This is a genomic window from Streptomyces sp. NPDC059256, from assembly GCF_042753785.1.
In the GTDB taxonomy this organism is placed as follows: Bacteria; Actinomycetota; Actinomycetes; order Streptomycetales; family Streptomycetaceae; genus Streptomyces.
Genome location: NZ_JBHYZO010000005.1, coordinates 1 through 112,798, shown reverse-complemented (window position 1 = coordinate 112,798; position 112,798 = coordinate 1). Strand labels below are relative to the sequence as shown.

Below are 112,798 nucleotides of genomic sequence, written 5' to 3'. Positions count from 1 at the left end.
GCCAACAACTACCTCGTCGGGCAGATCTCCCGGACGGTGTTCGCCGAGGTCCGCACGGCTGCGTCGGCGAAGGCGTCGCGCGGCTTCCTGGACCGGATCTTCATCTCGTTCTCCGACATCCACACGGCGACCGAGGAGGCCGCCAAGGGCGCGACCGAGTTGAAGGGCGGAATCGGGGAGGCCAAGAAGGGCTCCCATGACCTCGCGAAGGGCCTCAAGGACGCGAAGGCCAGCACGGGAAAGCTGGCGGGCGGTCTGACCGGGCTCACCGAGGGAGCCGGTGAACTGGAGTCGGGCTCACGGCAACTCGCCTCCGGGACACAGACCCTCGCGGACAAGGTCAACGGCATCGCCGACGGCGTCCGTCCCCATCTGAAGGACGACGGCAAGTCGATCGGAAAGGCGGCCCGAGTGGCCGCCGACTCCTCCCGGGCGCTGCGCGAACGGATGGAGACCATGGTGAGCGCGGCCCCGACCACGGCCACCACGGCGCGTACCTCGGCCGATGAACTGGCCGCGATCCACCGCGAGCGCTGTGTGGAGGCAGAGCAGCCGGATGCGGCCTGCCCCGCCCTCCAGCAGGCCAGTACCGCGGCCACGGCCGCGGCGGGTGCTGCGAAGGACGCCAACGCCCTGGTGCAGGGGAACAAGCGCGAGTTCAAGAGGTTCGACGCCAAGCTCGCCGACCTCCAGGGCGCGGCGGACGACCTCGCCCGGCGCTCCCCCCGTCTCAACGACGACCTCGATGCCGCCGTGAAGAAGGTCAACGCCCTCAACTCCGGGGCGAAGAACGTCTTCCAAGGGGCGAAGAAGCTGCATTCGGGGCTGGGCGGCGCGCGGTCCGGCTCCACCCAACTGGACTCCGGGGTCGGCAAGCTGACGAAGGGCGCCGGGAACCTGGACGGCGGACTGTTCAAGCTCGCCGACGGATCCGCCGAGCTGGCCGGCGGCCTCAAGGACGGTGTCACCAAGATTCCGGACTACGACGAACCGGACCGTGACCGCCGTACGGAGGTGATGGCCGACCCCGTACGCCTCGCGAGCAAGTCCTTGAACGAGGCGCCCAACTACGGCACCGGCTTCGCTCCGTACTTCATCCCGCTCTCCCTGTGGGTGGGGGCCATGGTCGCCTACATGATCGTTTCGCCGCTCAACCGTCGGGCGCTCGCCGCGGGAGGCTCTGCCTGGCGGATTGCGCTGGCGGGGTGGCTGCCGGTGGTCGCGATCGGACTGGTGCAGGTCGGCGCACTCATGTCGGTACTGCACTGGGGACTCGGGCTGACCATGGCCCACGCCGGCGGCACGGTCGCGTTCCTGGCACTCACCATCGGCTGCTTCGCCTCGATCATCCAGTGGCTGAACGCCCGTTTCGGTGCCGCGGGACGCATCCTCGTACTCGCCGTGCTGATGCTCCAGTTGACCTCTGCCGGCGGCACCTATCCCGTCCAGACCAGCCCGGCCTTCTTCAACGCCCTGCACCCCTTCCTGCCGATGACCCATGTGGTCGAGGCGCTGCGCAGGCTGATCACGGGTGGTGGACTCGGTCCGGTGTGGCAGGCCAGCGCCGTCCTGCTCGCGTTCACCGTGGGCGCGCTCGCCCTCACGGCACTGTCCGCACGCCGCAAACAGGTGTGGACGTTGGACCGACTGCACCCCGAACTGAGCCTCTGAGGTGCCGCGAAGAGCCCGGAGCGATCCGGGAAGCGGGTCGAACCTGTGAGAATCGGCACCATGGACGCGAGGGACAGCAGCAGCACCAGACGCCGGGCAACACGGGCGAAACTGTACGAGGCGGCAGTGACACTGATAGCCGAGCAGGGTTTCTCGGCGACCACGGTGGACGAGATCGCCGAGCGCGCCGGAGTGGCCAAGGGCACGGTGTACTACAACTTCAAGAGCAAGACGGAACTCTTCGAGGAACTGCTGCGGTACGGGGTCGGGCTGCTCACCGCCTCACTCCAGTCGGCCGCCGACCGGACGGCCGAGCGCGGCGGTACGAAGGTGGCCGCGCTGGACGAGATGATCCGGGCCGGCCTGGTCTTCATCGACCGCTACCCGGCCTTCACCCAGCTGTACGTGGCCGAACTGTGGCGTACCAACAGGGCATGGCAGTCGACCTTGCTGGTGGTGCGCCAACAGGCGGTCGCCGTGGTCGAGACGGTGCTCCGGGAGGCCGTGGACAACGGCGAGCTCAGCGCCGAGATCGACATTCCACTCACCGCCGCCGCCCTCGTGGGGATGGTGTTGGTGGCGGCGTTGGACTGGCAGTCGTTCCAGCGGGAGCGGACGCTCGACGATGTCCACGCCGCACTCTCCCGCCTGCTGCACGGACGGGTGAGCGGTCGCTGACCCGCACCACCCTTACCGGAAGGCCCGTCCCGTCCGGAGCCGGAAGAAGCGGGCGTACGAAAGACACCGGCCCGGTGGCACCCGAATCTTCGAGTGTCCACCGGACCGGTGTCCGTACCGCTTCCCCCGTCGTTCCCCCGCGGTTCCCCGTGCCCCACAGGCGTTTCCCCCGTGCCCGTGGGGCTCGTACTCCCCCGTCCCCCTCCCGTGAACCCCTCTGATCCCCCGTGGGTCCTTGGGCTCTCCGCTCCCCCGCAGACGCGGAGAGCCCAAGGTCGTTCATCGGTGTCGGGCCGGATGTCCCGGAGGAGCCGCGCCGTTCCGCCACCCCGTGTCGGCGGTACCGGCGCCGGCCCCTCCTGCGTGATCACCACTCTTCCCTCCGCAGGATGACGGCCCATCCGTACGGATACTCAAGTCGACGGCTAGGTACCGGTACTCACCGCTGCGCATCCGGCCCCAGCGCCGAGCGGCGGTCCCTGGATACGATCGCGTCCGTGTCCGTACTCCCCCTTGTGTTCACGAGCGGCTGGGCCAGCGGGATCAACGCCTACGCCGTGGTCCTGCTCCTCGGCGTCTTCGGCGCCACCGGACTCACCGACGAAGTGCCCGAATCGCTCCAGCGCACCGATGTGCTGATCGCCGCGGGGGTGCTGTTCCTCTGCGAGGCCGTGGCGGACAAGATTCCTTACGTCGACTCGGTGTGGGACGCGGCCCACACCGTGATCCGCCCGGTCGCCGGGGCGGTCGTAGCGGCGCTGTTGGCCGGTGAGAGCGGCTCGCTCCCGGAACTGGCGGCCGGCGCTGTGGGCGGTTCCACCGCCCTGATGAGCCATCTGGTCAAAGCGGGCACCCGGATGGCGGCCAACACCTCTCCCGAGCCGTTCAGCAATGTCGCCCTGAGCGTGACGGAGGACCTCGGCGTCGCCGGGATCATCACGTTCGCCATGTTCAATCCCGTGGCGGCTGCCGTCATCGCGGCAGTGCTGCTGGTACTGGGCCTCGTCACGGTCGTCCTGCTCGCCAGTAGGATCCGGCGCTTCCTTCGGCGCAGAGCCCAGCGCCGTGAGGAGAGACGTCTGGCGGCGGGCGGCAGACCTTCGGGGTGAACGGCCGGTCCGGCACACCCGGCGGCGGTGTCAGTGGCGGTCGATAGAGTCGGCGGCATGGCACGGATTGCAGTGATCGGCTCGGGAATGGGCGCCATGGCGGCGGCTGCGCGGCTCGCCGTGGCCGGCCATCGGGTGACGGTGTTCGAGCGCTCGGAGACCTACGGCGGAGCCGTGGGATCCGTTCGGCGTGACGGGTTCGTCTTCGACACCGGACCGGGCCTGCTGCACCTCCCGGCCGTATGGCGGGACCTGTTCGTCAAAACCGGCAAGGAACCGCTGGAGCAGTGCGTCGATCTGGTGCAGACCGACCCGGCGAGTCGTCATCTCTTCGCCGACGGTACCGATGTCTCCCTGCCCAACGCGTCCAGGGCCGGAATCGTCTCAGCGCTGGAGGGGGCGCTGGGTTCGGGGGCGGGTGAGCGGTGGGGCGCGTTCCTCGGGCGGGCCCGGGAGGCGTGGGACCGCTCGCGCCGGCCGCTGCTGGAGGAGCCGCTGCGGTCGGACCGGCAGTCGCTGGAGCGTGATCCATATCCCGCGGTGCGCCAGCGCAGACTGCTGCGTTCCCGCCAGGCCGGCACGGTCGCCGAAGTGGGCGCCTGGGAGCTGGGCGATGCCCGACTGGCCGCCCTCTTCGACGCGTACGCCCTCTCCTACGGCCTCGACCCGCGCAGCGCCCCGGCAGGCGCAGCCCTGCTGCCGTACATGGAGCAGACCTTCGGCAGTTGGTATGTGACAGGGGGGCTGCGGGAGTTGGCCCGCGCGGTGTACGAGCGCTGTGTCGCCCGCAGGGTCGAGTTCGTCTTCGGCGCCGAGGTCGCATCGATCGTCGAGCGGGACGGCCGGGCAGCCGGGATCACCCTGGCCGACGGGACCGTCGCAGAGGCGGACTGGGTGGTCGCGGGTGTCGAGAACGCCCGGGACCTGTTCGACCGCCCGCTCCAGCAGGACGACGGGATGTCCGCACAGCCGGTGAACCCGTCCGCCACGGTGCAGCCGGGTAGGTTCACGGTTCTGTTGGCGCTGCGGGGCGCCCGATCGTCGACCGCCCACCGGACGGTGGTGCACTCACCCGACACGCAGGCGGAGGCGGCTGCCGTCTTCAGTGGCCGGGCCGCCGAACACCCCACGGTCACGGTGCTGCGCCCCGACGATCCGCTGACCCGGCCGGACGCCGAGCACGAGGCGATCACCGTGAGCGCCACGGTCGCGCGGCAGGGCGAGCGGCTCGACTGGTCCGACAAGGCGTTGCGCGAGCGCTATGCGGAGCTGCTGATCGACACGGCGGGGCGAGCGACGGGCGGGGCGCGGGAGCTGCGCGAAAGACTGTTGTGGCACGAGGTCCTGACACCGGTCGAGACGGGTGCGTTGACCGCGCCCGCGCTGGCCGGGGCGCAGGGGCGTTGGCTGCACCCGGGGAACAGCACGCTGCTGCCCGGGCTCCTGCTGGTGGGGGGTCATGCCCACCCGGGCGGCGGGCTGGCGCATACGGGGATGTCGGGAGCGCTCGTCGCCGGTCTGATCGTCGAGGGAGCGGACTTCCGCGGGTCCCAGTGACCGCGAGCGGAGCGAACAGCCTCAGTAGCGGTACTGCTGGTCGTTCTGGCCGGAGTCATAGCCGTACTGCACGGGTTCCTCGTGCGGCTGCTCATCGGTGTCGCGCTGCTGCGGGACCCACACGCCTCCCGGAGGGGTGTCCGAGTAGGGCTGCTGGGCGTAGTAGGGGTCCGTCGCGTACGGCTGCTCGTTGCCGAAGCTGTCGTAGCTCTCGTAGGTGCCGTACTGCTGTCCGCCGACGTACGGGTCCGAGTAGGCCGCGTACTGCTGCTGCCCGGTGCCGTAGTCGTACTGCCCGACCGGGTTCTCCTGCTCGGTGGGCTGCTGCTGGGCGTAGTACGGGTCGAAGGCGCTGGCGTATGCGTCCGTGTGGGCTTCAGAGCCTCGGGGATCGCCTGCGGTGGGGCTCTGGTGCTGTTCGTCGTCCTGACGGGCGTTCAGGGCGTCGTAGGCCGCATCGCTGTAGACGCCGTACTGACCGGTCTCGTCGGGCAGGGGCAGCGGCTCGTATATGGCCTGGGGCCCCACGGTGGTCTCCATGGCGGCGAACGCCTGCGCGTTCTCCTCGATGGGCGACACCTCAAGGGCCGGCTCGCGCGGACCGTCGCCACTACCCGCCCGACGGCGACGGCTCGCCCCCGGACCGCCGCCGATGGCCCAGCCGGTGGAGAAGCCCTTGCGGAAGGAGAGCGTCACACAGGTCTGGCCGATGGCGAAGGCGATGGCACCGAGACCGATGACGGCAACGGATGACATCAGTACGCCGATGACCACTCCGAGGAAGCCGCCGAAGGCCAACAGCCGCCAGCGCAGCCGCGCCTTGTACTGCAGCAGTACCTCGCCGAGCAACCACAGCGCGACGACACCGAAAGCGATATAGAGGACCGTCCAGCCCATGCCCGCCCCTCTCCTTCGGCCGCCGCCCCGGCTCAGGACGGGTACGGCCGGTCACGACTGCACGTGCAGTCCGAGATTCTCGTAGATTTCGAGCGTCGCCGTCGAGTTGTTGAGCGTGATGAAGTGCAGACCGGGGACACCCTCGGAAAGCAACTCTGCGCAGAACTCCGTTGCGAACTCGATACCCATGGAGCGTACAGCGGTGGGATCGTCCTTGACGGAGTGGATGCGATCTTTCAGCTCGGACGGGAATGCGGCATTGCTGAGCTGAGCGAATCGTTCGAGCTGCTTGACGCTCGTGACCGGCATGATCTCGGGAATGATGGGGGTGTCGCAGCCTGCCGCGGTGACCCGGTCGCGCAGTCGCAGATAGTCCTGCGGCTGCCAGAACATCTGGGTGATCGCGTAGTCCGCCCCGGCCCGACATTTGGCGATGAAGTGTCGGATGTCCGTATCCCAGTCCTGGGAGCGCGGATGCATCTCGGGGAAGGCGGCGACGCCGACGCAGAAGTCCCCCGACTCCTTGATCAGCTGGACCAGATCGGCCGCGTACTCGACGCCTTCGGGGTGCTTGATCCACTCCGCGGTCGGGTCACCGGGCGGGTCGCCGCGGACCGCGAGGATGTTGCGGATACCGGCGTCCGCGTACTGGCCGATCATGTTGCGCAGTTCCGCGACGGAGTGGTTGACCGCGGTGAGATGGGCCACCGGGGTCAGCGTGGTGTCGGAGGCGATCTGCTCGGTCGCCCGCACCGTCCCGGAGCGGGTGGAACCGCCGGCGCCGTAGGTCACCGAGACGAAGCTGGGAGCCACCGCCTCGATCCTGCGCAGAGCGTTCCAGAGGTTGCGCTCGCCCTTTTCGGTCTTTGGCGCCCAGAACTCGAAGGAGTAGGAGGTCTTGCCTGTGGCGAGCAGTTCGCGCACTGTCAGTGCGCGATCCGTCCTGGTCGATGAGGTTCCGAGGGCCATGCTCGCAGGCTAGCGGGGCCCGGGAAGGCATCCCAACCGGAGTCCATCTATCGGACACACACTGTCCGTAATCGGGCGGTGGAGATCGATATCGGCTGCGCTCAGTGATCGCGCGCCACGATCCGTGCCCTGAGTGCTGCTGCGGCGGCGGCCGGGTCGGCGGCCTCCGTGACGGCCCGGACGACGACCACCCGCTGTGCACCGGCGTCCAGCACCTCCTCGAGGTTCCCCGCGTCGATGCCACCGATGGCGAACCAGGGTCGTTCGGTGGTGAGGGCGGCCGTGTGTCGGACCAGGTCGAGGCCGGGAGCGTGGCGCCCCGGCTTGGTGGGAGTGGGCCAGCACGGTCCGGTGCAGAAGTAGTCCACTCCGGGCTCCACGGCCGCGGCGGTGGCTTCGGCCGCGGAGTGGGTGGAACGCCCGATCAGGGGTGCGGCTCCGATGATGGCGCGGGCCGCGGGTACGGGCAGGTCGCCCTGCCCCAGATGGAGCACGTCCGAGCCGATGGCATGGGCCACGTCGGCGCGGTCGTTCACCGCGAGGAGCTTGCCGTGCCTGCGGCAGGCGTCCGCGAAGATCCGGAGGTGCTCCAACTCCTCCGCCGCCTCCATGCCCTTGTCCCGCAGTTGCACGATGTCCACCCCGGCGGAGAGGACCGCGTCGAGGAAGTCGGGGAGGTCCCCCTGCCGGGTCCTGGCGTCGGTGCACAGATAGAGCCGGGCTCCGGCCAGGGCGCTGCGCAGCGGCTCGGCGTCCGCCACCGCCCGTGTGGACGGTTCGGACGACGGCGCGTGAGTCGCGGACATGCTGATCCCCCCGGAGTTGCTCGGCGGTGTGCGGCCGGACCGTGACACGGTCGACATGGCCGCACACCGCTGGTGCTGTGTCGTTCGCGATGGCGCGACCCGGGCGGGGTGGGCCACCGTGGGTGCAGAGGCGGCGGCGAACTCCGCGGCCTCCCAGGTATGACGGGATGTGTCGGACGCGGCCCGCGGGCTGTCCCGTGGTTCCCGGCGGGCGCTCGACGACAGCCCTAGACGGCGAGTGCCTGCGCTCTGCGCTTCACCTCCGTGCCGCGGTTCTCGCTGAGCGCCTGGGCGGGGGTGCCCGGCAGAGACGGGTCGGGAGTGAAGAGCCACTCCAGCATCTCCGCGTCGGTGAAGCCGTCATCCCTCAGCAGGGTCAGGGTTCCGGCGAGCCCCTTCACCACCTTGTCCTCGCTGATGAAGGCGGCGGGGACGTGGAGCGCCCTGTTCTCCCCGCGGCGCACCGCGATCAGCTGGCCCTCCTTGACCAACTGCCTCACACGGGTCACCTCGACTCCGAGCTTCTCCGCGATGTCGGGGAGGTTGAGCCAGTCAGGCACGAGGGCATCGATCTTTGCGTCAATCTCGGTCACGGGACAAGCCTGCCATCTGGGACTGTCAGCCGGTAGCCGGGCCCCGGTGCTCAAGCGTGGCCATCCGGGGATGTGTCAGGGGAATCGCTGGTCAGCGGCCTGGTACAACGCCCATTTCGATTTACTGGGAAGCGGCCTTCAGAGGGATGGACGGGTCGGCGGCGCGCTCGACGACCAAGGGTGCGCCGCTCTGGATGAGCTTGCGCCCCTGCGCCAGGTCGCGGGGCCGGCCCACGGCGAGCAGGGCGACCAGCGCCCCCCGACGCAGCCAGAGCACCGACCAGCCCGCGGCCTCCGCGTCATCCGTGTTGTCGGGGTGGCCCCGCCACACCGTGGTGTCCGCAGCCGCGTGGTCGCCGGCGTACTGCACGAACCTGCCGAACTGCTCGGACCAGAAGTACGGCACGGGGTCGTAGGTGTGCGGTGGGGTGCCCAGCCCGTCGGCGATCACGTTGGACGCGACCGTCCGGGGTCCCTGGAGCGCGTTGTCCCAGTGGTGGATGAGCAGGCGTCTGCCGTAGCGCGCCGAGGGGAAGGACGCACAGTCGCCCACCGCGTACACGGACGGCAGGGAGGTCCGCAGGTGCTCGTCGGCGACGATGGCGCCGTCCGCTCCGATCTCGATGCCCGAGTCGGACAGCCAGGAGGTGGCGGGCCGGGCCCCGATGCCGACGACGACGGCCCCGGCGGGAATGCGCCGGCCGTCCGCGAGCAGTACCGAGCCGTCTTCGATTCCGGCGACCCGAGCGCCGGTGAGCAGGTGCACTCCGCTCTGGCCGTACCAGGCCGCCATCGGAGCCGCGACCTCGGCGGGCAGCGCACCGACCAGTGGGAGGTCCGCGGCCTCGACCACGGTGACCGCACAACCGGCCGCCCGGGCCGCCGTGGCGAACTCGGCACCGATCCACCCCGCGCCGACGACCACGATGTCGTGCTGCCGGTCGAGGACGGGCCGCAGTCGGGCCGCATCATCGAGGGTGCGCAGCAGATGGACGCCCGGGACGCCCTCGGTGCCCGGCAGTTCGATCGGTTCGGCCCCGGTGGCGATGATCAGGGTGTCGTAGGGGACGGGCCCCGCCTCGGTGTCCAACTCCTTCACGGCGGCGCGCACTCCGGTGACGTCGACGCCCAGGCGGAGTTCGATGTCCAGTGCCTCGAAGTCGACCTCGAAGGCGGAGTCCTCCGCCTTGCCGAGCAGTACGGCCTTGGAGAGGGGCGGTCGGTCGTACGGCTGGTGGGGTTCGGCTCCGATCAGGGTGATGGGGCCGGTGAAGCCCTGCTCGCGCAGTGCGACGGCGGTCTGCACCCCCGCCATGCCCGCACCGACGACCGTCACGCGCTGTCTCTGCTGCTCGCTCACGCCTCCACCCTAAACAGCTGACGTAGCGTCAGGGGAGCGGGGCGACCTCTTCGACCACGCTCGTGCCGCGGCCCTCCTGCGATTCCCACTCCCAGGTCTCGTCCAACCGGATCCGTCCGTCGGGCAACTCGACGACCGAGGAGACGCAGTGACCCGATGAGGTGGTCCCATCGGTCTTGAGCTGGACGTAACGGAAGTCGATCCGATCGCCCTCGCGGGACCCGACCAGGAAGCCCTGGACCACGTCACCGCCCTCGTACTCGGCCCAGATCCGACCCTCCCGCTCGTGGTAGGCGAACCGGGTGCTGGTGCCCACCTGGCCCGGTGCCTGATCCGCGACGGGGGCGAGGACGAGCCCGTCCAGTGACCTTGCCATGCTCCGTACTCCCTCGTTCCTGGGCCCACTCGATCGAACCGGGGGCCGCTGCGGTGCGCGGCCGACACTTAACGCGAGTTGGGGCCGGGGGTTAGGGTGGCCACCGTAAAGCACTCGCGGGAGCCCGGACGCACCGGGCTGAGAGGGAGGCTGACCGGCCTCCGACCGTACGAACCTGATCCGGGTCATGCCGGCGAAGGGAGGAGCTGGCCCACCGTGCCGTACATTCCCCGCACCCGCGCCACCGCGCAGGGCGCGCACGAACCGTCCCGGGGCATCGACGTCCTCGTCATCGGGGGCGGGATCATCGGCCTGGCGACGGCCTGGCGGACCGCACAGCACGGCCTGAACGTCGCCGTCGTCGATCCGACGCCGGGCGGCGGTGCGGCCCAGGTCGCCGCGGGCATGCTCGCGGCCGTCACCGAACTCCACTACGGCGAACAGGCGCTGCTCGCCCTCAATCTGGAATCCGCCCGCCGCTACCCCGACTTCACCGCCGAACTGGAGGAGTGCAGCGGGCAGGAGGTCGGTTACCGACCCTGCGGCACCCTGGCGGTCGCCCTCGACAGCGACGACCGGGCCCATCTACGGGAGCTCCACGCCCTGCAACAGCGCTCCGGGCTGGAATCGCAGTGGCTGTCGGGCCGCGAGTGCCGACGCCTCGAACCGATGCTCGCCCCGGGCGTACGCGGCGGGCTGCGGGTGGACGGCGACCACCAGGTCGACCCGCGGCGGCTCACCTCAGCGCTGGTCACCGCCTGCGAACGGGCCGGGGTGGTCTTCCACCGCCAATGGGCACAGTCCCTCACCGTTCGCGGCGACCGGGCGGTGGGCGTCCGGCTCGCGGACGGTCGGGAGCTCCACGCCGAGCAGGTCGTGCTCGCGGGCGGCAGCTACAGCAGGGACCTGGAAGGCGTGCCGCCGCACGTCCTGCCACCGGTACGGCCGGTCAAGGGGCAGGTCCTGCGGCTGACCGTGCCCGCCGCCTTCGCCCCCTTCCTCTCCCGGACCGTCCGGGCGGTGGTGCGGGGCGGCTCCGTCTATCTGGTGCCCCGACACGATGGCGAACTCGTCGTCGGCGCGACCAGCGAAGAGTTGGGATGGGACACCACGGTCACCGCGGGAGGCGTCTACGAACTGCTGCGGGACGCCCACGAACTGGTGCCCGGCATCACCGAACTCCCCCTGGTCGAGACCCGGGCCGGGCTGCGCCCCGGCACCCCGGACAACGCCCCCCTGTTGGGCCCGACCGCACTGCCCGGCCTGCTGGTCGCCACCGGGCACTACCGCAACGGTGTCCTGCTCACCCCCCTCACCGCCGATGTGATGGCCTCGGCCCTCGTCTGCGGCGTCGTGCCCGACGAGGCGCTCCCCTTCGCCCCGCACCGCTTCTCCTCCCTCGCCCAGGAGCACTCCGCATGAACACTCGGCCCGTGGCGGTGTCCATCAACGGTGAGCGGCACGAGGTGGCCGCCGGAACCACTCTGGACACCCTGGTCGCCCAGCTCACCGCCGCTCCGACGGGCGTCGCGGCGGCGGTGAACGAGACGGTCGTGCCCCGCAGCAGCTGGGGGCTGACCCGGCTCGACGAGGGAGACCGTGTCGAAGTCCTCACCGCCGTCCAGGGAGGCTGACCCATGACCACGCCCAGCTCCCCCGCCTCTCCTGCCTCTCCTACCTCTCTCGCCTCCGCAGCCCCAGGGATCGCTGGAGTCACCGGCTCGGACGATCCGCTCATCATCGCGGACACCTCCTTCGCCTCCCGACTGATCATGGGTACGGGCGGGGCACCCAGCCTTGACACCCTGGAACGCGCCCTCGTGGCCAGCGGCACCGAACTCACCACGGTGGCCATGCGCCGCCTCGATCCCACCGTGCAGGGCTCCGTGCTCTCGGTCCTCCACCAACTGGGCATCCGCGTCCTGCCCAACACGGCGGGCTGCTTCACCGCGGGCGAGGCCGTACTGACCGCGCGGCTCGCCCGGGAGGCCCTGGGCACCGACTGGATCAAGCTGGAGGTGGTCGCCGACGAGCGGACCCTGCTGCCTGATCCGGTCGAACTGCTGGATGCGGCGGAGACCCTGGTCGACGACGGTTTCACCGTGCTGCCCTACACGAATGACGATCCGATCCTGGCCCGGAAGCTGGAGGACGCGGGATGTGCCGCGGTGATGCCCCTCGGGTCGCCGATCGGCTCCGGGCTGGGCATCCGCAATCCGCACAACTTCCAGTTGATCACCGAGCGGGCGCAGGTGCCCGTGATCCTCGACGCGGGCGCGGGCACCGCGTCGGACGCCGCCTTCGCCATGGAACTGGGGTGTGCCGCCGTGATGCTCGCCTCCGCCGTCACCCGGGCCCAGGAGCCGGTGCTGATGGCACGGGCGATGCGGCACGCCGTCGCAGCCGGCCGCCTCGCCGCGCGGGCCGGGCGCATCCCCCGCCGGCACTTCGCCCTGGCCTCGTCACCGGAGACCGGCAGGGCCGAGTTCGACCCGGAGCGCCCGGCGTTCTAGACCGGAACACCTCGCTCCAGCAGTAGCCGTACGGCCGCGCGGAGCACGGTTCGGCACACCCGTCGAGCGGGCGTCCCGCCTCGGTGCGAAGGCCCCCGTCAACCGGCCCCGGCGGGGTAAGCGCAGGCCCGTAGGCGTGTGTGCGCTGTCACAGCTCTGCTGCGGTACGGCCGCGACCAGATCGGGGTGTCCGTACCGGCTCGTAGAATCGCTCCGTGGACACGACCCTCCAGGACCCCCTCGTCGGGCAGCTGCTCGACGGCCGCTACCGCGTTGACGCGCGCATCGCCGTCGGCGGTATGGCCACGGTCTACCGGGCCGTCGACACCCGTCTCGACCGCGAGCTGGCCCTCAAGGTCATGCACCCCGCCCTCGCCACGGACGTCACCTTCGTCGAGCGTTTCATCCGTGAGGCCAAGTCGGTGGCGCGGCTGGCCCACCCCAATGTGGTCGCGGTCTTCGACCAGGGCGCCGAGGGTGCCTATGTCTATCTGGCGATGGAGTACGTCGCCGGCTGTACCCTGCGTGACGTACTGCGGGAACGGGGCGCACTCCAACCGAGGGCCGCGCTCGACATCCTCGAAGCCGTGCTCGCGGCCCTGGGCGCAGCGCACCGCGCCGGGTTCGTCCACCGCGACATCAAGCCGGAGAACGTCCTCATCGGTGACGACGGCCGGGTGAAGGTGGCCGACTTCGGACTGGTGCGCGCCGTGGGTTCGGTCACCAACACCACCGGCACGGTCCTCGGCACGGTCTCCTACCTCGCCCCCGAGCAGATCGAGGACGGCACGTCGGACACCCGCACCGATGTGTACGCCTGCGGGGTCGTGCTCTACGAGATGCTCACCGGCGCCAAACCGTACGGTGGCCAGACACCGGCGCACGTCCTCTACCAGCATCTGCACGAGGACGTTCAGCCGCCGTCCGCGCTGGCGCCCGGGCTCGCGACGGAACTGGACGCGCTGGTGGCCAGCGCCACGGCCCGCAACCCTGATGACCGCCCCGACGACGCGGTGGCGCTGCTGGCCCGGGCGCGCCGTGCCAGGGCCGGGCTCAGCGACGAGCAACTCGATCTGATGCCGCCCCGGGCGTCGGCCGTCGATGCCACCCGGGCCCCTTCCGACCGGGAGCCGTCCGCCGATCGCGCGGGCTCCCAGGAGCGTACGGACGTGATCAGCCGGGCCCTGCCCGCTCCGGAGTCCGGGGTCAGCCATACGGCTCGGTTGGTGCTGCCGCCGACGGCACCGGACCGTACCCGGGTGCGCCGCCGGCCGGCCCTGCCACGACGCGGCATCCTCGCCGCCCTCACGGTCCTGCTGCTGGTCCTCGGTGTGGGTGCCGGCGTCTGGTACATCAACTCCGGGCAGTTCACCCGCGTACCCGCCCTCATCGGCAAGACCGAGAAGGAGGCCCGCCAGGACCTCAGGGATTCGGGCCTCGATGTGCGCGATGTACGCAAGGAGTTCAGCGAGACGGTCGAACGCGGGGCCGTCATCAGCAGCGATCCGGCCACGCACGAGCGCATCCGCGGCAATGGGTCGGTCACGCTCATCGTCTCGCGCGGCCCGGAGATCGTCCGGGTGCCCGACCTCAGGGGCGAATCGCTCGATGACGCGGAGCGGGCGCTGCGGGACGTCGGGCTGGCGCCCGGCGTGGTCACCAAGGCGTTCAGCCAGGAGATTCCGCAGGGCGCGGTCATCCGCACGGATCCGGGGGCGGGGACGGGCCGCAGTCCGGACTCCGCGGTCGCGATCGTCGTCAGCAAGGGAGCCCCGATCACGGTGCCCGATGTCACCGGGCGGCCGGTGCAGGAGGCGACGAGCGTGCTGGAGGGTGCCGGCTTCGAGGTCGAGGTGGCCACGGAGCGGGTGTTCGCACCCGGGGCGGCCGGGACGGTGGCACGGCAGTCCGCGCCTTCGGGCACCCGGCTCGCCAGCGGTGACACCTTGACGCTGACGGTGTCCAAGGGGCCGCGGATGGTCGCGGTTCCCGATGTGGTGGGGCAGAGCGCCGGCGATGCCAAGAGCGCACTGGAAGCCGCCGGCTTCCGGGTGAAGACCGAGAAGAGCTTCCCGTACCTCGGTGACACGGTGGAGAGCCAGTCACCCGGTGGTGACGACGAGGCGCCCGAGGACAGCACCGTCACCATCAAGATCAAGGGTCTGTGATCGCCGTGTCCCGGTGAGCCGCCGCGGCCGTGACCGCCGACGACAACACCCCGTACCGGGGCCGCATGTCGTCGCAGGGGTCCCGTCGATCCCGAACGTGCCCGTCAGCCCGTCCCACCTGACCCACCCGTCCCCGCGTGAGAACAGCGAGAATCGAGAACCGCATGCGCAACCCCGTCGGCGGCCATGTCCCCGTGGCGGGAGGTCTCGCGACCATCGGCCTCGGCTACGCCCGTGAGTTGAAGGCCGAGGCCGTCCAGGTCTTCGTGGCCAATCCACGCGGCTGGGCGACCCCGTCGGGGAACCCCGCACAGGACGAGCAGTTCCGTGCCGGATGCGCCGAAGCAGGACTGACGGCCTGGGTCCACGCTCCCTATCTGATCAACTTCGGGTCGCACACCGAGGCGACCGCCGAGAAGTCGGTGGAATCGCTGCGGCACTCCTTGCGCCGGGGCCGGGAGATCGGCGCACAGGGCGTCGTCGTCCACACCGGTTCGGCGACCGGGGGCCGTACCCGTGAGGTCGCATTGGCCCAGGCGAGGGAGTTGATGCTGCCGCTGCTGGATGAACTGACCCATGACGACGATCCGTTTCTGCTGCTGGAGTCCACCGCCGGACAGGGCTTCTCGCTCTGTTCACGGGCGGAGGACTTCGGCCCCTACTTCGACGCCCTGAACGCCCATCCCAAGCTCGGCATCTGCTTGGACACCTGTCATATCCATGCCGCGGGCCACGATCTCGCTGACCCGCTCGGGGTGCAGCGGACGCTCGACCTCCTGGTGAAGACGGTGGGTGCAGGGCGGCTGAAACTGATTCACGCCAATGACTCCCAGGAGGCTGCCGGTGCACGCAAGGACCGGCACGCGAACATCGGTGCCGGTCACATCGGGGTGGAGGCGTTCCGGGAGCTGCTGCGCCATCCCGCGACCGACGGCGTGCCGCTGGTCATCGAGACGCCCGGAGGGCGGCAGGGGCACGCGGCCGATGTGGAGCGGCTGAAGAGCCTCCGCTGATGACTAATACCCTATAGGGGTATAGGGTTTCCGTCGTTGACCGGAACCGCACACCTGACTTTGGGGATCCCTCATGCAGCACGACGCTCACGCCCATCGGGCGGGTCATGACCGGAGCGCGGACGGCACGAGCCACCAGCACACTGAGCCCGCCCACCCAGAGCACACCGGGCACGCAGAACCCGATCACTCAGGGCACGCCGAGCACCCAGACCACGCCAAGCACTCGGGGCACAGCGGGCAGTCGCAGTCCGAGCACTCATCCGGCAGGGCGGATCACAGCGGGCACGACAGCCACACCGGGCACGGAGCTGAGGGCGGCGTCAGTTGGTCCATGGCCGCCAGGGCGACCCTCCACTGCCTCATCGGCTGCGCCATCGGCGAGGTGCTGGGCATGGTGATCGGCACGGCCCTCGGCTGGCACAACGTTCCGACGATGGCGCTCGCGATCTTCCTGGCCTTCATCTTCGGCTACTCGTTCACCATGATCACGATCCTGCGGGCCGGCCTCAGCTTCAAGGCCGCGGTCAAGGTCGCCCTGGCCGCCGACACGCTCTCCATCCTGGTCATGGAGATCACGGACAACAGCGTGCTCGCCCTCTGGCCCGGAGCCATGCACGCCCAACTGTCCGATGGCTTGTTCTGGTACGCACTGGCGATTGCCTTCGTGGTCGCCTTCCTGGTCACCACCCCGGTGAACAAGTGGCTGATCGGCCGGGGCAAGGGCCACGCCGTCATGCACCAGTTCCACTGACGCGAGCAGCAGCGCACGACGAAGGGCCCCGGCATCCGCCAGGGCCCTTGCCTCGTTCAAGACAACACATGCCAGCCACTTCGACACGTGTCAGTTACAACTCCGGACCGTCCCCGGGCTCCTCTTGGTAGGAGTACCGCTGCTCTTCCCAGGGGTCGCCCAGATTGTGATAGCCGCGCTCTTCCCAGAACCCGCGACGATCCGCCGTCATGTACTCGACGCCGCGGACCCATTTAGGCCCTTTCCAGGCATAGAGATGGGGAACCACCAGCCGAAGCGGAAACCCATGCTCCGCCGTGAGCAGTTCGCCGTCCTTGTGCGTGGCGAAAATCGCTCGCTCGGCCATGAAGTCGGAGAGCCGCATATTTGCACTGAAGCCGTACTCGGCCCAGACCATGACATGGGTGACGTCGTCGGCGGGCGGTGCGAGTTCAATGATGGTACGGGCGGCCACACCGCCCCATTCGGCCCCCAGCATGCTGAACTTCGTCACGCAGTGGAGATCGGCCACCACCGTGGAGAACGGCAGCGCGGAGAACTCCTCGTGGTTCCAGCAGTGCTTGTCCCCGTCGGCAGTCGCCCCGAAAACCCTGAATTCCCAACGGTCCGGCTTGAATTTGGGGACCGGGCCGTAGTGGGTGACCGGCCAACCGCGCTGGACTCGCTGTCCCGGTGGAAGCGTGGACTCCTCTGCTGCGCGGTAATCCCGGCTCTCCGGCTGACCCATGCGTTCCATGGTGACAGACCGGGAGGGGTGGTCATGACCAGGTCTGGCCCGATTCGGGCAACTCCTACTAAGGAGGCACTTACTGGACGGCTCACTACGGCAATGCAAGGATGCGCGAACCTGCCCCCGAGCCACACACGTGGAAGGAGCTTCTGCGATGCAGGGCGACCCCGAGGTCATCGAGTTTCTCAATGAACAGCTTACGGCCGAGCTGACGGCGATCAACCAGTACTTCCTCCACGCGAAGATGCAAGAGAACTTCGGCTGGACGAAGCTTGCCAAGTACACCCGGGCGGAGTCGTTCGATGAGATGAAGCATGCAGAGGTGCTGACCGACCGCATCCTCTTCCTCGACGGCCTGCCGAACTACCAGCGACTGTTCCACGTGCGGATCGGTCAGACGGTGACCGAGATGTTCCAGGCCGACCGTCAGGTCGAGGTCGAGGCGATCGACCGCCTCAAGCGCGGCATCGACGTCATGCGCGCCAAGGGCGATGTGACGTCGGCGAACATCTTCGAGTCGATCCTTGAGGACGAGGAACACCACATCGACTATCTCGACACCCAGTTGGAACTGGTCGAGAAGTTGGGCGAACCGCTGTACATCGCCCAGCTCATCGAGCAGCCGGAGAGCTGAGCACTCTCCAACGAGACGCATGCCCGGGCCATGGGCCTGGACGGGTGCTCGGGACGGACCGGTGGATGACCATCGTCGGATCGTCGGGCATCGCGTCAGGCGGCTTCGTTCAGCTCCGATACGACGCTCAGGGCCGGCTGGCCCTGGTCGAGCAGCTCACGCCGCGGGCAGTTGCCCCGGCCGAGGATCGACTGGATGCGTCGCACACAGGACCCGCAGTCGGTGCCGGCTTTGCAGGCGGACGCTATTTGGCGCGGAGTGTGGGCGCCGGCGTCAGCGTGTTCCTTCACCTGCTTCTCGGTGATGCCGAAGCATGAGCAGACGTACACGCGGGTCACCTCCCCGACGGGCCGATGGATCTAGGGCGTGCCTTTTCCGATTGATCGTCCCGATTGATCGGTGAGGCAAACCTAACCTTACCCGCCTTGGGGGTGGCTGAAAACAGTGTGGGGCACGTATCACATGGATACGTGCCCCGCACCGCTGTCCAAGCCAGCTGATCAGCTCACTGGTCGCGGTACATCTCGGCCACCAGGAAGGCCAGGTCCAGCGACTGGCTGCGGTTCAGCCGGGGGTCGCAGGCCGTCTCGTACCGCTGGTGGAGGTCGTCGACGAAGATCTCGTCGCCACCGCCCACGCACTCGGTGACATCGTCACCGGTCAGCTCGACATGGATGCCGCCGGGGTGGGTGCCGAGCGCCTTGTGGACCTCGAAGAAGCCCTTGACCTCGTCGAGGACGTCGTCGAACCGGCGCGTCTTGTGGCCGGATGCGGCCTCGAAGGTGTTGCCGTGCATCGGGTCGGTGACCCAGGCGACGGTCGCACCCGACGCGGTGACCTTCTCGACCAGTTCCGGAAGCTTGTCGCGGACCTTGTCGGCGCCCATGCGGACGATGAAGGTCAGCCGGCCCGGCTCACGGTCGGGGTCGAGCCGGTCGATGTACTGGAGGGCGTCGTCCACCGTGGTGGTCGGGCCCAACTTGATGCCGATGGGATTGCGGATCTTCGAAGCGAACTCGATGTGCGCCCCGTCCAGCTGGCGGGTGCGCTCGCCGATCCAGACCATGTGGCCGGAAACGTCGTACAAGTGGCCCGTGCGCGAGTCGATCCGCGTCAGCGCCGACTCGTAGTCGAGCAGCAGCGCCTCGTGCGAGGCGAAGAACTCCACCGTGCGGAACTCCGCGGGATCGGTACCGCACGCCTCCATGAAGTTCAGGGCGTTGTCGATCTCGCGGGCGAGCTGCTCGTAGCGCTGCCCGGACGGGGAGGACTTCACAAAGTCCTGGTTCCAGGCGTGCACCTGGCGCAGGTCCGCGTAGCCACCGGTGGTGAAGGCGCGCACCAGGTTGAGCGTGGCCGCGGAGGCGTTGTACATCCGCTTCAGCCGCTCGGGGTCCGGGACACGGGCCGCTTCGGTGAAGTCGAAGCCGTTGACGGAGTCGCCGCGGTAGGTCGGCAGCGTCAGGCCGTCACGGGTCTCGGTCGGCTTGGAGCGCGGCTTCGAGTACTGGCCCGCGATACGGCCGACCTTCACCACGGGCACGGATGCCGCGTAGGTGAGGACCGCCCCCATCTGGAGCAGGGTCTTCAGCTTGGCGCGGATGTCGTCGGCGCCCACGGCTTCGAAGGACTCGGCGCAGTCGCCGCCCTGGAGGAGGAATGCCTCTCCGCGGGCGACGGCCGCCATCCGGGCGCGCAGTTGGTCGCACTCCCCCGCGAAGACCAGCGGGGGGTAGCTCTCCAGCTCGGCGACGACCCCGCGAAGAGCTTCGGGATCGGGATACTCGGGCTGCTGCGCGGCAGGCAGGTTTCGCCAGGTGGGCACCGGGGCAGCTGAGCTCTCAACGTTCATCGTCACGCTCTTTAGGTTACGACGTTGCCGGGCCGTACTCCCCGGCCGCTCACACTCTGGACAGCGATCTTCCCGGCTTCCGACCGACTCCCTGGGAGCACGGGCGTGCGATGGGGCGGGTGGGGCGCGACTTTGGCGCATCTTCCGGGCGCAAGGTGGTTTTGGTCACAGCCGCTCGGCGCGACCCTCCGTGCGCTACAGTTCCCGGCGTGACCGCACATGTGCAGCAGAACTGGTGGTGGACCGCTCACTCGGCGGCCCACTGACTGCGCACGGCGCAATCGGATTTCACACAGGCCGCCCGAGGGGCGGCCTTCGGTGTTTCCGCAGTGAAACCGGCCGTTCCTCCTCCCTCTCACTGGAAGGAACAGCCCGGATGGCAACCGCCGCGAACCCCGTGCACAACCTCGCCCGGCTCCTCGACGACGACTGTCCACCCTTCGCCCTGCTGCGCAGACGCACCCCCGGTCACGATCAGGACCTGGTGGAGGTACTGATCGGCTCGGTGCGGGAGGTCGACACCCTCGCCGAGATCCCGGTCTCACCGCGCCCCTCGCTCGCACTGGTCCCGTTCCGGCAGATCGCTGAGCGCGGCTTCGAGGTCCACGACGACGGGACACCGCTGAGCGTGCTGGTCGCGGACGAGTCCTGGGCGCTTCCGCTCGACGAGGCGCTGCGGACGCTGCCCGCGCACGCGGTGACCGTCACATCGGGCGCCTTCGACATCGGGGACGCCGAGTACGCCGATGTCGTGCGCCGGGTGATCGAGGACGAGATCGGACAGGGCGAGGGGGCGAACTTCGTGATCCGCCGCACCTTCACCGGTGAGGTCCCCGGGTTCGGACGGGCGGACGCGCTGGCCCTGTTCCGACGGTTGCTCGCCGGTGAGCGCGGCGCGTACTGGACCTTCGTGGTGCACACCGGGGAGCGCACGCTGGTCGGTGCCAGCCCGGAGGTGCACGTGCGGATGAGCGGCGAGACCGTGGTGATGAATCCGATCAGCGGCACGTTCCGCTATCCGCCCGAGGGTCCCGACCCCGAGGCGCTGCTGCGCTTCCTCGACGACGCCAAGGAGCGAGACGAACTGTCGATGGTCGTCGACGAGGAACTGAAGATGATGTGCACCGTCGGCGACCGGGGCGGGGTCGTCGTCGGCCCGCGGCTGAAGGAGATGGCGCACCTCGCCCACACCGAGTACGAACTGCGCGGTCGCTCCTCGTTGGATGTGCGCGAGGTGCTGAAGGAGACGATGTTCGCGGCGACGGTCACCGGATCGCCGGTGCAGAACGCCTGTCGGGTCATCCGACGGTACGAGGCGGGGGGCCGCGGCTACTACGCGGGCGCGCTCGCCCTCCTCGGCGTCGACGCGGGAGGGCAGCAGACGCTGGACTCCCCCATCGCGATCCGCACGGCCGACATCTCGGCCGACGGTCGGGTGCGGGTGGCGGTCGGAGCCACTCTGGTGCGCCATTCGGACCCCTTGGCCGAGGTGGCCGAGACGCACGCCAAAGCGGCCGGGGTGCTCGCGGCGCTCGGCGTGGGCCCGCAGCGCCGAGAGGCGGGGCCCGAGCGCCCCCGACTGGCCGACGACCTCCGGGTACAGGCGGCCCTGGAATCCCGGCGGGCATCGCTCGCCCCGTTCTGGCTGCGGATGCAGGAACGCGCTGTCGAGCCCACGGGACACGCCCTGATGGTCGACGGCGAGGACACCTTCACCGCGATGCTGGCGCATCTGCTGCGCTCGACGGGGCTGGAGGTCACCGTGCGGCGCTTCGACGAGCCGGGGCTGCGGGAAACGGCACTGGCCCATCCGGGACCGGTGGTGCTGGGCCCGGGGCCGGGCGATCCCACCGATGCGTCCGATCCGAAGATGCGGCTGCTGCGGGCGCTGACGGCCGAACTGCTGGCGGGTCCTCCCCGTGGGCTGCTGGGCGTGTGTCTGGGACACGAGTTGATCGCAGCGGAGCTGGGATTGCCGGTCGTACGGAAAGCGGAGCCGTACCAGGGCGCGCAGGAGAGCGTCGACCTGTTCGGACACGAGAGGACCGTCGGCTTCTACAACAGTTTCACCGCCCGGTGCGACGACCGGATGGCCGCGGAACTCATGGGGCGGGGTGTGGAGACGGCCCGCGATCCATTGACCGGGGACGTCCATGCGATGCGAGCGGCCACCTTCGCCTCGGTGCAGTTCCATCCCGAGTCGGTGCTGACCCTGGAGGGCCCGGCGGTGGTCGCGGAGTTGTTGGCGGCCACCGCGCTGCCGCGCGGCTGATGGCCCGGGGTGCGGGGGCGTCCCGGGCGGCCCCGCACCCGCGTCAGCCGGATGGGTCCGTCTCCGGATCCGGCTGTTTGCCGCATCAGCCGTCTCCGAATCAGCCCGTCTGCCGCATCAGCCCGCCTTGGGCACGAGGAAGTTCTCGCTGCGCCGACCTGCCACGTAGTCATTGACGTTCTGTACGGTCGCGGCGACGATCTGGCCCACCGCGTCCTCCGTGTAGTACGCCTGGTGCGAGGTGACGAGGACCTGGGGGAAGGTGACCAGTCGGGCCAGGGTGTCGTCCTCGATGGGCTCCAAGGACTTGTCGAGGAAGAAGAGTCCGGCCTCCGCCTCGTACACGTCGAGCCCCACGCCGGTGAACCTGCCCTTGCGCAACTCGCCCACCAGGGCTTCCGTGTCGATCAGTCCACCGCGGCTGGAGTTGACGAGGATGGCGTCGTCCTTCATCGCGCGCAGTGCGTCCCGGCCGATCAGATGGTGGGTGGCGGGCAGCAGGGGCACATGGAGGCTGACGAGGTCGGCGGACGCGAGCAGTTCGTCCTTGTCGACATAGCGCATGCCGAGTTCGACGCAGGCCGGGTTCTCCGTGATGTCCCAGCCCAATAGGTTCATTCCACAGCCGTGGGCGATTCGGGTGAATGCCTCGCCGATCTTTCCGGTACCGATCACTCCGACCGTCCGACCGTGAAGATCACGTCCCATGAGTCCGTCGAGGCGAAAGTCGAAATCGCGGGTGCGAGCGGAGGCGCGAACAATTCTGCGGTTGACCGCCATGGCCAGCGTCCAGGCGAACTCGGCCACGGAGTAGGGCGAGTAGAAGGACACCCGGGCAATGGTCAAACCCAGCCGCTCGGCCACTTCAAGATCGATATTATTGAATCCTGTGGAACGTTGAGCGATCATGGTGGTTCCGCCGACCGCCAGGGTTTGCAGCACGCGGCCACTGAGGTTGGCGTTGACGCTCGTGGAGATCGTTTCATAGCCGGCCGCGATGGGAGCCGTGTCCTGTGTGAGGAAAACCTCCACGCAGCGGACGTCGTGGAGTCCGGCGAATGCCCGCTCGATCAGGGGTTTCTCATCCGCCTGCACCCCGAAGGCAAGGATGTCCACGACTTCCTCCAGGAAGGTGAGCTGCGGGCCGGATATCGCGAAGGGTCCAGATATCGCGAATATACGACCCACAGCCCGGTGGCGCCGTTCAGCGTTGTGGATCAGCCGAAGAACACTCCGGCTTCCTCGTAGAGCTTCGGGTCGACGGTCTTGAGCTTGGAGGTCGCGTCCACGATCGGAACCCGGACGATGTCGGTGCCCTGGAGGGCGACCATCTTGCCGAAGTCGCCGTCCCGCACCGCGTCGATCGCGTGCAGCCCGAAGCGGGTCGCCAGCCAGCGGTCGAAGGCACTGGGTGTACCCCCGCGCTGAACATGGCCGAGAACCGTCGTACGAGCCTCCTTGCCCGTACGAGACTCGATCTCCTTCGACAACCACTCGCCGACTCCGGAGAGCCTCACATGGCCGAAGGAGTCGAGTGAGCCGTCCTTGAGCACCGCCTCGCCGTCCTTGGGCATGGCGCCCTCGGCGACCACGACGATCGGGGCATAGGTGGCTCTGAAACGCGAGGTCACCCACTTGCAGACCTGGTCGACGTCGAAGCGCTGCTCCGGGATGAGGATGACGTTCGCTCCACCCGCGAGACCCGAGTGGAGCGCGATCCACCCTGCGTGCCGGCCCATCACCTCCACCACGAGCACGCGCATATGCGACTCGGCCGTGGTGTGCAGTCGGTCGATCGCCTCGGTGGCGATGCCGACTGCGGTGTCGAATCCAAAGGTGTAGTCGGTGGCGGAAAGATCATTGTCGATGGTCTTGGGGACCCCGACACAGGGAATTCCGTACTCGCCCGAGAGCGCTGTCGCGACGCCGAGAGTGTCCTCGCCGCCAATTGCGATCAGTGCATCGACCTCGTGCTTTGCCAGATTTTCCTTGATCCGCCGAACACCGTCTTCTGCTTTGAGCGGGTTGGTTCGAGAGGAGCCGAGAATGGTGCCACCGCGAGGCAGAATGCCGCGAACTGCCGCGATGTCGAGCGGGATGGTGTCACCTTCGAGCGGTCCGCGCCATCCATCGCGGAAACCGACGAACTCGTACGCGTACTCCTGAATGCCCTTCCGGACAGCGCCACGGATGACGGCGTTGAGGCCGGGGCAGTCGCCGCCCCCGGTCAGTACTCCTACGCGCATGGATACTTCCCTTCGCCTGAATGGGCCCCAAAACCGTCTTCTGCTGGGGGACCCAGAACGGCAACGCTAGTGGTGAAACGCGTCACCGTGGGATGCGAGGGATAGCCAATTCCCACGCGAATTAAGGCCGTTGAAGCACTGCATAGGGAAGCTTTTTCACTCTTACGAGCGGGGTGGTGCTCGCACGCCCACCACCACCCGACCGTGGATAGGGCGCACGCCGGCGGGCGAACGAGATCACAGCGCGCAAAGGGAGGCAAGAAGGGCGTCCAGCCCCGAGAGCACGACGCCCGGCGCGGCGGTTTCCGAAACGCGCCACCGAAACGGCGGTGCGGCGCCCCGTTCCAGGGACGCCGCACCGGGGCGGAGAAGGTCCGCCGGGCGCGCCGGAGCGCTCAGGGGCCCGGCACAGCCATGGAGGCGAAACTAGCGACGACCACCCCGGGAGGTACGGGAACTGCTCGGGTGTCCGAGGCTGTCAGGGCCGTCCGGGGTGTCGATGCCACGCTCTATCGCATAGCGCACCAGTTCCACCCGGTTGTGCAGTTGCAGTTTGCCCAGGGTGTTCTGGACGTGGTTCTGCACCGTGCGGTGCGAGATGACCAGCCGCTCGGCGATCTGCTTGTACGAGAGCCCCTTGGCGACCAGCCTCAGCACCTCGGTCTCGCGGTCGGTCAGCTGCGGAGCCTTGGGCTCGTCCGCCCCCGCCGCGGGGACGGGCTCCGTGGCCAGCCTGCGGTACTCGCCGAGCACCAGCCCGGCCAGCCCCGGGGTGAAGACCGCGTCGCCGACGGCCGTCCGGCGCACGGCATCGGTCAGCTCCTGTGTGCTCGCGGACTTCAGCAGATAGCCCGTCGCACCCGACTTCACCGCTTCCAACACATCCGCGTGCTCACCACTGGCCGACAACACCAGCACCCGCACCCCCGGCAGCGCCCCGACCACTTCCTTGCACACCTGCACTCCGGGGAGTTCGGGAAGGTTGAGATCGAGTACGAGGACGTCCGGCACGGTCGCCTTGGCCCGGTGCACCGCCTGTCGGCCGTCACCGGCCGTGGCCACCACGTCGAACCCGGCCGCAGCCAGATCGCGGGCGACCGCATCCCGCCACATCGGGTGGTCGTCGACGACCATCACCCTGACCGCCTGCTCTTCCGTCATCTGCCGCTGCCTTCCCCCGTCGAACTTCATCGCTCTCGGTGAACTCATCGCTCTCGGTGAATTTGATCGATCCTGTGCAATCAAGCGAAAAAGTGCAATGAAGGGGACGAAGGATCTGCGGGCTGCGGTTCGCCCGGATGCACGGCGCCCTTCATTCCTCGGGCAGCATGCCCGGTCAACGTCACCGCTGGCGTGGCACCTTCAACTCGACCTCCGTCCCCTGCCCCGGTACGGAGAGCAGTTCGGCGGTGCCTCCGAGGTCGCGCAACCGACCGCGGATGGACTGGGCGACGCCCAGCCTGCCTTCCCCCTCGGCCTGGGCGAGACGGCCCTCCGGAATGCCGGGGCCGTCGTCCCGAACGGTGACGATCACCTCGTCCGTCCAGTCCTCCACCAGGATCCAGGCATTGGCGTCCGCTCCCGCGTGACGCCTCACGTTGTCCAGGGCGGCACCGACCGCGGCCGTCAGTTCGGCTGCCGCCAGGGCCGGGAGCTGCACCGGCGCGCCCGGCTCCGACAAGGTCACCTGAGGGCCCGCGTAGCGGGCGAGAAGGGAGCGCACATCGCACTCGTGGGCGTGCTCGTCGTAGTCCTCGCCCCCCAGGACGTACTCGGTCGTCGCTGCTCCCCCTGCCGCCGTTGATCCGCCAGATCCGCCAGACTCGGCGGCCCCCGGGCGGGTGACGGGCACGAGGCCACGGGAGACAAGGGTGCGCAGGGCGATCTCCTGCTCCCCCGCCATCCGACCCAACTCGGCCGCTTCGCCACCCAGGGCCGTACCGCGCCGCTGCACCATCGCCAGCACCTGGAGCACCCCGTCGTGGATGTCGCGGGCCAGCCGCTCCCGCTCCCGGGTCACCGCCTCGATCTCCAGCGCCCGGGCCAGGGTGCGTTCCGATGCCCGCGCGACCTCGACCACATAGCCGATGGCGATCGAGGCGACCCAGACCAGGAGCACATTGTGGAAGGTGTCGCGGCTGGGTTCGGCACGCTCGACGATGTTGGCGACGGCGACCAGGGAGGAGGCGAAGCCCGCCCACCGCCAGCCGCCCTTGATGGCGAAGGCCAGTACGGAGCCCGCGGTCCAGATCGACGGCAGGGTGGGTCCGTCGACGTGCGGTGCGTCCACGTCGGCGAGGGGAGTGATCAGGATGCCGGTGAGGGCGATGGTGAGGTCCACGCCCAGGAACCGCTTGGTGCAGCGGGTGGCGTTGGAGACCTGGGGCAGGGTGGCCAGCGTCCAGATCGCCAGCAGCGTCAGAAAGGCGAAGGCCACCCAGGGGCGCTCGAAGTCGTCCGGGGTGAAGGCGAAGAGGAGTATCGCGTACACCATCGTCAGGACGCGGTAGCCGGCGAGCGCGCGCCACAGGGGCAACTCGACCGACATCCGTCCGACCTGTCGGGCCTTCGTGCCCCCAGGTCCCCCAGGTCCCCCAGGTCCCCCAGGTCCCCCAACAGCCTCAGTGCCCTCGGTGCCCTCTGTGGGCTCGGTGTGCGCACCCTGTCCGGCCATGTCCCCCACCCCCCGATCGACGACGGCGCTCCTACGCGGCCGGCGGTCTGTCCGTGTGTTCGACGTCATCGGCCGGAGCGGCCTGCTCCACGGCCGGCGCCTTCTCCCGGGCCGTGTTCCCCCCGGCCTTCGCCGCCGCCTTGGCCGCCTTCTCCGCCTCCGCGATCTCCCGCTTGGCGACGGTGGCGTAGATGTCGACGTACTCCTGCCCGGAGAGCTTCATGATCTCGTACATGACCTCGTCGGTCAGTGAACGCAGAATGTAGCGGTCCTCCTCCAGTCCCTGATAGCGGCTGAAGTCGAGCGGCTTGCCGATCCGGATGCCCGGCCGCATCAGCCGGGGCACGACCTTGCCCGGCGGCTGGATCTTCTCCGTGTCGATCATGGCGATGGGGATCACCGGCGCACCGGTGGCGAGCGCCACCCGGCCGAGGCCACCGGGCTTGCCGCGGTAGAGCCTGCCGTCCGGGGAGCGCGTGCCCTCGGGGTAGATGCCGAAGAGATCGCCGCGTTCCACCACCTCGATACCGGCCCTGACCGCCGCCTGACCCGCTCCCCGCCCACCGGACCGGTCGACCGGGAGCTGTCCCACACCTTTGAAGAAGGCGGCGGTGAGCCGACCCTTGACCCCTGGCGAGGTGAAGTACTCCGCCTTCGCGATGAAGGTGACCTTGCGGTCGAGGACCGCCGGCAGGAAGAAGGAGTCGGAGAAGGAGAGATGGTTGCTCGCGAGGATCGCCGGGCCATCGGCGGGAATGTTCTCCAGACCCTCCACCCAGGGTCTGAAGGCAAGCTTCAGCGAGCCTCCGATGGAGAACTTCATTGCGCCGTAGATCAACTCGAATGCCTCCTGTTGCTGTCGAACAGACCTTAACCCGACGTGACCACGGGGCCGGTGCATCCCCCGCGCCGGTGGACTTATGGACCTGGTCGGTGTCAGTCCGGTCGCGTACGGTGAGATGCACCCCCTTCGATGCTTCATGCCACAGAACAGGAGACCCCGGTGCCGGTCCTTCCCGGAGCCGAGCCCTACCGCCATGAAGGCGGCGAGGTCGGCGTCCTTCTCTGCCACGGATTCACCGGTTCACCGCAGTCGTTGCGTCCCTGGGCGGAGTTCCTGGCCGAGCGGGGGTTGACCGTTTCCCTACCGCTGCTCCCGGGCCACGGCACGCGCTGGCAGGACATGCAGATCACCGGGTGGCAGGACTGGTACGCGGAGGTGGACCGGGAGCTGCGCGAACTGCTCTCGAAGTGTGAGGTCGTCTTCGTCTTCGGGCTCTCCATGGGAGGCGCCCTCGCCCTGCGGCTCGCCGCCCGGTACGGGGACGCGGTCCGAGGGATCGTCGTGGTCAATCCGGCGAACAAGGTGCACGGTCTCGCCGCGCGGGCACTGCCGGTGGCCCGCCATGTCGTCCGGACCACCCCGGGGCTGATCGACGACATCGCCAAGGAGGGCGCCCACGAGGTCGGCTACGACCGGGTACCGCTCCAGGCCGCGCACTCGCTGCGGAATTTCCTTCGGCTCGTCGACGGCGAGCTGCCCCAGGTCACCCAGCCCATGGTGCTCCTGCACAGTTTGCAGGACCATGTGGTACCGCCGGTCGACTCGGCGCGGATTCTCGGCCGGGTCTCCTCCACGGACGTCACTGAGGTCGTGTTGGAACAGAGCTACCACGTCGCGACGTTGGACCACGATGCGGAGCGGATCTTCCACGAGAGTTGTGCGTTCGTCGACCGGCTCGCTCCGAATGCCGTGAGGAAGGGGAGCACCGCCGGTGGCTGAGCAGCATGACGCGGACCGAGAGCCGCAGCCCATCGACGAGGAGGCGGCCTGGGCCGCCATCGTCGCGGGGTACGGGGATGAACCGGCTGACCCGCCGGGTGCCAAGCCGTTCAAGTCGGTGGAGGACCTCGCGCTCCTCGAAGGCGAGGTGAACGAGTCGCCCCAGGGCAAGGGGAAGGAGCCATCGCCCGAAGAGGACCAGGCGGCCGGGCTCGGCAGCTCCATCACCTTCGCCCCTGGGGTCGGCGGCGCCGGCCCCCGTGACTACCAGGTGGTCGAGCCGAACGAAGGCAACACCGACCAGGGCGACGACGGGGACGACGGCGAAGAAGGCCACTTCGTCCCCCCGGAGCCGCCGCCGCTGCCGGAGGCCGATGTCACGGCGAAGTTCGCCTGGCTGGCGGTGATCGGCGGTCCGGTGCTGATGCTGATCGCGGTTCTGCTCCAGTGGGAGATGACCTGGTGGCTGACCACCTTGTGCGTCGGCGGTTTCCTCGGCGGCTTCGCGACGCTGGTGGCCCGGATGGCACACGGTGACGAAGAGGACGACGACCCCGGTCGGGGCGCGGTCGTCTAAGGGCTGTCCGACGAAGTGCCTCGTCCGCCCGAAGGGCTCACGGGCCGGACGGGACGCGTCGGACAGGGCCTGCTGCAACACCCTTTAGGAACCCGCGAAGGCGGGGAGTACGGCGGGAATCCTGAGCGCGGCCAGTACGGGGAGATGATCGCTGGCCGCGCGCAGATCAGCGGCGCTCACCCCGGGATGGTCGAGCGGCACCCCGCAGCCGAGCACCTCGATGCCGTGGCTCGCGAAGACGGCGTCGATCCTGCGCCTCGGCCGGTCGGGATCGAAGGTGTTCTCCCCGCCCCACGGCGCAGTCGCCCAGCAGTCCTGCATCTGCTGGGCGATCCGTTGGAAGCTGTGTCCGGCAGGGGTCTCGTTGAGGTCTCCCGCGACGACGGCGTACGGCACGTCCATCGCGGTGATCTGGTCGATGAGCAACCCTGCCTGCGCCGGGCGCTCCGCATCCGACAGGCTCAAATGACAGCTGAGCGCACCGAATCTGGCACCGCCGATCGTGACCACGGCGGTGGCGAAGCCACGACGGTGCTGGCCTTGGACGAGCGGTAGCAGGACGTCCTGAGTCCGCTCGACGGTCGCCCGCAGTGAGCACAGGAGCAGAGGGCCGGCGGCGGTGGCGCCACCGCTGAGGACGAAGAGATCGGTCTTGGCGGCGAGCCGTGCGGCGTGCTTGCGCCAGCGGAAGAAGCGGGGCGCCTCCTGGATGAGGACGAGGTCGGGCGCGCAGGCCCGGATGACTCGGGCGAGGGCGTCCTCGTCGTCGCGCAGCGAGCGAACGTTGTAGCTGAGGACACGAACAACGGCGGAACCGTCGGGTTCGGTACGGGAGTTGGGTAGGACCGTGGCCATGCCAGCACCCTACGACGGAGTTGCCCGTGTTTCGTCAGGCTCGCCCGGGGCTGCGCGGCCGGCTGCACCCCCCTTCTCACGGTCGCGCCCCCTTCCCTGGCGCCCATGACCTCAGGGGGTGTGATGAGGGAGATGTCTGATGTGGGGGGAACCGGGTAGCCGCTTCCTCGAAGACCCCGGCGAGGCGGTGAGGACGTCATGAGCGGTATGACCTGGTGCGGCGGGCTGTGGGGATCGGTGCCCGCCACCGACCCGCAGCCGCGGCGGCCGGTCGTTACCGATGCGCGGCGGAGGCAGCCGCGACGGTCGCGACGGTTTCGGCAAGCGGGCCGCAACCGTGGACTCCAGGGCGTCGCCGCGGTGATGGCGGCACTCGGCCTCCAGGTCGCGTCGGCCGTGGCACTGGTCGCCATCGGGCAGGTGCTGCCCTGGTGGGCGTCCACGCTCATCGTTGCCGGGGTGCTGGTAGCCGGCGCCGCTGCACTGGCGGCACCGGACCGCAGAACCTCGCGACCTGCGGTGCCGTCGATCGCAAGGCGAGAGAACCGCCGAAGCCCGAGCGAGCAGACCCAGTACGCCGAGATCACAGGAAAGGGCACACGATGAACGGCATCCCCCACCCCCGACGCAACGTCCTCGACACCGAGGAGCTGCGCTCCCGTGCGCAGGACACCCGCGAACAATTGGGACAGACCATCGAGGCGCTCGCCGCGAAAGCCGAGGTGGGCGAGATGGGCGAGCAGGTCCGTGCGAAGGCGTCCGCGGCCAAGACCCAGCTGGCGGATGCGGCAACGGCCGTGAGCGACAAACTGCGCGAAGTCACGCCGCCGCCCGTGCAGGAGACGACGGCCCTGGTCGCCGAGACCGCACGGAGGAAGCGCGTGCCGCTGCTGGCCTTGGGCATAGCCACCGTGGCGCTGGTGGTGCTGGCCCGACGGAGGGGCCGGTGAAGGCGTCGAAACTGCTCTACAAGCCGGTCGGTGCCGGGGTCGGGGCGCTCGGCGGGCTGCTCGCCAGCGCGGCCTTCGGTCAGATCTGGAAGCGCCTCGGCCATGACGACAAGGCGCCCGGTCCCACGGACGAGGGCCGTGGCTGGGGCGAGGTGTTGATGGCCGCGGCACTCCAAGGGGCGGTCTTCGCCGTGGTGAAGGCGGCCGTGGACCGCGGCGGGGCCACGGCGACCCGACGGCTGACGGGAACCTGGCCCGGGTAGCTCCGGCCCTTCAGAGCCAGGGACGATCGAGGCCGGAGCGTCCGGGCAGGAATCGGCCGGTCCCTCCCGACCGACCTGCCCGCAGGGCGGTCTCCGGGACTCCGGGCGGAAGGCGGTCTCCGGGATGCGCCGGCGGTGAACCGACCGCCTGGGCGCTCCCGGGGCCTTCCGGCACCGGGAGCCGTCATGGACGCGCCATGGAATCGATGCGGACCCGCCGCAGACTCAGCGGCCCGCCAGCCATCCTCGCGAACCGGCCATCACCACGACCCGGCCGTCACCGCACACCACGCAGCAGCGATGCACCTAGCCCTGGCGTGCCAGGTCCGCGGCGCCCACCAAGCCCGCCTTGTTGCCCAGTTGGGCGGCGAGGACCTGGGCGTGGGGTCGCCACTGGCCACCGATCAACCAGCGGCGGAAGGACTTGCGGATCGGTTCGAGGACCAACTCCCCCTCGTCCGACACCCCGCCACCGACGATGAAGGCCGACGGGTCGAACAGCGAGGCGAGGTCCGCCAGGCCGGCCCCGGCCCAGCGGGCGAGTTCCCGGAAGGAGTCGACCGCCACCGGGTCGCCCTGGCGGGCGGCGGCGCTGACGTGCTTGCCCTCGATGCCGTCGACCGTGCCGTCGCCGAGGCCCAGGAGGATCTTCGCGTTCTCGGGGGTGGCGTTGGCGCGCTGGCGTGCGTAGCGCACGAGGGCACGGCCGGACGCGTACTGCTCCCAGCAGCCCTGGCTGCCACAGCCGCAGAGCAGACCGTCCGGGACCACGCGGATATGACCGAACTCGGCGGCCACCCCGTAACGTCCCCGGCGTAGCTTGTTGCCGATGATGATGCCGCCGCCGAGGCCCGTGCCGAGCGTGATGCAGATGACGTCGTCGTGTCCCTGGCCGGCCCCGAAGCGGTACTCGCCCCAGGCCGCGGCGTTGGCGTCGTTCTCGACGACGACCGGCAGCCCCACGCGCTGCTCGACCTTGTCCTTGAGGGGTTCGTGACGCCAGTCGATGTTGGGCGCGAACAGTACGGTGGCCCGCTTGTCGTCCACATAGCCCGCGGCGCCGATGCCGACCGCTGAGACCTCGTGCCCCTCGCCCGCCGCACCTACGGCGGTGCAGATGGCGTCCACGATGCCGCTGGGGGTCGGTGGAGTGGGCACCTTGTGTGTCTTGAGGATCGTGCCCGCCTCGTCGACAACGCCCGCAGCGATCTTGGTGCCGCCGATGTCGACGCCGATGGTGAGTCCCATGTGCCCCTCAGTTCCCGGTATGGCCACTGGCTTCAACCGTACCCGAGGGCAACAGGACCATGATCAGTCCAGGTCGATGTGTTCGCCGCCACCGGGTTCGTCGTCGCGCGGATCCCCGGACTTCTTCGCGGGACCGGAGTCCTTCGCGGAATCGGTCGGCTTCTCGGTCCCCTGGGTCCAGCGGCGTTCCTGGCCCTCGACGGCGGAGCGGTAGGCCGCGAGCAGCTCACCGCCCGCGGCGGCAAGATGGTCGAAGACCTGGGGATTGCGCTGCAACACCGGCTCGACGGCGGACTTCGCCTGATTGACCAGTTGCTGCACGGCGCTCTGCGCTGCGACCCCCGGCAGGGACGACTGGAACTCATTGACCTTGTCGGCCACGGCACCGAAGAGTTTGCGCAGCTCATCGCCGGCGGAGCCGGGCGGAGGGCCGTACTCGGCGCGGCGGCGGGCCTTTTCGGACGCGAGGTCTTCGGCGCAGGCGTCGGCCCATGCGTCGGCGTCGGCTGGCCGCTCGGTGGCATCGCTCATGGCGTACTCCTGCACAGGGCGTTGGTCCGGCGATGGGTGTTCGTACCCTCGACGTTACCCGAACGGACGCGAACGGTTCAGCGAGTGCGCGGCCAGAGATCGGGGTCCGGGGTGAATCGGACCTTGAGGGCGCCCTCCTTCAGGGCGGCCCCGGAGACGGTGCAGCGGCGCAGGGCGGACGGCAGCGGAACGATCCTGCGGAAGGGGCCGACGGTCAGGACGAGCTCTTCGCCACGCCGCACGAGATGTACGTCTCCCTTGCTGGCCCCCGGCAACGGAATGTCCCAGACGAACGTGCCGTCCTCGTCGCGCAGGTCGATGACCCGCTTCGACTCGACGTCACCGGCCTCCTCCGCGCCCGCGTCCACAGCAAGCGGAAGGGGCGGTCCAGCGGCTTCGGGAAACAGGTCCGCCCCGATGTCCTGGAGTGCCGCGATGCCCCGGGACTCCCGTCCTATGTGGGTGACCTCGCGGACGCGCGGCCCCCACTCCGCGTGCCACTCGTGCAGCGTCTTCTCCTGCTGGGCTGCGAGGCCCGCGAGCCAGGGATCGGCCGAGTGCCGGGGGAGGACCCGATTGGCGATCACCGCGTCCACGCGCAGGTCGTGCAGGGCGAACCCGGTACGGGCGGTCCGCAGCGCATCGGCGGCGGTGGAGCCCGGCTCGGCGACCAGGTGCACCACCGTCTGCGGTGAGGCGACCACCTGCTGGACCGCGGCGAGTTCGGTGTCCCAGCCCGCTGCCGTGTCGTACAGCAGTTGGGCGGGCATGGGGACGCCGGCGAGTTGGGCGAGCACGGGACGCAGCGCGCGGGCGGCCTGGCGTTCCGGGGGCAGCAGTCGGCGCAGATAGCGACGGAGCTGCTCGGGCAGGGCGAGCAGTGCGATGGCTTCGCGTACCGGGGGCAGGTCCACGACGACCGCGTCCCAGTCGCCGGCCGCCGCCGCGGTCACCGCCTTGAGCAGGGCGAACTGCTCGCTGCCCGGGAGCTCGGTCAGTTCCTCGTCCGCGAGTCTGGTGGCGCCGAGGAGGTCGAGGGCGGTCGCACCGCGTTCTTGCCAGGACAGGAACTCGGCCCGGAAGCGGGGCGCGCTGTCGATCGAGGCGGCCCAGAGTCCTTCGGTGATCTCGACGGCTCGCAGACCGTCGGCGATCTCGGTCGTACGCAGCCCGGGGGCGGGTGTGACGGGCACGCCGAGGGGGGTGCCGGGGTCGGTGGAGAGCAGGAGGACCCGTGCCGCTCGGGCCGCGGGTGTCGCTGCCGTCGGTCGGGCCAGGGCGAGGGCGGTCGCCGCAGCGACGGTGGTACGGCCCGCGCCGCCGAGTCCGGTGACGAGGACCAGGTGCATCAGTGGGAGTGTCCGCTCTCGACGCGCTTCTTCAGTCCGTCCAGGGCCCGGTCGATGATGACCTTCTCGGCCTTGCGCTTGATCATCCCCAGCATCGGGATCTTGACGTCGACGGTGAGTCGGTAGGTGACTTCGGTACGGTCGCCGCCGACCGGGGTGAGGGTGTAGGAGCCGTCGATGGCGCGCAGCATCTGCGACTTCACCAGGGTCCAACTGACCTGGTTCGCACCGTTCCAGGTGTAGGCGAGGGTGTGGTCGTCCTTGATCGCGCCGGCGTCGAGGACCAGCCGGACCTGCTCGGCGCGGCCGTCGGCGTCCCGGGAGATCACCTCGGCCTGCTTGACCTCCCCGGTCCATTCCGGATAGCGGTCGAAGTCCGAGATCACTCCCATCACTTCGGCCGGTGCCGCCTCAATGGTGATGCTTGAGCTGGTGTGTTCCGCCATCGCTGCGGCTCCCTGGAGTGCGGGTACGGACCGGTGTTGATGGTGGGAAGGCTATCGCGACCGGGGGTGCCCTCCGTCTGCGGCCCTCCAGCCTCCAGGGCGCGTTCCAGGAGTGGGCGGCCGAATCTCAGCGGCTGCTCCATGCTGTCCGGGTGGTGTTCACCACTCCAGGCTCCAGGGACGGCCCGTTGAGGCGAAATGCCCCACATTGACACATTCGGTGGCCGCGATGCGCATCCGAGCGACGAGTGGCTGGTGGACATGGCCGAAGAGCGCGTACCGGGGTCGGGTGCGATGGATGGCGGCCAGCAGCGCGGAGCTACCGCGTTCGAAGCGGCGGGCGACCGTGTCATAGGTCAGTTCGGGCACATCGGGCGGGATGTGGGAGCAGAGCACGTCCACATCTCCCAGCGCCTCGACCTTCGCCGCGTACTCCTCGTCCGAGATCTCATAGGGCGTGCGCATCGGCGTGCGCAACCCGCCGCCGACGAATCCGAACACCAGACCGCCGATTTCGGCCCGCTGACCATCGAGAACGGTGGTGCCGTCATGGGCGTATTCCGGCCATAGTGCAGGGATATCGACATTGCCGTAGGTGGCGTACGTAGGGACGGGAAAAGCCGCAAACAGTTCTGCGTACTGTCGGCGTACCGCCGCCTCGATCGTGCTGTCCCGGTCCTCCCCCAGTTCCGCCCAGAGGCCACGGGCCAGCTCCCGCGCCTCCTCGAACCGGCGGGAGGTGCGCAGACCCACGATCAGCTCGGCGTTCTCGACTCCGAACAGATCGGGAAAGATGCCGCGGGAGCGGTCGGCGTAGTCGAGGAAGAGGACGAGGTCTCCGAGACAGACCAAGGCGTCGGCGCCGTCTCCCGCCCTGGCGAGGTCGTCGACGTTGCCGTGCACATCACTGATCACATTGACCCGCATGGCGGTCACCCTAAGACGCGTCGCGGTGGCTGGACAGTGGGGCAGGCCGGTCGTTCTTCCGGGTCCGGCAAGGATTGGACTACTCTGCGCGAAGTACTGCCATGAACATGTGACGCAGGGAACATCTGGCCGGAAACCCCTACCCGGAACCGAGTACCGGTGGGTAACGTCCGGGCAGTCTGCTTCTGCTCACACCCAGGAGCACCCGCCCGATCTTGGACCGCAGCCGGTGCGTTACACAGAGCCGTGGCGCCGGAGCCCGATGAGGAGCAGCAGTTTTGCGCGAGTTCAGCCTTCCGGCCCTGTATGAGGTCCCTTCGGACGGAAACCTGACGGATCTGATCCGCCGCAACGCCGCGCAACACCCCGATGTCGTCGTCATCGGCAGAAAGGTCGCGGGCGGCTGGGCGGACGTGACGGCCACGCAGTTCCTCGCGGAGGTGCGAGCCGCGGCCAAGGGCCTGATCGCCGCCGGTGTGCGCCCCGGGGACCGGGTGGCCCTGATGTCACGCACCCGCTACGAGTGGGTGCAGATGGACTTCGCCATCTGGAGCGCCGGTGCGGTGACCGTGCCGGTGTACGAGACCAGCTCGTCCGAGCAGGTCTCCTGGATCCTCTCCGACTCGGGCGCGGTCGCCGCAATCGTGGAGAGCGAGGCGCACGTCGCCTCCGTGGAGTCCGTACGGGATCGGCTGCCGGCCCTGCGCCACCTCTGGCAGATCGACGCCGGTGCGGTGGCGGAGCTGATCGAGTCGGGCGCCGACGTCGAGGACTCCCTGGTCGACGAGCGCACCAGGACCGCGAAGGCCGATGACCCGGCGACGATCGTCTACACCTCCGGGACCACCGGGCGCCCCAAGGGCTGTGTACTCACCCACCGCAGCTTCTTCGCCGAGTGCGGCAACGCGGTGGAGCGCCTGAAGCCCCTCTTCCGTACCGGCGAGTGCTCGGTCCTGCTCTTCCTGCCAGCCGCGCATGTCTTCGGTCGGCTGGTCGAGGTGGCGGCCGTGATGGCCCCGATCAAGCTGGGCTGCGTGTCGGACGTCAGAAACCTCACCGACGAGCTCGCCTCCTTCCAGCCCACGCTGATCCTCGGCGTTCCCCGGGTCTTCGAGAAGGTCTACAACGGGGCGCGTTCGAAGGCGCAGGCCGACGGCAAGGGCAAGATCTTCGACAAGGCCGCGCAGACGGCCATCTCGTACAGCCGCGCTCTCGACACCGCCAAGGGCCCCTCGCTGGGGCTGCGGATCAAGCACAAGATCTTCGACCGTCTCGTCTACAGCAAGCTGCGGGCCGTCCTCGGCGGGCGCGGCGAGCACGCGATCTCCGGAGGGGCACCGCTCGGAGAGCGTCTCGGGCACTTCTTCCGCGGCATCGGATTCACGGTCCTGGAGGGCTATGGGCTCACCGAGTCGTGCGCCGCGACCGCCTTCAACCCCTGGGACCGTCAGAAGATCGGCACGGTCGGCCAGCCCCTACCGGGGTCGGTCGTTCGGATCGCCGACGACGGCGAGGTGCTGCTGCACGGCGAGCACCTCTTCCAGGGGTACTGGAACAACGAGGCGGCGACGGCGGAGGCGCTGGCCGACGGCTGGTTCCACACCGGTGACATCGGCGCCCTCGACGAGGACGGCTTCCTCTCCATCACCGGCCGCAAGAAGGAGATCCTGGTCACCGCGGGCGGCAAGAACGTCGCTCCCGCGGTGATCGAGGACCGCATCCGTGCCCATGCGCTGGTAGCGGAGTGCATGGTGGTCGGCGACGGCCGTCCCTTCGTGGGTGCGCTGATCACCCTGGACGAGGAGTTCCTCGGCCGCTGGGCCGCCGAGCACGGCAAGCCGGCCAAGGCGGCGGCCGTACTGCGGGACGACCCCCAAGTGCTGGCCGAGATCCAACGCGCGGTGGACGACGGCAACGCGGCCGTCTCCAAGGCCGAGTCGGTCCGCAAGTTCCGCATCCTGGCCGCCCAGTTCACCGAGGAGGCCGGGCACATCACACCGTCGCTCAAGTTGAAGCGCACGGTGGTGGCGAAGGACTTCGCGGACGAGATCGAGGGCATCTACCGCGGCTAGGGAGCAGCCGGGGAGACCGGCCCGGCGAGCCCACCGGGCCGGGGCCTGGCCCCGGCGAGCGCACCCCTCGACGCGCATCCGCCCGAGCGTCGTGCGTCAGAGCAGTTCGCGCAGCCGCTCGGCCAGCAGGTCCCAGCGCCACTTCTCCTCGACCCAGCGACGACCGCGCTCGCCCATCCGTTGCCGTAGCTCCGGATCCTGCAACAGGGCCGTGATCCGCTCCGCGGCGTCCTGCGGCGAGCCGCCGCGCACCACCCAGCCGGTCTCCCCGTCCAGGACCGCGTCGGGCGCACCGCCCGAGTCGCCCGCCACCACCGGCAGACCGGTCGCCGACGCCTCCAGATAGACGATGCCCAGCCCTTCGACGTCCAGCCCGCCCCTGCGGGTGCGGCACGGCATGGCGAAGACGTCGCCCGCCCCGTAGTGCGCGGGCAACTCGGACCAGGGCACCGCGCCGGTGAACACCACCGAGGTCGAAACGCCCACGGTTTCGGCGAGCCGCCGCAGATCGTCCTCGTACGGCCCACCGCCCACGATGAGCAGCACCGCGTCCGGGACGTCGGTCAGGATCCGGGGCATCGCCCGGATGAGGGTGTCCTGACCCTTGCGCGGCACGAGCCGGGAGACGCAGACCACCACCGGCCGGTCGGCAAGCCCGAGCCGCTCCCGCACGGCGGCGCCCCCGGAGTCGGGGTGGAAGGTCTTCTCGTCGACCCCCGGCGGTAGTTGCACCATCCGTCGGGCGGCCTCGGGGCTCAGCGCGGCGGCGATGCGGGAGCGGGTGTACTCGCCGAGATAGGTGATCGTGTCCGTGCCGTCCCCGATGCGGCGCAGCAACTGCCGGGCGGCGGGGAGTTGGGCCCAGCCCGCCTCATGGCCGTGCGAGGTGGCGACCAACCGCCGTGCACCGGCCTTCCGCAGCGCGGGACCCATCAGTCCGAGTGGAGCAGCGGCCCCGAACCAGACGGACTCGCAGCCGTGTTCCCGCAGCAGGGAGGCGGCTCGGCGGGTGACGCGCGGGGTGGGCAGCAACATCGTCGTTCGGTCCCGTACCACGGTGAACGGCTGTTCGGCGTCGAAGGCCGCTGTCGCCGCGGCGCCCTCGTGGCCCCGCTTCCAGGTGGAGGCGTAGACGACGAGTTGCTCCGGGTCCAGCCGCAGCGCCATGTTGTGCAGGAACGCCTGGATGCCACCGGGGCGGGGCGGGAAGTCATTGGTCACGATCAGGGTCTTGTGCATCGTGGCCGACAGTACCGAAATCCGTGCGGCGGGCCGAACGCCCCGCCAGGCGCCGCCGCAGCGGGAGCCGCTCCGCCCGGCCGGCCCACCGCGCGTGCACCACCCGTGTGAACCGGGCCCTGTCCCCCGAACGCCGGCCCCGTCTGATCGAGCGCACCGGGTTCGTCCGGGCACGATGATCGCTTCACCGTTCCATCGGAAGGCGGGATGAGTCGCGTATGAGGGGTGGACGGTCCCCGTCGCTGGTGCTGGGTTCCCTGTGGCTGTTCACCAGGGTCGTGCTGCTGCTCTGGGTCTTCCACGTGGTGCCGTTCCCGGGCCCCGACGTCACCGCCGACGTCTCGGTGATCTATCGGCGCTGGTCCGAGACGCTCCGGAGCGGCTTCTTCCCGTTGGACGACGTGACCTGGCAGTATCCGCCGGCCGCTGCTCTCGCCATCCTCTCCCCCGCGCTCCTGCCGTTCCTCGACTACGCCGCCGGCTTCTTCGTCCTGGTGCTGCTCTGCGACGCGGTGGTGTTCGTCCTGCTGCGGTACGCGGCCGGGCGGCCCGGCAACTGCGCGCGGGGGGCCTGGGTCTGGGTCGTGGGCGTACCGCTGCTGGGACCGACCGCGTATGCGCGCTACGACCTGATGGTGACCGCGGTCGCCGTGGTGGCCCTGCTGGTGGGCGTACGGCGGCCCGGGGCACTGGGAGCCCTGGTGGCGCTGGGAGCTCTGCTGAAGGTGTGGCCGGTGTTGCTGCTGGTCGGTGTGGATCGGGGTCGGGCCGCCCTGATCGCCTGGGGGACGGCCACGGGCACGGCGATCGGCCTGACCCTGGGGTTCCTCGCGGCCATGCCGGGGGCACTGGTCTTCCTGGTCTTCCAGCGCGACCGGGGGACCGAGGTGGAGTCGCTGGGCGCACTGGTCTTCCATGTGGCCCGGCAGTTCGGTTGGGACGGGCGCGTGCTGCTGAACTACGGGTCGATCGAGTTCCTCGGTCCGCACGTGCCACTGGTGTCGTCCCTGGCCCTGGCCCTCGCGCTCGTCGCGCTCGGCTGGCTGGTGTTCTGGCGCTGGCGCGCCCGCGGCTTCGGCCCTACGACGCTCGGGGACGCGGCGTTCACCGCCGTTCTGCTGTTCACCACGACGAGCCGGGTGATCAGCCCGCAGTACCTGATCTGGTCGGTGGGTCTGGCCGCCGTCTGCCTGGTCCGTCGGGACAGTCGCATGGTGCTGCCCGCCGCCCTGGTGCTGCTGGCGACCGCGGTGACGACGTTGGAGTTCCCGATCTACTTCGCCGAGGTGGTCGCCAGCGATCCGCTCGGGGTCGGGCTGCTGCTGGTCCGCAACGGCCTGCTGGTGGGGGCCGCGCTGACGGCGGCCGTACGGCTGTGGCGGGGCACGGTGAAGGACCCACCACCGGCGAGCGAGGAACCCACGGCCGCACGTGCCCTGCTGACGTCCTGACGCGGGCAGGAACGGTCCTGCGGGGGCATCAGCCGCCGAGCCGCTCCCGCAGATAGTCGCGCCACTCCTCGGTGAACTCCTTCAGCGTCGTGCCGAACTGCTCGACCATGGCCCGCTCGACCGAGCCCGCCCGGGTCCGGCCCGCGCCCACCGCCCGGTAGAACCCGGTCAGTTTCCGCTCGCCCCAGCGTTCCGCGATCAGCTCACAGGCGAGCCAACCGCCCTCGTAGGCGCGGGCTAAACCGTCCGCGTCCGCGCCGAAGGAGAAGTCGCCGTCCAACGGCAGGCCGGCCGGGACCGCGCCACGACGGACCGCGCGCTGGAGTTCGGGTGCGGTCTGGCTCGCGGTACGGCCCGTCCCGCGGTACGCGACCCAGTCGGCGAAGCCCTCCGACAGCCACATCGGGGTGGCCTGCGAGGTGTACGCCCGCGTGGCGACGTGCGCGGTCTCATGGGTCAGTACGGCCTCCTGGCCGAACTCGCTGAGCACGGTGTACGCGGAGGGGTTCACCAGGATCCGGTCCGCGGGCACGGCGCCCGTCCTGCCCGTCTCCCCCGTCGTGACCGCGGCGATGCCCCGGTAGCCGGCGGCGGGTGCTCCCAACAGGGCCCCCATCGCCTCCACCGAAGCCGGGGCCAGGACCACGACCCGTCGCGGCCACGGCGACGGCCAGGCGTCGGACACCGCCGGCACAGCGCGATCCGCCCGCTCGGCGAGCGCTTTGAGCCGCTCGACGCCCTGGTCGACCCCCAGCACGAGGCTGCGCTTGCCGTGGACGGCCTGCACCCGGCCCTGCTGCCACAACTGCTGGGCACTGCCCTGCGCGGGCTCATCGGCGGTCACCCGCCAGCGTCCGTGCCGCTTGTCGAGCCGTACCTGGCGCCGGGAGGTCACCGGCGCGTAGTCGTAGCCGGTGAGACGGTAGCGGAGCTCCACGTCCGCGGTGACCCGCTCCCCCTCGCCGTCCATCTCCACCACTCGGTACGTCCAGGAGCGCAGCGGTACGTCCGCGAGATTGCGGAACTGGCGACGCTGCTCGACGTACAGCCCGACGATCTCAGGGGCGAGGTGGGAGAGATACCCGTGCTCATCGTGATCGAGGACGGCCGCGGCCCGGGCGTCGAGCGTGCGTTGGACCTCCCGGCGTACGGCGTCGGAAGCCTCGGGTGTCGCACAACCCAGCAGGGAGGGGGTCAATACGGCTGCGGCGACGCCGAGCCCCGCCGTCATCCGTATCGCCCGGCGCCGCCCGCGCCCGTCTGCTGCCACCAGCCGATGGTACGGAACACCGGGCCGGGCGGATGCACCACCGGGCCGTCTCACCGGCGTCAGACCCGGGTGACGGCGGAGATCGGCATCATGCGGACCGGGTCATAGCGGACGGAGGCACCGGGGTAGGGCGCGTGCACGACCTGACCGTTGCCCATGTACATCCCGATGTGGCTGGCGTCATTGCGGTAGGTCACCAGATCTCCCGGGCGTGCTTCCGAGAGCGGCACCTGCCGCCCGGCGTACCGCTGGGCCTGCGAGGTCCGGGGCAGCCCCACGCCCGCCTGTGCGTACGACCACTGGACCAGCCCCGAGCAGTCGAATCCGGAGGGCCCGTTGGCACCCCACACATAGGGCCTGCCGACGGCGCTGCGGGCGGCCCGGATCGCGGCGGCGGCCCGGGAGGAGGCGGGTGCGTCACCGGAGAGCGCGGGCAGCACGCCACGGCCCGAGCGGGAGGCGCGGTCGAACGCGCCGCGTTCCTCAGACGGGAGGGAGTTGAGCAGTCTCTGCGCCTGGGCGAGCTTGCGTTCCACGGTGCGTTTGTGGCGGGCCACCGCCGCCCGACTGCGTTCGAGGTCGGAGAGGTCGCGGGCGGCTTCGGCCCGCAACTGGCCGATGCTGCGCTGCGCCCGTTGGAGGTCCTGGAGCGCGGAGTGCTGACGCTCGGTGACCATGTTCAGCATCTCCGCCTGGGCCAGAAAGGTGTCGGGGTCGGACGAGAGCAACAGCGAGAGGGTGGGGTCGACTCCACCGGATCGGTACTGGGCGCCCGCGAGGGAGCCGAGCGCCTCCCGCAACCGGTTGATGCGCTCCTGGCCGCGGGCCACGCCGTCCTGGACATCCCCCAACTCCTCGCGCAGGTGAGTGGCGCGTTCAGAGGCGCTGTTGAAGCGTTCCGTGGCCCTCTCCGCCTCTTGGAAGAGCCGGTCGACCGCGGCCCGCGCCCGCTCCGGGGAGGTCTGTGGATCGGCGCCCGCGGGGGTGGCCCCGAGTGCCGCGACGGCCGTTGCCGCCGCGGCGGACAGAACGGTGACCCGGGCACTGTGGGTGAGGCCGGAGTGGGTGGGTCGTCGATGGGACGCCACGGGCCGCGCTCCCTTCCGCTGCACGAATCCGCCGACCGAATCCGCTGGTTCGAGAACGGCGCCGTCAGGGACGAACCCGGGCGAACGCCGTACGAGGTCTGTTGCGCGGCAGACAGTAGCCCGGCGAACACACGGCGACCAACGACCTCGTGGGGCGCACACAGCGGCGCCCTGCCGGGAGACCACAGGTCACCGGCAGGGCGCGGCGTCAGCGAGGGGAGCGGGAAATCCCCCGATCGGGGGGCTTGGGCGTGGCGGGGCGTCGAAGGCGACGGCCCTGCCTCAGACGCGGACCCCGAACTGGTACGGCATGTTGTTGATGGACTCGTAGCGCACCACGGCGCCGGTGCGCGGGGAGTGCAGGACCTGACCGTTGCCGGCGTAGAAGCCGACGTGGTGCAGGTCGCCGTAGAAGAAGACCAGGTCGCCCTGGCGCAGGTCGCTCTGGGAGTTGATGCGCGTGCCGATGCCCGCCTGGGCCTGGGAGGTGCGCGGGATGGAGATGCCGGCCTGGGCGAAGGACCAGGAGGTGAAGCCGGAGCAGTCGAAGGAGTTGGGACCGGACGCGCCGTAGACGTACGGCGTTCCGATCTTGCTCTGGCCGGCGGCGAACGCGGAGGACGCGCGGCCTGACGCGGGCTTGGCCTCACCGAGGTCGGCGCGCTGGTTGGCCCGGTTGGCGCGGGTCTCCTCGGCCTTGATGGACTGACGCTCCTGGACGCTCAGGGAGTTCAGCAGCTTCTGCGCTTCGGCGAGCTTGGTCTGCACCTCGCGCTTCTTGGTGCCGAGTTCCTTGCGCGTGTCGGCCAGGTCGGTCAGCTTGCCCTGGGCCTCCTTGCGCTGCTGCGCGAGGGCCCGCTGCTTGTTCTGGATCTCGGCGATGGCCTCTTGCTGCTTGTCGCCGAGGTGGTCGAGCGCGGACGCCTTGTCGAGGAAGGTGTCCGGGTCCGAGGAGAGGAAGAGTTGGAGCGAGGGGTCCATGCCGCCCGAGCGGTACTGGGCGCTGGCGACGGACCCGAGCTTGTCCCTGAGGTCGTTGAGGTCGTCCTGACCCCGGGCGACCTCGTCCTGGAGGGTGTCGACCTGCTTCTGGAGCTTGCCCTGCCGCTCCTTGGCACCGTTGAACTTCTCGGTGGCCTTCTCGGCCTCTTCGTAGAGCTTGTCGACCTTGGCCTTGACTTCGCTCTTGCTCGGCTTGGGGTCTGCCTGAGCGGTCTGGGACGTCAGAGCGACAGCTGCGGCGGCGGTCGCGGTGAGCACGGTCACACGGGTGCGGCCCGGCTGCTTGGGACGACGGTGGGACGCCACGAAGGCGAGCTCCTTCTGCCTCAGAGCCGCCTACCGGGCCAGTGGGGACGATGCCCCGGCTCCGCACACACAACTCCCCCGGAAATCGGCTGGATGCGCAGATGTGGCGGTTCCTTCGCTGCCATCCCGGATGGATGATCAACCGTGCGAAGGTTCGACGCCTGACCCTAGTGATGTTCTTGTGATCACTTCAAATCCTGTTGCGAAAAATCTTGGCGCATGGGCGTTTTCTTTTCGCCCAATCCACACGCAGTGAGGAGTCTTGACAGATTGTTGCCCATCAATGACAGCAATTCGGTCATTCCTCACCTCGGTTGACATTAGACAGGATTGTCATACCGAAGTGATCATTACGCCCCAGCCCTCGGCGGGTGGGAGGGGACACACCCCATCAGACGCGGGAGGGATTCAGACGCGGGAAAGCCGCTTCAACAACATCGCGGACGCCACCGGGCGGGCTCCCGACTTGGCCACCCCGTCAGCCACCTCACGGTCGGTGGAGACCACCACCACCGGTCGCCCGGGCGGCTCGGCACGCACCATCTGGCGGATCAGCTCATCGGCCGTGACTCCCGCCTTGGAGAACAGCACCCGCACCCCCCGCGGGGGCGCCAGCAGCACCGGTGCGGCCAACTCGGCGCCGTCGAAGACACAGGTGATCTCCGCGCCGGACTGCGCGGCGAGCACCGAGAGGCCGCCCAACAGCCGCAGCCGCTGCTTCTCCAGCGGCATGGTGGGATAGCCGGTCTTGGTGACGTTGTAGCCGTCCACGACCAGATGGGCCTGCGGCAGGGCCAGCAGTTGGTCCAGCAGGGCCGGATCGGACTCCGACAACGCCCGCGCCGCGATGTCCTTGGGCGACATCCGACCGGGCTCCACCGCATCCACCAGATCCGCGGGATGGACGGACGCCGGCGGCAGCGCCAGCTCCCGGCGCAGCCCCTGGGCCGCCTCCAGGACGGTGTCGAGCAGCAGCCGCAGCCGCATGTCCTCGACCGATCTGCCTTCCCTGGCGGCACGTCTGGCCGCCTCCACGGCCGCCTCGGCCTCACCGAGCCGCCCCCGCAGCCGTCGGGCCTCGGACTCGGCGGCCGACACCTGGGCCGTCGCCTCCGTACGGACGGTCTCCATCTCGGCACCGACCTGCCGCAGGGCGGCCTCACCGCGCTTGATGTCGCTCTGGGCGCTGCGCACCTTGCGGCGCAGCGACTCGGCTTCCTTGCGGGCGGTTTCGAGTTCGGTGCGCAGCCGCTCGGTCTCGCTCTTGGTCAGGGCCCGCGCCTCGGCCAATTCCTCGCGCAGCCGCTCAAGTTCCCGCCGTCCCGCCTCGTCGGCCCGCTCGGCGTCGGCGCGCAGGGCCTCCTCGCCCGCCGCGGCGACCAGCTTCACCCAGCCGGTGGGGCGCAGCACGTAGGCCGCCGCCGCCACGTCCAGCGGGTCGGCGGCAGCGGGCGGCGATCCGGCGGCCAGGGCGCCGCACAGCTCGGGCTGGGCCAGGGTCAGCCGCTCGCCGATGCGCTGGCGGAAGACGGGGTCGCTCTCCAGGGCAGCCGCCATGGCGTTGCCGGCGAACTTGGCGCGCCGCGAGGGAGTGAAGCGGACGTACTGTCTCAATTGGGCGGGGAGCTCACCCACCGTGAGACCACCGAAGGCATCCGACACCAGGGCCACGACCCGGCGTCGTACGCCTTCCGGCAACGGTCGGTCGAGCGCCTCGGCGGCGCCACCGGCCGCGGAGGCCGGTTCGGCGCCACTATCAGGCTGCTCCACGGTCCGTCACCCCATTATCCTGCTGCGCCTCGCGCCGCTCCCTCAGGAGCCGGCGCCCGGCCTGTCCACGAGTTCGATCTCGTCCACGGCGTTGCACCAGCGGCAGCGCACGGACTCGATGGTCTCACTGAGCACCTGGCGTTCCTCGACCGTGGGCTCCCCGGCGAGATCCAGATGGACGTACTCGACGACCTTGGAGGAGCGGGTGACATCGAAGCGGGTGAGATTGCCGCAGAGCGTGCAGCGCCAGCGGGTACCGGCCGTCGGCAGGGGAACCGTCGTCGTCATCGTGCCGTCCTTGTCTCTCAGACTTCACTGGGCTTCGCTGAGACTGGTGCGGGACTCCATGGTCCCGTCTCGGATTTCCAGGTACGGAAGCGAGGTCCGCGGTGCGCCGTCGAACTGCGGGTGTACTCCCTGTCACTCTATGGCCTCGCGCCTACCCCCGAACACGGCGAGGCACTCTGTACCGTTCACGACCACTACGCCATGATCTGTCCGTGATCGATTGGCGGGGCGTGACCCTCAGGGCGGTCCGGGGCGTGATGACAGGGCCCACGGTGACGCATGGGGTGATCGCCATCTGCTGTGCGGTCTTCCTCATCAGCCCCGTATCCGGGCTCAATGCCTCGTACGGCACGGGGGACGCCCTGCTCGCCGCCCAGGCCGCGTACTTCGAAAGGTGGGGGGTCATCCCCGCCGAACTGATGACGGGCACGTCCGACGCGCTGCTGACGCCCTTCACGGCACTCTTCGTCCACGGCAACTGGCTGCATCTGCTCGGCAACATGCTGTTCCTCCATGTCTTCGGCGCGATGACCGAGGAACGCATGGGGGCGATCTGGTTCGCCGTGTTCTACACGGCCACCGGCTATCTCGCGCTCTGTGCCTACGCCATCACCAATGCGGACTCCGACCAGACCCTCGTCGGGGCCTCCGGAGCGATCTCGGGAGTCCTCGGCGCCTTCCTGTTCCTCTTCCCGAAGGCCCGGGTCACCAGTCTGTTCCCCTTCCTCTTCTTCCTGCCGCTGCGCTTCCCGGCCTGGATCGTCCTGGTCTTCTGGTTCGCCCTGCAGTGGCTGGCCGCCTCCGGGGCTGGGACCGGCGGCCCGGGGGTGGCCTACCTCGCGCACGTCGTCGGCTTCGGCACCGGCTTCTGCTACGCCTGGGTGCGCTATGGGCGCCGGGCTAGAGTGAAGACCCAAACCACGGCCGCCGAGGGAGACAGCCAACCGTGATCACCGCGATCGTGCTCATCAAGACCAGTGTGGACCGCATCCCGGAGATCGCCGAGTCGATCGCCGCGCTGGACAGCGTCAGCGAGGTCTTCTCGGTCACCGGCACCTACGACCTGATCGCCATGGTCCGGGTCGCCCGCCACGACGACCTCGCGGATGTGATCCCGGGCAGCATCAGCAAGATCGAGGGCGTCGAGGCCACCGACACGCACGTGGCGTTCCGCACCTACTCGCAGCACGACCTCGAAGCCGCCTTCGCCATCGGCCTGGACGCCTGAGTCCACGGCCCAGACACTCCCCCGAGCGCTGATTCCCGCCAATCCTGCCATTCCCGCCATTCCCGCCACTCACAGCAACGGACGAACCGCACCCCGCATGAAGAATTCTTCATCTGCGCCTCATCCGGACGCCACTTGCGGGGCGCCACCATCGACATCATGGTTTTCTCGCATCGCCTGGCGACCCTCGCCGCAGTCGTCGCGATACCCCTCGGTATCGCGGTGACCAGCTACGCCCTCACGGACAACCCCGACGACCGCAAGGCACCACCCAAGGTGGAGCTGGAGAGCGGTTCCCCGTCGGCGCCTCCCCCCACCGCTCCCCCCTCCCCCAGCGACGAGACGGTCTCACCGCCACCGGTCGGCGAGAGCCCCACCGCCGGCCAGAGCCCGTCGGGCGACGACAACCACGACGACGGCAACGAACAGGGCGGGCAGGGCGACGACGGCCCGGGCGGCGACGACTTCGGTGATGACGGCTGATTCCGGACGCCCCTGGGTCTCCGCCCGGCTGCGCATCCTCCTCTGGCTGGTCGTCGTGATGGCGGTCGCCCTGACAGCGGTCGCAGCCGCCACCCGCAGCGTCCTCCTGAGGGACGTGGACCACCGGATCAACAACCTCCTGGCGCAGGAGGCGGAGGAGTTCGCCAACCTCGCGCGCAACGGGGTCGACCCCCGGACCGGCCAGCCGTTCACCGACCCCGACCCGCTCCTGCGGCTGTTCCTGGAGCGCCAGTACGCCGACCCCGACGAGGAACTGCTGGGTCTGGTCGGTCGCTCCGGCCAGGCCCCGGCCCGCAAGATGCAGTTCCGCGAGGGCCGGGTGGACCATCCACTCGCCGAGGACTCCCGCTCCCTGAACACCATCTTCGAGTCCACCAACGCCACCGGCACCCTCCACCGTCGACAGGGGGAGGTCCGCTGGGCGAAGGTCGAGATCGGAGCGAGCGCCGGCTATCCACCGGCCGCCTTCGTCGTCGCCTTCCACCCCGAGGGCGAACAGCAGAAGGCCGGCAACGTCTTCACCATGCTGATCGCCATCTCGGGGGTTGCCCTGCTGATGACCACGGGCATCGGCTGGGTGGTCGCCGGCCGGATACTGCGCCCGGTCAGGCTGGTGCGCACGACCGCCGCCCAACTCACCGAACAGGATCTGACCCAGCGCATACCCGTACAGGGCCGGGACGACATAGCGGCGCTCGCCGAGACCTTCAACGCCATGCTGGACCGGCTGGAGCGGGCGTTCGCCGCCCAGCGCGAGTTCGTCGACGACGCCGGGCACGAGCTGCGTACCCCCATCACGATCGTCCGCGGCCATCTGGAACTCATGGGCGACGACCCGGTCGAACGGGAGGAGACCGTCAGGATCGTGATGGAGGAGTTGGATCGGATGAGCCGGATCGTGGAGGACCTGCTCCTGCTCGCCAAGGCCGAACGACCCGACTTCGTCACCCCTGAACCGGTCCAACTCGCCGAACTGACCGCCGATGTGTTCGTGAAGGCCCGCGCGCTCGGCGACCGTGACTGGAAACTCGCCGGGACCGTCGACGCCGAAGGGTTCCTGGACTCGCAGCGCATCACCCAGGCCATGGTCCAACTCGCCCAGAACGCCGTCCAGCACACCGTCCCGGGCCAGCGCGTCAGCATCGGCTCGCGCGCCCGCGCCGACGGGATCGAGCTCTTCGTCGCCGACACCGGCCCGGGGATCCAGCCCCAGGACCATGAAGTGATCTTCGAGCGCTTCCGGCGCGGCACCGCCCGCAGAGGATCGCGCGCCACCGGCGCCGGACTCGGCCTCGCCATCGTGAAGGCCATAGCGGAAGGCCACGGCGGACGCGTCGAACTGCGTACCACCGAAGGCGGCGGGGCGACCTTCGTCCTCGTGCTCCACGAACCGAGAGAAGTGAAGGACTTGAAGGAGGCCGTCCGGTGAACCGCATCCTCATCGTCGAGGACGAGGAGCGCATCGCGTCCTTCGTCGAAAAGGGCCTGCGGGCCAATGGATTCACCACGAGCGCCGTCGGCGACGGAGAAGCCGCCTACGACTACGCGATCACCGGCGGCTTCGACCTGGTCATCCTGGACATCGGGCTGCCCGGCAAGGACGGGTTCACCGTACTGCGCCAACTACGCGAGGCCCGGGTTTCCGTGCCGGTCATCGTGCTCACCGCGAGGGACTCCGTACGCGACACCGTGGCCGGACTCGAAGGCGGCGCGGACGACTGGATGACCAAACCGTTCCGGTTCGAAGAGCTCCTGGCCCGGGTCCGACTCCGGCTGCGCACCGCGGCCAGGGCCCCCGAGGTGACGGTGCTGCGCAACGGCGAACTCACCCTCGACCTGCGCACCCGCAGGGCGCGTTCGGGTGAGCGGACGGTGGATCTGACCGCCCGTGAGTTCGTACTGCTGGAACTCTTCCTCCGGCACCCCGGACAGGTCCTGTCCCGGGAACAGATCCTGTCCCACGTCTGGGGCTACGACTTCGACCCGGGCTCCAACATCGTGGACGTCTACGTCCGCGCGCTGCGCAAGAAGCTCGGCGCCGACCGGGTGGAGACCGTACGCGGCATGGGATACCGACTGCCGGAATAACACGCGCACCGGCGCACGAACCCATCGGGCACCCCTGAGCGGCGGGGTGCCCTTGCGCGCTGCCGTCGCCCTCCCGCGGGCCACCACCCACAGCGATCCCCCGCGCCCCGGCCCCACCCGGACCATGGACACCGAGTTTCACTCAATCCCCTCTGACCTGCGCATTCCTCTGATCCCCGCTCCGTGAAGTTCCTTTCATGAAGGGCTCATGAAGCGCTCACCACGCAGGCGGAGTCTCGATGACGTGACCTTGAACCTGCGCCAAGCGGCAACCCTCTGCGTGGCCCTGAGCATCTGCGCACTGCTCGTCGTGCCCGGCAACTTCCCGGAGTTGAGCGGCGACGCCCGCATCACGCTCGCCGTGTTCGCCCTGGCGACCTGCGCCTGGATCGGCACCCCGATCGACGACACCTACATCGCCCTCGGGGCCGGTCTCGCGCTCACCGCGACCGGCGTGATCTCCAGCGACGCCCTCTTCGGCACCCTGGGAGACGACACGGTCTGGCTGCTGATCTGCGCCTTCGTCCTGGCCGCCGCCGTGGCCAGGACCGGGCTCGCCGGGCGGGCAGCCGCGTTCCTCGTCGGAGGGGCCCGCAGCGTACGGCAGTTGGTGCATCTGACGACCGCGGCCCTCGTCGTCACGGCGTTCGCCGTACCTGCCACTTCCGGACGGGCCGCGCTCGCCATGCCCGTCTTCCTCGCGCTCGCCAAGGCACTCCAGGACCGGAAGCGCCTGGTGGTCATGTTGGCGCTCCTGTTCCCCACCGTCATCCTGCTCTCCGCCGTGGCCACCCTGATCGGCGCGGGCGCCCACCTCATCACCGTGTCCGTGCTGTGGGAGGCCGCGGGGGAACGCATCGGCTTCACCGAATGGCTGCTGCTCGGACTGCCGCTGGCCGTCGTCTCCTCCCATCTGGCGGCCGAAGTGGTCCTGTTCACCACGACCCGCCGCGCCGACCGCAAGGGCCCGGTGCACATCACCCCCGCCGAGATCCAGGAACACAGCGACCGGCCCGTCACGGGCCCGTGGGAGGCGGCCGAAACCCGCTGCGCCGTCCTGCTGGCCACCGTCGTCGTCCTGTGGTGCAGCGAGCCGCTCCACCGGGTGCCGCCCGCCGTCGTCGCCCTGATCGGCGCGATCGTCGCGGCCTCACCGGCCCTGGGCACCGTACGGCTCAAGGACGCCCTGAAGACGGTGCCGTGGGCCCTGCTGCTCTTCATGGCCGCGACCATGGCCATGGGGCTGGCGCTCGCCGACTCCGGGGCCGCGAAGTGGCTGGTGTCCGGGGTGCCCCTGGATCTGCCGCCGTGGCTGTTCCTCGCCGTCGTGGTCGCCGTGTCCACCCTCGCGCATCTGGTCCTCCAGTCGCGCTCGGCCCGGTCGTCGGTCCTGGTGCCGCTCGTGGTCGCCGCCGCGGTCGGAGCCGGCGTCAATCCGGTGGCCGCGGCCCTCGCCTCCACCGCCGCGGCCGGCTTCTGCCACACCCTGCCCGCTTCGGCCAAGCCGGTGACCCTCTTCGCCGAGATCCCCGGCGTCCCCACCTACACCCCCCGCGACCTGCTCCGGATGTCCGCCGTGCTGGCACCGATGACCGCGGCCCTCGTACTGCTCTTCGCCGTCGCCGTCTGGCCGCTCCTCGGCGTGCCGGTCCGCTGACACACCCTCGCCCTCACCCTCAAGGAGTGCCCACCGTGTTGATCCGATTCGCCGTCGCCCCGAGCGGCTTCAAGGAATCCCTCTCCGCCCAGTCCGCCGCGCGGGCGATCGCAGCAGGCGTGCGCCGCGTCGTCCCCCATGCGGAGATCGATCTGATACCGCTGGTCGACGGGGGCGAGGGCACCGCGGAGGCGTTGGCCTCCTCGTCGGGCGGGCGGCTGGTGCGGCTGACCGCCACCGGGCCCACGGGCGATCGGATCGGTACGCACTTCGCCCTGCTCGGAGACGGGGAGGCGACGGCCGTGGTGGAGATGGCGGCCGTCGCCGGGCTCTCCCTGGTGCCGCGGGACCTGCGCGACCCGGGGGCCACCACCACCTACGGCGTCGGGGAGCTGATCCGGGCGGCACTCGACACGGGCGCCCGCCGCATCCTCGTCGGCTGTGGGGACTCCGGCACCTGCGACGGCGGCGCGGGCGCGCTCCAGGCCCTGGGAGCACGACTGCTCGACGTCGACGGCCGCGAACTCCCGCTCGGCGGCCGGGAGCTGGCGCGGCTGGACCGGATCGACACCTCGGCGCTCGATCCGCGACTGGCCGCCACCGAGATCCGAGTCGCCTGCAACCCCTTCAACGTGCTCTGCGGGGAACGCGGGGTCGCCCGGGTCTTCGGTCCGCAGAAGGGCTCCACCCCCGCACAGGTCGAACAGCTCTCGGCGGGACTGGAGCACTGGGCGACCGTCCTCACCCGTGACTTCCAGGTCCGGGACGATCTCTTCGGCGGACCCGGGACCGGAGCGTCCGGCGGGCTCGGCGCCGGACTCGCCGCCCTCGGGGCCCGACTGCTGCCCCGCTTCGACGTGCTCCTCGACCAACTCGACCTCGACGAGCGACTGGCCCGGGCCGATCTGGTGATCACCGCCGAGGGCGCACTGGACCATCAGACCCCGCGCGGCAAGGTGCCCGCGGAGGTAGCCAGGCGGGCCAAGCGGTACGGGCGTGAGGTGCTCGCGCTCGCCGGCACGATCGGCGAGGGCGCGCACCACGTGCGTTCGGTGGGCGTGGACGCGTACGGCTCCATCCTGCCCGCGCCGGTCAGTCTGACGGAGGCGCTCGGCCGCGGCGGTGAATTCCTCACCGACGCCACCGAGCGCGCCCTGCGGATGGTACTGATCGGAACCCGCCTGTCAGCGGGTGACGATCGTCAGACGGAGGGGGCCGTGGTCCTGTCGGGGACGCACCGACCGTCCTCGGTCCGGTAGTTCCAGCGGGCGCCGTCACGAACGAGTTCCTTGACGGCACCGACGAAGCGCTCCACGTGCTCGTCAGGGGTGCCGGCGCCGAAGCTGACCCGGATCGCGTTGAGCGAGCCGGGGGTCTCGTCCGGTGCGCCGCACTCACCCGGCTCCTGCGGGGTGCTGCCCAACAGGGTGCGGACCAGCGGATGAGCGCAGAAGAGCCCGTCGCGTACTCCGATGCCGTACTCGGCGGAGAGCGCGGCGGCGAAGTGGGAGCTGTTCCAGCCCCGGACGACGAAGGAGATCACACCGACCCGCGGAGCCTCGTCCCCGAACAGGGAGAGCACCTTGACCTCGGGCACCTCGGCGAGACCCGCGCGGACCGTGGCGACGAGGCGCTGCTCACGGGCGACGAGCCGGTCGAAGCCCTCTTCGCTCAGGGCCTTGCAGGCGGAGGCGATGGCGTAGACACCGATCACGTTCGGCGAGCCGGCTTCGTGGCGGGCGGCCGTGGTGTGCCATTCGACGTCCACGCCTCCGTCGGCGCGGCGGGCGACCTGACGGGAGGCGCCGCCGCCCGCGAGGTAGGGCTCGGCGTCCTGGAGCCAGTCGGCACGACCTGCGAGGACGCCCGAACCGAAGGGCGCGTAGAGCTTGTGGCCCGAGAAGGCGACCCAGTCGACGTCCAGTTCGCTCACGGAGACACGGTGGTGGGGTGCGAGTTGGGCGGCGTCGAGGACGATCCGGGCACCGTGGGCGTGGGCGGCTGCGGTCAGTTCGCGTACCGGCCAGAGCTCACCGGTCACATTGGACGCTCCGGTGACGCAGACCAGCGCGGGGCCGTACGGATCGCGGTCGGCGAGTGCCCGCTCCAGGGTGGCGACGGCCTCGTCGGGGGTGCGGGGCGCGTTGAGGTAGGTGACCTGCGCGCCCTGCCACGGAAGCAGCGAGGCGTGGTGCTCGGTCTCGAAGACGAAGACCTGGCAGTCGGCGGGCAGGCAGGCGGCGAGGAGGTTGAGCGAGTCCGTGGTGGAGCGGGTGAACACGACCTGGTCGGCGCTGCGGCAGTCGAGGAACTCCGCCACCGTGCGGCGGCTGTTCTCGAACAGGTCGGTGGAGAGTTGGGAGAGGTAACCGGCACCGCGGTGGACGCTGCCGTAGTACGGCGCGTAGGCGGCGACATCGTCCCAGACGCGCTGGAGGGCGGGTGCGCTGGCGGCGTAGTCGAGCGCGGCGTAGGTGACTTCGCCCCCGGTGACGAGGGGGACGGTCACGTCCCGGCCGAGCACGGGGAGCGGGGCTGCACAGGCGGGATCGGTGTCCGCAGCGGAGGTGGCGGTGGTGTTCGGGCGTGCGGAAGTGCTCGGGCGTGCGGACATGACGGAATCTCCCGGGGTGACAGGCGGCGTGTCTTCATGACCCGTACGCGGGCAGGGCAAGAGAGCCTCGCTGTACGGGGATTGCCTCAGAGCACGCGGGATGTCCGCGTGGAGGTGTACTGAAGGAGGGGCGAAGAGCCCTATCGCATTCGCTTGCTCACGAGACTGCTCCCTTGAGGACCAGGACCCCAGGGTTCGCAGGGGTCCGCGCTTGCCACGGGCCTCGCTGCCCACGGCCTGGTCTTCACCCGGGGCACCCCGCCACGGACGGAGGGTTGCCGGACAGCGGGCCGGGGCCGTAATCGCTGTCACTCATGACCTGAGGAGACGGTATGCCAGTGCGTCGCGATACCGCAACCCGTTCCGCATTCCGGACGCACCATGCTGGGAGGTTGCCCGGGGCGTACGCCGGCGGTCGTGTCGGGGCCATCTCCCCATGACACGACCGCCGGAGGCGCACGGCTTCAGGCGTTGCTGGCGGCCACCCAGCGCTCCAACGCGGCGAGGGCGGCCCCTGAGTCGATGGCCTCGGCGGCCCGGGCGAGGCCGGCCGCCAACTGATCGTTGAGCGTGCCGTCCGACGGTGACTGGGCCACCAGCGCAGCGGCCGAGTTCAACAGGACCGCGTCCCGCACCGGCCCCTTCTCACCGCCCAGCAACCGGCGCGCCACATCGGCGTTGTACGAGGCGTCCGCACCGCGCAGGGCCTCCACCGGCACCAGGTCGATGCCGATGTCCCGCGGGTCGAACCGCTCCTCGCGGACCGTTCCGTCCCGGACCACCCAGACGTGCGAGGTGGCGGTCGTCGTCAGTTCGTCGAGACCGTCGTCCCCCCGGAACACCAGCGCCGAGGAACCGCGCTCCGCGAGCACGCCCGCCATGATCGGGGCCATCCGGGCGTCCGCGACCCCGGTCGCCTGGGCCATCACACGGGCGGGGTTGGTCAACGGCCCCAGGAAGTTGAAGACGGTTCGGATGCCGAGTTCCTTGCGGGCGACGCCCACGTGGCGCAGCGCCGGATGGAACTTCACCGCGAAGCAGAACGTGATGCCCGCTTCCTCGGCCACCTCGGCGACCCGCTGCGGGGTCAGCTCCAGGTTCACGCCGAGCTTCTCCAGCACGTCCGAGGCGCCGGAGGCGCTCGAAGCGGCGCGATTGCCGTGCTTGACGACCTTCACACCGGCGCCCGCGACCACGATCGCGGACATGGTGGAGATGTTCACCGTCTTGGCGCCGTCACCCCCGGTGCCGACGATGTCGACGCACGGGCCGGGCACTTCGATGAGATGGGCGTGCTCGTACATGGTCCGCACGAGACCGGAGATCTCCTCGACGGTCTCGCCCTTGGCCCGCAGGGCGACCGCGAGGCCGGCGATCTGCACATTGGTAGCCTCGCCGCTGAGGATGCGGTCCATGGCCCAGGCGGTGGCACGGGCACTGAGGTCACGGTTGTCGAGGAGGGCGTTCAGCACGACGGGCCAGGAGAGGTCCGCCACGCTGTCGCCGCCAACCGGGGTCACAACGTTCATGGTCCGCTCCAGGGTCCACAGGCTGAATGGATACGACCCACCCTATCCAGCGCCGGGGACGGCAAAGAGCCCCGTCCAATCATTGGACGGGGCTCCTGCTGTGGCGATCAGCGAGTGCTACGGATGATCAGTGGTGGCCGTGGCCGCTCGTGATCTCCTTGTACTCCTCTGTGGTCGGCTTCGGGATCTGGTTCCCCTCGCCGTAGAAGCCCTTGCTGAGGCTGACCTTGATCCGCTGGGTCGGGCCGACCTTGCGCTCGACACCGTTCTCGTCGACCGTGGGGCCGGCGTCCAGCGGCTGGTACTGCTCGTGCGAGGTGAGCGTGTACAGCTGGCCCTGGCTGAGCGGCTCGTGCACCTCGATGAACTCACCGTGCGGCAGCCGCTTGATGATGCCGGTCTCGCGACCGTGCAGCACCTTGTCGCGGTCGCGACGCTGGAGACCGAGGCAGATGCGCTTCGTGGCGATGAAGGCGAGGACCGGTCCGACGAAGAAGAAGATGCGGACGAACCAGGTGATCGTGTTGATCGACAGGTTGAAGTGCGTGGCCACGATGTCGTTGCCGCCACCGATGAGCATGATGAAGTACGCGGTCAGCCACGCCACACCGAAGCCGGTACGGGTCGGGGTGTTGCGCGGGCGGTCCAGGATGTGGTGCTCGCGCTTGTCGCCGGTGACCCACGACTCGATGAACGGATAGACCGCGATCGCTCCCAGCACCAGCGGGAAGACCAACAGCGGAACCATCACACCGAGTGCCAGGGTGTGACCCCAGGCGTTGATCTCCCAGCCAGGCATCACTCGGACCAGTCCCTCGGCGAAGCCCATGTACCAGTCCGGCTGGGCTCCGGTGGAGACCTGATCGGTGCGGTACGGGCCGAGCGCCCAGATCGGGTTGAGCGTCGCAATCGCGGAGATGGCCGCGATCACACCGAAGACCAGGAAGAAGAAGCCTCCGGCCTTCGCCATGTAGACGGGCAGCAGCGGCATGCCGACGACGTTCTTCTCGGTCCGGCCGGGACCCGCGTACTGGGTGTGCTTGTGGTAGACGACCAGGATCAAGTGGCCCACGAGCAGTCCGAGCATGATGCCCGGCAGTAGCAGGATGTGGATCGAGTAGAACCGGGCCACGAAGTCGTGGCCTGGGAACTCCCCGCCGAACAGGAACATCGAGATGTACGTACCGACGACCGGTACGGACAGGATCGCGCCCTGGGTGAAGCGGACACCGGTGCCGGAGAGCAGGTCGTCCGGGAGCGAGTAACCGGTGAAACCGGTGAACATGCCGAGGACGAGCAGCAGGAAGCCGAACAGCCAGTTGATCTCGCGCGGCTTGCGGTACGCGCCCGTGAAGAAGACGCGCATCATGTGGACCATCATCGCGGCGATGAAGATCAGCGCGGCCCAGTGGTGGATCTGCCGGATCAGCAGACCGCCGCGGACGTCGAAGCTGATGTCCAGCGTGGAGGCGTACGCCTCCGACATCCGCACGCCCTGCATGGGCACGTAGCTGCCGTGGTAGACCACCTCGTTCATCGACGGGTGGAAGAACAGCGTCAGGTACACACCCGTGAGGATGATGATGATGAAGCTGTAGAGGCAGATCTCACCGAGCATGAAGGACCAGTGGTCCGGGAAGATCTTGCGCATGTTGGCCTTGGCCAGGGAGTAGATCCCGAGCCGGCCGTCCGCCCAGTCGGCGACGCGCTCGCCGGCCGGGGCCTTGCGCTGGTTGTCAGCGCCCTTGGACTCTGTCGTAGTGCTCATCCGCGCTCCCAGAAGGAAGGTCCGACCGGCTCCGCGAAGTCGCCGAGTGCTTCGAGATTGCCCTCGGTGTTCACACCGATCCGCAGCTGCGGGAGGGCGTGACCGGCGGGGCCGAAGATGACACGGGCTCCGTCGGAGAGGTCGAAGGTGGACTGGTGGCACGGGCAGAGCACGTGGTGGGTCTGCTGCTCGTAGAGGCTGATCGGGCAGCCGACGTGCGTACAGATCTTCGAGAAGGCGACGATGCCCTCGTGCGACCACTCAAGCTCGCGCTTGTCCTTGATGTCGTCAGGACGGATCCGGACGATCATCAGGGCCGCCTTGGCGATCTCCTTCTGGAATTCGTGGTCGTCCATCTCCAGGCCCTCGGGCATGGCGAAGACCAGCGAACCGACGGTGATGTCCTCGGGACGCAGCGGCTCCATCGTGTTCATGTTGATGAGCTGCTTGCCCTTGGCCCAGAGCGTGGTGCGGAGCTTCTTCTCCGGCAGCGGGCCGAGGTCGCGCAGCAGGACCACTCCGGAGAGCGGCACCAGCGCCATCGCACCGAACATCGTGTTGCGGATCAGCTTGCGCCGGCCGAAGCCGGACTCCTCGTTGCCCGCCGCCCAGTCGGCCATGACCTGGGCCTTGACCTCGGGGGACGCTGCGATCGGGTGACGCTCGTCGGCGACTTCCTGATCGGACATCAGGGTGCGGGCCCAGTGGACCGCGCCCGCGCCGATGAAGAAGAGGGCGCCACCGAGCGTGAGGCCGAGCGAGAAGTTCAGCGCGCTCACCCGGCCGAAGGGCCAGATGTAGACGAGCTTGTCCACGGGGAAGATCACGAAGCACGCGATGAAGGCGATGGTCGAGAGCATCGAGAGCGTGAACATCAGGGCCACCGCGCGCTCGGACCGCTTGGCGGCCCTCTCGTCGATGTCCTGTATGCGCGGCTTGTGGGCCGGCAGCCCCGGATCGGCGAACGGATTGTCGTCCGCGCGCTGGGCCACGGCGGTGTTCCCGTGCCCCGCCGCGCCGTGCGCAGCGCCCTGCTCTTGCGGCAGGTTCTCTTCTGGAATGTCTTGGCTACTCATGACTTCTTGGCCTTAGCGGTGTGGGCCGCGACCCAGACGGCAACTGCGATCAACGCACCCAGTCCGAAGACCCAGGCGAACAGGCCCTCGCTGACGGGCCCGAGCCCACCCAGCGAGAGACCGCCGGGGCTGGACGACTTGTTGGGGTCGTTCATGGCCTCGACGTAAGCGATGATGTCCTGCTTCTCCTTCTCCGGCATCACCCCGTCGGGGAAGGAAGGCATGTTCTGCGGGCCGGTCTGCATGGCCTCGTAGATGTGCTTGGCGCTCACCCCCTCCAAGGTGGGGGCGTACTTGCCGTCGGTCAGCGCGCCGCCCTTGCCAGTGAAGTTGTGGCACTGGGCGCAGTTGGTGCGGAACAGGTCGCCACCGTTGGCGATGTCAGCACCCTTGGCGCTGTACTGCTTCTCGGTGGGTGTGATCGGACCGGCACCGAAGGAAGCAACGTACGCGGCCAGCTGGTCGATCTGGGCCTGCGTGTAGATGTTCTTCTTCTTCGGCACCTGCGCGCCGGGCTGCTGGGCCGGCATACGGCCGGTCGCGACCTGGAAGTCGACGGCGGCGGAACCGACACCGACGAGGGTCGGACCGTCAGTGGTGCCCTGACCGCCGGTTCCGTGGCAGCTGGCGCAGCCAACGGTGTAGAGCTTCTTGCCCTCCTCGATGGCGAGGGACTGGGAGGTTTGATCGGCCTGCGCCTTGTCCGCAGGTGCGAACGCGGCGTACAGCCCCCCGGTGGCCGCCAGCGCGAGGAGTAGGACGACGACCGCCGCCAGCGGATGGCGTCGTCGTGCGGAGAGCTTTTTCACGGATTACCCCGGTGTCAGGATTTTCTGCGTCGATGCTTCTGGACTGTGTCTGCTTCGGGCTTCTGCGTCCGGCAGTGTCGCCCGCGCCGTTACTTGATCAAGTAGATCGTGGCGAAGAGGCCGATCCAGACGACATCGACGAAGTGCCAGTAGTAGGACACGACGATGGCGGCGGTTGCCTGCTCATGGGTGAATCTCCTGGCCGCATAGGTACGGCCCAGGACCAGCAGGAAGGCGATCAGTCCGCCCGTCACATGCAGTCCGTGGAAGCCGGTGGTCAGGTAGAACACCGAGCCGTACGGGTCCGACGAGAGCGAAAGCCCGTGCTGGACCAGTTCGGTGTATTCGTACACCTGACCGCCGACGAAGATCGCGCCCATGATGAACGTGATCACGAACCAGCTGCGCAGCTTCTTCACGTCTCCGCGCTCGGCGGCGAATACGCCGAGCTGGCAAGTGAGAGAAGAGAGCACCAGGATCGTGGTGTTCGTCGCCGAGAACGGGAAGTTCAGAAGGTCGGCCTTCTCGGACCAGAACTCGGCACCCGTTACCGAGCGCAAGGTGAAGTACATCGCGAAGAGGGCCGCGAAGAACATCAGCTCGGAACTCAACCAGATGATGGTTCCGACGCTGGTGAGGTTCGGCCGATTGACCGACGGGTGCGCGTGCCCGGTTTCTACTGTCGTTGCTGTCGCCACGACCGACATTATGTCGGTCGCTTATCCCGCCCTCACTCCGGGGGGTGCCGTTCGGTGTGTCAGTACCCGCTGTGCTGCCCGAACGGCCGATCGCCGCAGTGTCCGAACCGCTGTTTGCGCGGAGTTGGAGCGAGTACGATCCGGCCCATCGGTACCTGATCCAACGAGGGGTTCGGCGACGGCCCCCACAGCCCGATCCAAGCGACGCGGAGGAACGATGCAGCCGACCGCCACCGTGCTGGTCTACAGCGATGACGCCAACACCCGCGAACAGGTGCGGCTGGCCGCAGGGCGCAGGCCCGCGGCCGATGTTCCCCCGGTTGAGTTCATCGAATGCGCAACCCTGCCGGCCGTCCTCAAGCGGCTTGACCAGGGCGGGATCGACGTCTGCGTGCTGGACGGCGAGACCGTGCCGGCGGGCGGCATGGGCGTGTGCCGGCAGATCAAGGACGAGATCTTCGACTGCCCGCCGGTGCTGGTCCTCATCGGCCGACCGCAGGACGCCTGGCTGGCGACCTGGAGTCGCGCGGAAGCGGCTGTGACGCTGCCTGTGGACCCCGTGGACTTCGCGAGTGCACTGGCCTCACTTCTGCGTGAGAGGCTCGCAGTAGAGGCGTGAGTGCCCTTCTGGGGCCCCTGGTGACCCCGGAAGGCATCGGACCCACCGGGGAGATCGGGCCGGGGCGGGTCGCGAAGGCGACGCCGCCCGCCCATCTGCCCTGCCCCCGACCTGGGGCTGAGACCTAGCTAGACCTAGACTTGGGGCCGCAGTCGGGCAGCGTCGACGGGATTGCTGCCGTCCGGGGTCCCGGCCGCCAGGGCGCTGCCCTGCCGCCAATCGGCCCAGGACAGGTTCCAGTCCCCGAATCCATTGCCGAACGGGTCCATGTCGTCGCCGTAGCTGTTGACGACCTGGACGATGTCGCCCTCGCGGACGGTCTCGTAGAACCAGGCCGCGTTGCCCGTCGACATTCCGGTGCAGCCGTGGCTGACGTTGGCGTATCCGTGCGAGCCGACCGACCACGGCGCGGCGTGCACGTACTCACCGCTCCATGTGACCCGAGTGGCGTAGTACACGGGCAGGTCGTACCCCTCGTCGCCGTAGATCCCGACGCTCGTGCCCCGCATCCGGACGAAGTACTCCTTGCCGAGCACGACCTTGACGCCGTTGCGGGTGGAGAACCCGGGCTTGCCCGTGGTCACCGGAATGGTGTTGATCACTTCTCCGTTGCGCTTGACGGTCATGTGGTGCGACGAGGCGTCGGTGATGGCCTCGATGCGGTCTCCGATGGAGATCTTCAGGGCCTTGGACGCGCCGCCGTACAGACTGTTGGCGACCTTCACGCCCTGGAGGTTGCTGGCGGCGGTGACACTGGTCCCGGCCGGCCAGTACTCCTTGGGCCGAAAGTGGAGCTTTCGGTCGTCGACCCAGTGCCAGGCGCCGTCGACGGCCGGCTTTGAGTCAATCTTGAGCGCCCGTTCGATGACCGCCCGGGCGGTCTTGTCCTTGACCGGAAGGCTCAACTCGGCGGTGATGGGCTGGCCCACGCCATAGGTGCCCGCCTCGGGTCCGAAGGCGACCGTCAGCTTGCGCTGTGCGGGTGATGTCTCAAAGGAGAGCGTACGACTGCCCGGTGCGCCCTCGGAGTCCTCCGTGGCCACGCGGGCGGTGTACTTCACCCCTGCCGACAGCGCCCCCGTGGAGCGCCAGCGGCTGCCGTCGGCGGACAGTTCCCCGGCGAGGTGATGGCCCGAGTCATCGATGACGGTCACGTCCGTGATCCGGCCCTCGTCCCCCTTGACGTCGATCTCAAGGGGCTTGTCGGGATTCGCCTTGCGGCTGTCCGCGGGTGTGTTGAACGTGATCTGCTCGGCCGCGTCGAAGGGCTTTCCGGTGAGCGGGCTCGGGTCAGAGAAGCCACACGCGATCGCGACCGCCCCCAGGGAGACGACCAGGAGGGTGCAGCGGAGGGTCGTGCGGATGCGGGGCGTCTGGTTCATAACCACACGCTATGAAGGCCCGTCCACCACGGCGCGCCGAACACCTCCAAATGGGCGGGCCCGGCTTCCCCGTTCGAGTGACGGGAAAGCCGGGCCCGGCCTTGATGCGCTGACGCTGTGTTACTGGTTCTGGCTCTCACCGCGGTAGTACTCGAACACCCAGCCGAAGAGGCCGACGAGGATGATCGGGACCGAGAAGTAGAGCAGCCACCAGCCGACCGCCACACCGAGGAACGCGAGCGCTCCACCGATGGCCAGCGAGAGCGGCTGCCAGCTGTGCGGGGAGAAGAACCCGACCTCGCCGGCCTCATCCGAGATGTCGGCTTCCTTGTCGTCCTGGGCCATGGCGTCCACACGCCGGGCCGTGAACGCCAGGTAGTAGCCGATCATGACGCTCAGACCGAACGCCAGGAAGAGCGCCGTCGTACCGGCAGGCTCCTTCGACCACACGCCGTAGAGGATGGCCACGGCGAGGATGAAGACGCTCAGCCAGAGGAACATCTTTCCCTGGATCTTCACTTGGCGGCCTCCCTTCCATCGGTGATGGCCTGGTCGACTTCACCACGGTTTTCGAGCTGGTCGACCAGCGCGATCTCCGGGTGGTGCAGATCGAAGGCCGGAGATTCGGAGCGGATGCGCGGAAGCGTGAGGAAGTTGTGCCGCGGGGGCGGGCAGGAAGTAGCCCATTCCAGCGAACGTCCGTAGCCCCACGGGTCGTCGACCTCGATCTTCTTGCCGAACTTGGCGGTCTTCCAGACGTTGTAGATGAACGGAAGGACCGAAGCGCCGAGCACGAATGAACTGATCGTGGAGATGGTGTTCAGAGCGGTGAAACCGTCGGCGTCGAGATAGTCCGCATAACGCCGCGGCATACCTTCCGTACCCAGCCAGTGCTGCACCAGGAACGTTCCGTGGAATCCGATGAACAGGGTCCAGAAAGTGATCTTTCCAAGCCGCTCGTCGAGCATCTTGCCCGTGAACTTCGGCCACCAGAAGTGGAACCCGGCGAACATCGCGAAGACCACGGTGCCGAAGACGACGTAGTGGAAGTGCGCTACGACGAAGTACGAGTCGGAGACGTGGAAGTCCATCGGGGGCGAGGCCAGGATGACACCGGTCAGACCACCGAAGGTGAAGGTGATCAGGAAGCCGATCGTCCAGAGCATCGGTGTCTCGAAGGACAGCGACCCCTTCCACATGGTGCCGATCCAGTTGAAGAACTTCACACCGGTCGGTACCGCGATCAGGAAGGTCATGAAGGAGAAGAACGGTAGGAGCACACCGCCCGTGACGTACATGTGGTGCGCCCACACCGTCACCGAAAGACCGGCGATGGCGATCGTCGCGGCGACCAGGCCCATGTAGCCGAACATCGGCTTCCGGCTGAAGACCGGGATGATCTCCGAGACGATGCCGAAGAACGGTAGGGCGATGATGTACACCTCTGGATGGCCGAAGAACCAGAAGAGGTGTTGCCACAGCAACGCTCCGCCGTTGGCCGAGTCGAAGATGTGTGCGCCGAACTTCCGATCCGCCTCCAGCGCGAAGAGCGCGGCGGCGAGGACCGGGAAGGCGAGCAGGACCAGCACACCGGTCAGCAGCACGTTCCAGGTGAAGATCGGCATCCGGAACATGGTCATGCCGGGAGCGCGCATGCAGATGATCGTGGTGATGAAGTTGACCGAACCGAGGATCGTGCCGAAGCCGGAGAAGGCCAGGCCCATGATCCACATATCGGCGCCCACACCCGGCGAGCGGACCGCGTCCGACAGCGGGGAGTAGGCGAACCAACCGAAGTCAGCCGCACCCTGGGGGGTGAGGAAGCCGGCCACCGCGATGATGGAGCCGAACAGGTAGAGCCAGTAGGCGAACATGTTCAGCCGCGGGAAGGCCACATCGGGCGCCCCGATCTGAAGCGGCATGATCCAGTTCGCGAATCCGGCGAACAGCGGCGTCGCGAACATCAGCAGCATGATCGTGCCGTGCATCGTGAACGCCTGGTTGAACTGCTCGTTGGACATGATCTGCGTGCCCGGACGGGCCAGCTCGGCGCGCATGAAGAGCGCCATCAGTCCGCCGATGCAGAAGAACACGAACGAGGTGACCAGGTAGAGCGTACCGATGGTCTTGTGGTCGGTGGTCGTCAGCCACTTCACCACGACGTTGCCGGGCTGCTTGCGCCGCACCGGCAGCTCGTTCTCGTACGAGTCATCAGCTGCGGCGGCACCCTGGGATTCGTTGAGGATGCTCACAGTTGCTTCTTCTCCGAGTTCTTGGCCGGGGTCGACTGCTCAATGCCCGACGGGAGGTAACCGGTCTGCCCCTTCTCGGCAAGCTCCTTGAGGTGCTGCTGGTAGCGCTCGGGGGAGACCACCTTGACGTTGAAGAGCATCCGGGAGTGGTCGACACCACAGAGCTCGGCGCACTTGCCCAGGAAGGTGCCCTCACGCGTGGGGGTCACTTCGAAGACGTTGGTGTGTCCCGGGATCACGTCCTGCTTGAAGAGGAAGGGGACAACCCAGAAGGAGTGGATGACATCGCGTGAGGTCAGCACGAAGCGGACCTTTTCTCCCTTGGGGAGCCACAGTGTCGGACCGGGGTTGCCGGTCTGGGGGTTCCGGGTTCCGGGAATGCCGGCGTCGTACACACCGCCCGCATTGGCCGGGAACTCATCGCGGTACTTGTCCGGAATCCCCTCCAGGTTCTTTTCGGTCTTAGCGTCGCCCTTGGAGCCGTCCACATCCTCGATGTAGTTGAAGCCCCAGCTCCACTGGTAGCCGACCACGTTGATCGTGTGGGCGGGCTTGTCCGAGAGGGAGAGAAGCTTGGACTCGTCACGTGCGGTGAAGTAGAAGAGCACCGAAACGATGATGAGCGGGACCACCGTGTACAGGGCCTCGATCGGCATGTTGTACCGGGTCTGCGGAGGCACCTCTACCTTGGTGCGCGTGCGCCTGTGGAAGATCACGCTCCACAAGATCAGACCCCACACCAGCACGCCCGTGACGAGCGCTGCCGCCCACGAGCCCTGCCAGAGGGAGAGAATGATCGGCGCCTCTTCCGTAACCGGAGTAGGCATACCAAGACGGGGGAAATCCTTGTATGTACAACCGGTAGCGGTCGCAAGGATTAGGCCCGCAGTCAGCACCTGCGGCAGCTTCCGCCGCATCGGGCGCCGCGACGAGCGGTCGGAGCCGTTGGGACTCACGTAGCGCCTTCCCGAGAGTCTCGGCCCGCGCTACCGGCTGCGGCCGTCTCGCTGGTCGGTCGCCGGCCCTGACGCGGGCAGGGGTTTGGATGTTTATGCGGACCAAACCCTACTGGACGCTATTTGGGGTCGCGCGGGGAGGGTGCCCAACGCGCCGTCCGACACCCCGAAGGGATGGAATCCCCCTGCATATCGCGCGGTTTTCGAGGGGAATCGCTAGGGAATCCAGAGCCGGTTTCACATTCGGAGGCCATCACCGGATTCCCTCCCGGAGGGTCGCAGTCCACATCCCGTGGGGAGTACCGAGTCCCCACACCCGGTGGAGATCTGACGCCCCTCCAGACCGCGGAGTCGGACCCGAGGGGGGTTAGCGTGGCCGGGTGCCCTACTTCGACGCGGCCTCCTCCGCACCCTTGCACCCCGTGGCCCGACAGGCCCTCCAAGCATCCCTGGACGAGGGCTGGGCGGACCCCGCTCGTCTCTACCGCGAAGGCCGCCGGGCGCGTTTGCTGCTCGACGCGGCGCGCGAGGCCGCGGCCGAAGCCGTCGGATGCCGACCGGACGAGTTGACCTTCGCCCCCTCGGGGACGCACGCGGTGCACCTCGCGATCGCCGGAGCGACGGCAGGGCGGCGGCGGGCCGGAAACCGAGTAGTCGTCTCCGCGGTCGAGCACTCCTCCGTGCTCCACGGCGCCGGCGAATCCGCGGTCACCGTCCCCGTGGACCGGCACGGCCGGGTGGACACCGCAGCCTTCGCCGAGGAACTCGCCAAAGGGCATGGCGGGGGACCTGGCGAAGGCACCGCACTGGCCTGCCTCCAGTCCGCCAACCACGAAGTCGGCACCGAACAGCCGGTGGGCGAAGTCGCCGAGGCGTGCCGAGCGGCGGGCGTGCCGCTCCTGGTGGACGCGGCGCAATCCCTCGGATGGGGGGCGGTGCCCGACGGGTGGTCACTGCTCACCGCGAGCGCCCACAAGTGGGGTGGGCCCGCGGGCGTCGGGCTCCTCGCCGTACGCAAGGGGGTCAGGTTCGCTCCCAGAGGCCCCGCGGACGAACGGGAGTCGGGGCGCTCCCCCGGCTTCGAGAACCTGCCCGCGATCGTGGCTGCTGCCGCATCGCTGCGCGCCGTCCGAGCCGAGGCCGCGGGAGAAGCGGTACGTCTGCGGGGTCTGGTGGACCGCATCCGCACCCGGGTACCCGAGGTGGTGCCCGATGTGGAGGTGGTGGGCGATCCGGTACGCCGACTCCCCCACCTGGTGACGTTCTCCTGTCTGTACGTGGACGGGGAGGCCCTGCTCCATGAACTGGACCGTGCGGGATTCTCCGTCTCCTCCGGCTCCTCCTGCACATCGAGCACGCTGACTCCGAGCCATGTGCTGCGGGCCATGGGGGTGCTCAGCGAGGGAAACGTCCGGGTATCGCTGCCGTCCGGCACCACGGCGTCCGAAGTGGAACGGTTCCTGGACGTCCTGCCGGAGGTCGTGTCGTCCGTACGGGAGCGGCTGGGGGCTCCGGGGGCGAGGGGGGTGGGTGGTCGGGGGGCCACGGTCGGGGAAGGGGGTTCGGAGGGGGCGGGCTCGGCGGGGCCAGGTTCGGAGGCGGCGAGCGCCGCGGGGCGGGGCTCGGAGGCGGCGAGCGCCGCGGGGCCAGGTTCCGAGGTGCTGGTGCTGGACGCCCTGGGGAAGCTCTGTCCGATTCCCGTGATCGAGCTGGCGAAGGTGATCGAGGACGTACGCATCGGCGGGGTGGTGCGGGTGCTGTCGGACGATGAGGCCGCCCGCCTGGACATTCCGGCTTGGTGCGCGATGCGGGGGCAGGAGTACTTGGGGGAGGAGAAAGTGGAGGGGACGGCGGGAGGGGTGGGGTATGGGGTGAGGCGGGTGGTGTGAGCTGGGGGGCCTAGCTGGTTCCGGGTGGAGCCCGTGCGCGGGTTTCCACCCTGAAGGGCGGGGGGTTCCGTCCTCAAACGCCGGACGGGCTGAGGGGGGTCCGGGGCTGCGGGTCCTAGCTGTTTCCGGGTGGGGCTCGTGTGTGGGTTTCCGCCCTGGGGGGTGGAGGGTTCCGTCCTCAAACGCCGGACGGGCTGGGTGGGTCGGGTGAAGCGTGTGTTTTGGGGCTGCTCTGTGGGGGTGCGGGTCTTGGGGGTCCGGGTGCGGGGTGGGGTTTGGTGCGGGTGGTGGGGGTGCTTTCGGGCGTGACTCCTCAGCGCCGGCGGCCAGCGGCTGACCCGTACATGGCGGCTCTGAAGCCGCCGTCGCTTCCGGGGACACCCCCTGCGCGCCCCCAATACCGCAACCAGGTCCGCTTGCCCCTAGCCCATCCGTAAGTTCAGCCATGGATGGGGAGTCTTCGCCGGGGCGTCCTCAGTTGAGATGCGGGCGGGGAGTGTTCGTCGGGCCGGGGGAAGGCCCCCGGCCCGGGTGGGGTTAGGCCAGGTGGGTCTTGACCTCGGTGCCTGCGTCTTCGCCGTATGCCTTGGTGAAGCGGTCCATGAAGTGCGCCCGGCGCAGTGTGTACTCCTGGGTGCCCAGGGTCTCGATGACCAGCGTCGCCAGCATGCAGCCCACCTGGGCCGCCCGCTCCAGGTCGACGCCCCAGGAGAGCCCGGACAGGAACCCGGCGCGGAAGGCGTCCCCGACGCCCGTCGGGTCGACCTTGGCCTCTTCCTGCGGACAACCCACCTCGATCGGGTCATCGCCGGCGCGCTCGATGCGTACTCCGCGAGCCCCGAGGGTGGTGATCCGGTGGCCGACGCGGGAGAGGATCTCGTCGTTGTTCCAGCCCGTCTTGGACTCGATCAGACCCTTCTCGTACTCGTTGGAGAAGAGATAGGTGGCGCCGTCCAGCAGTATCCGGATCTCGTCCCCGCTCATCCGGGCGATCTGCTGGGAGAAGTCGGCGGCGAAGGGGATGTTCCGCGAACGGCACTCCTCGGTGTGGCGGAGCATCGCCTCCGGGTCGTCCGCGCCGATGAGTGCGAGGTCGAGGCCGCCCACCCGGTCGGCGACGGACTTGAGCTCGATCAGACGGGCCTCGCTCATGGCGCCGGTGTAGAAGGAGCCGATCTGGTTGTGGTCGGCATCGGTGGTGCAGACGAAGCGCGCCGTGTGCAGGACCTCGGAGATCCGTACGGAGTCGGTGTCCACTCCGTGCCGATCCAGCCAGGCGCGGTACTCGTCGAAGTCCGCCCCGGCCGCTCCGACGAGGATCGGCGCGGTCCCGAGCTGCCCCATACCGAAGCAGATGTTGGCGGCGACACCGCCGCGGCGGACGTTGAGGGTGTCCACAAGGAAGGAGAGAGAAACCGTGTGGAGCTGGTCCGCGACCAGCTGATCGGCGAAACGACCCGGGAAGGTCATGAGGTGGTCAGTGGCGATGGAGCCGGTGACTGCGATTCGCACGGCGAGGCGCTCCTGTGGAGGGGTGGCGTTGACGCTTAACGCTACCCGGTCGAACACGTCTCCCCGTAAGGCGAGAACTACCCAATAGTAGGTCTTTTTTCCCTCTCTCCAAGGTGCGTACGGTGCTGTTATGACGAACCACGCAGGTGCTGCCAGCCGCGAGACCGAATTCACCCTCGCCCAGTTGCGCGGGGATTGCGCACGGATGGCTCCCCACTGGGTGGTGCCCGCAGCGGACGTGCCGGCTCCGGTGTTGCCTTCAAGCATCCATGGCGTCGTGGTGTCCAGCGCCTCTGCACGGCTGGTGGAGGCCATGCCCGAGTACGGGCAGTGACCGCACCCCGGCGAAGGGGAACCGTCCGGCCGCCGGCCCCGTCCCATACACATCCACGCGCCGTGGGTGGGTATGAGGCCAAGGAGCGATGCGGTGAGCAGCAGCACCGAGAACAGCGAACCCCGTGTGCGCCGTAGGCGCGCCCCGCTCGTCGCATCCGCGGTGGCGGTACTGCTCATCGCGGGGGGCGGCGGCACCTATCTGGCGACCGTGGGTTCCAGCGGGGCTTCGGTGGGATCCGATCGGAGTGCGGTCCCCCCACCGCAGCTCTCCGCGGACCCGGAACAGTCGCGGGCGGGCATCGCACCCGGTGAGCCGGCCCCTTCCGGCACCGTCCGCTATCGCGCCCATCGGCTTCCGGCAGGGCCCGAACGGGCCACCGTGCACCGGTCGGTCGGCACGGTTGACCGGAGCGAGGTGGTTCGACTCGCGACGGCGCTCGGGATGTCGGGCACTCCGCGGCTGACGGGTGGAACGTGGTCCGTGGGCCCCGGGGCCGATGGCTCCGAGCCGTTGCTGCGGGTCGACCGCAAGGCGCCGGGCACGTGGACCTACGGTGCGTACGGAAGCACTCCGAGCGGCGACAACTGCGCCCCGGGTGCGACCTGCCAGAAGCCGGACTCCGGGACCGAGGCCGGTACGCCGGTGAGCGAAGCTGCGGCGAAGAAGGCAGCGGCACCGCTGCTCAAGGCCCTCGGGCAGGCCGACGCCCGAACGGACGCACGGCAGGTGCGCGGTGCAGTGCGGGTGGTGAACGCCGATCCGGTGGTCGGCGGGTTGCCCACGTACGGCTGGACGACCGGGGTGGAGATCGGCGCGGACGGCCAGGTCGTCGGTGGTGGCGGGCGACTGCTGGAGCCGGTGAAGTCCGCCGAGCATCCGGTGCTGTCCGCCCAGGATGCGCTGGACCGACTGAATCAGGGTGGGAACACAGCGGGCACCGCCGACTGCCCCATGCCGTTGCCGGGAGCGGACGCGGCGGTCTCGGACACCCCCTGTGGTCCGCCTGCGTGTGCCACTCCCGTACCGCTGGAGGGTGCGCAGAAGCCGGCGCAGCCCTGTGGCACGGTCACGCCGGAGCAGCGAACGGTGACGGGTGCGGTGTTCGCGTTGTCCGCCCAGCCGGTGGGGCAGGGCCAGGCACTCGTTCCGTCCTGGGTGTTCCGGGTGGGCGGCGAGGCGGCGGTGGTCGTGCAGCCCGCGGTGGAGCCGGAGTTCTTGCGGGAGCAGGCGGAGACCGGTCCCGCGCAGCCGGTCCAGCCTCCGAAGCCCCCGCAGAAGATCAAGCCGACCGGACCGGTGGCCGACCCCGCCGTGCCACGGCCCGCTGGGCGCGTCGAGTCGTACGCGGTCGAAGGACTGAAGCTGACGGTGACCTTCTGGGGCGGGGTGTGCTCCGACTACCGGGCGACGGCGGTCGAGAGTGGCGGTGTGGTGAAGGTACGGATCAACGAATCCACACCGGACCCGGACAAGGTGTGCATGGCCCTGGCGAAGCAGTTGAAGGAGACGGTGATGCTGGATCGGCCGCTCGGCGATCGGGCGGTGGTGGACGCCGAGTCCGGCGGGACGGTCGAGCGGGTCGGTTCGTCCGGCTGAATGATGGCTGTCCATGCCAAAGGGCGGCGGCCCGTACGGGCCGCCGCCCTTGGTGCGTGCAGGGGACGACTCAGTTGAAGGAGTCGCCACAGGCGCAGGACCCCGTGGCGTTCGGGTTGTCGATGGTGAAGCCCTGCTTCTCGATGGTGTCCACGAAGTCGATGGAGGCGCCGCCGAGGTAGGGGGCGCTCATCCGGTCAGTGACGACCTTGACTCCGTCGAAGTCCTTGATGACATCGCCGTCGAGCGAACGCTCGTCGAAGAAGAGCTGGTAGCGCAGACCGGAGCAACCGCCGGGCTGGACGGCTACCCGCAGTGCCAGGTCCTCCCGACCTTCCTGGTCCAGCAGCGCCTTGACCTTGGCCGCTGCGGCTTCGGACAGGAGGATGCCGTCGTTCACGGTGGTGGTCTCGTCCGATACGGACATCTGCTTCATCACTCCCGGGATGGGGTCTCCCCACCAGAGGCAGGGGAAGTACGGAGACTGCTTGCAGACGGTTCCAACCGGTGGAGTCCTGGATTCATTCCGGGCCCAGGGCTCTCCTTGGTCTTCTTTCTACTGCCTTCATGCTCGCATACCCGGCCGCGAGGGGGCACCGGCCCGCACAGGGGGGTGCGTCACATCGACGCAATGGCCATCGTCAAAGTGACGTGAAGCGGTTATGATAGATAACGTCAAATAGACGAAAAGGTCTGTGCAGAGAAAGAAAGGGTGTGTGTCGTGACCACCGCCCCACCCCGTACGGAGTCGCTCGATGTGCAGCCGACGCCGCTCGCCCTCCTGTTGCTCGGCCGTGAGGCCGACCCCAGGAGCGAGCGCGGCGTGGAGTGCCCCGGCGATCTGCCGTCCCCCTCCGACCCGGATCTGGTGGAGCGCGCCCGCGCGGCGAAGGAGAAGCTGGGCGAGAAGGTCTTCGTCCTGGGCCACCACTACCAGCGCGACGAGGTCATCCAGTTCGCCGATGTCACGGGTGACTCCTTCAAGTTGGCGCGGGAAGCAGCGGCGCGCCCCGACGCCGAGTACATCGTCTTCTGCGGTGTGCACTTCATGGCGGAGTCCGCGGACATCCTGACCTCGGCCGACCAGAAGGTGGTCCTGCCCGATCTGGCCGCGGGCTGCTCGATGGCCGACATGGCGACGGCCGAACAGGTCGCCGAGTGCTGGGACGTGCTGACCGAGGCCGGCATAGCCGAGCGGGTCGTACCCGTCTCGTACATGAACTCCTCGGCCGACATCAAGGCGTTCACCGGCAAGCACGGTGGCACCATCTGCACCTCGTCCAACGCCAAGCGTGCGCTGGACTGGGCCTTCGAGCAGGGCGAGCAGGTCCTCTTCCTGCCCGACCAGCACCTGGGCCGCAACACCGCCGTACGGGACATGGGCATGTCCCTCGACGACTGCGTCCTCTACAACCCGCACAAGCCCAACGGCGGACTGACCGTCGAGCAGCTGCGCTCGGCGAAGATGATCCTGTGGCGCGGGCACTGTTCGGTGCACGGCCGGTTCTCGCTGGATTCCGTACGGGAGGTCCGGGAGCGGGTTCCGGGCGTCAATGTGCTGGTGCACCCCGAGTGCAAGCACGAGGTCGTGTCGGCGGCGGACTACGTCGGTTCGACCGAGTACATCATCAACACGCTCGACGCCGCTCCGGCCGGCTCCAAGTGGGCCATCGGCACCGAACTGAACCTGGTCCGCCGGGTCGCCCAGGCCCACCCGGACAAGGAGATCGTCTTCCTCGATCGGACCGTCTGCTTCTGCTCGACGATGAACCGCATCGACCTGCCCCATCTGGTGTGGACGTTGGAGTCCCTGGCCGAGGGCACCCTCGTCAACCAGATCCAGGTGGACAGCGAGACGGAGAGCTTCGCCAAGCTGGCGCTGGAACGGATGCTGGCCCTTCCGTAGCGGGCGGACGAAGCGTGGTGCCCCGGTCGTCGATGACGGCCGGGGCACTGTGTTCTCCAGCTGTGCCCAGGTGTGGAACGGCCCACCCGGTCCGGGTTCCTCTCGGGACCGCGGACCGGGTGGGCCGTCATGGGTGCGCTGGGATCAGACCTTGACCGGGCTCGGCTCCTCGCTCTGCGCGCCCTCGTCCTCGGCCGTCGCCTCGCCGGACTTCTCCGCACGCTTCGCAGCCCGCTTGGCGGCACGGCGCTCCTTGCGGAGCTCGACCATCGCGTACAGCGTCGGTACGAGCAGCAGGGTCAGCAGCGTCGAGGTGAGCAGTCCGCCGATGACCACGATGGCCAGCGGCTTGGCGATGAAGCCGCCCTCGCCCGTGACACCGAGCGCCATCGGCAGCAGGGCGAAGATCGTCGCCAGTGCGGTCATCAGGATCGGGCGCAGCCGGTGTCGACCGCCCTCGATGACCGCCTCGACCACACCGAGGCCCTGGGAACGGTACTGATTGATCAGGTCGATCAGCACGATCGCGTTGGTGACCACGATGCCGATCAGCATCAACATGCCGATCATCGCCGGCACGCCCATCGGCGTACCGGTGAGGAGCAGCAGTCCGATCGCGCCGGTTGCCGCGAACGGGACGGAGACCAGCAGGATCAGCGGCTGGATCAGCGAACGGAACGCCGCCACCAGGAGCATGAACACGATCGCGATCGCCGCGAACATCGCCAGGGCCAAGGACGCGAACGCCTCGTCCTGGTCCTCGGAGACCCCTCCGATGGAGGCGGTGGCGCCCTCCGGCAGATCCAGGGAGTTCAGCTTGGTCTGGAGCTCGGAGCTGACGGCGCCGGTGTTGTCACCGGTCGGCTTGGCCGTGATCGTCGCGGCGCGCGAGCCGTCGATGCGGGTCATGGAGACCGGCCCCGGCACCAGCTTGACATCGGCGATGGTGCCGAGCTTGACCGCGCCCAGCGGCAGGTTCTGGAGTTCGGCGAGGGTCTTCGCGGGCCGGGCGGAGGTGATGACCACATCCCGCTCGGTGTCGTCGATGATCGCCTTGCCGGACGGGGTGCCGCGCACTGCCTGGGCGACGGCCATTCCGAGGGTGGCGTCGTTGAATCCCGCCTCGGCCGCCTTGGCGTTCGCCTTCACGGAGATCCGCGGGATGGACTGGGCCAGGTCGCTCTGGACGTCGGTGACGTCGTCGAGCCCGGCGATCTCCTTGCGGACGGACTCGGCCGCCGTCTTGAGCGTGTCCGGGTTGGCCGCCTTCACCACGACACTCAGGTCCTGGCTGCCGAAGCCCTCGCCCGCCGCGATGGTCGTGTCGCCGACGCCGTCGATTTTGGCCAGTTCCGCATCGATGCGGTCCCGGACCTTCTCGTAGTCTCCGGCGTCCTTGAGCGTCATCTGATAGGACGCCTGGTTGGAGCCCGTGCCTCCGCCGAAGGCCGCCATGAACCCGGAGGAACCCACCGTGACCTGGTAGTTCTTCAGCTCGTCAAGACCGGAGAGGACCTGCTCGACCTTCTTGGCGGCAGCGTCGGACGCCTCCAGGCTGGTGCCCGGCGGCAACTCCTGCTTGATCGACATGACCTCCTGCTCGCCCTGGTCGAAGAAGTTGGTCTTCAGCAGACCGCCCATGCCGAGGGTGGCGAACAGGACGACGACCGCGATGCCGATGCTGGTCAGACGGCGGCGCGTGGCGAAGCGCAGGACGGGTACGTACATCCGCTGGAGCCGGCTGCGCTCCTCCTTCTCCTCGGCGATCCGACGGGCCTCGTCGGCGTCCAGTCCCCGTACGGCCTTGGGTGCGCGCAGGAACCAGAACGACAGCACCGGGACGACGGTGAGCGACACCAGCAGCGAGGCGAGCAGTGCCGCGGTGACGGTGAGGGAGAACGAGCCGAACAGCTCGCCCACCATGCCGCCGACCAGACCGATCGGCAGGAAGACGGCGACGGTCGTCAGCGTGGACGCGGTGACCGCTCCCGCGACCTCCTTGACTGCGTTGACGATCGCGCTCTCGCGCTCCTCGCCGTAGCCGAGGTGGCGCTTGATGTTCTCCAGGACCACGATCGAGTCGTCGACGACACGGCCGATGGCGATGGTGAGCGCGCCCAGCGTGAGCATGTTGAGGGAGAGGTCACGGGTCCACAGCACGATCAGCGCGAGGACCACGGACAGCGGGATGGAGACGGCCGTGACCAGGGTGGAGCGCACCGAGGCCAGGAATACCAGGATCACGATCACCGCGAAGAGCAGTCCCAGTGCTCCTTCGGTGGTGAGTCCGGAGATCGCCTTGGAGACCGCGGGTCCCTGGTCGGAGACCACGGACAGCTCGGCCCCCGAGCCGAGGTCCTTGCGCAGCTCGGGCAGCTTGTCCGTGACCGCTTCGGAGATGGCGACGGCGCTGCCGTCGTTGTCCATGGTGGCGAGGACGGCCAGGCTGGGCTTTCCGTTGGTCCGGGTGAGGGAGACCGCGGTGGCGGGCGTCTGCTGGACGGTGGCGACATCGGCGACACGCACCGGCTTGCCCTTGGCGGGCGCCGGGGGCGCGATCCGCAGTTCCTGGATCTGCTGGACGCTGGTGAAGCCGCCGCCGACCTGGACCGTGCGGCTCTTGCCGGCCTCGCTGAACGAACCCGCGGGAACGGTGGCTCCACCGGCACGCAGTGCCTCGGCGAGGACGGCGGTGTTCAGACCGGCCCGAACCAGCTTGGCGTCATCGGGGGTGACGGAGATCTGGAGGTCCTGGACGCCGTCGATGGTGACCTGTCCGACGCCCTCGATGTCCTCAAGCGCGGGGACGACCGTGCGCTCCAGTTGGTCGGCGAGCGTCTGCTGGTCCTTGTCCGAGGTGACCGCGAGGACGACGGTCGGGATGTCGTCGGTCGAGCCGGCGATGACCTGCGGATCGACGGTGTCGGGGAGTTGCGCCCTGGCTCGGTTGACCGCCTGCTGCACATCGGCGACGAGTTGCTTGGTGCCGTCCCCGTACTCGAAGCTGGCCATGATCACGGCATTGCCTTCGCTCGCCGTGGAGGTGATGCCCTTGATGCCGTCGACCATCTCCAGGGAGCTTTCGAGCGGCTCCACGACCTGCTTCTCGACGACGTCCGGGGACGCGCCCTCGTAAGGGGCGAGCACCGACACCATGGGCAGTTCGATGGAGGGCAGCAACTGCTGTTTGAGCTGGGGTATGGCAATCGCGCCGAAGACGATCGCAACGATCGACATCAGCCCGACCAGCGCACGTTGTTTCAGGCTGAACTGAGACAGCCAGGACATGGGGACTCTCTTCTGTGACTCGCGGCAGGCAAGGAGCGGAGGGTTCGCCGGGGGCGGACGTGCAGACACGGACCGCCAGAACCCCGCTAATACCATCCGCCATCGAATCGGCCCGGCTGTCGGCCCCAGGTCCCGTTTCTTTATCTGGGGCATACCGCGGTTGGAGTACGACGGGGAGCCGGATCACTCCACCCTTGGACGTACCAGTCCGGACTCGTACGCGGTGACCACCAGTTGGGCCCGGTCGCGCGCACCGAGCTTGGCCATCGCCCGATTCACATGGGTCTTGACGGTGAGGGGGCTCACCTGGAGGCGTTCGGCGATCTCGTCGTTGGTGTACCCCCCGGCCACGAGGACGAGCACCTCGCGCTCCCGGCTGGTGAGCGCGCCGAGGCGCTCGGAGTAGCTCTCGGACTCCTGGGTGTCCATGTCGCCGCCCTGGGCCAGGAACTTGGCGATCAGGCCCTTGGTCGCGACCGGTGAGAGCAGGGCGTCACCCGCCGCGGCTATCCGGATCGCATTGAGCAACTCATCGGGCTCGGCGCCCTTGCCGAGGAATCCGGACGCCCCGGCTCGCAGTGACTGGACCACGTACTCGTCCACTTCGAAGGTCGTCAGCATCACCACCCGCACCTCGGCGAGCTCGGGATCCGCGCTGATCATGCGAGTGGCTGCCAGTCCGTCGGTGCCGGGCATCCGGATGTCCATCAGGACGACGTCGGCACGCGTGGAACGGGCGAGGGCGACCGCCTCCGCTCCATCCGCGGCCTCGCCGACGACCTCCATATCGGGTTCCGAGTCCACCAGCACGCGAAACGCACTGCGCAGGAGCGTCTGGTCATCGGCGAGCAGCACCCTGATCGTCATCTATTCTCCCCCGTACGAGCCGTGAGGGGCAGTATCGCCTGCACTCGGAAACCGCCTCCGTATCGGGGGCCCGCGCTGAGCCGGCCGCCGAGCGCGGTGACCCGCTCACGCATCCCGAGCAGACCGTGGCCGCCTCCCCCGGAATCGGAGTCCGCAGGGTCTTCGGACGGGGGCAGCGGGCCCCCGGGATGGTCCGCACAACCCGCCGGGCAGAGCTCCGGCGCCTTTCCGTTGTCCAGGACCGTGACCTCCAGGGTGGCACCGACCCGGATCACGCTGACCTCGGCCGTCGCTTCCCGGCCGGCATGCTTCTGCACATTGGTCAGCGCCTCCTGGATGATCCGATACGCAGCGAGATCAACGGCGGACGGCGGTCGTGCACCGTCGTCCGCGCGGGCCACCTCGACCGGGAGGCCGGCCTGCCGGAAGGTGGTGACGAGGGCGTCGAGGACGGCGAGGCCGGGGGCCGGTTCGGTGGGGGCTTCGGGGTCGCCCGACTGCCGGAGCAGACCGACCGTGGCGCGGAGTTCATTGAGCGCGGAACGGCTTGCCTCCCGTACATGTGCGAGTGCCTCCTTCGCCTGGTCGGGGCGTCGGTCCATCACATGGGCTGCCACTCCCGCCTGCACATTGACCAGGGCGATGTGGTGGGCGACCACATCATGGAGGTCACGGGCGATCCGAAGCCGCTCCTCGGCCACCCGGCGGCGGGCCTCTTCCTCGCGGGTGCGTTCGGCGCGTTCGGCCCGTTCCCTGATGGCGTCGACGAACGCGCGGCGGCTGCGGACCGCGTCCCCCGCGGCAGCGGCCATGCCGGTCCAAGCGAAGATGCCCAGGTTCTCCTGGGTGTACCAGGGGGTCGAGCCGAAGAACATGGCGGTGCCGGTGAGCACGGTCATCGCGAGGAGCCCGACCCGCCAGGTGGTGGGCCGATCGGTACGGGAGCCGACGGTGTACAGGGCGATCACCGCGCTCATCACCACCGGAGCGGCAGGATCACCGATGATCAACTCGGCGACGGAAAGCAACCCGGTGAAGAGCAGTACGCCCATCGGCCTGCTGCGGCGAAAGACGAGCGCGGCCGATACCAGGGCGATCAACACCACGCTGCGCAACTCGGGGGTGCGGGCGCCGAACTCGGGCCCGTGCTCGCCGTACGGCTCGGCGAAGGATCCGATCACCATGCAGATCAGCACCGTCACGGCCAGCGACCCGTCGAGCGCCAACGGGTGCTCACGGAGCCAGCGCTGGGTGCGGGCGAAGCCGGAAGCGAGTGAGGTCACGCCAGGAACGGTACGGCGTGACCCTGCGGGCGGGTAAGGCGCTTCCTCCTGGTCACCTTGGACCCGCCGCCACCGCCGTCTCGGGTGTGGCCGCGCTCGCCGAACCATGCACGAAGGGCTCGGATTCTTACGGGATGGCAGCGGGGTGGCCCGCGCAGCGGCCGGAAGAGGCGGGAGACCGGGGCTGTGGAAAGCGGGGGCTGCTCAGCCAGGAGCCCGGCAACTGCGTGTGATCAGCCGGGGAGTCCGGGGATCAATCCGTCGTCGCCGAGCATCGCCCGCACGTCCTCCAACGTCGCGTCCGCTGCCGGAAGGATCAGCTCTGATGGCTCCAGGGCATCGTCCGGCAGGGGCTCCCCGAGGGCGTGCACACGCTCCAGGAGCGCGGCGAGAGTCCGGCGGAAACCGGGACCGTCACCCCGCTCCATCTCGGCGAGCAGCTCGTCGTCGAGCTTGTTCAGTTCGGCGAAGTGGGTGTCAGCCAGCTTCACCTGGCCCTCCCCCATGATCCGTACGATCATGACGAGCCCCTACTGGTCGATGTCACTCGGACAGGTGCTGAGCGGTGCTGGGGTGCCTGACCGGGACCTCTCGGTCCCGCTCGGGTTCTGCCTCGGCTCTGATCAGTTCTTATTCAGTTCTTGTCAAAGTTGGGCTTGTTGGTGTGCTGGCCGGGCGCGTCCTGCGGGGCCCCCTTGTTTCCTTCGATGGCCTGCTGCGAGGAGCTGCTGCCACCCGCCAGCTCGGCCTTCATCCGCTGGAGCTCCAGCTCTACATCCGTACCACCGGAGATGCGGTCCAGCTCGGCGGCGATGTCGTCCTTCGCCATGCCGGACGGGTCGTCCAGCGCACCCGAAGCGAGCAGCTCGTCGATGGCCCCGGCCCTGGCCTGGAGCTGCGCGGTCTTGTCCTCGGCCCGCTGAATGGCCAGGCCGACATCGCCCATCTCCTCGGAAATCCCGGAGAACGCCTCACCGATCCGCGTCTGCGCCTGAGCAGCCGTGTAGGTCGCCTTGATCGTTTCCTTCTTGGTGCGGAAGGCGTCCACCTTCGCCTGCAGGCGCTGAGCCGCCAGGGTGAGCTTCTCCTCTTCACCCTGGAGGGTCTGGTGCTGCACTTCCAGGTCGCTGATCTGCTGCTGCAACGCGGCCCGGCGGGAGAGCGCCTCACGCGCCAGGTCCTCGCGGCCCAGTGCCAGCGCCTTGCGGCCCTGGTCCTCCAGCTTGGAGGACTGGCCTTGGAGCTGGTTCACCTGAAGTTCGAGGCGCTTGCGTGACGTGGCCACATCGGCGACGCCCCGGCGCACCTTCTGCAACAGCTCCAGTTGCTTCTGATATGAGTAATCCAGGGTTTCGCGCGGGTCTTCGGCCCGATCCAGGGCCTTATTTGCCTTCGCGCGGAAGATCATCCCCATACGCTTCATGACACCGCTCATGGGCTTCGCGCGCCCCCTTCTGACGGACTCCGGCTCCAGCACTCCAACAGAACCCACAGTACGGGCCCTACATCCATTACCGCACTGTTCGAGCGTGGATGCGCTCATCCCCAAGGACGACTGCGGACAGCTTCCGATCCGGCGCAGGGAGTAGACGGCCGTCAGGGAAACCTCAGGAGCCTCAGGGGGAACTCCACGCAATGTACGTTCTGCCCCTTCTGCCCCCTACAGACGCTTGGTGTTGCCGGATCGTTCCCCTCCGGCGTTGGGTCCATGCCTGCCACCCCGTACCCTTGGGCTTTGTGTTCCGTAGCCGTGCCAAGACAGAGAAGGCCCCCACCGATCAGGTGACGGCGGACCTCTCCAAGCAGCCCCGCGATCCCGAGGCCCCCAAGGGCCGCCCCACGCCCAAGCGCAGTGAGGCCCAGAGTCAGCGTCGCCGCGCCTCAAGCGCGCCGGCGGACCGCAAGGAGGCCATGAAGCGTGCGCGTGAGGCACGCCGTTCCGATCTGGCCCGTCAGCGCGAGGCCCTCGCCAGCGGTGACGAGCGGTACCTACCCGCTCGCGACAAGGGCCCGGTGCGAAGGTTCGTCCGCGACTTCGTCGACTCGCGCTTCTGCATCGCCGAATTCTTTCTGCCGATCGCCGTCCTGATCCTCATCATGAGCCTCATCCAGAACCGTCAGATGCAGAACATCGCACTGCTGGTCTGGCTGGGTGTCATCGTCATGATCGTCGTGGACTCCATCGGGCTCGCCATTCGGCTGAAGAAGCAGTTGCGCGAGCGCTACCCGGATGAGCCGAAGCGTGGCGCAGTCGCCTACGGCCTGATGCGTACGCTCCAGTTGCGGCGACTTCGTCTGCCGAAGCCCCAGGTCAAGCGCGGAGAGCGACCCTGAGCAGCCAGGCCCTCGAAGGTACGGCCGCCGTGCCAGGAGGGCCTGAGGGGCAGATTCAGCCGGTCACGCCCGCCCCCGTACTGCGGGGTGGACTGAAGGAGACCGTCCGCCAGGAGTTGGTGGCCCGCCAACTCGACGAGCAGATGGCCGCCCGCTACCCCGTGGGACAGCGGCTGCGGATACTCGACGTCGGCATGGGCAGGGGCGTCCAAGCGCTCCGGCTGGCCCGGGCGGGCCACACCATCACCGGACTGGAATCCGACGCCGGTCTCCTGCGGGCCGCACAGGAATCCCTGGCGACCGAACCCGCCGGCATCCGGGAACGCGTCCGGTTCATCGAAGGCGCCTGCCGCGAGACCGGCGTCCACTTCCTGCCCGGCAGCTTCGACGTCGTCCTGTGCCATGGCGTACTGATGTCCGAACAGGAACCGGACGCCATGCTCGCCGGCCTCGCCCGGATGCTGGCTCCCGGCGGACTGCTCTCCCTACTCGTCCGCAACGGGGACGCGCTCGCCCTCGCCCCCGGACTGAACGGGGACTGGGACGCGACGCTGGCCGCCTTCGACGCGGGCACCTGGACCGACCGCAGCGGGGTCGTGGAGCGGACCGACCGGCTCCAAGCACTGACCGCTGCACTGTCGGGCATCGCTGCCCCCCTGCACGCCTGGTACGGAGTGCAGGTGTTCACCGACCGGGGAGCGGACACCGAGATCCCCGCGGCCACCGCCCTGGAACGCCTCCTGGCCGCCGAGGACCGCGCGGGCCGCACGGACCCCTATCGCCAGGTCGCGGCACTGCTGCACCTGTGCGGGGTACGGGGCTGACGCCCGCGCCGGGGCAGCAAGTGCTTCCGGCCAGTCAGGTGCGGGCGAAGATTTCGCGTCATCGTAGGGGTGAGCACCGCTAAATCCACCCCGCACCCCGCCGGCCCCGGCTTCACCGAAACGAGCGAAACCGCGCCAGCCCGGCTGCCCGCCCGGGAGACCTGGCGGGCGCTCTACGCACACTTCAAGCCACACCGCTGGACCGTGGCGCTCGGTGCCTCCCTCGCCCTCGTCGGTACCGTGGCCGGACTGGGCCAGCCCCTCGCGGCGAAGTCCCTCGTCGACCGACTGGGCAACGATGAGTCGATCACCGGGATACTCCTACTGCTCACCAGCCTGGTGATCATCGGTACCGCGATCGAAGCGGTCGGGGCCTACATCCTGGAGCGCACCGCCGAATCCGTGGTGCTGGCGGCCCGCCGCTCCCTCATCGGACGACTGCTCCGCCTGCGGCTGACCGAGATGGAGCGGACCCAACCCGGCGATCTGATGTCCCGCGTCACCTCGGACACCACCCTCCTCCGCGCGGTGACCACACAGTCGATCGTCTCCGCCGCAACGGGCGGAATCGCGTTCGTCGCCACCATCGTGCTGATGGCCGTCATGGACCCGGTACTCCTCGGGGTCACGCTCGCGGTGATCGTGCTGATCGGAGGCTGTATCGCCCTGGTGATGCCGCAGATCGCCCGATCCACCCAGCGGGCACAGGAATCCGTTGCGGAGATCTCGACCGTACTCGAACGGGCTTTCGGAGCGTTCCGTACGGTCAAGGCGTCCGGCGCGGAAGACCGAGAGACAGCTGTCGTCACCGCAGCCGCCACCGACGCCTGGCGCCATGGGGTGCGCTCCGCGAAATGGCAGTCCGTGGCCTCGTCATCCGTGGGGCTGGCCGTACAGGTGTCGTTCCTGGCGGTCCTGGGCATCGGCGGCGCTCGCGTCGCATCCGGAGCGATCTCCATCTCCACCCTCGTCGCCTTCCTCCTCTTCCTCTTCTACCTGATCGATCCGGTGTCACGGATGGTGGAGGCCGCCACCCAGTACCAGCAGGGCTCAGCCGCCATCGCCCGCATCGCGGAAGCCGAACAACTGGCGACGGAGGACCCGGGCGCCCAGGAGTCCGTGCTCCCGCAGCGTGCCGCACCGGCATCCGTCGCGTTCGAAGGGGTCGCCTTCCGCTATCGGGACGACCTCCCACCGGTGCACCACGGGGTCTCCTTCGACATACCGGAAGGAGGGATGACCGCCTTCGTCGGCCCGTCAGGAGCAGGCAAGACGACCGTGTTCGCCCTCATCGAACGGTTCTACGAAGTGGACGACGGACGAGTCCTGGTGGACGGCAAGGACGTACGCGACTGGCCCCTGGCCGAACTCCGGGCAGCCATGGGCTACGTGGAACAGGACGCACCGGTGCTCGCGGGCACCCTGCGCGACAACCTCGTCTTCGCCGCCCCCCACGCCACGGACGAAGACATCGCCGAAGTCCTGGTGAAGGCCCGACTGGACACGCTGGTGAGCCGCCTCCCCGACGGGCTCGACACCCTCGTGGGCCACCGCGGCTCCAAACTCTCCGGCGGCGAACGCCAACGGGTCGCCATCGCCCGCGCCCTGCTGCGCAAGCCGCGACTCCTGCTGATGGACGAGGCAACCTCACAACTCGACGCGGTGAACGAGCTCGCGCTACGGGACGTGGTGGCGGAAGTGGCCCGCGAAGTGACCGTCCTGGTGGTGGCACACCGGCTCTCCACCGTGACCTTGGCCGACCGGATCGTGGTGATGGACGCGGGCAAGGTACGCGCGGTGGGGACGCATGCGGAGCTGGTGGCGGGGGATCCGCTGTATGGGGAACTGGCGGCGACGCAGTTCTTGTCAGGGGGGGAGGGGGGTGGGGGGGCCTAGCTGTTTCCGGGTGGAGCCCGTGTGTGGGTTTCCGCCCTGGGGGACGGGGGGTTCCGTCCTCAAGCGCCGGACGGGCTGAGGGTGGTCCGGGGCTGCGGGTCCTAGCTGTTTCCGGGTCAGGCCCGTGCCTGGGTTTCCACCTTGGACGGTGGAGGGTTCCGTCCTCAAGCGCCGGACGGGCTGGGTGTTTCCGGGTGGAGCGTGTGTTGTGGGGCTGCTCTGTGGGGGTGCGGGTCTTGGGGGGTCCGGCTGGGGTTTGGGTTGGTGCGGGTGGTGGGGGTGCTTTCGGGCGTGACTCCTCAGCGCCGGCGGCCAGCGGCTGGCCCGTAGGTGACAGCCCTGAAGCCGCCGACGCTTCCGGGGACACCCCCTGCGCGCCCCCAATACCGCAACCAGGTGGTCTGCCTGCCCCTGGCCTGTCCGTGAGTTCAGCCATGGATGGGGTGGTCCCGGATGGGGAGTGCCTAAGAGGGTTCTGCTTGCCCCGGCTCGTCCATAGGTTCAGCCATGGATGGGGAGTCTTCGCCGGGCCGCGGGAAAGGCTCGGGTCGGGGTGAAAGTGAGCGCCCAGGTGGCACATGGGGCTCGACACCGAAATTGAGGACGGCGGCGCAGCAGGCTCGGTACCGAGGGAGTTCCTGTGGGGCACGGCCAGGTGTGTCGACCCGTAGGGGTGCCACCTGTTCGGATGCGCACCAGGGGACGGACTAAAGCAATAAAAGGGATACTCCGGTCATGGATGCATCCCCTCGCCCCGCCTGGAGTATGCGCCGGATGCTGGTCCTCAGCGTTGGGGTCTGTGCAGCCGCGGCCACTTTGATCGCAGGCTGTTCCAGTACGCCCACCGCTCAGCCTGAGACCTCCACGCGCGCTGCGCCGCCGAAGGCCGCGAACGACCTCCAGTCGGACTACGAGACGGCCATCAAGAACGTGCTGCCGTCCGTGGTCCAGATCGAGGCGGGTGATGCCCTCGGCTCGGGGATCGTCTATGACACCAAGGGCCATGTGATCACCAATGCACACGTCGTGGGCGAGGGAACCTCCTTCAGAGTCACCGTCGCGACGGGCGAGGCCCCCCTCAGCGCACGGCTGGTCTCCTCCTACCCTGAACAGGACCTCGCGGTCATCAAGCTGGAGAAGGTCCCGGCCGAGCTGAAACCGGCCAAGTTCGGAGACTCGTCCAGGGTCCAGGTGGGGCAGATCGTGTTGGCGATGGGTTCGCCACTCGGGCTGTCGAGCAGCGTCACCCAAGGCATCATCTCGGCGGTCGGACGGACGGTCACGGAGAGCGAATCGGGTGGGGGCACGGGCGCCACCATCGGGAACATGCTCCAGACCTCGGCGGCGATCAACCCGGGCAACAGTGGCGGCGCGCTGGTCAATCTGGACAGTGAGGTCATCGGGATCCCGACCCTGGCTGCGAGCGACCCGTCACTCGGCGAGGGGTCAGCACCGGGAATTGGCTTCGCCATCCCAGCCAGCATGGTGAAGACGGTCGCCGACCAGATCATCCAGAGCGGAAGAGTGATCGACTCGGGTAGAGCCGCCCTGGACATCACCGCCCGCACGGTTCTCGACGACAGCTACCAGCCTTCCGGCGCGGCAGTGGTGACGGTCGAAAAGGACGGTGCAGCCGACGAAGCCGGGCTGCGCCCCGGTGACATCATTACCAAGGTCGGTTCCGCACAGATCACGACCATCACTTCTCTCGCCGAGGCATTGGCTTCGGACGAGCCCGGCCAGAAGGTGGTTGTGGGATACCAACGTGGCGGCGACTCCAAAACGGCCGAGGTCACCTTGGGCGAGATCTAAGCCCGCCGACTTCACCCCTCAACCAACTGCCCAAAGCATCGAAGCAACCAATGTTCCCGAACAGTGCCCCAGGGATCTCTACCCCGCCGGCTGATGCCCGGGAGCAGACCATGCCCCCACCCGCCCCGGGGACCACCCGACGGACTTCCCTCACCTGACACCAAGGCCCCATACGCGGCCGTCCCCCACTTTTTGGCTCTGAACCCGTTCGATGGCCCAGGGGAAATTCCCACTGGGGGCCTGAGCCTGTTCTATGGCTGAACCTATGGACGAGCCAGGGGCAGAGGCAGCTACTCCACCGAGGACCCGTTCTGAGCCCGACTTCTGGACGGGCTGGAGGTGGGCGGACCTGGTTGCGGTATTGGGGGCGCGCAGGGGGTGTCCCCGGAAGCGTCGGCGGCTTCAGGGCTGTCACCTACGGGCCAGCCGCTGGCCGCCGGCGCTGAGGAGTCACGCCCGAAAGCACCCCCACCACCCGAACCAACCCCACCCCGCACCCGGACCCCCCAAAGCCCCGCCCCCCAGAGCCAACCCCACAGCACAGGCTCCACCCGGAAACACCCAGCCCGTCCGGCGCTTGAGGACGGAACCCTCCGCCTCCCAGGGCGGAAACCCACACACGGGCTCCACCCGGAAACAGCTAGGACCCGCTGCCCCGGGCCCAGCTCAGCCCGTCCGGCGCTTGAGGACGGAACCCTTCACCGTCCAAGGTGGAAACCCACGCACGGGCTTCGCGCGGAAACAGCCAAAACCCGCACCCCCAGCCCCCCCGGGCCCCCGAAGATTCCCTCTTCGGGGACCCGTTCGCACAGCCGTCCGCCCGGAGAGCTACTCCGGGGCGTCCAGGCTCATGGGGCCGTAGATCTTGGTCGCGTCTTCCGAGAGGTGAATCTGGTCCGCGCCGCCGTCTCGCAGCTCCTTCCAGTGCTCACCCAGCCAGGACTCCGCGTCCCCCTGCGTCGTGAACTCCTCCGGCTCGACCGCCGGCTGGACCTCCGTTCCGTCGGACTTCTCGAACCGCCACGTCCATGCCATGTACGCCTCCCTGAGTCCCGCAAAGGATCTCTGTCCTGCCCGCAGCGTATCCGGGCGCGCACTGGCTGCGGTGAGGAGGCAGGATCGTGGATGTGGAAGTGACTTTGCTCGGCACCGGATCTCCTGCCGGTCTCCCTCAGCCCGACTGTCCCTGCGCCGCGTGTGCCGCTGCCCGTGGCCCCCGGGCCAGGGCAGCCACCGCGCTGCTCATCGACGGGGCGCTGCTCCTGGATCTGACGCCCGGAGCCGCCCTGGCCGCAGCGCGGGCAGGGCATTCGCTCGTGGGCGTACGGCAGGTGTTGTTGACTCACCCGCACGATGGACCGGCCGTCGAGTTGCCCGCGGGGCTGCCGTCGGCGGGGCGGGTTCCCGATGGACGGGTGTTGACGTTGATCAGCGGTCACCGGGTGCGGGCGGTGGCGATGGACCACCCGGGCACGGGCTACGAGGTCTCCTCCCCCGAGGGCGATCGGTTGCTGTACCTGCCTCCGGGTGGCGCTCCGGCCGGTGTCGCGGAGGGGCGGGCGGCCTATGAGATGGTCGTGGCCGATGTGGTGGGGCGTCCGGATGCGATCGCGCGACTGAGGGCCGTCGGGGCGATCGGTGCGACCACGGACGTGATCGCCGTGCACATCGGCCATGAGGTCCCTGGTGGGCCCGAGTTGGACCGCAGGCTGGCCGCCGCGGGGGCGCGGACCGTACCGGACGGGACGACGCTGGTGGTCGGCGAGTACCACGCCGTCCCCGATGTGCCCCGGCGCACCCTGGTCACCGGTGGGGCGCGTTCGGGCAAGTCCTTGGAGGCCGAACGTCGGCTGGAGACGTTCCCCGGGGTGTTGTACGTGGCCACGGGCGGCACCCGGCAGGGGGACGAGGAGTGGGCGGCCCGGGTGGACCTGCACCGCGACCGTCGGCCGGGGTCCTGGCGTACCGCGGAGACCTGTGATCTCGTCCCGCTGCTCACGGAGGACGGCCCGCCGCTGTTGATCGACTGTCTTTCGTTGTGGCTCACCGATGCGATGGACCAGGTGGGCGCCTGGGACGACGTGCAGTGGCGGGAGAGCGGTGAGACCGCGCTGCGCAAGAGGGTGGCCGAGTTGGTCACGGCGGTGCGGGAGACTCCGCGCACGCTCGTCGCGGTGACGAACGAGACCGGGTCGGGGGTGGTCCCCGCCACCGCGTCGGGGCGCCGCTTCCGTGATGAGCTCGGTCGACTGAACGCCGCCTTCGCGGCGGAGTGCGAGCAGGTGTTGCTGGTGGTCGCCGGGCAGCCGCTGGTGCTCCGGAGCTGATCGACGGGGTAGGCGGATGGCTGGGGTGGGCGGGTACTGTTCGGCGAATGAGCAGGCTGAATCTCGATGACTTCTCCGATCTGATCGAGCGCCCGGACAGTGGCCTCCGCCAGCGTGCTGAGGAACACCGGGCCCGGCTCGCCGTTCCCCCCGGAGCGCTGGGTCGACTCGACGAGTTGGGCGAGTGGCTTTCGCTCGCTCAGGGCCAGGTGCCGGTGAAGCCCATTGGTCAGCCGCGCGTGGTGCTGTTCGCCGGTGATCACGCGGTGGCGGCGCTGGGGGTGTCGGGCCGGGAGGCGGGGTCGGCGCACCGGTTGGTGCGGGCCGTGTTGGAGGGGGCGAGTCCCGTGGCGGTGGTGGCCCGCCAGTCGGATGTCCAGGTGCGCGTCATCGACGCCGGCTTGGACTGCGACCCCGATCTGCTGCCGGACGACGTGGTGCACCATCGGGTGCGGCGCGGCAGTGGGCGCATCGACATCGAGGACGCGCTGACGGTCGATGAGACGGAGCGTGCGGTTCGCCTGGGTATGGCGATCGCCGATGAGGAGGCGGATTCCGGCACGGACCTGGTGGTGCTCGGTGATCTGAGCGTCGGTGGCACCACTGCCGCCTCCACGTTGATTGCGGCGCTGTGCGGTACGGACGCTTCGGTGGTGACAGGTCGTGGTGGCGCCGGGATCGACGATCTGGCGTGGATGCGCAAGTGTGCCGCGATCCGGGATTCGTTGCGCCGGGCCCGCCCGGTGCTGGGCGATCAGTTGGAGTTGCTGGCCGCGGTGGGGGGCGCAGAGTTGGCGGCGATGACCGGCTTCCTCCTCCAGAGTGCGACGCGACGGATGCCCGTGATTCTGGACGGAGTGGTTTCGGCCGCCTGTGCGCTGGTGGGGCAGCGGGCTGCGTACCGTGCACCGGACTGGTGGCTGGCCGGCCAGTTGACCGGGGAGCCCGCCCAGGCGAAGGCGTTGGACCGGATGGCGCTCACCCCGTTGTTGGACCATGGCGTGACGGCGGGGGAAGGCACCGGAGCGCTGCTCGCCCTCCCTCTCGTCCGGGCGGCTGCCGCGCTGGCTGCCGAGTTGCCCGAGCGTCCCGAACCCGGTGAGCCGACTGAGGCGCGGGACGAGTCGACGTCCGCGGGGGACGACCGGGACTGAACGGGCCCGCCCCGCGGGGAGCGACCGGAACAATTTCGCCCGTGGCACGCAGTGACGAGTACAGAGGCTGCGGCGAAGAATGTACGGGCATGGACAGCCAGCCATGGGCGGTCGCGGGGCCCGGACGGTCATGAGCACGGCCGGCCGTGGGGCGTGGACGGGCCGTCAGCGTCCCAGCCGTTCGGGGTCGGGCGTACCGCCGATCAGGTCCTGGAACTTGCGGCGCGGTCCGTCCCAGCGTCGATCGTGTCGATAGGCGCGCAGCCAGGCTCGGGCCCGGGACTTCGGCCTGCGGCGGTAGAAGCGCCGTGCCCAGGGTGAGGTGGGCTTGGCCAGCCGAACCGCGCCGAAGATCGCCACGAAGGGCACCAGGGTGCCCATGAGCGCCAGTTGTGGTTTGCCCTTGAAGAGGGTGACGATCACCAGTAGGAAGTTCAGTACGAGGGTGCTGATCAGGGTGGCGCGGTTCTGTCGTTCGTCCGGGGTGAGGCTGTCCACGCCGAGTGGTGAGAAGCCGCTGAGCACGAGCATGGCGAGTGCGGTGGCCACGATGACGGCTTCGACGCTCTGCCGGCCCTCTTCGGTCCAGTACACGTCGTCCGTGTGGACGATCAGCGCGAACTCGTCCAGGACGAGTCCCGCCCCCACCCCGAAGATCACTGCGCAGACGGCCGCGGTGACACCGTGCTGTCCGCTGCCCACGGCGCCGAAACCGCCCACGAGGGTGAGGATGACTCCGGGCACCACATGGTGGATGTGCACCCCTCCCGATGCGATGTTGCGGAAGGGGCCGCGGCCCGCGCGGATCATGCGGGTGATCACGCGGGTGATGAGGAAGGTCAGTACGAAGGAGGCGAGGGCGAGGAACATCGGGAGCTTTCCCGGCTCGACGATGTTGGTGGAGAACCAGTGCCCCATAGAAAGTCCTCCCGTTTTGCGTGATATGCGCAATTTACCGTCGCTGGTGGGACAGCGGGCGGGATCATCGAGCGGAGGTCTCCTGTGGTGGCGCGGGGATCGGCTGCCGAACAGGTCCGGGCTACCCTTCGGCGGTGAGTGAAGCCCCCGTCTCCACGGCTATGACCGGCATACGTTTCGCCTTTGGCACCCTCAGCATCCTGCCCGTGCGCATCACGCGCTGGGACCGTGAGGCCGCGCGCGCCGGGATGGCGTGCGCGCCGCTGGTGGGCGTGGTGGTCGGTCTGGTCGCTGCCGGGGCGGGCGGGTTGTTCGTCCTGCTGGGCGCCGGGCCACTGCTCGTGGCGATCGCGACGGCGACGGTGCCCGCCGTCCTCACCCGCGCCCTCCATCTGGACGGACTCGCCGATACGGCCGACGGACTCGGCAGCGCGCGCCCCGCCGAGGACGCGCTGAGGGTCATGAAGAGGTCGGACATCGGCCCCTTCGGCGTACTGACGCTGCTGTTCACCCTGCTGGCACAGATCGCGGCCCTGTCCGAGTTGTACGCGCAGGGCTGGGGCCACGGAGCGCTCGCCGCGGTCGTCAGCCAGGTCGCCGCTCGGCTGGCGCTCACCCTCGCCGCCCGAACGGGAGTGCCGGCCGCCCGTGCCGAGGGGCTGGGCGCACTGGTGGCGGAGGTGCTCTCCGTACGGGCGGCGTTGGCGATCACCGCAGGGGTGACGCTGCTCTGTGCCGCGGCCGGTTGGTTGTCCGCCCCCGGTCCGCTCGGCGCACTGCACATCGCACTGGCCGTCGCGAGCGGACTGCTGGCCGCCCAGTTGCTGCTTCGGCACTGCGTACGGCGCTTCGACGGGGTGACGGGGGACGTCTTCGGTGCCGTCGCCGAGACGTCCGCGACGATCTGCCTGGTCGCGCTGGCCCTGGGCTGACCCGACGGGTCGCCCCAGGTCGGGCCCTTGCGAGTGCGTCGGTCGCCCCTTCGGGCGGTGGAGTGTGCGCCCGTGGTGAACGGAGTGCGGTCAGTACCGCGAACCGGGCCGCACAGGACGACGACGACACCCCACGGAGGGCTGCACCCCAAGTTCCGCTCTCCTCAAGGGAGTCCACCCGTCCCCTCGCTCACGCCACACGAGTCTCACCCCGCACTGCTCCCCCGAATGTCCTCAACCAGGGCGGACGCCACGGCCGGAGTGAACGGCTGCCGCCGTGAGCGACCCGTATGACCGCGCGTAGGCTCTTGCCGGGCGGGGTGTCGACCTATCCCCCCAACGGCCCCGAAATGGCCCCTCTAACTCAACGGAAGCGAGATTTCACCACCGTGACTGCTCTCACTCTCAGCACTGCCGGTGCCGCGACGCTGCGCGCCGACGCCCTGGTCATCGGGGTCGCAAAGGGCGACAAGGGCCCGGTGGTCGCACCGGGCGCAGAGGCCGTGGACAAGGCGTTCGACGGCAGGCTCGCCTCCGTACTGGAGACCCTCGGAGCCGGTGGCTCCGAGGGCGAGGTGACCAAGCTGCCCGCGCCGGCCGGCATCAAGGCACCGCTGATCATCGCGGTCGGCCTCGGGTCCGTACCGAACGAGGACGAGGCGTACGGGGCCGAGTCCCTGCGCCGGGCCGCCGGCACCGCGGCCCGTACGCTCGCCGGCTCCAAGAAGGCCGCTTTCGCGCTGCCGATCGAGGCGTCCGAGGACGTCGAGGCGATCGCTGAGGGCGCGCTGCTGGGTGCGTACGCCTTCATCGCCTACCAGGGCGGCGAAGACAACAAGGGCGTGAAGGCGCCGCTCGCCGAGATCGCCCTGCTGGGCGCGAAGCCGCGGGACAAGGCGCACAAGGCGGCGGCCGAGCGTGCGCTCGCCATCACCGAGGAGCTGAACCGGGCCCGGGACCTGGTCAACACCCCGCCCAACGACCTGTACCCCGAGTCCTTCGCCGCGGTCGTCACCGCCGCGGGCAAGGAGCACGGCGTCAAGGTGCAGGTCCTTGACGACAAGGCCCTGATCAAGGGCGGGTACGGCGGCATCCTCGGCGTCGGTCAGGGCTCCCAGAACCCGCCGCGGCTGGTGAAGCTCACCTACACCCACTCCAAGGACGCCAAGACGCTGGCGCTCGTGGGCAAGGGCATCACCTATGACTCGGGCGGCATCTCCCTCAAGCCGGCCGGCCACAACGAGACCATGAAGTGCGACATGGCCGGCGCCGCCGCGGTGTTCGCCGCCGTCATCGCCGCCGCCCGGCTCGGGCTGCCGGTCAATGTCACCGGCTGGCTCGCCCTGGCGGAGAACATGCCGTCCGGTTCCGCCGTGCGCCCCGGCGACGTGCTGCGGATGTACAGCGGCAAGACGGTCGAGGTGCTGAACACCGACGCCGAAGGCCGGCTGGTGCTGGCGGACGCGCTGTGGAAGGCGTCGGAGGAGAAGCCCGACGCGATCGTGGACGTGGCCACGCTGACCGGCGCCATGATGGTCGCGCTCGGCAACCGCACCTTCGGCATCATGGCCAACGACGACGCGTTCCGCACCGCGATCTACGAGACCGCGGAGGAGGCCGGCGAGCAGTCCTGGCCGATGCCGCTCCCGAGCGAACTGCGCAAGGGCATGGACTCCCCGACCGCGGACATCGCGAACATGGGCGAGCGGATGGGCAGCGGCCTGGTGGCCGGTCTGTTCCTCCAGGAGTTCGTGGGCGAGGGCATCACCTGGGCGCACCTGGACATCGCCGGTCCGGCGTTCCACGAGGGAGCCCCGTACGGCTACACCCCCAAGGGCGGCACCGGCTCGTCCGTGCGCACCCTGGTCCGGCTGGCCGAGCGGATCGGCGCGGGCGAACTCGGCTGACGACGCTTCGCAGGGTGGCGGCGAGTGGCTCCGTACCGCCGCCACCCTCTCGCAGAGGCGTTCGCTCTCGACGAAATGCCGCTGTGGGCGGAATCGTTTCGGCCTTACCGGGGTTGTTACGCCCCGGTAATGTTTGAGGTGATCGATCAGACGCCAGAAGACACCCGCCCCGCGTCCCGTCTTCCCCCAACAAGTGCGAAGATGGGCTCGGCAGGACAGGGCCCACGACAGGGCCGAAGAAACGGCCGCACACCAGCCGAGAGGCCGGTCGTCCCCGGGAAGGGGACCCCGGCGACCGGCGCACATGCATGGAGGACGTGACGTGGCGAACGACGCCAGCACCGTTTTCGACCTAGTGATCCTCGGCGGCGGTAGCGGCGGTTACGCTGCGGCGCTGCGTGGAGCCCAGCTGGGCCTGGACGTCGCCCTGATCGAGAAGGACAAGGTCGGCGGCACCTGCCTGCACTACGGCTGCATTCCCACCAAGGCTCTGCTGCACGCCGGTGAGATCGCCGACCAGGCCCGTGAATCCGAGCAGTTCGGTGTTCGGGCGACGTTCGAGGGCATCGACGTCGCGGCCGTGCACAAGTACAAGGACGAGGTGATCTCCGGCCTGTACAAGGGACTCCAGGGCCTGATCGCCTCGCGCAAGGTCACCACCTTCGAGGGTGAGGGCCGACTGTCCTCGCCGACGTCGGTCGACGTCAACGGCCAGCGCATCCAGGGCCGGCACATCCTCCTCGCGACCGGTTCCGTACCGAAGTCGCTTCCCGGGCTGGAGATCGACGGCAACCGCATCATCTCCTCCGACCACGCGCTGAAGCTGGACCGCGTCCCGCAGTCCGCGATCGTGCTCGGTGGCGGTGTGATCGGCGTGGAGTTCGCCTCCGCGTGGAAGTCCTTCGGCGCCGATGTGACGGTCATCGAGGGCCTCAAGCACCTGGTGCCCGTCGAGGACGAGAACAGCTCCAAGCTTCTTGAGCGCGCCTTCCGCAAGCGCGGCATCAAGTTCAACCTCGGCACCTTCTTCGAGAAGGCCGAGTACACGCAGGACGGCGTCCGGGTGACCCTCGCGGACGGCAAGACCTTCGAGGCCGAGGTGCTGCTGGTGGCCGTCGGTCGCGGTCCGGTCTCCGCCGGTCTCGGCTACGAGGAGCAGGGCGTCGCGATGGACCGCGGCTATGTCCTGGCCGACGAGTACATGCGCACCAACGTGCCCACGATCTCCGCGGTCGGCGACCTCGTCCCGACGCTTCAGCTCGCACACGTCGGCTTCGCCGAGGGCATCCTGGTGGCGGAGCGGCTCGCCGGTCTGAACCCGGTCCCGGTCGACTACGACGGTGTGCCCCGGGTGACGTACTGCCACCCGGAGGTCGCGTCCGTCGGTATCACCGAGGCCAAGGCCAAGGAGATCTACGGTGCGGACAAGGTCGTCGCCCTGAAGTACAACCTCGGTGGCAACGGCAAGAGCAAGATCCTCAAGACTCAGGGCGAGATCAAGCTCGTCCAGGTCAAGGACGGCGCCGTGGTCGGCGTCCACATGGTCGGTGACCGGATGGGCGAGCAGATCGGCGAGGCTCAGCTGATCTACAACTGGGAGGCCCTGCCGTCCGAGGTGGCGCAGCTCATCCACGCGCACCCGACCCAGAACGAGGCGCTCGGAGAGGCCCACCTCGCGCTCGCGGGCAAGCCGCTGCACGCGCATGACTGAGCCGTCCCCGCAGCTCGCGCCGCCTGAGTCCCTCGGGACAGACGACCACTTCCGCATTTCCCCTCTGCTCGCGCTTCGCTTGAGCTGGGGAGACCCCACCGTTAGGAGCAACTGAAACCATGTCGGTTTCCGTAACCCTTCCGGCGCTCGGTGAGAGCGTCACCGAGGGCACTGTCACCCGCTGGCTGAAGGCCGAGGGCGAGCGCGTCGAGGCCGACGAGCCGCTGCTGGAGGTGTCGACCGACAAGGTTGACACCGAGATCCCCGCGCCCGCGTCCGGCGTGCTCGCCTCCATCAAGGTCGCCGAGGACGAGACCGTCGAGGTCGGCGCCGAGCTGGCCATCATCGACGACGGCAGCGGCGCTCCGGCCGAGGCTTCGGCACCGGCTGCCGAGCAGGCCCCGGCTCCGGCTCCGGCGCAGGAGGCTCCCGCTCAGGAGGCTCCGGCTCAGGAAGCCCCGGCTCAGCCCGCAGCTCCGGCGCAGGCACCTCCCGAAGCGGCGGCCGAGCAGGCCCCGGCTCCGGCACCCGCGCAGGAGGCTCCGGCCGCACCCGCCGGCGGTGCGAGTGGCACCGACGTGGTGCTGCCCGCGCTCGGTGAGAGCGTCACCGAGGGCACCGTCACCCGCTGGCTGAAGGAGGTCGGCGACTCCGTCGAGGCCGACGAGCCGCTGCTGGAGGTCTCGACCGACAAGGTCGACACCGAGATCCCCGCGCCCACGGCCGGCGTCCTGCTGGAGATCGTGGTCGGCGAGGACGAGACCGCCGAGGTCGGCGCCAAGCTGGCCGTCATCGGTGCTCCCGGTGCGGCTCCTGCCGCTCCGGCCCAGCCTGCGGCCCCGGCTCCGGCACCTGCCCAGCAGGCCCCGGCGCCCGCCCCGGCACCTGCACCCGCGCCGGCAGCACCTGCGGCGCCGGCTCAGCCCGCAGCCCCGGCACCCGCCGCTCAGGCTCCGGCACCCGCGCCCGCACCCGCTCCTGCGCAGCCCGCGGCTCCGGCTCCGGCACCTGCCCAGCAGGCACCGGCAGCACCGGCAGCACCCGCCGCCCCGGCCCAGCCCACAGCCCCCGTCGGCAGCGATGTGTACGTGACCCCGCTGGTCCGCAAGCTCGCCTCCGAGAACAGCGTGGACCTCTCCGCGGTCAAGGGCTCGGGCGTGGGAGGACGCATCCGCAAGCAGGACGTCATCGCAGCGGCGGAGGCCAGCAAGGCCGCAGCCCCGGCCCCGGCCGCCGCACCCGCGGCTGCTGCGCCGTCCGCGAAGGCGCCCTCCCTTGAGGTGTCCCCGCTGCGCGGCCAGACGGTCAAGATGACCCGGATGCGCAAGCTCATCGGCGACAACATGATGAAGGCGCTGCACACCCAGGCGCAGCTGACCTCGGTCGTCGAGGTCGACATCACCAAGCTGATGCGACTGCGCGGCCAGGCCAAGGAGAGCTTCGCGGCTCGCGAGGGCGTCAAGCTCTCCCCGATGCCGTTCTTCGTGAAGGCCGCCGCGCAGGCGCTGAAGGCCCACCCGATCATCAACGCCCGGATCAACGAGGACGAAGGCACCATCACGTACTTCGACTCGGAGAACATCGGCATCGCCGTGGACTCCGAGAAGGGTCTGATGACGCCGGTCATCAAGGGCGCGGGCGACCTCAACATCGCCGGCATCGCCAAGAAGACCGCCGAGTTGGCCGGCGCCGTCCGGTCCAACAAGATCCGGCCGGACGACCTGGCGGGTGCGACCTTCACCATCAGCAACACCGGTTCGCGCGGTGCGCTCTTCGACACGGTCATCGTGCCGCCGACCCAGGCCGCCATCCTGGGCATCGGTGCCACGGTGAAGCGCCCGGCGGTCATCGAGACGCCGGAAGGCACCGTGATCGGTGTCCGCGACATGACGTATCTCTCGCTCTCGTACGACCACCGTCTCGTGGACGGCGCGGATGCCGCCCGCTACCTGACCGCGGTCAAGGCGATCCTGGAAGCCGGCGAGTTCGAGGTTGAACTGGGCCTTTAAGGCCCGTCGGCAGGTGTCTACCGACAGTGCAGTACGGCGCCCCCGTCCGGGGTTCTCCCGGGCGGGGGCGCCGTGCGTCCGCTGTCCCCCGCCGACCGAGGGGCATAATCGGTGAGCTATGCCCATCCCTGAAGGAGCCCCCCATGACCCCGCCCGTCGTCCAGTCGCTGCGGGAGCAGATCCGCGCGCACATCGTGGAGGGGATCGTCAGTGGCCGCTGGAAGCCGGGAGAGCGGATCGTCGAGCGCGGCATCGCCACTGAGCTCCAGGTCTCCCAGACCCCGGTCCGAGAGGCGCTCCGCGAGCTGGAGAGCCTTCGGCTGATCGAATCCGCGCCCAACAAGGGCGTCAGGGTGCGCAATCTGACCGCTGCCGACCTGGAGGAGAGCTATCCCGTACGGGCGGGGCTTGAGCAGATCGCGGCGGAACTCGCAGCCGAGCACCTTGCCCGGGACTGCTCGACGCTCCAGCCCCATGTGACCGCGCTGTACGCCGCCGACCAGGCGGGTGACTCGGCCGGCCAGGTCCGCCATACGGTCGCCTTCCACCGGGAGTTGGTACGAGCCGCGGACAACGCGGTCCTGCTCCACACCTGGGAGGGGCTCGGCATCGAGGTCTTCACCGCTCTGTCGATCAGATGGCTGGGTACGGTCCAGCAGTCCTACGCGGAGGAGCACGAGGCGCTGGTGGAGGCTTTCCTACGGCGTGATCCGGACATCGGTCTCCTGGTGAAGGCGCATGTGCTCGGGTGCGCGCCCCGCGCGTAGTCCGCGATCTCGCGGGGCTGTCGGGGTCCCTGACAGCCTGCTGTTTTAGGCCGGCTCAACGTTTCTGTTCGAGGCTGTGGGCATGGTCCGTGTCCCCCGGCAGGCAGGCTGCCCAGCCGGTCTCCCCACTGGTGTCGTTCGGCCACCGGGTCCCGCCCCTTCGCACCGACGGGAGGGGCGCGGCCCCTGGCGGTCGGGTCCGAAGGCCGTCTGCTCCGGGTCGTCGGGGAGGCACGGGCCCGCGGTGCATGAGGCTCTCGGCCACCCCACCCGTCGTGCTCTCGGCCATTCCGCCGGCCGTGCGGTAGGGCGTCCTGGAGAACGCACCCCGGCCGACCCGCCCAGCCAGTACGCTCCCACGGAGCACAGCTTCCCCAGTGCCCTCTGCTGTCGGGCCAGCAACAAAGCCCTGCTCAGGGCCGGGAAACGCGGCACCGGGTGCCGTTTCACGGGGCACGGAATGCCAATTTCGCCCCTCGGAGTATTTTTATCTCCGAATACTTTGATCGATCATCGATCAGAGGCTTACAGTCACCTTCGGGGTCAGCCCCCACCGCCCTGTCCTGCCAGACGAGGCAGCCCCATCACCCCCTGTTACACCACCTCCCAGTCCGGAAGGCGGCGATCATGACCGACCCCCTAGGCAAGCTTCCGAGCGAGCTCGACCAGCTCCCGGACCGTGACCGTGAGGAGACCGCCGAATGGGCGGCCTCCCTCGACGCCGTTACACAGCATGCCGGCCCGCATCGCGCCGCGTATCTGATGCGCCGCACCCTCCAGCACGCAGAGGCCGCCGGCATCCCGGTGCCCCGGTTGCTGGAGACGGACTATGTGAACACCATCCCGACCGCCGCCGAGCCCGCCTTTGACGGCGACGAGGCGTTGGAAGCACGGATCACCGCGTGGAACCGCTGGAACGCGGCTGCGATGGTCACCCGAGGCTCCCGGCTCGGCGTGGGCGGCCACATAGCCACTTTCGCCTCTGCTGCCTGGCTCTACGAGACGGGCTTCAACCACTTCTTCCAGGGCAAGGAGCGGAACGGCAGCGGCGACCAGATCTATGTCCAGGGCCATGCCTCGCCCGGCATCTACGCCCGTGCGTTCCTCGACGGCCGGTTGAGCGAAGCGCACCTGGACAACTTCCGCCAGGAAGCCGGCGGCGAGGGTCTGCCCTCGTACCCCCACCCGCGCCGACTGCCCTGGCTGTGGGAGTTCCCCACGGTTTCCATGGGTCTTGGGCCGCTCTCGGCCATCTATCAGGCGCGTTTCAACCGTTATCTCCACAATCGCAAGATCAAGGACACCTCGGCCTCTCATGTGTGGGCCTTCCTCGGTGACGGCGAGATGGACGAGCCCGAGTCGACCGCGGCCCTCGCGCTCGCGGCCCGGGAGCAGTTGGACAACCTGACGTTCGTCATCAACTGCAACCTCCAGCGCCTCGACGGGCCGGTGCGCGCCAACTTCAAGATCGTGCAGGAGTTGGAGGCGCAGTTCCGCGGCGCGGGCTGGAACGTCGTCAAATCGCTCTGGGGCTCCGCCTGGGACGAGCTGTTCCAGCTCGACACCACGGGCGCCCTGCTGCGCCGGCTGCGCGAGGTGCCGGACGCCCAGTTCCAGACGTACGCCACACGGGACGTCGCGTACATCCGTGAGCACTTCTTCGGTACCGAGCCCGCCCTGATCGAGCTGGCGCGAGTCATCGGGGACGCCAAGATCGCCGAGTGCTTCTACACCTCCCGCGGCGGCCACGAGGCCCGCAAGGTGTACGCCGCCTACCGGGCCGCGATCTCGCACAAGGGCGCGCCGACCGTGATCCTGGCGCAGACCGTCAAGGGCCACACCCTCGGCAAGGGCTTCGCGTCCAAGAACGCCAACCACCAGATGAAGAAGCTGACGGTGGACGAGTTCAAGTGCATGCGGGACCTGCTGGAGTTGCCGATCCCCGACAGCGCCTTCGGCGACGGTCTGGTGCCCTACGGCCACCCCGGCGAGGACTCCCCCGAGGTGCGCTACCTGCATGAGCGCCGTGCGGCGCTCGGCGGACCCGCGCCGGCGCGACGCGTGCACTCCGTGGCCCTGCCGGCCCCCGAGGAGCGTGCGTTCAAGACCCTGGAGAAGGGCTCCGGCAAGCAGGAGATGGCCACCACCATGGCCTTCGTCCGGCTGGTCAAGGACCTGATGCGGGACAAGGAGACCGGCCGCCGCTGGGTGCCGATCGTGCCCGACGAGGCCCGCACCTTCGGCATGGAGTCGCTGTTCCCGTCAGCGGGCATCTACTCGCCGCTGGGCCAGACGTACGAGCCGGTCGACCGCGACCAGCTGATGTACTACCGGGAGGCCAAGGACGGCCAGATCCTCAACGAGGGGATCACCGAGGCCGGTTCGATGGCCGACTTCATCGCCGCCGCCACGTCGTACGCGACACACGGCGAGCCGATGATCCCGTTCTACATCTTCTACTCGATGTTCGGCTGGCAGCGCACCGGTGACCAGATGTGGCAGCTCGCCGACCAGCTCGGCAAGGGCTTCATCGTCGGTGCGACCGCGGGCCGCACCACCCTGACCGGTGAGGGCCTCCAGCACGCGGACGGCCATTCGCAGCTGATCGCCGCCACCAACCCGGCGTCGCTCAACTACGACCCGGCGTTCGCGTACGAGATCGCGGTGATCGTCAAGGAGGGTCTGCGCCGGATGTACGGGGAGAACCTCCCCGGCGAGGACCCGAACGTCTTCTACTACCTGACCGTCTACAACGAGCCCAAGCCGCAGCCCGCCATGCCCGAGGGGGTGGAGGAGGGCATCATCCGCGGCCTCTACCGCTTCAAGGAGGGCGTGGCCGCCTCCGCCGACTCGCCGCGGCTCCAGCTGATGGCCTCGGGAACGGCGATCCACTGGGCCCTGGAGGCTCAGGAACTGCTCGCCGCCGAGTGGGGTGTCACGGCCGACGTCTGGTCGGCGACCTCCTGGGGCGAGCTGCGCCGGGACGCGTTGGAGGCCGATGCGGCCCTGCTCCGCGGGGAGCAGCGCACGCCGTACGTCACCCAGGCGCTCAGCGGGGCGCCGGGCCCGGTGCTCGCCGTCAGCGACTGGATGCGCCAGGTGCCTGACCAGATCAGCCAGTGGGTCGAGCAGGACTGGTCCTCGCTGGGCACCGACGGCTTCGGCCTGTCGGACACCCGGCCTGCGGCGCGGCGGCACTTCGGTGTCGACGCCCAGTCGGTCACGGTCGCGGCGCTGGCCCAGCTGGCGCGGCGCGGCGAGATCTCGGCCTCCACCGTCAAGGAGGCGCGCGAGCGCTACGGTCTGTGATCGCATCTCCCGCTGGTCGGGGGCGATGGCACGGAGAGTGAGAATTGAGGGGCGTCCCGCAGGTATCGGGGGCGCCCCTTGACCTTGACACCGTGTGAACCCGTGGACTGAGGGAGTCATGTTCACCATCGGAGACTTCGCCAGGCACGGGCGGGTATCGGCCCGGATGCTGCGCCACTACGACGCGATCGGGTTGTTGCGCCCGGAGCGCACCGACCCGTTCACGGGCTACCGCCACTACGGGGCGGCCCAGCTCTCCCGCCTCAACCGGATCATCGCCCTCAAGGACCTCGGCTTCACTCTGGACCAGGTGGGGCGCATCCTGGAGGAGAAGGTGAGTACGGAGGAGCTGCGCGGGATGCTCGTACTGCGGCGGGCCGAGTTGGAAACGGCGATGGCCGCGGCTGCGGTCACGCTGGGCCAGGTCGAGGCGAGGCTCCGGACCATCGAGAGCGAGGGGCGCATGCCCACCGACGACGTCGTCATCAAGTCACTGCCCGCCGTGCGGGTCGCCGAGCTCACGGCAGTGGCCGAGAGTTATGCGCCCGAGCACATCGGCCCGGTCATCGGCCCCCTCTACCAGGAGTTGTTCCGTCGGGTGGAGTCGTCGGACATCACTCCGAGCGGCCCGGGCATCGCGTACTACGAGGACTCGCCGGAGGGCGACGGCACGATCGTGGTCCACGCCGGGGTGACGGTCACGGCAGGCCCCAGGGCCGGTTTGGACTTCGCGATCGTGGAGCTGCCGGCGGTCGAACGCGCGGCCACCGTCGTGCACCGAGGATCGATGCAGTCGGTGATGCCCACGGCGCAGACACTGGCCCGCTGGATCGACGCGGGCGGCCATCGTTCGGCCGGTTATGCGCGTGAGGTCAGTCTGGAGTGCCCGCCCGACCCGGACCAGTGGGTCACCGAGCTCCAGGAACCGCTGGCGTAGTCCGCGCCGGCCCGCGCGATGATGGGACCATGCGCGCTGCTCGGCTGATCAAGATGGTGCTGCTCCTTCAGTCCCGACCGTCCATGACGGGCGCCGAACTGGCCCGGGAGCTGGAGGTCTCGGAGCGGACCGTGACCCGGGATGCACTCGCCCTGTCGGAGGCGGGCGTCCCGGTGTACGCGGATCGAGGCCGAACGGGCGGGTACCGGCTGATCGGCGGCTATCGCACCCGATTGACCGGGCTGGGTCGCAGCGAGGCCGAGGCGCTGTTCCTCTCGGGCCTGCCGGGGGCACTGCGCGAAATGGGGTTGGCGGACGCGGCGTCAGCGGCACGGCTGAAGGTGTCCGCTGCCCTGCTGCCCTCGGTCCGTGACGCGTCACGCAGTGCCGCGCAGCGCTTCCACCTCGATGCCCCCGGCTGGTACCAGGAACCGAAGACGCCTCCGCTGCTCCCGGCGGTCGCCGAGGCGGTGTGGGACGACCGTCGGGTGTCGGTGGTGTACCGCAATCGCAAGGGCGTGGAGGTGCAGCGGGAGCTTGAGCCCTATGGCCTCGTCCTCAAGGCGGGGATCTGGTACCTCTGCGCGCGGGTCGAGGGTTCTTACCGGGTGTACCGGATCGACCGCTTCGAGTCCGTCGGGGACATGACGGACAGCGAGGTCTTCGTCCGGGACGAGACGTTCGACCTGCCCGAGTTCTGGATGGAGCGGGCGGCGCAGTTCGCGCGTTCCATCCTGCGTACGGAGATCGTGGTGCGCCTCACCGAGCAGGGCGCCCATCGACTGCCGTACGTCACGGACCGGGCTGCCGCCCTGGAGGCCCTGGCCGCGGCGGGGCCCGCCGATCCCGATGGTCGGACGACCGTACGGCTGCCCGTCGAGTCCCCCGAGGTGGCGTACGCCCAACTGTTCGCGCTGGGGGCGGAGGTGGAAGTGCTGGAGCCCCTAGAGCTGCGTGAGGTGTTCGCCGCGGTGGCGCGGCGGATGGCCGATCTCTACGGACGGCCGTGAGGGGTACGACGCCCGGCCGTACCCCGTGGAGTCAGAAGGCCGGCCGGTTACCGGTAGTCGGCCGTGTCGGGGGAGCCTCCGGCGCGCTCAGCGAGGATGTAGCTCCAGACGTCCGGCCTGCTGCCGTCGGCATCCGTGAGGTCGTACTCCTTGGCCAGTTGTCCGCTGTCCAGGGACTGTCCGTTCCACCGGGCGCGTTCGGGGTCAGCGGCGAGCGCGGCGACTCCGCGGCCCAGGTAGAGGGGCGATTCCGAGAGCGACCAGTGCGGCTGGGCCTCGGTGCCCTCGCGCCAGTTCTCCTCGGTGAGGCCGAAGGTGTCGAGCATCTCCTCGGAGCGGATGAATCCCGGGGTGACCGCCACCGCCGTGCCACCGACCGCCTTCAACTCCTCCCCCAGGACGAAGGCCATGCGGATGGGCGTGTTCTTGGCCAGGTCGTAGTAGAAGTTCTCCCGGAAGCCCTCGTTGGTCCGGGCGGTGCCGTCGGTGACCTCGATGACGAGCCCGCCCGGCCTGCGGACCAGCAGGGGCAGTGCCACGCTGCTGGTGATGATGTGACTGCGGACCCCTAGATCGATCATCCGTAGTCCACGGTCGAGGTCGATGTCCCACATCCGGGTGTCGAAGTCGAGCAGCGCGTTGCCGCCCCAGATGTCGTTGACGAGGATGTCGAGCCGGCCCTGCTCGCGTTCGATCCGGGTGACGAGGTCCCTGACCTGTTCCACCTGGAGGTGGTCGGTGGGCACCGCGATTCCCGTGCCGCCCGCTGCGGCCACCAGTTCGGCCGTCTCCTCGATGGTCTCCGTCGGTCGGCCCATCTCGCTGACCCGTTCGCGGGTGGTGCGTCCGGTGACGTAGACGGTCGCGCCCTGCTGTCCGAGTTGCACGGCGATGGCCCGGCCGGCGCCCCGGGTGGCCCCGGCGACCAGAGCGATCCGCCCGGTGAGCGGGGGTGCGTCCGCTGCTGTGTTCTTCGTCGTCATGGGAAGGACCGTCGCACGGATACCGGACATCTTCTGTCGGGGATTGCGCTCCCGCGGGGAACGAGGAGTGAATCTCCTTCGAAAGAACCCTTCGAAATCCTCATCACTTCGGTGGCTCGGCGTGCGCCGCCCCCCGCCAACCACGATGCTGGACCCGTGATGGACGAGACGGAGTTCTGGGAGATCGTCGACAGCACCCGCGAGGCCGCCGAAGGCGACCCCGAAGACCATGCCGACCTGCTGGTGGAACGGCTGATGCAGCTCGACCCCGACTCCGTGCTGGACTTCGCCCGCCACTTCGAGGCCCGCTACAACCGGGCGTACACCTGGGAGCTGTGGGGAGCCGCCGCCTTGCTGCTCGGCGGGGCCAGCGACGATGCCTTCGACTACTTCCGCTGCTGGCTGATCGGGCAGGGCAGGGAGGTCTTCGAGGGCGCGGTGCACGAGCCGGACGCCCTGGCCGAACTCCTCGAAGACTTCGACGACGACATCGACGGGGACGGCGAGGAACTGGGGTACGCGGCGGACGAGGCATATGAGCAGCTGACCGGCGTCGTCGCACCGGACCTGGGGATTCCACCCCAGCCAGCGGAGCCGCTGGGGTCGGCCTTCGACCTCGACGACGATGCCGGGCTGGCCCGCCGCTTCCCCCGGTTGTGGGAGCGGTTCGGCACGGACTGAGTCGGCTGGGGCGGGCAGCCCGCGATCAGTACGGCTGGACGGTGTCCGAGCGCAGGGTGCGGCCCATGATCACGTCGTCGACGTACCGCCCGCCGAGGAAGAACTCCTCCGGCAGCACTCCCTCCACCGTGAAGCCCTCGGACTCATAGAGCGCGCGGGCGGGCGTGTTGTGTCCCAGCACCCGCAGGGTGATCCGCACGGCTCCCTGCTCCCGCGCTTGGCGACAGGCCGCCCGCAGCAGCGCCCGGGCCACCCCGCGCCCCCGTGCCTTCGGGGAGACGGCGAGTCCCTGTATCTGGCGCACGTGCTGGTTGGAGGCGAGAGAGGTCGGCGGCACAAGCCGGATGTAGCCGATGACCGGACCGCCCGCGCCCCCCGCCGACGGCGGCACTCCCGTCTCCCCGTCGTGCCCGTCCTTCGGTGTCGCCACCTCTTCCGCGACGAGGTAGTCCTGCGGACGGTGGTTGGAGTCGAAGAAGGAGTCGTACGGGGGCAGGGGCCGCGGGGTCACGGCGTGCAGGGTCGACCAGGTCTCCACGTCGAGAGCGGTGAGGGAGGCGTCATCGGCGAGCAGGGCGGGGCGTATGTGCGACTCGGGCATGACGGCAACTGTGTCATGAGGGGTTCGGAGGGCAGGATGGGCTCATGCGTATCGCGGTCACCGGCTCTTCCGGACTCATCGGCGGCGCCCTGGTGCGCTCACTGCGCGCGGACGGGCACGAGGTGGTGCGCGTCGTGCGCCGCCCCTCCCGGTCCGGGGACGAGGTGGAGTGGCAGCCGAACCGTCAGTACGTGGATGTGGCGGGTCTGGTGGGGTGCGAGGCGGTGGTGAACCTGGCGGGCGCGGGCATCGGCGATCACCGCTGGACCGACGCGTACCGCAAGGAGATCAGGGACAGCAGGGTGCTGGGCACGGCGGCGCTGGCGGAGGCCGTGGCCTCCCTTGACACGCCCCCGCGGGTGCTGCTCAACGGCAGCGCGGTCGGCTACTACGGCGACACCGGCGACCGGGCGGTGGACGAGAGCGCTCCGCCGGGCACCGGTTTCCTCCCCGAGGTGTGCGTGGAGTGGGAGGAGGCCGCGGCCCCGGCCGAGGAGGCGGGGGTGCGGACCGCGTTCGCCCGCACCGGGCTGGTGGTCGCTCGCGAAGGCGGCGCCTGGGCGCGGATGTTCCCGCTGTTCAAGGCCGGGCTCGGCGGAAGGCTGGGCGACGGCCGGCAGTACTGGAGCTTCATCTCCCTGCACGACGAAGTGGCCGCGCTGCGCCACATCCTGGACACGGACGCACTGTCCGGCCCGGTGAACTGCACGGCCCCGGACCCGCTGACCAATCGCGAGATCACCGCGGCCATGGGGCGCGTACTGCACCGACCGACCCTGTTCGCGGTGCCCGCGGTGGCGCTGAAGGCGGCGCTCGGGGACATGGCGGGCGATGTGCTCGGTAGTCAGCGTGCCGTGCCGGCGAAGTTGTTGGACTCGGGGTTCTCCTTCGCGTTCCCGGGTATCGATGCGGCCATCGGGGCAGCGCTGCGCTAGGACGTGCCATCGCGGCGAGCCACGTCACCGCGGTGTCCGTCCGTCGGCTTGGGGCGCCCCGGCCCTAGAGACCTTCCCTCGGGCCCCGTCGGGTTCGCCGGCCCTGACCGTGGGGGCTCGGTACGAACGGCGGGGCGGTCATGAACCCCTCGCGGCCCTCCAGCGCATGCCCCGGCAGCATGACCAGCGCGGTCGTTCCGCCGGATTCGCCGGGACGCAGTTGGACCCGGGTGCCGTGGCGCACGGAGAGCCGGCCCACCACCAGGAGGCCGAGGCGGCGGGAGACCGAGACGTCCACCGTAGGTGGCGAGGCCAACCGGTCGTTGATCTCGCCGAGGTCCCCTGGCGACAGCCCGACGCCCTTGTCGTGGATCTGGACCAGGAGCCGTCCGTCGGGCAGATCGTGTCCCGTGACCTTGACCCGGTACTGCGGGGAGGAGAACGAGGTGGCGTTCTCCAGCAGTTCACCGAAGAGGTGTACGAGGTCGCTGACGGCCCGACCCGTGACCTCTGCCACCGGCACCGATTCCAGTTCGATGCGCTCGTACTCCTCGATCGCGGAGGCCGCGTCCTTGAGCACGTCCACCAGGGGCACCGGCCCGACCATCTCGCGTCCTGCTTCCGCACCTGCGAGGACGAGGAGGTTCTCCCCATTGCGACGTATCCGGGTCGCCAGATGGTCGAGCGTGAACAGTGACGACAACTGGTCCGGGTCCGCTTCCCTCGATTCCAGGGTGGAGATCAGCGAGAGCTGGCGTTTGATCAGCAGCTGGTTGCGGCGGGAGAGATTGACGAACAGGTCGTTCATGAGTTCCCGCGCATCGGGTGGATCGGGCTCGCTCACGGCGGGCTCCACGGGGGCCGGCCGCCCTCGTCCCCCGGCTCGCCTCTCCTCCTGCGGGCCGCCCCCCGGCTTCGGCCTGAACCGACGCCACCAGCCGCGCGCCGGTCCAGGATCCGAGGAGGTTCGATCCGTCCGTACTGCTTGTACCGCTGTCCAGTGCCGCTCCAACTCCGCCTCCAATTCCAGTTCGGCCTTCCGTAACGCGAACTCCGTTCGAACCCGCGCGTCCTCGATGAGCTGCTGGGTCTTGAGTGCGTGCGCCAACTCCTCCAGATGGAGCTGGACGAGTGCGCCGAGCCGGTCCCGTTCGGCCGCGGCCTCTTCGAGTTCCCTGCGTACGGCTTCCCTGCGTACGGCCCCGATCTCGGCGGCCCGGTCGGCGTGCTCCCGCAGCGCCCGCAGGCTCGTCTCGGCCGCGCCCCGCAGCTTCTTCTCGATCTGGAGCTCGGTGCGCAGCTCCCATACGGACCGCTCGGCTTCCGCCGCCCTGCCCTCGGCCTCCTTGAGCGCGTCCTGAAGTACGTACACCTGGTGCCGCCGCGGTTCCCGTACCGCGCAGGCCGCGTAGTACTGCTCCCGGACGGAACAGACGACCTCCGGCCGCAGCGCCCGGCCGGTCTTGCTCTCCACCGCCGCGTCAAGGCGGGCCAGGAAGGCGATCTCGGGGAGCCGTTCGCCGTTCAGATAGCGCGACAGGGTCGCGGGTGTCACGCCCAGGTGCTGCTCCAGCTCGACCAGCGTCATGTTCAGGATCGTGTAGAACTCGCGCAGTCTGATCGCCCAGGCGGCGATCTCCGGTTTGAGCTCCGGGTCCAGCTTCTTGAGCGGCCGTCCTCGGCGTGTTTCCTGCATCCCCCGCAACAACTCCCCTTCCAGCGCTGCCAGTCGACCAATCTTCCCGGACGACGGGAAGATCTTTTGTTGCTTCTGGCGCAAGATTGACGGCCCCGCGAACGTCGAGGTGCGAGAAGGACAAGACGAGGCACGACGGAAGGGGAAGTGGATCAGGTGGGGATGGTGAAGGCGATCGTCGAACTGAGCGCCGCAGTGATCCAGTTCGCGGCGGCAGTCCTGGGGACGGGGCTGGTGTGGCGGGCGGTGCGCCTTCGGCGGAACGGGGACGCGTCGTCGGACGGCTCCTGAACCGGGACGGCGTCGGGCCAGGGCGGTTTGGACTGGCCCCGCGCCGGGCGCGTGCGCCCCCTGCGCTCCGGTGCCCCGCCACACGCGCGCACCCCCGGCCGGGTGCCCCTGCCTACTCTCGTACTGAACTCGGGTATTCCAGGGGCCTGACGGGGGCGAGATCCTCCCGTCGGCCGTGCGACCTCGGGGAGGGGCACGTGCTCATCAGCACCGCTCACCACAAGGACCATGCGGACGTCATCGTCGTCGGAGCCGGGGTCGCTGGACTCTCGGCCGCCCACCGGCTGATCAGCGCAGGACTCAGTGTCAGTGTGCTCGAAGCCGCTCCGCGGCCGGGTGGGCGCATGGCCACGGAGGAGGTCGACGGCTTCCGCCTCGACCGGATCGGACAGTTGCTCAGCACCTCGTACCCGGGCCTTTCAGACCAGAACGGCACCACGGACGTCGAGCTGCGGCCCTTCGCTCCCGGTGTGCTGGTCCATGCCGGGGGACGGCTGCACCGCATGGGCGAGACCGTCCGCAGACCAGGTCAACCGGGGAGCGCACGGGGCGCACTGACCGTGGCGAGAGCGCTTGCAAGCGCTCCCAGGCCCTTGGACGAAGCCCGGCTGACCGCCTGGCTCGCCAGACTCGCCGGCACCTCGACCGCGCGGCTCGCGGCCCGGCCTGAGCGGACCGCACTCGCCTCGCCGTCGAGCCGGGGGCTGCCGGCCCGTACTCTCGATGGATTTCTCCGGCCCTTGTTGTCGGCGTTGCTCTGTGATCCGGAGCTGACCACGTCGAGCCGTAGCGCCGATCTGGTGCTGCGGGACTTCGCCCGTGGCCGGCTCGCCGTCCCGGCGGGCGGTGCGGCGACCCTGCCGGAGCACCTCGCCGCGACGCTGCCCCCCGGGACCCTCCTGACGGGCGTACGGGTCAAGGAGGCATCCATCAACCGGGTGAGCACCGAGGAGTACGGCGAACTCACCTGCCGCGCCCTCGTCGTGGCCACCGGTGCGCAGGAGGCCGCCAGACTGCTGCCGGGGCTGCGGGTGCCTCCGTTCCACGAGGTGACCGTGGTGCACCACACGGCGCCCTCGGCACCACCGACGGGGGCTTCGCTGGTCCTCGACTCGGAACGGATCGGTCCGGTCGCACACACGGCGGTGATGAGCGAGGTCGACCCTTCCCGCGCCCCCGAGGGACGGGTACTGATCACCTCCACCGTGCTGGGACCGCCCCCGCCACAGCTGGAGCAGTCCGTGCGGGTGCAGCTGACCCACCTCTACGGCATCCCCACGGACGACTGGGAGGTACTCGCCGTGCACCGCAGTCCGCAGGCGGTGCCGGCGATGCCCCCACCGCACGACCTCCGTCGGCCGGTACGGGTGCTGGCGGGGCTCTACGTCTGCGGCGACCACCGCACCACCAGCACGGTCTGGGGGGCCATGCACTCGGCCCGAAGGGTGACGGAGGCGATCCTCCAGGACTTCGCCGTGCGCCGTCCGGGATTGCCGCCACTGCCCGCCGCCGCCTGAGCCCGCCAGTGGCCGAAACCAGCCGGTTCGGTTGCACCCTCCGTGGCCCTGTGGATCACGGCGGCGACACCGCGGTCTCGTGGATCACGTCCGGTGTCGACGGTCCGATGTGCGGACCGTCGACACCGGACGGTCCGCACCGCCGGTCCCTCACCCGTAGGCGGCGACCCGGTCGCGGTAGTTCCGCACGGCTGCGGCATCCCGGTAGGGCTCCAACCGCCGCTCGAAGTCCCGCACGTACTCCGTGGCCCGCGCGGACCTCATCTCCGACGCCTGCTGGGCCGCCTCCGCGCCCAGCGCACAGGCTTGGTCCAGCTCTCCGAGCCCCAACCTGGCGGAGGCCAGCACCACCCGGCAGAACAGCCTGCTGCGGGCCAGACCGGGCGGACGCAGTTGGAGGGAGCGCTCCGCGTGCTGCACGGCCTGCCGGTACTGCTGGAGGTCGCGGTGGCAGTGTCCGAACTCGTCGGCCAACTGCGCCTCGTCGAAGAACCGCGCCCAGTGCGGCACCTCGTCCCCCGAGCGCGCCGCTTCCAACGCCCTCTCGGCCCGGACGAGCGAGGCGGCACAGGCCCGTCCATCGCCGAGCACGCCATGACCGCGTGCCTCGACGGCGTGCAGCAGTGCCTGGACCGCCGGTGGCGCCGAGTGACCCACCCCCTGTTGGGCGACCCTGGTCAGCTGGACGGCCTCCCGGCCATGGCCCAGATAGATCGCCTGCCGACTCATGGCGACCAGCACATAGGCGCCGTACGCCCGGTCCCCCGCCGCCTGGGCGAGCCGAAGGGCCTGGACGAAGTACCGCTGGGCGAGGCCGTGGGCAGCGATGTCGTACGACGTCCAGCCGGCGAGCCGGGTGAGATCGGCGACGGCGCCGAAGAGCCTGCGCCCGGTCGCCTCGCCGTAGCTGCCGCGGAGCATCGGCTCGGCCTCGTGCTCCAGGTAGCGGACGAGGGCCTGTCTGGCGTGCCCCCCTCCGTAGGCGTGGTCGAGGGTGCGGAACAACTCCCCCACCGAGCGCAGGGCCGCGATGTCGCCGCTGGAGACCCGCTGCCCCGGTCCCCGATCGGTGCGGTCGAAGGCCCGCTGGCGGGGCAGGACGCCCGGGCCCGCCTGATGGGGCACCCGTACGCCGATGGGGCCGCTCTCGGGGCGGCCGACCCGCTCGTCCGGTCGACCGATGAGCCAATCCCGGCTCGGCACCACGAGCCCGGCGGGAGTGAATGCGATCTTGCGCAGTTCCCCGTGACTGCCCGAGTCCTTGCGCCACAGTCCGCTGACGATGTCGACGGCTTCCTCGGGGGTGGCCGCGAACTCCAGTCCGGCGTAGACGGGGGCACAAGCATCGAGCCCGAGGTCCTGCGCGGACAGGCGTCGACCGAGCCGCCGGGTGAAGACCTCGGCGATGAGGGCGGGCGTGGTGCCGCGTGGCTGCTGGCCACGGAGCCAACGGGTGACGGACGTCTTGTCGTAGCGGAGGTCGAGGCCGTGCTCAAGACCTAACTGATCCACTCGGCGGGCGAGTCCCGCATTGGAGAATCCGGCTTCTGCGATGAGTGCGGCAAGCTGGCGGTTGGGGATGCGCTGCGAGGGTCGTTCCGTCATCAGCTGTGCGATCTCCTGCCTTCCGGGCCGGTCCAGCCCTCATGGAACGGCGTGAATGTAGCGGCCCTTACCGCGAGTACCGCCGCCTTCGCCCCAAATTCATCCGATCGTGTGAGGATTCATGGTGAGACTGACGGTCGTACCGCCCCGATAGGGCTCCCAAGGGCCGCCGTACAGTGGCTGGGGCGTAGGGAGTGCAGGTATGCGCCAGATGTGGTTCAAGGGAAAGTCCAAGGGAAAGGCAGTGCCGTGAGTGAGCTGCGGTTCGTCCGGCTGGGCTTCGGCGCCGAGGCGGTGGAGTACCAGGAGGCGTGGCAGAAGCAGCGCGAGGTGCACGCCCAACGCTTCGAGGACGAGATCCCGGACACCTGTCTGCTGCTGGAGCACCCCCCGGTCTACACCGCGGGGCGCCGCACGCTCGACAGCGAGCGCCCCTTGGACGGCACTCCGGTGATCGACGTCGATCGTGGCGGAAAGATCACCTGGCACGGGCCGGGACAGCTGGTGGGCTACCCCATCATGAAGCTGCCGCGACCGGTGGACGTCGTGGCCCATGTGCGTCGCCTTGAGGACGCGCTGATCCGCGCCTGCGCGGAGTTCGGTGTGCAGACGAGCCGGGTGGAGGGACGCAGCGGTGTGTGGGTGCTGGGTGATCCCGTCGAGGACCGTCCGGCGATCGGCGGTCTGTCGCTCGACTTCGACCCCCGGCTGCACGACGACGAGTTCGACCCACGGCTGAACGGCCCCGAGTACGCCCCGTCCAACGCGGGCCAGCGCCGTGAGGACCGCAAGCTGGCGGCCATCGGCATCCGCATCGCCAAGGGCGTCTCCATGCACGGCTTCGCCCTCAATGTGAATCCGGACAACACCTGGTTCGACCGGATCGTGCCCTGTGGCATCCGGGACGCGGGCGTGGCTTCGCTCGCGACGGAACTCGGGCGGGACATCTCCGTCGCCGAAGTGCTTCCGGTGGTGGAGCGGCATCTCAAGGAGGTCCTGGAGACGGCCGAGCCGGCTCCGCGGGCGGTCGGGAGTGACGTCTGAACACCGAGAATCCCAGCGGAAGGGGAATGGACCCTGCTGACCCCGGGTTGGCTGGAAGTAGGGCCACACAAATGACGGGCGTACCCTGGTGTGCGCCGCAGAATCACATGCCGCGATAGCAGAAAGGGGCGCCGACGTGTCCGCTGTCGCACCCGACGGACGCAAGATGCTGCGCCTGGAGGTCCGGAACAGCCAGACCCCCATCGAGCGCAAGCCCGAGTGGATCAAGACCCGGGCGAAGATGGGTCCCGAGTACACGAAGATGCAGCAGCTCGTCAAAAGCGAGGGCCTGCACACCGTGTGCCAGGAGGCCGGCTGTCCCAATATCTATGAGTGCTGGGAGGACCGCGAGGCGACCTTCCTCATCGGTGGCGACCAGTGCACCCGACGTTGCGACTTCTGCCAGATCGACACGGGCAAGCCGCAGGCGCTCGACCGTGACGAGCCGCGTCGAGTGGGCGAGTCCGTCGTCACGATGGACCTGAACTACGCCACCATCACCGGTGTCGCCCGTGATGACCTGGAGGACGGCGGAGCCTGGCTTTACGCCGAGACCGTGCGCCAGATCCATGCGATGACGGCGGAGCGGGAGAGCGGGCAGACCAAGGTCGAGCTGCTGATCCCCGACTTCAACGCGGTCCCCGAGCAACTGGCGGAGGTCTTCTCCTCCCGCCCCGAGGTGCTCGCCCACAATGTCGAGACCGTGCCGCGGATCTTCAAGCGCATCCGTCCCGGTTTCCGTTACGAGCGCTCGTTGGAGGTCATCACACGCGCCCGTGAGGCGGGGCTGGTGACCAAGTCCAACCTGATCCTGGGCATGGGCGAGGAGCGGGCAGAGGTCAGCGAGGCGCTGCGCCAGCTGCACGCGGCCGGCTGCGAGCTGATAACGATCACGCAGTACCTGCGGCCTTCGGTGCGCCACCACCCGGTGGAGCGCTGGGTGAAGCCGCACGAGTTCGTGGAGCTGAAGGACGAGGCCGAGGAGATCGGCTTCTCCGGCGTGATGTCGGGGCCGCTGGTGCGCTCGTCGTACCGGGCGGGCAGGCTCTTCGGCCAGGCCATGGAGCGGCGGAGTCGAGCGGCAGTGTAGGTGGGGGGTCAGCCGAGGAACGAGACTGGCACCCCGCCGCAACAAGGCGAGACGAAGCGCGACCCAACACACAGCACGGCGGAGTCGAGCGGCGGTATAGGTGGGGGGTCAGTCGAGGAACGAGGCTGGCACCCCGCCGTAACAAGGCGAGACGAAGCGCGACCCAACACGCGGCACGGCGGAGTCGAGCGGCGGTGTAGGTGGGGGGTCAGCCAAGGCCCCCCAAACAACACCGCTGGCACCCCGCCGTAACAAGGCGAGACAGCCCCTAAAGGGTGTTGCAGAAGGTCCGTTTCGGGCAGGCCGGAGTGGTGCTTGGCCTGCTGTTTCACCGTGTCATGGCGAGGTTGTGCATGGCGGCGA

At 69.2% G+C, this 112,798-nt stretch carries 101 protein-coding genes and 2 riboswitches (1 of these 103 cut by a window edge); of the genes, 52 read left to right on the top strand and 49 right to left on the bottom strand.

The window, feature by feature from the left end; all coding sequences use genetic code 11:
* The 4 genes from ACFXJL_RS14445 to ACFXJL_RS14430 form a co-directional block, all read left to right on the top strand.
* Positions 1-1,671, top strand: the 3' portion of a protein-coding gene (locus ACFXJL_RS14445) for a YhgE/Pip family protein (RefSeq protein ID WP_384692293.1). 414 nt of this gene lie to the left of the window's left edge; the window shows 1,671 of its 2,085 coding nt (coding positions 415-2,085); the start codon falls outside the window, past its left edge; the stop codon is at positions 1,669-1,671.
* A gap of 60 nt (positions 1,672-1,731) precedes the next feature.
* Positions 1,732-2,349, top strand: a complete 618-nt coding sequence (locus ACFXJL_RS14440) for a helix-turn-helix domain-containing protein (RefSeq protein WP_329017473.1) — start codon at positions 1,732-1,734, stop codon at positions 2,347-2,349.
* Between the two features lie 497 nt (positions 2,350-2,846).
* Positions 2,847-3,458, top strand: coding sequence for a DUF4126 domain-containing protein (locus ACFXJL_RS14435; RefSeq protein ID WP_358880130.1), 612 nt, complete (start codon positions 2,847-2,849; stop codon positions 3,456-3,458).
* Positions 3,459-3,515: 57 nt separating this feature from the next.
* Positions 3,516-5,015, top strand: a complete 1,500-nt coding sequence (locus ACFXJL_RS14430; protein WP_384692289.1) for a phytoene desaturase family protein — start codon at positions 3,516-3,518, stop codon at positions 5,013-5,015.
* Between the two features lie 21 nt (positions 5,016-5,036).
* Here the strand turns inward: ACFXJL_RS14430 and ACFXJL_RS14425 are convergent, their stop codons facing one another.
* The 3 genes from ACFXJL_RS14425 to thiE all read right to left on the bottom strand — a co-directional run bounded on the left by ACFXJL_RS14425 (position 5,037) and on the right by thiE (position 7,687).
* Entirely contained in the window at positions 5,037-5,912 is an 876-nt protein-coding gene (locus ACFXJL_RS14425; protein ID WP_384692286.1) for a hypothetical protein, read from the bottom strand.
* 51 nt (positions 5,913-5,963) lie between these two features.
* Positions 5,964-6,881, bottom strand: a complete 918-nt coding sequence (gene metF / locus ACFXJL_RS14420) for a methylenetetrahydrofolate reductase [NAD(P)H] (protein WP_358880127.1) — start codon at positions 6,879-6,881, stop codon at positions 5,964-5,966.
* A 101-nt stretch (positions 6,882-6,982) separates the two neighbouring features.
* Positions 6,983-7,687, bottom strand: coding sequence for a thiamine phosphate synthase (gene thiE, locus ACFXJL_RS14415; RefSeq protein WP_384692283.1), 705 nt, complete (start codon positions 7,685-7,687; stop codon positions 6,983-6,985).
* Here thiE and ACFXJL_RS14410 point away from each other — a divergent pair.
* A complete protein-coding gene (locus ACFXJL_RS14410; protein ID WP_384634717.1) occupies positions 7,686-7,850 on the top strand; it encodes a hypothetical protein in 165 nt (54 codons plus the stop codon). The two genes, thiE and ACFXJL_RS14410, sit on opposite strands and share 2 nt — an antisense overlap.
* A gap of 64 nt (positions 7,851-7,914) precedes the next feature.
* On the opposite strand, the gene ACFXJL_RS14405 is transcribed toward ACFXJL_RS14410, so the two are convergent.
* The 3 genes from ACFXJL_RS14405 to ACFXJL_RS14395 all read right to left on the bottom strand — a co-directional run bounded on the left by ACFXJL_RS14405 (position 7,915) and on the right by ACFXJL_RS14395 (position 10,016).
* Positions 7,915-8,280: an Rv2175c family DNA-binding protein gene (locus tag ACFXJL_RS14405; protein WP_358880124.1), complete on the bottom strand. Its 366-nt coding sequence runs from the start codon at positions 8,278-8,280 to the stop codon at positions 7,915-7,917.
* Between the two features lie 121 nt (positions 8,281-8,401).
* Positions 8,402-9,595, bottom strand: coding sequence for an NAD(P)/FAD-dependent oxidoreductase (locus ACFXJL_RS14400; RefSeq protein ID WP_384692704.1), 1,194 nt, complete (start codon positions 9,593-9,595; stop codon positions 8,402-8,404).
* A gap of 73 nt (positions 9,596-9,668) precedes the next feature.
* On the bottom strand, positions 9,669-10,016 hold the full coding sequence (locus ACFXJL_RS14395) for a hypothetical protein (RefSeq protein ID WP_358880123.1): 348 nt from the start codon (positions 10,014-10,016) through the stop codon (positions 9,669-9,671).
* Positions 10,017-10,122: 106 nt separating this feature from the next.
* Positions 10,123-10,236, top strand: a riboswitch (TPP riboswitch).
* 5 nt (positions 10,237-10,241) lie between these two features.
* Here ACFXJL_RS14395 and thiO point away from each other — a divergent pair.
* From thiO to ACFXJL_RS14365, 6 genes are all read left to right on the top strand, one after another.
* Positions 10,242-11,438, top strand: coding sequence for a glycine oxidase ThiO (gene thiO / locus ACFXJL_RS14390; protein WP_358880159.1), 1,197 nt, complete (start codon positions 10,242-10,244; stop codon positions 11,436-11,438).
* The gene (gene thiS / locus ACFXJL_RS14385) at positions 11,435-11,650 is read left to right on the top strand and encodes a sulfur carrier protein ThiS (RefSeq protein ID WP_358880122.1); all 216 of its coding nucleotides are present in this window, start codon (positions 11,435-11,437) and stop codon (positions 11,648-11,650) included. The genes thiO and thiS overlap by 4 nt, the downstream gene beginning before the upstream one ends.
* Before the next feature lie 3 nt (positions 11,651-11,653).
* Positions 11,654-12,529: a thiazole synthase gene (locus ACFXJL_RS14380; protein ID WP_384692278.1), complete on the top strand. Its 876-nt coding sequence runs from the start codon at positions 11,654-11,656 to the stop codon at positions 12,527-12,529.
* 215 nt (positions 12,530-12,744) lie between these two features.
* On the top strand, positions 12,745-14,697 hold the full coding sequence (gene pknB, locus ACFXJL_RS14375; protein WP_384692275.1) for a Stk1 family PASTA domain-containing Ser/Thr kinase: 1,953 nt from the start codon (positions 12,745-12,747) through the stop codon (positions 14,695-14,697).
* Positions 14,698-14,861: 164 nt separating this feature from the next.
* Positions 14,862-15,710 (top strand): deoxyribonuclease IV, encoded by an 849-nt coding sequence (locus ACFXJL_RS14370; RefSeq protein WP_384692701.1) that lies wholly within the window; start codon positions 14,862-14,864, stop codon positions 15,708-15,710.
* A 334-nt stretch (positions 15,711-16,044) separates the two neighbouring features.
* A complete protein-coding gene (locus tag ACFXJL_RS14365) occupies positions 16,045-16,464 on the top strand; it encodes a DUF4396 domain-containing protein (protein WP_358880157.1) in 420 nt (139 codons plus the stop codon).
* Positions 16,465-16,558: 94 nt separating this feature from the next.
* Here ACFXJL_RS14365 and ACFXJL_RS14360 read toward each other — a convergent pair whose 3' ends face one another.
* Positions 16,559-17,191: a sulfite oxidase-like oxidoreductase gene (locus tag ACFXJL_RS14360; RefSeq protein WP_384692272.1), complete on the bottom strand. Its 633-nt coding sequence runs from the start codon at positions 17,189-17,191 to the stop codon at positions 16,559-16,561.
* A gap of 157 nt (positions 17,192-17,348) precedes the next feature.
* On the opposite strand from ACFXJL_RS14360, the gene bfr reads away from it, so the two are divergent.
* On the top strand, positions 17,349-17,828 hold the full coding sequence (gene bfr / locus ACFXJL_RS14355; protein ID WP_329017510.1) for a bacterioferritin: 480 nt from the start codon (positions 17,349-17,351) through the stop codon (positions 17,826-17,828).
* Between the two features lie 95 nt (positions 17,829-17,923).
* On the opposite strand, the gene ACFXJL_RS14350 is transcribed toward bfr, so the two are convergent.
* Positions 17,924-18,166: a (2Fe-2S)-binding protein gene (locus tag ACFXJL_RS14350; protein ID WP_329017513.1), complete on the bottom strand. Its 243-nt coding sequence runs from the start codon at positions 18,164-18,166 to the stop codon at positions 17,924-17,926.
* A 167-nt stretch (positions 18,167-18,333) separates the two neighbouring features.
* On the bottom strand, positions 18,334-19,680 hold the full coding sequence (locus tag ACFXJL_RS14345) for a class II 3-deoxy-7-phosphoheptulonate synthase (protein ID WP_383536960.1): 1,347 nt from the start codon (positions 19,678-19,680) through the stop codon (positions 18,334-18,336).
* Between the two features lie 376 nt (positions 19,681-20,056).
* On the opposite strand from ACFXJL_RS14345, the gene ACFXJL_RS14340 reads away from it, so the two are divergent.
* Positions 20,057-21,952, top strand: a complete 1,896-nt coding sequence (locus ACFXJL_RS14340; protein ID WP_384692268.1) for an anthranilate synthase family protein — start codon at positions 20,057-20,059, stop codon at positions 21,950-21,952.
* A 117-nt stretch (positions 21,953-22,069) separates the two neighbouring features.
* Here ACFXJL_RS14340 and ACFXJL_RS14335 read toward each other — a convergent pair whose 3' ends face one another.
* The 5 genes from ACFXJL_RS14335 to ACFXJL_RS14315 form a co-directional block, all read right to left on the bottom strand.
* Complete coding sequence (locus ACFXJL_RS14335) at positions 22,070-23,068, bottom strand: 2-hydroxyacid dehydrogenase (RefSeq protein WP_384634697.1); 999 nt, start codon at positions 23,066-23,068, stop codon at positions 22,070-22,072.
* Between the two features lie 101 nt (positions 23,069-23,169).
* Positions 23,170-24,198: a 6-phosphofructokinase gene (locus ACFXJL_RS14330; RefSeq protein ID WP_384692265.1), complete on the bottom strand. Its 1,029-nt coding sequence runs from the start codon at positions 24,196-24,198 to the stop codon at positions 23,170-23,172.
* 426 nt (positions 24,199-24,624) lie between these two features.
* Complete coding sequence (locus tag ACFXJL_RS14325) at positions 24,625-25,359, bottom strand: response regulator transcription factor (protein ID WP_358880156.1); 735 nt, start codon at positions 25,357-25,359, stop codon at positions 24,625-24,627.
* A gap of 181 nt (positions 25,360-25,540) precedes the next feature.
* Complete coding sequence (gene macS, locus ACFXJL_RS14320) at positions 25,541-26,746, bottom strand: MacS family sensor histidine kinase (protein WP_358880116.1); 1,206 nt, start codon at positions 26,744-26,746, stop codon at positions 25,541-25,543.
* Between the two features lie 157 nt (positions 26,747-26,903).
* Complete coding sequence (locus ACFXJL_RS14315) at positions 26,904-27,695, bottom strand: lysophospholipid acyltransferase family protein (protein ID WP_358880155.1); 792 nt, start codon at positions 27,693-27,695, stop codon at positions 26,904-26,906.
* Between the two features lie 180 nt (positions 27,696-27,875).
* On the opposite strand from ACFXJL_RS14315, the gene ACFXJL_RS14310 reads away from it, so the two are divergent.
* The gene (locus tag ACFXJL_RS14310; protein WP_358880115.1) at positions 27,876-28,655 is read left to right on the top strand and encodes an alpha/beta fold hydrolase; all 780 of its coding nucleotides are present in this window, start codon (positions 27,876-27,878) and stop codon (positions 28,653-28,655) included.
* Positions 28,648-29,232 carry a hypothetical protein gene (locus ACFXJL_RS14305; protein WP_384692260.1) on the top strand — a complete coding sequence of 195 codons (585 nt, stop codon included), beginning with the start codon at positions 28,648-28,650 and terminating at the stop codon, positions 29,230-29,232. The genes ACFXJL_RS14310 and ACFXJL_RS14305 overlap by 8 nt, the downstream gene beginning before the upstream one ends.
* 84 nt (positions 29,233-29,316) lie before the next feature.
* Here ACFXJL_RS14305 and ACFXJL_RS14300 read toward each other — a convergent pair whose 3' ends face one another.
* On the bottom strand, positions 29,317-30,087 hold the full coding sequence (locus tag ACFXJL_RS14300) for an endonuclease/exonuclease/phosphatase family protein (protein WP_358880113.1): 771 nt from the start codon (positions 30,085-30,087) through the stop codon (positions 29,317-29,319).
* Positions 30,088-30,285: 198 nt separating this feature from the next.
* Here ACFXJL_RS14300 and ACFXJL_RS14295 point away from each other — a divergent pair, with 198 nt between their 5' ends.
* Genes ACFXJL_RS14295 through ACFXJL_RS14285 form a run of 3 tightly spaced genes read left to right on the top strand, consistent with a single transcriptional unit; the run spans position 30,286 to position 31,300 of the window.
* A complete protein-coding gene (locus ACFXJL_RS14295; protein ID WP_384692256.1) occupies positions 30,286-30,693 on the top strand; it encodes a phage holin family protein in 408 nt (135 codons plus the stop codon).
* Entirely contained in the window at positions 30,690-31,037 is a 348-nt protein-coding gene (locus ACFXJL_RS14290) for a hypothetical protein (RefSeq protein ID WP_384692254.1), read from the top strand. The genes ACFXJL_RS14295 and ACFXJL_RS14290 overlap by 4 nt, the downstream gene beginning before the upstream one ends.
* A complete protein-coding gene (locus ACFXJL_RS14285; RefSeq protein ID WP_358880110.1) occupies positions 31,034-31,300 on the top strand; it encodes a DUF4235 domain-containing protein in 267 nt (88 codons plus the stop codon). The genes ACFXJL_RS14290 and ACFXJL_RS14285 overlap by 4 nt, the downstream gene beginning before the upstream one ends.
* Before the next feature lie 306 nt (positions 31,301-31,606).
* Here ACFXJL_RS14285 and ACFXJL_RS14280 read toward each other — a convergent pair whose 3' ends face one another.
* The 5 genes from ACFXJL_RS14280 to ACFXJL_RS14260 form a co-directional block, all read right to left on the bottom strand.
* Entirely contained in the window at positions 31,607-32,548 is a 942-nt protein-coding gene (locus ACFXJL_RS14280; protein ID WP_358880109.1) for an ROK family glucokinase, read from the bottom strand.
* 63 nt (positions 32,549-32,611) lie between these two features.
* On the bottom strand, positions 32,612-33,079 hold the full coding sequence (locus tag ACFXJL_RS14275) for a DUF5304 domain-containing protein (RefSeq protein WP_358880108.1): 468 nt from the start codon (positions 33,077-33,079) through the stop codon (positions 32,612-32,614).
* Positions 33,080-33,156: 77 nt separating this feature from the next.
* The gene (locus tag ACFXJL_RS14270; RefSeq protein WP_384634675.1) at positions 33,157-34,428 is read right to left on the bottom strand and encodes an ArsA family ATPase; all 1,272 of its coding nucleotides are present in this window, start codon (positions 34,426-34,428) and stop codon (positions 33,157-33,159) included.
* Complete coding sequence (locus ACFXJL_RS14265) at positions 34,428-34,874, bottom strand: SRPBCC family protein (RefSeq protein WP_329017556.1); 447 nt, start codon at positions 34,872-34,874, stop codon at positions 34,428-34,430. The genes ACFXJL_RS14270 and ACFXJL_RS14265 overlap by 1 nt, the downstream gene beginning before the upstream one ends.
* A gap of 159 nt (positions 34,875-35,033) precedes the next feature.
* Complete coding sequence (locus ACFXJL_RS14260) at positions 35,034-35,801, bottom strand: metallophosphoesterase (RefSeq protein WP_384634672.1); 768 nt, start codon at positions 35,799-35,801, stop codon at positions 35,034-35,036.
* A gap of 278 nt (positions 35,802-36,079) precedes the next feature.
* On the opposite strand from ACFXJL_RS14260, the gene ACFXJL_RS14255 reads away from it, so the two are divergent.
* Complete coding sequence (locus tag ACFXJL_RS14255; RefSeq protein WP_384634669.1) at positions 36,080-37,873, top strand: AMP-dependent synthetase/ligase; 1,794 nt, start codon at positions 36,080-36,082, stop codon at positions 37,871-37,873.
* Between the two features lie 96 nt (positions 37,874-37,969).
* Here the strand turns inward: ACFXJL_RS14255 and ACFXJL_RS14250 are convergent, their stop codons facing one another.
* Entirely contained in the window at positions 37,970-39,112 is a 1,143-nt protein-coding gene (locus ACFXJL_RS14250) for a glycosyltransferase family 4 protein (RefSeq protein WP_384634666.1), read from the bottom strand.
* Positions 39,113-39,330: 218 nt separating this feature from the next.
* Between ACFXJL_RS14250 and ACFXJL_RS14245 the strand changes: the two genes are divergently transcribed.
* Positions 39,331-40,563, top strand: coding sequence for a glycosyltransferase 87 family protein (locus tag ACFXJL_RS14245; RefSeq protein ID WP_358880103.1), 1,233 nt, complete (start codon positions 39,331-39,333; stop codon positions 40,561-40,563).
* Between the two features lie 28 nt (positions 40,564-40,591).
* On the opposite strand, the gene ACFXJL_RS14240 is transcribed toward ACFXJL_RS14245, so the two are convergent.
* The 5 genes from ACFXJL_RS14240 to ACFXJL_RS14220 form a co-directional block, all read right to left on the bottom strand.
* Positions 40,592-41,794 (bottom strand): hypothetical protein, encoded by a 1,203-nt coding sequence (locus tag ACFXJL_RS14240; RefSeq protein WP_358880154.1) that lies wholly within the window; start codon positions 41,792-41,794, stop codon positions 40,592-40,594.
* Positions 41,795-41,892: 98 nt separating this feature from the next.
* On the bottom strand, positions 41,893-42,921 hold the full coding sequence (locus ACFXJL_RS14235; protein ID WP_358880102.1) for an NlpC/P60 family protein: 1,029 nt from the start codon (positions 42,919-42,921) through the stop codon (positions 41,893-41,895).
* Positions 42,922-43,203: 282 nt separating this feature from the next.
* Entirely contained in the window at positions 43,204-44,229 is a 1,026-nt protein-coding gene (locus tag ACFXJL_RS14230; protein WP_358880101.1) for an NlpC/P60 family protein, read from the bottom strand.
* A 408-nt stretch (positions 44,230-44,637) separates the two neighbouring features.
* A complete protein-coding gene (locus ACFXJL_RS14225) occupies positions 44,638-45,999 on the bottom strand; it encodes an NYN domain-containing protein (protein ID WP_358880100.1) in 1,362 nt (453 codons plus the stop codon).
* 42 nt (positions 46,000-46,041) lie between these two features.
* A complete protein-coding gene (locus ACFXJL_RS14220) occupies positions 46,042-46,287 on the bottom strand; it encodes a hypothetical protein (protein ID WP_329017579.1) in 246 nt (81 codons plus the stop codon).
* A 212-nt stretch (positions 46,288-46,499) separates the two neighbouring features.
* Here ACFXJL_RS14220 and ACFXJL_RS14215 point away from each other — a divergent pair, with 212 nt between their 5' ends.
* From ACFXJL_RS14215 to ACFXJL_RS14185, 7 genes are all read left to right on the top strand, one after another.
* On the top strand, positions 46,500-47,237 hold the full coding sequence (locus tag ACFXJL_RS14215; RefSeq protein WP_384692243.1) for a rhomboid family intramembrane serine protease: 738 nt from the start codon (positions 46,500-46,502) through the stop codon (positions 47,235-47,237).
* The gene (locus ACFXJL_RS14210) at positions 47,234-47,515 is read left to right on the top strand and encodes an Lrp/AsnC family transcriptional regulator (protein WP_167033676.1); all 282 of its coding nucleotides are present in this window, start codon (positions 47,234-47,236) and stop codon (positions 47,513-47,515) included. Before ACFXJL_RS14215 ends, ACFXJL_RS14210 begins: the two co-directional genes overlap by 4 nt.
* 159 nt (positions 47,516-47,674) lie before the next feature.
* The gene (locus ACFXJL_RS14205) at positions 47,675-47,998 is read left to right on the top strand and encodes a small secreted hydrophilic protein (protein WP_358880099.1); all 324 of its coding nucleotides are present in this window, start codon (positions 47,675-47,677) and stop codon (positions 47,996-47,998) included.
* Entirely contained in the window at positions 47,988-49,448 is a 1,461-nt protein-coding gene (locus ACFXJL_RS14200; RefSeq protein ID WP_358880098.1) for an ATP-binding protein, read from the top strand. Before ACFXJL_RS14205 ends, ACFXJL_RS14200 begins: the two co-directional genes overlap by 11 nt.
* Positions 49,445-50,107, top strand: a complete 663-nt coding sequence (locus ACFXJL_RS14195; RefSeq protein WP_329017594.1) for a response regulator transcription factor — start codon at positions 49,445-49,447, stop codon at positions 50,105-50,107. Before ACFXJL_RS14200 ends, ACFXJL_RS14195 begins: the two co-directional genes overlap by 4 nt.
* Positions 50,108-50,351: 244 nt before the next feature.
* The gene (locus tag ACFXJL_RS14190) at positions 50,352-51,764 is read left to right on the top strand and encodes an SLC13 family permease (RefSeq protein ID WP_358880097.1); all 1,413 of its coding nucleotides are present in this window, start codon (positions 50,352-50,354) and stop codon (positions 51,762-51,764) included.
* Positions 51,765-51,799: 35 nt separating this feature from the next.
* On the top strand, positions 51,800-53,023 hold the full coding sequence (locus tag ACFXJL_RS14185; RefSeq protein WP_384692238.1) for a glycerate kinase: 1,224 nt from the start codon (positions 51,800-51,802) through the stop codon (positions 53,021-53,023).
* Here the strand turns inward: ACFXJL_RS14185 and ACFXJL_RS14180 are convergent.
* The 6 genes from ACFXJL_RS14180 to ACFXJL_RS14155 form a co-directional block, all read right to left on the bottom strand.
* Positions 52,966-54,378: an aminotransferase class V-fold PLP-dependent enzyme gene (locus ACFXJL_RS14180; RefSeq protein WP_384692235.1), complete on the bottom strand. Its 1,413-nt coding sequence runs from the start codon at positions 54,376-54,378 to the stop codon at positions 52,966-52,968. The two genes, ACFXJL_RS14185 and ACFXJL_RS14180, sit on opposite strands and share 58 nt — an antisense overlap.
* Before the next feature lie 202 nt (positions 54,379-54,580).
* A riboswitch (SAM riboswitch) is annotated at positions 54,581-54,698 on the bottom strand.
* Between the two features lie 144 nt (positions 54,699-54,842).
* Positions 54,843-55,907, bottom strand: a complete 1,065-nt coding sequence (trpD, locus tag ACFXJL_RS14175) for an anthranilate phosphoribosyltransferase (RefSeq protein WP_358880094.1) — start codon at positions 55,905-55,907, stop codon at positions 54,843-54,845.
* A 127-nt stretch (positions 55,908-56,034) separates the two neighbouring features.
* Complete coding sequence (locus ACFXJL_RS14170) at positions 56,035-57,675, bottom strand: cytochrome bc complex cytochrome b subunit (RefSeq protein ID WP_358880093.1); 1,641 nt, start codon at positions 57,673-57,675, stop codon at positions 56,035-56,037.
* Entirely contained in the window at positions 57,672-58,751 is a 1,080-nt protein-coding gene (locus ACFXJL_RS14165) for a Rieske 2Fe-2S domain-containing protein (protein WP_358880092.1), read from the bottom strand. The genes ACFXJL_RS14170 and ACFXJL_RS14165 overlap by 4 nt, the downstream gene beginning before the upstream one ends.
* Positions 58,748-59,560 (bottom strand): c-type cytochrome, encoded by an 813-nt coding sequence (locus tag ACFXJL_RS14160; RefSeq protein ID WP_358880091.1) that lies wholly within the window; start codon positions 59,558-59,560, stop codon positions 58,748-58,750. The genes ACFXJL_RS14165 and ACFXJL_RS14160 overlap by 4 nt, the downstream gene beginning before the upstream one ends.
* An 89-nt stretch (positions 59,561-59,649) precedes the next feature.
* The gene (locus tag ACFXJL_RS14155; protein WP_250922800.1) at positions 59,650-60,267 is read right to left on the bottom strand and encodes a heme-copper oxidase subunit III; all 618 of its coding nucleotides are present in this window, start codon (positions 60,265-60,267) and stop codon (positions 59,650-59,652) included.
* A gap of 208 nt (positions 60,268-60,475) precedes the next feature.
* On the opposite strand from ACFXJL_RS14155, the gene ACFXJL_RS14150 reads away from it, so the two are divergent.
* Positions 60,476-60,877, top strand: coding sequence for a hypothetical protein (locus ACFXJL_RS14150; protein WP_358880090.1), 402 nt, complete (start codon positions 60,476-60,478; stop codon positions 60,875-60,877).
* Positions 60,878-61,011: 134 nt separating this feature from the next.
* Here the strand turns inward: ACFXJL_RS14150 and ACFXJL_RS14145 are convergent, their stop codons facing one another.
* From ACFXJL_RS14145 to coxB, 4 genes are all read right to left on the bottom strand, one after another.
* Complete coding sequence (locus ACFXJL_RS14145; protein WP_358880089.1) at positions 61,012-62,259, bottom strand: Ig-like domain-containing protein; 1,248 nt, start codon at positions 62,257-62,259, stop codon at positions 61,012-61,014.
* A gap of 120 nt (positions 62,260-62,379) precedes the next feature.
* The gene (locus ACFXJL_RS14140; protein ID WP_358880088.1) at positions 62,380-62,778 is read right to left on the bottom strand and encodes a cytochrome c oxidase subunit 4; all 399 of its coding nucleotides are present in this window, start codon (positions 62,776-62,778) and stop codon (positions 62,380-62,382) included.
* Entirely contained in the window at positions 62,775-64,511 is a 1,737-nt protein-coding gene (ctaD, locus tag ACFXJL_RS14135) for a cytochrome c oxidase subunit I (protein WP_329017621.1), read from the bottom strand. Before ctaD ends, ACFXJL_RS14140 begins: the two co-directional genes overlap by 4 nt.
* On the bottom strand, positions 64,508-65,467 hold the full coding sequence (gene coxB / locus ACFXJL_RS14130) for a cytochrome c oxidase subunit II (RefSeq protein WP_358880087.1): 960 nt from the start codon (positions 65,465-65,467) through the stop codon (positions 64,508-64,510). The genes ctaD and coxB overlap by 4 nt, the downstream gene beginning before the upstream one ends.
* Before the next feature lie 380 nt (positions 65,468-65,847).
* Here coxB and ACFXJL_RS14125 point away from each other — a divergent pair, with 380 nt between their 5' ends.
* The gene (locus tag ACFXJL_RS14125; RefSeq protein WP_384692227.1) at positions 65,848-67,356 is read left to right on the top strand and encodes a cysteine desulfurase/sulfurtransferase TusA family protein; all 1,509 of its coding nucleotides are present in this window, start codon (positions 65,848-65,850) and stop codon (positions 67,354-67,356) included.
* Positions 67,357-67,893: 537 nt separating this feature from the next.
* Here the strand turns inward: ACFXJL_RS14125 and ACFXJL_RS14120 are convergent.
* On the bottom strand, positions 67,894-68,868 hold the full coding sequence (locus ACFXJL_RS14120) for a carbohydrate kinase family protein (RefSeq protein ID WP_358880085.1): 975 nt from the start codon (positions 68,866-68,868) through the stop codon (positions 67,894-67,896).
* 130 nt (positions 68,869-68,998) lie between these two features.
* Between ACFXJL_RS14120 and ACFXJL_RS14115 the strand changes: the two genes are divergently transcribed.
* Together ACFXJL_RS14115 and ACFXJL_RS14110 are read left to right on the top strand one after the other, a co-directional pair.
* Complete coding sequence (locus ACFXJL_RS14115) at positions 68,999-69,202, top strand: hypothetical protein (protein WP_358880084.1); 204 nt, start codon at positions 68,999-69,001, stop codon at positions 69,200-69,202.
* Positions 69,203-69,295: 93 nt separating this feature from the next.
* Entirely contained in the window at positions 69,296-70,801 is a 1,506-nt protein-coding gene (locus ACFXJL_RS14110) for a hypothetical protein (protein WP_384692223.1), read from the top strand.
* Between the two features lie 70 nt (positions 70,802-70,871).
* Here the strand turns inward: ACFXJL_RS14110 and ACFXJL_RS14105 are convergent, their stop codons facing one another.
* Positions 70,872-71,228 (bottom strand): iron-sulfur cluster assembly accessory protein, encoded by a 357-nt coding sequence (locus ACFXJL_RS14105; RefSeq protein ID WP_358880152.1) that lies wholly within the window; start codon positions 71,226-71,228, stop codon positions 70,872-70,874.
* A gap of 294 nt (positions 71,229-71,522) precedes the next feature.
* On the opposite strand from ACFXJL_RS14105, the gene nadA reads away from it, so the two are divergent.
* Positions 71,523-72,707, top strand: a complete 1,185-nt coding sequence (gene nadA, locus ACFXJL_RS14100; RefSeq protein ID WP_384634630.1) for a quinolinate synthase NadA — start codon at positions 71,523-71,525, stop codon at positions 72,705-72,707.
* A gap of 144 nt (positions 72,708-72,851) precedes the next feature.
* Here nadA and ACFXJL_RS14095 read toward each other — a convergent pair whose 3' ends face one another.
* The 5 genes from ACFXJL_RS14095 to ACFXJL_RS14075 all read right to left on the bottom strand — a co-directional run bounded on the left by ACFXJL_RS14095 (position 72,852) and on the right by ACFXJL_RS14075 (position 79,580).
* Positions 72,852-75,995 carry an efflux RND transporter permease subunit gene (locus ACFXJL_RS14095; RefSeq protein WP_384692220.1) on the bottom strand — a complete coding sequence of 1,048 codons (3,144 nt, stop codon included), beginning with the start codon at positions 75,993-75,995 and terminating at the stop codon, positions 72,852-72,854.
* A 183-nt stretch (positions 75,996-76,178) separates the two neighbouring features.
* The gene (locus ACFXJL_RS14090) at positions 76,179-76,862 is read right to left on the bottom strand and encodes a response regulator transcription factor (RefSeq protein WP_329017646.1); all 684 of its coding nucleotides are present in this window, start codon (positions 76,860-76,862) and stop codon (positions 76,179-76,181) included.
* The gene (locus tag ACFXJL_RS14085; RefSeq protein WP_384634626.1) at positions 76,859-78,145 is read right to left on the bottom strand and encodes a sensor histidine kinase; all 1,287 of its coding nucleotides are present in this window, start codon (positions 78,143-78,145) and stop codon (positions 76,859-76,861) included. The genes ACFXJL_RS14090 and ACFXJL_RS14085 overlap by 4 nt, the downstream gene beginning before the upstream one ends.
* Before the next feature lie 233 nt (positions 78,146-78,378).
* Complete coding sequence (locus ACFXJL_RS14080; protein WP_358880079.1) at positions 78,379-78,666, bottom strand: hypothetical protein; 288 nt, start codon at positions 78,664-78,666, stop codon at positions 78,379-78,381.
* 113 nt (positions 78,667-78,779) lie between these two features.
* Positions 78,780-79,580 carry a PspA/IM30 family protein gene (locus ACFXJL_RS14075; RefSeq protein ID WP_329017652.1) on the bottom strand — a complete coding sequence of 267 codons (801 nt, stop codon included), beginning with the start codon at positions 79,578-79,580 and terminating at the stop codon, positions 78,780-78,782.
* A 302-nt stretch (positions 79,581-79,882) separates the two neighbouring features.
* Here ACFXJL_RS14075 and ACFXJL_RS14070 point away from each other — a divergent pair, with 302 nt between their 5' ends.
* The 4 genes from ACFXJL_RS14070 (at position 79,883) to ACFXJL_RS14055 (ending at position 85,011) form a co-directional block, all read left to right on the top strand.
* Positions 79,883-80,479, top strand: coding sequence for a DUF3043 domain-containing protein (locus tag ACFXJL_RS14070; RefSeq protein ID WP_358880078.1), 597 nt, complete (start codon positions 79,883-79,885; stop codon positions 80,477-80,479).
* A 143-nt stretch (positions 80,480-80,622) separates the two neighbouring features.
* Positions 80,623-81,303, top strand: coding sequence for a class I SAM-dependent methyltransferase (locus ACFXJL_RS14065; RefSeq protein WP_384634866.1), 681 nt, complete (start codon positions 80,623-80,625; stop codon positions 81,301-81,303).
* A gap of 144 nt (positions 81,304-81,447) precedes the next feature.
* On the top strand, positions 81,448-83,199 hold the full coding sequence (locus ACFXJL_RS14060; protein WP_384692695.1) for an ABC transporter ATP-binding protein: 1,752 nt from the start codon (positions 81,448-81,450) through the stop codon (positions 83,197-83,199).
* Between the two features lie 735 nt (positions 83,200-83,934).
* Positions 83,935-85,011, top strand: coding sequence for a S1C family serine protease (locus ACFXJL_RS14055; protein WP_384692213.1), 1,077 nt, complete (start codon positions 83,935-83,937; stop codon positions 85,009-85,011).
* Between the two features lie 828 nt (positions 85,012-85,839).
* Here ACFXJL_RS14055 and ACFXJL_RS14050 read toward each other — a convergent pair.
* The gene (locus ACFXJL_RS14050; protein WP_329017662.1) at positions 85,840-86,046 is read right to left on the bottom strand and encodes a hypothetical protein; all 207 of its coding nucleotides are present in this window, start codon (positions 86,044-86,046) and stop codon (positions 85,840-85,842) included.
* A gap of 92 nt (positions 86,047-86,138) precedes the next feature.
* Between ACFXJL_RS14050 and ACFXJL_RS14045 the strand changes: the two genes are divergently transcribed.
* Positions 86,139-87,338 (top strand): bifunctional adenosylcobinamide kinase/adenosylcobinamide-phosphate guanylyltransferase, encoded by a 1,200-nt coding sequence (locus tag ACFXJL_RS14045; protein ID WP_384634860.1) that lies wholly within the window; start codon positions 86,139-86,141, stop codon positions 87,336-87,338.
* Between the two features lie 47 nt (positions 87,339-87,385).
* Positions 87,386-88,492, top strand: a complete 1,107-nt coding sequence (gene cobT / locus ACFXJL_RS14040; protein ID WP_384692210.1) for a nicotinate-nucleotide--dimethylbenzimidazole phosphoribosyltransferase — start codon at positions 87,386-87,388, stop codon at positions 88,490-88,492.
* Positions 88,493-88,657: 165 nt separating this feature from the next.
* Here cobT and ACFXJL_RS14035 read toward each other — a convergent pair whose 3' ends face one another.
* Positions 88,658-89,410, bottom strand: coding sequence for a hypothetical protein (locus tag ACFXJL_RS14035; protein ID WP_358882261.1), 753 nt, complete (start codon positions 89,408-89,410; stop codon positions 88,658-88,660).
* Between the two features lie 161 nt (positions 89,411-89,571).
* On the opposite strand from ACFXJL_RS14035, the gene ACFXJL_RS14030 reads away from it, so the two are divergent.
* From ACFXJL_RS14030 to ACFXJL_RS13995, 8 genes are all read left to right on the top strand, one after another.
* Entirely contained in the window at positions 89,572-90,342 is a 771-nt protein-coding gene (locus ACFXJL_RS14030) for an adenosylcobinamide-GDP ribazoletransferase (protein ID WP_384692692.1), read from the top strand.
* A gap of 389 nt (positions 90,343-90,731) precedes the next feature.
* Positions 90,732-92,249, top strand: coding sequence for a leucyl aminopeptidase (locus ACFXJL_RS14025; RefSeq protein ID WP_384634614.1), 1,518 nt, complete (start codon positions 90,732-90,734; stop codon positions 92,247-92,249).
* A 322-nt stretch (positions 92,250-92,571) separates the two neighbouring features.
* Positions 92,572-93,960, top strand: a complete 1,389-nt coding sequence (lpdA, locus tag ACFXJL_RS14020) for a dihydrolipoyl dehydrogenase (RefSeq protein WP_358882259.1) — start codon at positions 92,572-92,574, stop codon at positions 93,958-93,960.
* A gap of 119 nt (positions 93,961-94,079) precedes the next feature.
* Entirely contained in the window at positions 94,080-95,969 is a 1,890-nt protein-coding gene (gene sucB / locus ACFXJL_RS14015; RefSeq protein ID WP_384692205.1) for a 2-oxoglutarate dehydrogenase, E2 component, dihydrolipoamide succinyltransferase, read from the top strand.
* A 143-nt stretch (positions 95,970-96,112) separates the two neighbouring features.
* On the top strand, positions 96,113-96,736 hold the full coding sequence (locus ACFXJL_RS14010) for a GntR family transcriptional regulator (RefSeq protein ID WP_329017684.1): 624 nt from the start codon (positions 96,113-96,115) through the stop codon (positions 96,734-96,736).
* A gap of 627 nt (positions 96,737-97,363) precedes the next feature.
* On the top strand, positions 97,364-100,045 hold the full coding sequence (gene aceE, locus ACFXJL_RS14005; RefSeq protein ID WP_384692200.1) for a pyruvate dehydrogenase (acetyl-transferring), homodimeric type: 2,682 nt from the start codon (positions 97,364-97,366) through the stop codon (positions 100,043-100,045).
* 118 nt (positions 100,046-100,163) lie between these two features.
* Complete coding sequence (locus ACFXJL_RS14000) at positions 100,164-100,982, top strand: MerR family transcriptional regulator (RefSeq protein WP_384692197.1); 819 nt, start codon at positions 100,164-100,166, stop codon at positions 100,980-100,982.
* Between the two features lie 29 nt (positions 100,983-101,011).
* Complete coding sequence (locus tag ACFXJL_RS13995; protein ID WP_384634604.1) at positions 101,012-101,992, top strand: helix-turn-helix transcriptional regulator; 981 nt, start codon at positions 101,012-101,014, stop codon at positions 101,990-101,992.
* Positions 101,993-102,039: 47 nt separating this feature from the next.
* Here the strand turns inward: ACFXJL_RS13995 and ACFXJL_RS13990 are convergent, their stop codons facing one another.
* Positions 102,040-102,975: an SDR family oxidoreductase gene (locus ACFXJL_RS13990; RefSeq protein WP_358882254.1), complete on the bottom strand. Its 936-nt coding sequence runs from the start codon at positions 102,973-102,975 to the stop codon at positions 102,040-102,042.
* A 159-nt stretch (positions 102,976-103,134) separates the two neighbouring features.
* Here ACFXJL_RS13990 and ACFXJL_RS13985 point away from each other — a divergent pair, with 159 nt between their 5' ends.
* On the top strand, positions 103,135-103,656 hold the full coding sequence (locus tag ACFXJL_RS13985) for a DUF4240 domain-containing protein (protein ID WP_358882263.1): 522 nt from the start codon (positions 103,135-103,137) through the stop codon (positions 103,654-103,656).
* Between the two features lie 25 nt (positions 103,657-103,681).
* Here ACFXJL_RS13985 and ACFXJL_RS13980 read toward each other — a convergent pair whose 3' ends face one another.
* Positions 103,682-104,257 (bottom strand): GNAT family N-acetyltransferase, encoded by a 576-nt coding sequence (locus tag ACFXJL_RS13980; protein WP_384692192.1) that lies wholly within the window; start codon positions 104,255-104,257, stop codon positions 103,682-103,684.
* A 44-nt stretch (positions 104,258-104,301) separates the two neighbouring features.
* On the opposite strand from ACFXJL_RS13980, the gene ACFXJL_RS13975 reads away from it, so the two are divergent.
* Positions 104,302-105,192 carry a TIGR01777 family oxidoreductase gene (locus tag ACFXJL_RS13975; protein WP_358882252.1) on the top strand — a complete coding sequence of 297 codons (891 nt, stop codon included), beginning with the start codon at positions 104,302-104,304 and terminating at the stop codon, positions 105,190-105,192.
* A gap of 64 nt (positions 105,193-105,256) precedes the next feature.
* Here ACFXJL_RS13975 and ACFXJL_RS13970 read toward each other — a convergent pair whose 3' ends face one another.
* Entirely contained in the window at positions 105,257-106,888 is a 1,632-nt protein-coding gene (locus ACFXJL_RS13970) for an ATP-binding protein (protein ID WP_384692189.1), read from the bottom strand.
* 147 nt (positions 106,889-107,035) lie between these two features.
* Between ACFXJL_RS13970 and ACFXJL_RS13965 the strand changes: the two genes are divergently transcribed.
* Together ACFXJL_RS13965 and ACFXJL_RS13960 are read left to right on the top strand one after the other, a co-directional pair.
* Positions 107,036-107,179, top strand: coding sequence for a hypothetical protein (locus ACFXJL_RS13965; RefSeq protein WP_384634591.1), 144 nt, complete (start codon positions 107,036-107,038; stop codon positions 107,177-107,179).
* 197 nt (positions 107,180-107,376) lie between these two features.
* Positions 107,377-108,696 carry an NAD(P)/FAD-dependent oxidoreductase gene (locus ACFXJL_RS13960; protein ID WP_384692184.1) on the top strand — a complete coding sequence of 440 codons (1,320 nt, stop codon included), beginning with the start codon at positions 107,377-107,379 and terminating at the stop codon, positions 108,694-108,696.
* 150 nt (positions 108,697-108,846) lie between these two features.
* Here ACFXJL_RS13960 and ACFXJL_RS13955 read toward each other — a convergent pair whose 3' ends face one another.
* On the bottom strand, positions 108,847-110,301 hold the full coding sequence (locus tag ACFXJL_RS13955) for a regulator (RefSeq protein WP_384634588.1): 1,455 nt from the start codon (positions 110,299-110,301) through the stop codon (positions 108,847-108,849).
* A gap of 249 nt (positions 110,302-110,550) precedes the next feature.
* Between ACFXJL_RS13955 and lipB the strand changes: the two genes are divergently transcribed.
* Together lipB and lipA are read left to right on the top strand one after the other, a co-directional pair.
* Complete coding sequence (lipB, locus tag ACFXJL_RS13950) at positions 110,551-111,345, top strand: lipoyl(octanoyl) transferase LipB (RefSeq protein ID WP_384692181.1); 795 nt, start codon at positions 110,551-110,553, stop codon at positions 111,343-111,345.
* Positions 111,346-111,481: 136 nt separating this feature from the next.
* Positions 111,482-112,435, top strand: a complete 954-nt coding sequence (gene lipA / locus ACFXJL_RS13945; RefSeq protein ID WP_358879477.1) for a lipoyl synthase — start codon at positions 111,482-111,484, stop codon at positions 112,433-112,435.
* Positions 112,436-112,798: the final 363 nt, after the last annotated feature.

What these genes read in the sequence shown, in the direction of transcription:
- ACFXJL_RS14440 (WP_329017473.1), top strand. Translation starts at nt 1,732, where the DNA reads ATGGACGCGAGGGACAGCAGCAGCACCAGACGCCGGGCAACACGGGCG.
- ACFXJL_RS14430 (WP_384692289.1), top strand. Translation starts at nt 3,516, where the DNA reads ATGGCACGGATTGCAGTGATCGGCTCGGGAATGGGCGCCATGGCGGCG.
- ACFXJL_RS14425 (WP_384692286.1), bottom strand. Translation starts at nt 5,912, where the DNA reads ATGGGCTGGACGGTCCTCTATATCGCTTTCGGTGTCGTCGCGCTGTGG.
- metF (WP_358880127.1), bottom strand. Translation starts at nt 6,881, where the DNA reads ATGGCCCTCGGAACCTCATCGACCAGGACGGATCGCGCACTGACAGTG.
- ACFXJL_RS14410 (WP_384634717.1), top strand. Translation starts at nt 7,686, where the DNA reads ATGCTGATCCCCCCGGAGTTGCTCGGCGGTGTGCGGCCGGACCGTGAC.
- thiE (WP_384692283.1), bottom strand. Translation starts at nt 7,687, where the DNA reads ATGTCCGCGACTCACGCGCCGTCGTCCGAACCGTCCACACGGGCGGTG.
- ACFXJL_RS14400 (WP_384692704.1), bottom strand. Translation starts at nt 9,595, where the DNA reads ATGGCGGGGGTGCAGACCGCCGTCGCACTGCGCGAGCAGGGCTTCACC.
- ACFXJL_RS14395 (WP_358880123.1), bottom strand. Translation starts at nt 10,016, where the DNA reads ATGGCAAGGTCACTGGACGGGCTCGTCCTCGCCCCCGTCGCGGATCAG.
- thiS (WP_358880122.1), top strand. Translation starts at nt 11,435, where the DNA reads ATGAACACTCGGCCCGTGGCGGTGTCCATCAACGGTGAGCGGCACGAG.
- ACFXJL_RS14380 (WP_384692278.1), top strand. Translation starts at nt 11,654, where the DNA reads ATGACCACGCCCAGCTCCCCCGCCTCTCCTGCCTCTCCTACCTCTCTC.
- ACFXJL_RS14370 (WP_384692701.1), top strand. Translation starts at nt 14,862, where the DNA reads ATGCGCAACCCCGTCGGCGGCCATGTCCCCGTGGCGGGAGGTCTCGCG.
- ACFXJL_RS14365 (WP_358880157.1), top strand. Translation starts at nt 16,045, where the DNA reads ATGGCCGCCAGGGCGACCCTCCACTGCCTCATCGGCTGCGCCATCGGC.
- ACFXJL_RS14360 (WP_384692272.1), bottom strand. Translation starts at nt 17,191, where the DNA reads ATGGGTCAGCCGGAGAGCCGGGATTACCGCGCAGCAGAGGAGTCCACG.
- bfr (WP_329017510.1), top strand. Translation starts at nt 17,349, where the DNA reads ATGCAGGGCGACCCCGAGGTCATCGAGTTTCTCAATGAACAGCTTACG.
- ACFXJL_RS14345 (WP_383536960.1), bottom strand. Translation starts at nt 19,680, where the DNA reads ATGAACGTTGAGAGCTCAGCTGCCCCGGTGCCCACCTGGCGAAACCTG.
- ACFXJL_RS14340 (WP_384692268.1), top strand. Translation starts at nt 20,057, where the DNA reads ATGGCAACCGCCGCGAACCCCGTGCACAACCTCGCCCGGCTCCTCGAC.
- ACFXJL_RS14330 (WP_384692265.1), bottom strand. Translation starts at nt 24,198, where the DNA reads ATGCGCGTAGGAGTACTGACCGGGGGCGGCGACTGCCCCGGCCTCAAC.
- ACFXJL_RS14325 (WP_358880156.1), bottom strand. Translation starts at nt 25,359, where the DNA reads ATGACGGAAGAGCAGGCGGTCAGGGTGATGGTCGTCGACGACCACCCG.
- macS (WP_358880116.1), bottom strand. Translation starts at nt 26,746, where the DNA reads ATGTCGGTCGAGTTGCCCCTGTGGCGCGCGCTCGCCGGCTACCGCGTC.
- ACFXJL_RS14315 (WP_358880155.1), bottom strand. Translation starts at nt 27,695, where the DNA reads ATGAAGTTCTCCATCGGAGGCTCGCTGAAGCTTGCCTTCAGACCCTGG.
- ACFXJL_RS14300 (WP_358880113.1), bottom strand. Translation starts at nt 30,087, where the DNA reads ATGGCCACGGTCCTACCCAACTCCCGTACCGAACCCGACGGTTCCGCC.
- ACFXJL_RS14295 (WP_384692256.1), top strand. Translation starts at nt 30,286, where the DNA reads ATGAGCGGTATGACCTGGTGCGGCGGGCTGTGGGGATCGGTGCCCGCC.
- ACFXJL_RS14290 (WP_384692254.1), top strand. Translation starts at nt 30,690, where the DNA reads ATGAACGGCATCCCCCACCCCCGACGCAACGTCCTCGACACCGAGGAG.
- ACFXJL_RS14280 (WP_358880109.1), bottom strand. Translation starts at nt 32,548, where the DNA reads ATGGGACTCACCATCGGCGTCGACATCGGCGGCACCAAGATCGCTGCG.
- ACFXJL_RS14275 (WP_358880108.1), bottom strand. Translation starts at nt 33,079, where the DNA reads ATGAGCGATGCCACCGAGCGGCCAGCCGACGCCGACGCATGGGCCGAC.
- ACFXJL_RS14270 (WP_384634675.1), bottom strand. Translation starts at nt 34,428, where the DNA reads ATGCACCTGGTCCTCGTCACCGGACTCGGCGGCGCGGGCCGTACCACC.
- ACFXJL_RS14265 (WP_329017556.1), bottom strand. Translation starts at nt 34,874, where the DNA reads ATGGCGGAACACACCAGCTCAAGCATCACCATTGAGGCGGCACCGGCC.
- ACFXJL_RS14260 (WP_384634672.1), bottom strand. Translation starts at nt 35,801, where the DNA reads ATGCGGGTCAATGTGATCAGTGATGTGCACGGCAACGTCGACGACCTC.
- ACFXJL_RS14250 (WP_384634666.1), bottom strand. Translation starts at nt 39,112, where the DNA reads ATGCACAAGACCCTGATCGTGACCAATGACTTCCCGCCCCGCCCCGGT.
- ACFXJL_RS14245 (WP_358880103.1), top strand. Translation starts at nt 39,331, where the DNA reads ATGAGGGGTGGACGGTCCCCGTCGCTGGTGCTGGGTTCCCTGTGGCTG.
- ACFXJL_RS14240 (WP_358880154.1), bottom strand. Translation starts at nt 41,794, where the DNA reads ATGACGGCGGGGCTCGGCGTCGCCGCAGCCGTATTGACCCCCTCCCTG.
- ACFXJL_RS14220 (WP_329017579.1), bottom strand. Translation starts at nt 46,287, where the DNA reads ATGACGACGACGGTTCCCCTGCCGACGGCCGGTACCCGCTGGCGCTGC.
- ACFXJL_RS14205 (WP_358880099.1), top strand. Translation starts at nt 47,675, where the DNA reads ATGGTTTTCTCGCATCGCCTGGCGACCCTCGCCGCAGTCGTCGCGATA.
- ACFXJL_RS14200 (WP_358880098.1), top strand. Translation starts at nt 47,988, where the DNA reads ATGACGGCTGATTCCGGACGCCCCTGGGTCTCCGCCCGGCTGCGCATC.
- ACFXJL_RS14180 (WP_384692235.1), bottom strand. Translation starts at nt 54,378, where the DNA reads ATGTCCGCACGCCCGAGCACTTCCGCACGCCCGAACACCACCGCCACC.
- trpD (WP_358880094.1), bottom strand. Translation starts at nt 55,907, where the DNA reads ATGAACGTTGTGACCCCGGTTGGCGGCGACAGCGTGGCGGACCTCTCC.
- ACFXJL_RS14170 (WP_358880093.1), bottom strand. Translation starts at nt 57,675, where the DNA reads ATGAGCACTACGACAGAGTCCAAGGGCGCTGACAACCAGCGCAAGGCC.
- ACFXJL_RS14165 (WP_358880092.1), bottom strand. Translation starts at nt 58,751, where the DNA reads ATGAGTAGCCAAGACATTCCAGAAGAGAACCTGCCGCAAGAGCAGGGC.
- ACFXJL_RS14155 (WP_250922800.1), bottom strand. Translation starts at nt 60,267, where the DNA reads ATGTCGGTCGTGGCGACAGCAACGACAGTAGAAACCGGGCACGCGCAC.
- ACFXJL_RS14150 (WP_358880090.1), top strand. Translation starts at nt 60,476, where the DNA reads ATGCAGCCGACCGCCACCGTGCTGGTCTACAGCGATGACGCCAACACC.
- ACFXJL_RS14145 (WP_358880089.1), bottom strand. Translation starts at nt 62,259, where the DNA reads ATGAACCAGACGCCCCGCATCCGCACGACCCTCCGCTGCACCCTCCTG.
- ACFXJL_RS14115 (WP_358880084.1), top strand. Translation starts at nt 68,999, where the DNA reads ATGACGAACCACGCAGGTGCTGCCAGCCGCGAGACCGAATTCACCCTC.
- ACFXJL_RS14105 (WP_358880152.1), bottom strand. Translation starts at nt 71,228, where the DNA reads ATGTCCGTATCGGACGAGACCACCACCGTGAACGACGGCATCCTCCTG.
- ACFXJL_RS14095 (WP_384692220.1), bottom strand. Translation starts at nt 75,995, where the DNA reads ATGTCCTGGCTGTCTCAGTTCAGCCTGAAACAACGTGCGCTGGTCGGG.
- ACFXJL_RS14090 (WP_329017646.1), bottom strand. Translation starts at nt 76,862, where the DNA reads ATGACGATCAGGGTGCTGCTCGCCGATGACCAGACGCTCCTGCGCAGT.
- ACFXJL_RS14080 (WP_358880079.1), bottom strand. Translation starts at nt 78,666, where the DNA reads ATGATCGTACGGATCATGGGGGAGGGCCAGGTGAAGCTGGCTGACACC.
- ACFXJL_RS14075 (WP_329017652.1), bottom strand. Translation starts at nt 79,580, where the DNA reads ATGAGCGGTGTCATGAAGCGTATGGGGATGATCTTCCGCGCGAAGGCA.
- ACFXJL_RS14065 (WP_384634866.1), top strand. Translation starts at nt 80,623, where the DNA reads ATGGCCGCCCGCTACCCCGTGGGACAGCGGCTGCGGATACTCGACGTC.
- ACFXJL_RS14055 (WP_384692213.1), top strand. Translation starts at nt 83,935, where the DNA reads ATGGATGCATCCCCTCGCCCCGCCTGGAGTATGCGCCGGATGCTGGTC.
- ACFXJL_RS14050 (WP_329017662.1), bottom strand. Translation starts at nt 86,046, where the DNA reads ATGGCATGGACGTGGCGGTTCGAGAAGTCCGACGGAACGGAGGTCCAG.
- cobT (WP_384692210.1), top strand. Translation starts at nt 87,386, where the DNA reads ATGAGCAGGCTGAATCTCGATGACTTCTCCGATCTGATCGAGCGCCCG.
- ACFXJL_RS14035 (WP_358882261.1), bottom strand. Translation starts at nt 89,410, where the DNA reads ATGGGGCACTGGTTCTCCACCAACATCGTCGAGCCGGGAAAGCTCCCG.
- ACFXJL_RS14030 (WP_384692692.1), top strand. Translation starts at nt 89,572, where the DNA reads ATGACCGGCATACGTTTCGCCTTTGGCACCCTCAGCATCCTGCCCGTG.
- sucB (WP_384692205.1), top strand. Translation starts at nt 94,080, where the DNA reads ATGTCGGTTTCCGTAACCCTTCCGGCGCTCGGTGAGAGCGTCACCGAG.
- ACFXJL_RS14010 (WP_329017684.1), top strand. Translation starts at nt 96,113, where the DNA reads ATGACCCCGCCCGTCGTCCAGTCGCTGCGGGAGCAGATCCGCGCGCAC.
- aceE (WP_384692200.1), top strand. Translation starts at nt 97,364, where the DNA reads ATGACCGACCCCCTAGGCAAGCTTCCGAGCGAGCTCGACCAGCTCCCG.
- ACFXJL_RS14000 (WP_384692197.1), top strand. Translation starts at nt 100,164, where the DNA reads ATGTTCACCATCGGAGACTTCGCCAGGCACGGGCGGGTATCGGCCCGG.
- ACFXJL_RS13995 (WP_384634604.1), top strand. Translation starts at nt 101,012, where the DNA reads ATGCGCGCTGCTCGGCTGATCAAGATGGTGCTGCTCCTTCAGTCCCGA.
- ACFXJL_RS13990 (WP_358882254.1), bottom strand. Translation starts at nt 102,975, where the DNA reads ATGACGACGAAGAACACAGCAGCGGACGCACCCCCGCTCACCGGGCGG.
- ACFXJL_RS13985 (WP_358882263.1), top strand. Translation starts at nt 103,135, where the DNA reads ATGGACGAGACGGAGTTCTGGGAGATCGTCGACAGCACCCGCGAGGCC.
- ACFXJL_RS13980 (WP_384692192.1), bottom strand. Translation starts at nt 104,257, where the DNA reads ATGCCCGAGTCGCACATACGCCCCGCCCTGCTCGCCGATGACGCCTCC.
- ACFXJL_RS13975 (WP_358882252.1), top strand. Translation starts at nt 104,302, where the DNA reads ATGCGTATCGCGGTCACCGGCTCTTCCGGACTCATCGGCGGCGCCCTG.
- ACFXJL_RS13970 (WP_384692189.1), bottom strand. Translation starts at nt 106,888, where the DNA reads ATGCAGGAAACACGCCGAGGACGGCCGCTCAAGAAGCTGGACCCGGAG.
- ACFXJL_RS13955 (WP_384634588.1), bottom strand. Translation starts at nt 110,301, where the DNA reads ATGACGGAACGACCCTCGCAGCGCATCCCCAACCGCCAGCTTGCCGCA.